Source organism: Streptomyces sp. MS19 (assembly GCF_047200595.1).
Lineage (GTDB): Bacteria > Actinomycetota > Actinomycetes > Streptomycetales > Streptomycetaceae > Streptomyces.
Genome location: NZ_JBJZOH010000008.1, coordinates 111,886 through 220,765, shown reverse-complemented (window position 1 = coordinate 220,765; position 108,880 = coordinate 111,886). Strand labels below are relative to the sequence as shown.

The 108,880-nt window shown below is 72.5% G+C and carries 109 protein-coding genes, 2 tRNA genes, 2 pseudogenes and 1 CRISPR repeat array (1 of these 114 cut by a window edge); of the genes and pseudogenes, 50 read left to right on the top strand and 63 right to left on the bottom strand.

Features of this window, described 5'->3' with window-relative positions:
- Positions 1-54: 54 nt before the first annotated feature.
- From ACL02R_RS11790 to ACL02R_RS11780, 3 genes are all read right to left on the bottom strand, one after another.
- Positions 55-1,377: a hypothetical protein gene (locus tag ACL02R_RS11790; RefSeq protein WP_412796803.1), complete on the bottom strand. Its 1,323-nt coding sequence runs from the start codon at positions 1,375-1,377 to the stop codon at positions 55-57.
- 21 nt (positions 1,378-1,398) lie between these two features.
- Complete coding sequence (locus tag ACL02R_RS11785) at positions 1,399-1,908, bottom strand: SigE family RNA polymerase sigma factor (RefSeq protein ID WP_412796802.1); 510 nt, start codon at positions 1,906-1,908, stop codon at positions 1,399-1,401.
- Positions 1,909-2,236: 328 nt separating this feature from the next.
- Entirely contained in the window at positions 2,237-2,569 is a 333-nt protein-coding gene (locus ACL02R_RS11780) for a cupin domain-containing protein (protein ID WP_412796801.1), read from the bottom strand.
- Between the two features lie 71 nt (positions 2,570-2,640).
- Between ACL02R_RS11780 and ACL02R_RS11775 the strand changes: the two genes are divergently transcribed.
- The 3 genes from ACL02R_RS11775 (at position 2,641) to ACL02R_RS11765 (ending at position 6,259) form a co-directional block, all read left to right on the top strand.
- A complete protein-coding gene (locus ACL02R_RS11775) occupies positions 2,641-3,594 on the top strand; it encodes a helix-turn-helix domain-containing protein (protein WP_412796800.1) in 954 nt (317 codons plus the stop codon).
- Positions 3,595-3,679: 85 nt separating this feature from the next.
- A complete protein-coding gene (locus ACL02R_RS11770) occupies positions 3,680-4,936 on the top strand; it encodes an NAD(P)/FAD-dependent oxidoreductase (protein ID WP_412796799.1) in 1,257 nt (418 codons plus the stop codon).
- 681 nt (positions 4,937-5,617) lie between these two features.
- Positions 5,618-6,259, top strand: coding sequence for a class I SAM-dependent methyltransferase (locus tag ACL02R_RS11765; protein WP_412796798.1), 642 nt, complete (start codon positions 5,618-5,620; stop codon positions 6,257-6,259).
- Between the two features lie 16 nt (positions 6,260-6,275).
- Here ACL02R_RS11765 and ACL02R_RS11760 read toward each other — a convergent pair whose 3' ends face one another.
- On the bottom strand, positions 6,276-7,760 hold the full coding sequence (locus ACL02R_RS11760; protein WP_412796797.1) for an MFS transporter: 1,485 nt from the start codon (positions 7,758-7,760) through the stop codon (positions 6,276-6,278).
- A gap of 239 nt (positions 7,761-7,999) precedes the next feature.
- Between ACL02R_RS11760 and ACL02R_RS11755 the strand changes: the two genes are divergently transcribed.
- Positions 8,000-9,397: an MFS transporter gene (locus ACL02R_RS11755; RefSeq protein WP_412796796.1), complete on the top strand. Its 1,398-nt coding sequence runs from the start codon at positions 8,000-8,002 to the stop codon at positions 9,395-9,397.
- Positions 9,394-9,735 carry a nuclear transport factor 2 family protein gene (locus tag ACL02R_RS11750; protein WP_412796795.1) on the top strand — a complete coding sequence of 114 codons (342 nt, stop codon included), beginning with the start codon at positions 9,394-9,396 and terminating at the stop codon, positions 9,733-9,735. The genes ACL02R_RS11755 and ACL02R_RS11750 overlap by 4 nt, the downstream gene beginning before the upstream one ends.
- Here the strand turns inward: ACL02R_RS11750 and ACL02R_RS11745 are convergent.
- Entirely contained in the window at positions 9,725-10,825 is a 1,101-nt protein-coding gene (locus tag ACL02R_RS11745) for a helix-turn-helix domain-containing protein (protein ID WP_412796794.1), read from the bottom strand. The genes ACL02R_RS11750 and ACL02R_RS11745 overlap by 11 nt on opposite strands.
- 196 nt (positions 10,826-11,021) lie before the next feature.
- Between ACL02R_RS11745 and ACL02R_RS11740 the strand changes: the two are divergent.
- A pseudogene (locus ACL02R_RS11740) lies at positions 11,022-11,179 on the top strand (ABC transporter ATP-binding protein); the annotation flags it as partial.
- 126 nt (positions 11,180-11,305) lie between these two features.
- Here ACL02R_RS11740 and ACL02R_RS11735 read toward each other — a convergent pair.
- Genes ACL02R_RS11735 through ACL02R_RS11725 form a run of 3 tightly spaced genes read right to left on the bottom strand, consistent with a single transcriptional unit; the run spans position 11,306 to position 12,374 of the window.
- Positions 11,306-11,512 (bottom strand): DUF4287 domain-containing protein, encoded by a 207-nt coding sequence (locus tag ACL02R_RS11735; protein ID WP_412796793.1) that lies wholly within the window; start codon positions 11,510-11,512, stop codon positions 11,306-11,308.
- Entirely contained in the window at positions 11,509-12,225 is a 717-nt protein-coding gene (locus ACL02R_RS11730; RefSeq protein WP_412796792.1) for a DUF998 domain-containing protein, read from the bottom strand. Before ACL02R_RS11730 ends, ACL02R_RS11735 begins: the two co-directional genes overlap by 4 nt.
- Positions 12,222-12,374 (bottom strand): hypothetical protein, encoded by a 153-nt coding sequence (locus ACL02R_RS11725; protein WP_412796791.1) that lies wholly within the window; start codon positions 12,372-12,374, stop codon positions 12,222-12,224. Before ACL02R_RS11725 ends, ACL02R_RS11730 begins: the two co-directional genes overlap by 4 nt.
- A gap of 113 nt (positions 12,375-12,487) precedes the next feature.
- Here ACL02R_RS11725 and ACL02R_RS11720 point away from each other — a divergent pair, with 113 nt between their 5' ends.
- Positions 12,488-13,135, top strand: coding sequence for a winged helix-turn-helix transcriptional regulator (locus tag ACL02R_RS11720; RefSeq protein ID WP_412796790.1), 648 nt, complete (start codon positions 12,488-12,490; stop codon positions 13,133-13,135).
- 44 nt (positions 13,136-13,179) lie between these two features.
- Here ACL02R_RS11720 and ACL02R_RS11715 read toward each other — a convergent pair whose 3' ends face one another.
- From ACL02R_RS11715 to ACL02R_RS11705, 3 genes and pseudogenes are all read right to left on the bottom strand, one after another.
- A complete protein-coding gene (locus ACL02R_RS11715) occupies positions 13,180-13,713 on the bottom strand; it encodes a cellulose binding domain-containing protein (RefSeq protein ID WP_412796821.1) in 534 nt (177 codons plus the stop codon).
- 1 nt (position 13,714) lies between these two features.
- Positions 13,715-14,302, bottom strand: a complete 588-nt coding sequence (locus ACL02R_RS11710) for a hypothetical protein (RefSeq protein WP_412796789.1) — start codon at positions 14,300-14,302, stop codon at positions 13,715-13,717.
- A 64-nt stretch (positions 14,303-14,366) separates the two neighbouring features.
- Positions 14,367-15,119 (bottom strand): annotated as a pseudogene (locus ACL02R_RS11705) (glycoside hydrolase family 44 protein); the annotation flags it as partial.
- Positions 15,120-15,673: 554 nt separating this feature from the next.
- Here ACL02R_RS11705 and ACL02R_RS11700 point away from each other — a divergent pair.
- The 8 genes from ACL02R_RS11700 to ACL02R_RS11665 all read left to right on the top strand — a co-directional run bounded on the left by ACL02R_RS11700 (position 15,674) and on the right by ACL02R_RS11665 (position 28,589).
- Complete coding sequence (locus ACL02R_RS11700) at positions 15,674-16,567, top strand: DUF5655 domain-containing protein (protein ID WP_412796788.1); 894 nt, start codon at positions 15,674-15,676, stop codon at positions 16,565-16,567.
- A 226-nt stretch (positions 16,568-16,793) separates the two neighbouring features.
- Positions 16,794-17,268: direct repeats of the CRISPR family, unit length 37 nt; unit sequence GTGTCACCGCTCCCTGCCGGGGCGGCTCCATTGCAGC.
- Positions 17,269-17,701: 433 nt separating this feature from the next.
- Positions 17,702-20,167 (top strand): DEAD/DEAH box helicase, encoded by a 2,466-nt coding sequence (locus ACL02R_RS11695; RefSeq protein ID WP_412796787.1) that lies wholly within the window; start codon positions 17,702-17,704, stop codon positions 20,165-20,167.
- Positions 20,164-22,374, top strand: a complete 2,211-nt coding sequence (csx17, locus tag ACL02R_RS11690; RefSeq protein WP_412796786.1) for a type I-U CRISPR-associated protein Csx17 — start codon at positions 20,164-20,166, stop codon at positions 22,372-22,374. The genes ACL02R_RS11695 and csx17 overlap by 4 nt, the downstream gene beginning before the upstream one ends.
- The gene (gene cas7u, locus ACL02R_RS11685) at positions 22,371-23,432 is read left to right on the top strand and encodes a type I-U CRISPR-associated RAMP protein Csb1/Cas7u (RefSeq protein WP_412796785.1); all 1,062 of its coding nucleotides are present in this window, start codon (positions 22,371-22,373) and stop codon (positions 23,430-23,432) included. Before csx17 ends, cas7u begins: the two co-directional genes overlap by 4 nt.
- Positions 23,429-24,856 (top strand): type I-U CRISPR-associated protein Csb2, encoded by a 1,428-nt coding sequence (csb2, locus tag ACL02R_RS11680; protein ID WP_412796784.1) that lies wholly within the window; start codon positions 23,429-23,431, stop codon positions 24,854-24,856. Before cas7u ends, csb2 begins: the two co-directional genes overlap by 4 nt.
- Before the next feature lie 1,314 nt (positions 24,857-26,170).
- A complete protein-coding gene (locus tag ACL02R_RS11675; RefSeq protein WP_412796783.1) occupies positions 26,171-27,067 on the top strand; it encodes a helix-turn-helix domain-containing protein in 897 nt (298 codons plus the stop codon).
- A complete protein-coding gene (locus tag ACL02R_RS11670; RefSeq protein ID WP_412796782.1) occupies positions 27,064-27,552 on the top strand; it encodes a hypothetical protein in 489 nt (162 codons plus the stop codon). Before ACL02R_RS11675 ends, ACL02R_RS11670 begins: the two co-directional genes overlap by 4 nt.
- Positions 27,553-27,740: 188 nt before the next feature.
- On the top strand, positions 27,741-28,589 hold the full coding sequence (locus ACL02R_RS11665) for an SAM-dependent methyltransferase (protein WP_412796781.1): 849 nt from the start codon (positions 27,741-27,743) through the stop codon (positions 28,587-28,589).
- A gap of 23 nt (positions 28,590-28,612) precedes the next feature.
- Here ACL02R_RS11665 and ACL02R_RS11660 read toward each other — a convergent pair whose 3' ends face one another.
- The 26 genes from ACL02R_RS11660 to ACL02R_RS11535 all read right to left on the bottom strand — a co-directional run bounded on the left by ACL02R_RS11660 (position 28,613) and on the right by ACL02R_RS11535 (position 51,292).
- Positions 28,613-29,530: a helix-turn-helix domain-containing protein gene (locus tag ACL02R_RS11660; protein ID WP_412796780.1), complete on the bottom strand. Its 918-nt coding sequence runs from the start codon at positions 29,528-29,530 to the stop codon at positions 28,613-28,615.
- Between the two features lie 105 nt (positions 29,531-29,635).
- Positions 29,636-29,869: a DUF397 domain-containing protein gene (locus tag ACL02R_RS11655; protein WP_412796779.1), complete on the bottom strand. Its 234-nt coding sequence runs from the start codon at positions 29,867-29,869 to the stop codon at positions 29,636-29,638.
- An 885-nt stretch (positions 29,870-30,754) separates the two neighbouring features.
- Positions 30,755-31,285: a DUF317 domain-containing protein gene (locus ACL02R_RS11650; protein WP_412796778.1), complete on the bottom strand. Its 531-nt coding sequence runs from the start codon at positions 31,283-31,285 to the stop codon at positions 30,755-30,757.
- Between the two features lie 43 nt (positions 31,286-31,328).
- Positions 31,329-32,246 (bottom strand): hypothetical protein, encoded by a 918-nt coding sequence (locus tag ACL02R_RS11645; RefSeq protein WP_412796777.1) that lies wholly within the window; start codon positions 32,244-32,246, stop codon positions 31,329-31,331.
- Between the two features lie 110 nt (positions 32,247-32,356).
- Complete coding sequence (locus ACL02R_RS11640; protein WP_412796776.1) at positions 32,357-33,460, bottom strand: DnaB-like helicase N-terminal domain-containing protein; 1,104 nt, start codon at positions 33,458-33,460, stop codon at positions 32,357-32,359.
- Complete coding sequence (locus ACL02R_RS11635) at positions 33,460-34,614, bottom strand: DNA cytosine methyltransferase (RefSeq protein ID WP_412796820.1); 1,155 nt, start codon at positions 34,612-34,614, stop codon at positions 33,460-33,462. Before ACL02R_RS11635 ends, ACL02R_RS11640 begins: the two co-directional genes overlap by 1 nt.
- 8 nt (positions 34,615-34,622) lie before the next feature.
- Positions 34,623-35,165 carry a hypothetical protein gene (locus tag ACL02R_RS11630; RefSeq protein ID WP_412796775.1) on the bottom strand — a complete coding sequence of 181 codons (543 nt, stop codon included), beginning with the start codon at positions 35,163-35,165 and terminating at the stop codon, positions 34,623-34,625.
- Positions 35,166-35,238: 73 nt separating this feature from the next.
- Entirely contained in the window at positions 35,239-36,096 is an 858-nt protein-coding gene (locus tag ACL02R_RS11625; protein WP_412796819.1) for a hypothetical protein, read from the bottom strand.
- A gap of 124 nt (positions 36,097-36,220) precedes the next feature.
- Positions 36,221-36,925: a hypothetical protein gene (locus tag ACL02R_RS11620; RefSeq protein ID WP_412796774.1), complete on the bottom strand. Its 705-nt coding sequence runs from the start codon at positions 36,923-36,925 to the stop codon at positions 36,221-36,223.
- Between the two features lie 275 nt (positions 36,926-37,200).
- A complete protein-coding gene (locus ACL02R_RS11615) occupies positions 37,201-38,979 on the bottom strand; it encodes a TraM recognition domain-containing protein (RefSeq protein ID WP_412796773.1) in 1,779 nt (592 codons plus the stop codon).
- A 3-nt stretch (positions 38,980-38,982) separates the two neighbouring features.
- Positions 38,983-39,507, bottom strand: coding sequence for a hypothetical protein (locus ACL02R_RS11610; RefSeq protein ID WP_412796772.1), 525 nt, complete (start codon positions 39,505-39,507; stop codon positions 38,983-38,985).
- Positions 39,508-39,518: 11 nt separating this feature from the next.
- Positions 39,519-40,289 carry a DUF317 domain-containing protein gene (locus ACL02R_RS11605; RefSeq protein ID WP_412796771.1) on the bottom strand — a complete coding sequence of 257 codons (771 nt, stop codon included), beginning with the start codon at positions 40,287-40,289 and terminating at the stop codon, positions 39,519-39,521.
- Between the two features lie 2 nt (positions 40,290-40,291).
- The gene (locus tag ACL02R_RS11600) at positions 40,292-41,080 is read right to left on the bottom strand and encodes a DUF317 domain-containing protein (RefSeq protein ID WP_412796770.1); all 789 of its coding nucleotides are present in this window, start codon (positions 41,078-41,080) and stop codon (positions 40,292-40,294) included.
- Positions 41,077-41,445, bottom strand: a complete 369-nt coding sequence (locus ACL02R_RS11595) for a hypothetical protein (RefSeq protein WP_412796769.1) — start codon at positions 41,443-41,445, stop codon at positions 41,077-41,079. Before ACL02R_RS11595 ends, ACL02R_RS11600 begins: the two co-directional genes overlap by 4 nt.
- Positions 41,442-42,158, bottom strand: a complete 717-nt coding sequence (locus ACL02R_RS11590) for a hypothetical protein (protein WP_412796768.1) — start codon at positions 42,156-42,158, stop codon at positions 41,442-41,444. The genes ACL02R_RS11595 and ACL02R_RS11590 overlap by 4 nt, the downstream gene beginning before the upstream one ends.
- A 16-nt stretch (positions 42,159-42,174) precedes the next feature.
- Positions 42,175-42,810: a hypothetical protein gene (locus ACL02R_RS11585; RefSeq protein ID WP_412796767.1), complete on the bottom strand. Its 636-nt coding sequence runs from the start codon at positions 42,808-42,810 to the stop codon at positions 42,175-42,177.
- An 18-nt stretch (positions 42,811-42,828) separates the two neighbouring features.
- Positions 42,829-43,230, bottom strand: coding sequence for a hypothetical protein (locus ACL02R_RS11580; protein WP_412796818.1), 402 nt, complete (start codon positions 43,228-43,230; stop codon positions 42,829-42,831).
- Between the two features lie 96 nt (positions 43,231-43,326).
- On the bottom strand, positions 43,327-43,899 hold the full coding sequence (locus ACL02R_RS11575; RefSeq protein WP_412796766.1) for a hypothetical protein: 573 nt from the start codon (positions 43,897-43,899) through the stop codon (positions 43,327-43,329).
- Positions 43,900-43,915: 16 nt separating this feature from the next.
- Complete coding sequence (locus tag ACL02R_RS11570; protein ID WP_412796765.1) at positions 43,916-44,299, bottom strand: hypothetical protein; 384 nt, start codon at positions 44,297-44,299, stop codon at positions 43,916-43,918.
- 46 nt (positions 44,300-44,345) lie between these two features.
- Positions 44,346-45,842 carry an ATP-binding protein gene (locus ACL02R_RS11565; RefSeq protein WP_412796764.1) on the bottom strand — a complete coding sequence of 499 codons (1,497 nt, stop codon included), beginning with the start codon at positions 45,840-45,842 and terminating at the stop codon, positions 44,346-44,348.
- Positions 45,839-46,273, bottom strand: a complete 435-nt coding sequence (locus ACL02R_RS11560) for a DUF6238 family protein (RefSeq protein WP_412796763.1) — start codon at positions 46,271-46,273, stop codon at positions 45,839-45,841. Before ACL02R_RS11560 ends, ACL02R_RS11565 begins: the two co-directional genes overlap by 4 nt.
- The gene (locus ACL02R_RS11555; protein WP_412796762.1) at positions 46,270-47,745 is read right to left on the bottom strand and encodes an SCO6880 family protein; all 1,476 of its coding nucleotides are present in this window, start codon (positions 47,743-47,745) and stop codon (positions 46,270-46,272) included. Before ACL02R_RS11555 ends, ACL02R_RS11560 begins: the two co-directional genes overlap by 4 nt.
- Before the next feature lie 77 nt (positions 47,746-47,822).
- Positions 47,823-49,151: an ATP-binding protein gene (locus ACL02R_RS11550; RefSeq protein WP_412796761.1), complete on the bottom strand. Its 1,329-nt coding sequence runs from the start codon at positions 49,149-49,151 to the stop codon at positions 47,823-47,825.
- Positions 49,152-49,184: 33 nt separating this feature from the next.
- A complete protein-coding gene (locus tag ACL02R_RS11545) occupies positions 49,185-49,892 on the bottom strand; it encodes a hypothetical protein (RefSeq protein WP_412796760.1) in 708 nt (235 codons plus the stop codon).
- Positions 49,892-50,194 carry a DUF6112 family protein gene (locus tag ACL02R_RS11540; protein WP_412796817.1) on the bottom strand — a complete coding sequence of 101 codons (303 nt, stop codon included), beginning with the start codon at positions 50,192-50,194 and terminating at the stop codon, positions 49,892-49,894. Before ACL02R_RS11540 ends, ACL02R_RS11545 begins: the two co-directional genes overlap by 1 nt.
- 75 nt (positions 50,195-50,269) lie before the next feature.
- Positions 50,270-51,292 (bottom strand): C40 family peptidase, encoded by a 1,023-nt coding sequence (locus ACL02R_RS11535; protein WP_412796759.1) that lies wholly within the window; start codon positions 51,290-51,292, stop codon positions 50,270-50,272.
- Positions 51,293-51,546: 254 nt separating this feature from the next.
- Between ACL02R_RS11535 and ACL02R_RS11530 the strand changes: the two genes are divergently transcribed.
- The 9 genes from ACL02R_RS11530 (at position 51,547) to ACL02R_RS11490 (ending at position 59,349) form a co-directional block, all read left to right on the top strand.
- Positions 51,547-52,302, top strand: a complete 756-nt coding sequence (locus tag ACL02R_RS11530) for a DNA-methyltransferase (protein WP_412796816.1) — start codon at positions 51,547-51,549, stop codon at positions 52,300-52,302.
- Positions 52,303-52,483: 181 nt separating this feature from the next.
- Complete coding sequence (locus ACL02R_RS11525; protein ID WP_412796815.1) at positions 52,484-53,014, top strand: DUF4913 domain-containing protein; 531 nt, start codon at positions 52,484-52,486, stop codon at positions 53,012-53,014.
- Positions 53,011-53,481, top strand: coding sequence for a hypothetical protein (locus tag ACL02R_RS11520; protein ID WP_412796758.1), 471 nt, complete (start codon positions 53,011-53,013; stop codon positions 53,479-53,481). Before ACL02R_RS11525 ends, ACL02R_RS11520 begins: the two co-directional genes overlap by 4 nt.
- Positions 53,471-54,172, top strand: coding sequence for a hypothetical protein (locus ACL02R_RS11515; RefSeq protein WP_412796757.1), 702 nt, complete (start codon positions 53,471-53,473; stop codon positions 54,170-54,172). Before ACL02R_RS11520 ends, ACL02R_RS11515 begins: the two co-directional genes overlap by 11 nt.
- Positions 54,173-54,202: 30 nt before the next feature.
- A complete protein-coding gene (locus tag ACL02R_RS11510) occupies positions 54,203-54,589 on the top strand; it encodes a hypothetical protein (protein ID WP_412796756.1) in 387 nt (128 codons plus the stop codon).
- 20 nt (positions 54,590-54,609) lie between these two features.
- On the top strand, positions 54,610-55,431 hold the full coding sequence (locus ACL02R_RS11505; protein WP_412796755.1) for a winged helix-turn-helix transcriptional regulator: 822 nt from the start codon (positions 54,610-54,612) through the stop codon (positions 55,429-55,431).
- Positions 55,428-56,216, top strand: coding sequence for a DUF317 domain-containing protein (locus tag ACL02R_RS11500; RefSeq protein ID WP_412796754.1), 789 nt, complete (start codon positions 55,428-55,430; stop codon positions 56,214-56,216). The genes ACL02R_RS11505 and ACL02R_RS11500 overlap by 4 nt, the downstream gene beginning before the upstream one ends.
- A gap of 16 nt (positions 56,217-56,232) precedes the next feature.
- Entirely contained in the window at positions 56,233-56,727 is a 495-nt protein-coding gene (locus ACL02R_RS11495) for a hypothetical protein (RefSeq protein WP_412796753.1), read from the top strand.
- A 1,236-nt stretch (positions 56,728-57,963) separates the two neighbouring features.
- Complete coding sequence (locus ACL02R_RS11490; protein ID WP_412796752.1) at positions 57,964-59,349, top strand: glycoside hydrolase family 6 protein; 1,386 nt, start codon at positions 57,964-57,966, stop codon at positions 59,347-59,349.
- 773 nt (positions 59,350-60,122) lie between these two features.
- Here the strand turns inward: ACL02R_RS11490 and ACL02R_RS11485 are convergent.
- Positions 60,123-60,704, bottom strand: a complete 582-nt coding sequence (locus ACL02R_RS11485) for a TMEM165/GDT1 family protein (RefSeq protein WP_412796751.1) — start codon at positions 60,702-60,704, stop codon at positions 60,123-60,125.
- A 716-nt stretch (positions 60,705-61,420) separates the two neighbouring features.
- Positions 61,421-62,458 carry a LacI family DNA-binding transcriptional regulator gene (locus ACL02R_RS11480; protein ID WP_412796750.1) on the bottom strand — a complete coding sequence of 346 codons (1,038 nt, stop codon included), beginning with the start codon at positions 62,456-62,458 and terminating at the stop codon, positions 61,421-61,423.
- A gap of 292 nt (positions 62,459-62,750) precedes the next feature.
- Here ACL02R_RS11480 and ACL02R_RS11475 point away from each other — a divergent pair, with 292 nt between their 5' ends.
- The 4 genes from ACL02R_RS11475 to ACL02R_RS11460 are packed head-to-tail and all read left to right on the top strand — an operon-like array spanning position 62,751 to position 67,490.
- On the top strand, positions 62,751-64,031 hold the full coding sequence (locus ACL02R_RS11475; RefSeq protein ID WP_412796749.1) for an extracellular solute-binding protein: 1,281 nt from the start codon (positions 62,751-62,753) through the stop codon (positions 64,029-64,031).
- Positions 64,032-64,053: 22 nt separating this feature from the next.
- Positions 64,054-65,094 carry a carbohydrate ABC transporter permease gene (locus ACL02R_RS11470; RefSeq protein WP_412796748.1) on the top strand — a complete coding sequence of 347 codons (1,041 nt, stop codon included), beginning with the start codon at positions 64,054-64,056 and terminating at the stop codon, positions 65,092-65,094.
- Positions 65,094-66,014, top strand: a complete 921-nt coding sequence (locus ACL02R_RS11465) for a carbohydrate ABC transporter permease (RefSeq protein WP_412796747.1) — start codon at positions 65,094-65,096, stop codon at positions 66,012-66,014. The genes ACL02R_RS11470 and ACL02R_RS11465 overlap by 1 nt, the downstream gene beginning before the upstream one ends.
- 57 nt (positions 66,015-66,071) lie before the next feature.
- A complete protein-coding gene (locus ACL02R_RS11460) occupies positions 66,072-67,490 on the top strand; it encodes a GH1 family beta-glucosidase (protein ID WP_412796746.1) in 1,419 nt (472 codons plus the stop codon).
- A 543-nt stretch (positions 67,491-68,033) separates the two neighbouring features.
- Here ACL02R_RS11460 and ACL02R_RS11455 read toward each other — a convergent pair.
- Together ACL02R_RS11455 and ACL02R_RS11450 are read right to left on the bottom strand one after the other, a co-directional pair.
- Positions 68,034-68,891, bottom strand: coding sequence for a spermidine synthase (locus ACL02R_RS11455; RefSeq protein WP_412796814.1), 858 nt, complete (start codon positions 68,889-68,891; stop codon positions 68,034-68,036).
- Between the two features lie 114 nt (positions 68,892-69,005).
- Positions 69,006-69,368, bottom strand: coding sequence for a hypothetical protein (locus ACL02R_RS11450; RefSeq protein ID WP_412796745.1), 363 nt, complete (start codon positions 69,366-69,368; stop codon positions 69,006-69,008).
- Between the two features lie 173 nt (positions 69,369-69,541).
- Between ACL02R_RS11450 and ACL02R_RS11445 the strand changes: the two genes are divergently transcribed.
- Positions 69,542-71,017: a hypothetical protein gene (locus tag ACL02R_RS11445; RefSeq protein WP_412796744.1), complete on the top strand. Its 1,476-nt coding sequence runs from the start codon at positions 69,542-69,544 to the stop codon at positions 71,015-71,017.
- A 334-nt stretch (positions 71,018-71,351) separates the two neighbouring features.
- Here the strand turns inward: ACL02R_RS11445 and ACL02R_RS11440 are convergent, their stop codons facing one another.
- Positions 71,352-71,957 (bottom strand): histidine phosphatase family protein, encoded by a 606-nt coding sequence (locus tag ACL02R_RS11440; RefSeq protein WP_412796813.1) that lies wholly within the window; start codon positions 71,955-71,957, stop codon positions 71,352-71,354.
- A gap of 183 nt (positions 71,958-72,140) precedes the next feature.
- Between ACL02R_RS11440 and ACL02R_RS11435 the strand changes: the two genes are divergently transcribed.
- The 4 genes from ACL02R_RS11435 to ACL02R_RS11420 all read left to right on the top strand — a co-directional run bounded on the left by ACL02R_RS11435 (position 72,141) and on the right by ACL02R_RS11420 (position 74,008).
- Complete coding sequence (locus ACL02R_RS11435) at positions 72,141-73,040, top strand: phosphatase PAP2 family protein (protein WP_412796743.1); 900 nt, start codon at positions 72,141-72,143, stop codon at positions 73,038-73,040.
- Positions 73,041-73,097: 57 nt separating this feature from the next.
- The gene (locus tag ACL02R_RS11430; RefSeq protein ID WP_412796742.1) at positions 73,098-73,457 is read left to right on the top strand and encodes a hypothetical protein; all 360 of its coding nucleotides are present in this window, start codon (positions 73,098-73,100) and stop codon (positions 73,455-73,457) included.
- Positions 73,458-73,507: 50 nt separating this feature from the next.
- A tRNA-Lys gene (locus ACL02R_RS11425) sits at positions 73,508-73,581 on the top strand.
- 151 nt (positions 73,582-73,732) lie between these two features.
- A complete protein-coding gene (locus tag ACL02R_RS11420) occupies positions 73,733-74,008 on the top strand; it encodes a sigma factor-like helix-turn-helix DNA-binding protein (RefSeq protein WP_412796741.1) in 276 nt (91 codons plus the stop codon).
- 31 nt (positions 74,009-74,039) lie between these two features.
- Here ACL02R_RS11420 and ACL02R_RS11415 read toward each other — a convergent pair whose 3' ends face one another.
- Complete coding sequence (locus tag ACL02R_RS11415) at positions 74,040-75,254, bottom strand: M6 family metalloprotease domain-containing protein (protein WP_412796740.1); 1,215 nt, start codon at positions 75,252-75,254, stop codon at positions 74,040-74,042.
- Between the two features lie 475 nt (positions 75,255-75,729).
- Here ACL02R_RS11415 and ACL02R_RS11410 point away from each other — a divergent pair, with 475 nt between their 5' ends.
- Positions 75,730-77,358 (top strand): putative bifunctional diguanylate cyclase/phosphodiesterase, encoded by a 1,629-nt coding sequence (locus ACL02R_RS11410; RefSeq protein ID WP_412796812.1) that lies wholly within the window; start codon positions 75,730-75,732, stop codon positions 77,356-77,358.
- A gap of 62 nt (positions 77,359-77,420) precedes the next feature.
- Complete coding sequence (locus tag ACL02R_RS11405; RefSeq protein ID WP_412796739.1) at positions 77,421-77,804, top strand: hypothetical protein; 384 nt, start codon at positions 77,421-77,423, stop codon at positions 77,802-77,804.
- Positions 77,805-77,840: 36 nt separating this feature from the next.
- Here the strand turns inward: ACL02R_RS11405 and ACL02R_RS11400 are convergent, their stop codons facing one another.
- Both ACL02R_RS11400 and ACL02R_RS11395 read right to left on the bottom strand, forming a co-directional pair.
- Positions 77,841-78,575, bottom strand: a complete 735-nt coding sequence (locus tag ACL02R_RS11400; protein ID WP_412796738.1) for a decarboxylase — start codon at positions 78,573-78,575, stop codon at positions 77,841-77,843.
- 49 nt (positions 78,576-78,624) lie between these two features.
- A complete protein-coding gene (locus ACL02R_RS11395) occupies positions 78,625-79,521 on the bottom strand; it encodes a decarboxylase (protein ID WP_412796737.1) in 897 nt (298 codons plus the stop codon).
- A gap of 216 nt (positions 79,522-79,737) precedes the next feature.
- Between ACL02R_RS11395 and ACL02R_RS11390 the strand changes: the two genes are divergently transcribed.
- The gene (locus ACL02R_RS11390) at positions 79,738-80,742 is read left to right on the top strand and encodes a D-2-hydroxyacid dehydrogenase (protein ID WP_412796736.1); all 1,005 of its coding nucleotides are present in this window, start codon (positions 79,738-79,740) and stop codon (positions 80,740-80,742) included.
- The gene (locus ACL02R_RS11385) at positions 80,739-82,205 is read left to right on the top strand and encodes an amidase (RefSeq protein WP_412796735.1); all 1,467 of its coding nucleotides are present in this window, start codon (positions 80,739-80,741) and stop codon (positions 82,203-82,205) included. Before ACL02R_RS11390 ends, ACL02R_RS11385 begins: the two co-directional genes overlap by 4 nt.
- Here the strand turns inward: ACL02R_RS11385 and ACL02R_RS11380 are convergent.
- Positions 82,186-82,710, bottom strand: a complete 525-nt coding sequence (locus tag ACL02R_RS11380; protein WP_412796734.1) for a DUF3830 family protein — start codon at positions 82,708-82,710, stop codon at positions 82,186-82,188. The two genes, ACL02R_RS11385 and ACL02R_RS11380, sit on opposite strands and share 20 nt — an antisense overlap.
- Before the next feature lie 140 nt (positions 82,711-82,850).
- Between ACL02R_RS11380 and ehuB the strand changes: the two genes are divergently transcribed.
- The 5 genes from ehuB to ACL02R_RS11355 all read left to right on the top strand — a co-directional run bounded on the left by ehuB (position 82,851) and on the right by ACL02R_RS11355 (position 86,929).
- Positions 82,851-83,765 (top strand): ectoine/hydroxyectoine ABC transporter substrate-binding protein EhuB, encoded by a 915-nt coding sequence (gene ehuB / locus ACL02R_RS11375; RefSeq protein ID WP_412796733.1) that lies wholly within the window; start codon positions 82,851-82,853, stop codon positions 83,763-83,765.
- Positions 83,762-84,505, top strand: a complete 744-nt coding sequence (gene ehuC / locus ACL02R_RS11370) for an ectoine/hydroxyectoine ABC transporter permease subunit EhuC (protein WP_412796732.1) — start codon at positions 83,762-83,764, stop codon at positions 84,503-84,505. Before ehuB ends, ehuC begins: the two co-directional genes overlap by 4 nt.
- Positions 84,502-85,155 (top strand): ectoine/hydroxyectoine ABC transporter permease subunit EhuD, encoded by a 654-nt coding sequence (gene ehuD / locus ACL02R_RS11365; protein WP_412796731.1) that lies wholly within the window; start codon positions 84,502-84,504, stop codon positions 85,153-85,155. Before ehuC ends, ehuD begins: the two co-directional genes overlap by 4 nt.
- Before the next feature lie 76 nt (positions 85,156-85,231).
- On the top strand, positions 85,232-86,035 hold the full coding sequence (gene ehuA, locus ACL02R_RS11360) for an ectoine/hydroxyectoine ABC transporter ATP-binding protein EhuA (protein WP_412796811.1): 804 nt from the start codon (positions 85,232-85,234) through the stop codon (positions 86,033-86,035).
- Positions 86,036-86,167: 132 nt separating this feature from the next.
- Entirely contained in the window at positions 86,168-86,929 is a 762-nt protein-coding gene (locus ACL02R_RS11355; RefSeq protein WP_362961774.1) for an IclR family transcriptional regulator, read from the top strand.
- Here the strand turns inward: ACL02R_RS11355 and ACL02R_RS11350 are convergent.
- Complete coding sequence (locus ACL02R_RS11350) at positions 86,919-89,858, bottom strand: polysaccharide lyase family 8 super-sandwich domain-containing protein (protein WP_412796730.1); 2,940 nt, start codon at positions 89,856-89,858, stop codon at positions 86,919-86,921. The two genes, ACL02R_RS11355 and ACL02R_RS11350, sit on opposite strands and share 11 nt — an antisense overlap.
- A gap of 84 nt (positions 89,859-89,942) precedes the next feature.
- Here ACL02R_RS11350 and ACL02R_RS11345 point away from each other — a divergent pair, with 84 nt between their 5' ends.
- Entirely contained in the window at positions 89,943-90,437 is a 495-nt protein-coding gene (locus ACL02R_RS11345; RefSeq protein ID WP_412796729.1) for a hypothetical protein, read from the top strand.
- A gap of 7 nt (positions 90,438-90,444) precedes the next feature.
- Here ACL02R_RS11345 and ACL02R_RS11340 read toward each other — a convergent pair whose 3' ends face one another.
- From ACL02R_RS11340 to ACL02R_RS11300, 9 genes are all read right to left on the bottom strand, one after another.
- Positions 90,445-90,756 (bottom strand): antibiotic biosynthesis monooxygenase family protein, encoded by a 312-nt coding sequence (locus ACL02R_RS11340; RefSeq protein WP_412796728.1) that lies wholly within the window; start codon positions 90,754-90,756, stop codon positions 90,445-90,447.
- A gap of 95 nt (positions 90,757-90,851) precedes the next feature.
- The gene (locus tag ACL02R_RS11335; protein ID WP_412796727.1) at positions 90,852-91,124 is read right to left on the bottom strand and encodes a helix-turn-helix domain-containing protein; all 273 of its coding nucleotides are present in this window, start codon (positions 91,122-91,124) and stop codon (positions 90,852-90,854) included.
- Positions 91,096-91,233, bottom strand: coding sequence for a type II toxin-antitoxin system RelE/ParE family toxin (locus tag ACL02R_RS11330; RefSeq protein WP_412796810.1), 138 nt, complete (start codon positions 91,231-91,233; stop codon positions 91,096-91,098). Before ACL02R_RS11330 ends, ACL02R_RS11335 begins: the two co-directional genes overlap by 29 nt.
- The gene (locus ACL02R_RS11325) at positions 91,214-91,690 is read right to left on the bottom strand and encodes a hypothetical protein (protein ID WP_412796726.1); all 477 of its coding nucleotides are present in this window, start codon (positions 91,688-91,690) and stop codon (positions 91,214-91,216) included. The genes ACL02R_RS11330 and ACL02R_RS11325 overlap by 20 nt, the downstream gene beginning before the upstream one ends.
- Positions 91,691-91,729: 39 nt before the next feature.
- Positions 91,730-95,731: a trypsin-like peptidase domain-containing protein gene (locus tag ACL02R_RS11320; protein WP_412796725.1), complete on the bottom strand. Its 4,002-nt coding sequence runs from the start codon at positions 95,729-95,731 to the stop codon at positions 91,730-91,732.
- Positions 95,732-95,738: 7 nt separating this feature from the next.
- Positions 95,739-96,044 (bottom strand): trypco2 family protein, encoded by a 306-nt coding sequence (locus ACL02R_RS11315; protein ID WP_412796724.1) that lies wholly within the window; start codon positions 96,042-96,044, stop codon positions 95,739-95,741.
- A 151-nt stretch (positions 96,045-96,195) separates the two neighbouring features.
- Positions 96,196-96,624 carry an OsmC family protein gene (locus tag ACL02R_RS11310; RefSeq protein ID WP_412796723.1) on the bottom strand — a complete coding sequence of 143 codons (429 nt, stop codon included), beginning with the start codon at positions 96,622-96,624 and terminating at the stop codon, positions 96,196-96,198.
- Between the two features lie 70 nt (positions 96,625-96,694).
- A tRNA-Leu gene (locus ACL02R_RS11305) sits at positions 96,695-96,781 on the bottom strand.
- 23 nt (positions 96,782-96,804) lie between these two features.
- Positions 96,805-98,076: a DUF445 domain-containing protein gene (locus ACL02R_RS11300; RefSeq protein WP_412796722.1), complete on the bottom strand. Its 1,272-nt coding sequence runs from the start codon at positions 98,074-98,076 to the stop codon at positions 96,805-96,807.
- Between the two features lie 120 nt (positions 98,077-98,196).
- On the opposite strand from ACL02R_RS11300, the gene ACL02R_RS11295 reads away from it, so the two are divergent.
- Together ACL02R_RS11295 and ACL02R_RS11290 are read left to right on the top strand one after the other, a co-directional pair.
- Positions 98,197-99,510 carry an SGNH/GDSL hydrolase family protein gene (locus ACL02R_RS11295; RefSeq protein ID WP_412796809.1) on the top strand — a complete coding sequence of 438 codons (1,314 nt, stop codon included), beginning with the start codon at positions 98,197-98,199 and terminating at the stop codon, positions 99,508-99,510.
- Between the two features lie 448 nt (positions 99,511-99,958).
- On the top strand, positions 99,959-102,289 hold the full coding sequence (locus ACL02R_RS11290) for a transglycosylase domain-containing protein (RefSeq protein WP_412796721.1): 2,331 nt from the start codon (positions 99,959-99,961) through the stop codon (positions 102,287-102,289).
- Between the two features lie 188 nt (positions 102,290-102,477).
- Here the strand turns inward: ACL02R_RS11290 and ACL02R_RS11285 are convergent, their stop codons facing one another.
- Together ACL02R_RS11285 and ACL02R_RS11280 are read right to left on the bottom strand one after the other, a co-directional pair.
- Positions 102,478-102,780, bottom strand: coding sequence for a GroES family chaperonin (locus ACL02R_RS11285; protein ID WP_362961921.1), 303 nt, complete (start codon positions 102,778-102,780; stop codon positions 102,478-102,480).
- A gap of 104 nt (positions 102,781-102,884) precedes the next feature.
- Positions 102,885-103,208, bottom strand: a complete 324-nt coding sequence (locus tag ACL02R_RS11280; protein ID WP_412796720.1) for a DUF3618 domain-containing protein — start codon at positions 103,206-103,208, stop codon at positions 102,885-102,887.
- A 138-nt stretch (positions 103,209-103,346) separates the two neighbouring features.
- Here ACL02R_RS11280 and bcp point away from each other — a divergent pair, with 138 nt between their 5' ends.
- The 4 genes from bcp (at position 103,347) to ACL02R_RS11260 (ending at position 105,968) form a co-directional block, all read left to right on the top strand.
- Positions 103,347-103,814, top strand: coding sequence for a thioredoxin-dependent thiol peroxidase (gene bcp, locus ACL02R_RS11275; protein ID WP_362961802.1), 468 nt, complete (start codon positions 103,347-103,349; stop codon positions 103,812-103,814).
- A 10-nt stretch (positions 103,815-103,824) separates the two neighbouring features.
- On the top strand, positions 103,825-104,604 hold the full coding sequence (locus tag ACL02R_RS11270; RefSeq protein ID WP_412796719.1) for an HAD-IIA family hydrolase: 780 nt from the start codon (positions 103,825-103,827) through the stop codon (positions 104,602-104,604).
- 84 nt (positions 104,605-104,688) lie between these two features.
- Positions 104,689-105,303: a hypothetical protein gene (locus ACL02R_RS11265; protein ID WP_412796718.1), complete on the top strand. Its 615-nt coding sequence runs from the start codon at positions 104,689-104,691 to the stop codon at positions 105,301-105,303.
- Positions 105,300-105,968, top strand: a complete 669-nt coding sequence (locus ACL02R_RS11260) for a class F sortase (protein WP_412796717.1) — start codon at positions 105,300-105,302, stop codon at positions 105,966-105,968. The genes ACL02R_RS11265 and ACL02R_RS11260 overlap by 4 nt, the downstream gene beginning before the upstream one ends.
- Before the next feature lie 209 nt (positions 105,969-106,177).
- Here ACL02R_RS11260 and ACL02R_RS11255 read toward each other — a convergent pair whose 3' ends face one another.
- From ACL02R_RS11255 to rdgB, 3 genes are all read right to left on the bottom strand, one after another.
- Positions 106,178-106,459: a type II toxin-antitoxin system prevent-host-death family antitoxin gene (locus tag ACL02R_RS11255; RefSeq protein ID WP_412796716.1), complete on the bottom strand. Its 282-nt coding sequence runs from the start codon at positions 106,457-106,459 to the stop codon at positions 106,178-106,180.
- A gap of 147 nt (positions 106,460-106,606) precedes the next feature.
- Positions 106,607-106,930 (bottom strand): hypothetical protein, encoded by a 324-nt coding sequence (locus ACL02R_RS11250; RefSeq protein WP_412796715.1) that lies wholly within the window; start codon positions 106,928-106,930, stop codon positions 106,607-106,609.
- An 86-nt stretch (positions 106,931-107,016) separates the two neighbouring features.
- On the bottom strand, positions 107,017-107,619 hold the full coding sequence (gene rdgB / locus ACL02R_RS11245) for an RdgB/HAM1 family non-canonical purine NTP pyrophosphatase (protein ID WP_398847033.1): 603 nt from the start codon (positions 107,617-107,619) through the stop codon (positions 107,017-107,019).
- Positions 107,620-107,725: 106 nt separating this feature from the next.
- Between rdgB and ACL02R_RS11240 the strand changes: the two genes are divergently transcribed.
- Positions 107,726-108,097 carry a MerR family transcriptional regulator gene (locus ACL02R_RS11240; protein ID WP_412796714.1) on the top strand — a complete coding sequence of 124 codons (372 nt, stop codon included), beginning with the start codon at positions 107,726-107,728 and terminating at the stop codon, positions 108,095-108,097.
- 53 nt (positions 108,098-108,150) lie between these two features.
- Here the strand turns inward: ACL02R_RS11240 and ACL02R_RS11235 are convergent, their stop codons facing one another.
- On the bottom strand, positions 108,151-108,525 hold the full coding sequence (locus ACL02R_RS11235; protein ID WP_412796713.1) for a hypothetical protein: 375 nt from the start codon (positions 108,523-108,525) through the stop codon (positions 108,151-108,153).
- Positions 108,526-108,535: 10 nt separating this feature from the next.
- Positions 108,536-108,880 carry the 3' end of a ribonuclease PH gene (gene rph / locus ACL02R_RS11230; protein WP_412796712.1) on the bottom strand. It continues 384 nt past the right edge of the window, so 345 of the gene's 729 nt are visible here — the last part of the coding sequence; the start codon falls outside the window, past its right edge; the stop codon is at positions 108,536-108,538.

The following is a 108,880-nucleotide window of genomic DNA, read 5'->3' as shown; positions in this document are numbered from 1 at the left end:
CCACCCGGGCCGGGGGCGCGTCCCTTCCGTCGAGCGGCCGTCAGCGGTCGCCGCTCACTCGAACATGGCGTGCCACTCGTCCGCCACGGCGATCTCCGTCACGTCCTCCGGGGTCAGCCCGGCGAGTTCGGTGTCTCCGGGAGCCGCCTGCGCGTGGATCCGCAGCTCGGCACTGTCCGGGTAGAGCACCATGACCATCACGGTGAATGGCGACTGCCCCGCCCCGCCCTTTCCTCCGGCCGCCTCGACGGTTCCTTCCGTCTCGCAGTAGTACACCGTCGAGCCGTTGTCGAGGAGCCCGTTCGTCTCGCAGCCTGTCCAAGCCGACGCGGCGGGATCGCCGGTGCCGGGCGGTGAGAGGTGGACCCCGACCCGCGCCGGTCCGTCCTCAGGACCGACATGGAAGGCGACGCTGCCGTCTCCCTCCAGCGGAAGGTCGCGGATCTCGGAACCCGAGGGCGCCAGCTCCCGGAAGGTGCTGCGGACGCGGTCGGGGGCCACCGCCATGTCGGCCGACGCGTCCTCCGTGTCTTCCGCGTCGTCCTCCGTCGTCCCGGCCGAGTCCGTGGCCGGGGCCCACCGCTCGTCCACGGTCTTCCGCAGGTCGTCCCACACGGGGGCCGCGGCGATGGCCGAAAGGTCCTCCTGGCTCAGCGGAGCGTCGTCCTCCGCTTCCCCGTCGCCCGTCACCGAGACGGCCAGCTGCCACATCCCCGGGGTCTCGTCACTCCAAGAGGTCTCACCCTCAAGCCATGCCTCCGTGTGCAGGCGAGGCGGACCGTCCGGGTCCACGGGCGTGTCCGCGTCCTCGTACCAGGTGAGGCTGGTGTCGACCGGGCCGCCGGTCGAGAGCTGGGCGTCGTAACAGACATGGACCAGGTCGGGACAGCCCGCCTCCGAGCGCCAGTCGGACGTGTACCACTGGGTGAGCCGCACGGTCAGCTCCGCCGGCCCGGTGTCGCTGTCTATCGTCAGGGTGGCGTAGGGGGAGGCTGTCATGTCCGGTCCCTCGGCGGACGCGCCGCGCACTCCGACGTCCTCGGGCAGCAGTCCGATCAGCGTCTGGAGCATCCCCTGCCCGTCCTCGACGTCCGTGTCGGCGGGTGGCGCGGGGGTCTTTTCGTCCGGCAGCCCGCCCCCCGTGACGGTGACGCCGATGGCGACGGCGACGCCGACGGCCGCCACGGCGAGCCCCGCCGCGGCGGTCGCGGCCCTTCGGCGGCGCAGCCGGGCGCGGCCGTACCGCAGACCGCTGTCGGCGAGCGGGCCCGGGTCCGTGGTGAACGATGTCCCGGCTTCGCGCAGCAGTGTCGCCACCTGCCGCTCCAGCTCCGTCTCCGCGGCCTCTTCGGCGCTGTGATCCCTGTCGTGGTTCATGACTGTTCCTTCCAGCGGTCCTCAGAGAGCGGCGAGTTCGGCGAGATCGGTGGTGCCCAGTTCGGCCCGGAGCCGGGCCAGCGCCCGGCCGGTGCGGGTCCTGACGGCGCTGGAACTCGTGTGCATGGCCTCGGCGGTCTGCTCGATGCTGCGGTCCTCCCAGAAGCGGAGGACCAGCACCGTGCGGTCCTTGGGGGAGAGCGCGGCCAGCGCCCGCAGCAGGGTGACGCGCAGGGGCGAGTCGGTGGCCTCCGTCGCCCGGTCGGGCAGCTCGACTATGGGCTGTTCGGCGCTGCTCCGGCGTCTGGCATGGCTCAGGTAGCACCGGGCCAGGACGGTCTGCGCGTACGCCGGCGGATTGTCGATGGACTTCCGCCGGTGCCAGACGGTGTACATCCGGCCGAGCACCTCCTGCACGAGGTCCTCGGCGAGATGGGTGTCACCCGTCGTCAGCAGACAGGCCGCCCGGTAGAGCCTGCTGCTGTTGCCGACAGCGAACTCGTGGAACGTGTCGTCGTCGCGCCGCCTCATGACGCCCCCTCCCGCGCGGTCGGACCGCCCTCACCTTCACAGAGATGCATCGGCGACGACGGAGTGTCGCACCGGTGACGTCCGCGACGGCGGGGCGCCCTTGCCTCCCGCGTCCCCTCGCACCACGGCCATGCCGGCAGCGGCCTGATCCCTCTCACGTCTGCTCCCGCCCTCCGCGCCTCCCCTGTGGTGACGCCCTCACCTTCTTGACGCGATGAACAGGCCGGAATGTCGCACCGCGTGTCACACGCGGGCGGGAGGAGGACAGGCGGACGGCCCGTCGCACCGCCTCCCCCGTGGGCGGTGCGACGGGCCGAAACGTTTCCGGTCAGGCGCTCAGCACCGTGAAGCCGAGCATCCGCGCGCCCGTCTCGGTGCGCGGCCGGTGGCTGCTGCCCGGTGCGAAGACCACGTACGTCCCCGCCCCGTGCCGCTCCTCGCCCTCGATCACCTCCCCGCTCAGCACGTAGTACCGCTCCTCCGTCGCGTGCTCGTCCGTGTCGGGCCACTCGCTCCCCGGCGCGAAGTCGATCAGCCAGCCCGTCGCGTACTCCGTGCGCGGCAGCCCGCGCCGCACGATGCCGCGCGCCACGTCGACCGGCTCCACGTCCTCGACCCGCACGGCGGTCTTCAGGCCGTCCGTTCCGTTGCTCTCGCTCATGAGGCCACTGTGGACCGGACAGCACCCACCGGCCGAGAGTCCAGACAGACATCCCCAGGTACATTCGTGCCATGCAGCCCCACCGCGTCGTGGCCCTCCTCAACGCACCGCAGTCCCCGTTCGAACTCGCCTGCGCCTCCGAGGTCTTCGGCACGCCCAGGCCCGACCTTCCGGCGCACTACGACTTCCGCGTCTGCACCGAGCACCCAGGCGCCCTCCCCACCACCGCCGGCTACCCGATGCTGGTCGAGGACGGCCCGGCCGCCCTGGAGGAGGCGGACACCGTGCTGATCCCCGGCTGGCAACCGACGGGCGCCCCCGTCTCCCCCGCCCTCCTCGCCGCCCTGCGCGCGGCCCACCGGCGCGGCACGCGGATCGTCTCCATCTGCACGGGCGCGTTCGTCCTCGCCCAGGCCGGGCTGCTCGACGGCCGCCGCGCCACCACCCACTGGCGCCGCACGGCCCAGCTCGCCGCCGCCTTCCCCGCCGTACGCGTGGACGCCGACGTGCTGTACGTCGACCACGGCGACGTCGCCACCAGCGCGGGGAGCGGCGCGGGCATCGACCTGTGTCTGCACCTCGTGCGTTCCGACCACGGCGCCGCCTACGCCGCCCAGGTCGCCCGCAGCATGGTCCTCCCGCCGCACCGCGAGGGCAGCCAGCTCCAGTACGCCGTGCAGCCCGCCCCCGGACGGCCCGACGAGTCCCTGGCGCCGCTGCTCGAATGGGCCACCGCCAGGCTCGGCACGCGGCTGACCCTCGCCTGCCTCGCCGAACGCGCCGGGCTGTCCCCCCGCACCCTCGCCCGCCGGTTCACCGAACAGCTCGGCACCAGCCCGGGGCAGTGGCTCCTCGCCCAGCGCATCGCCGCCGCACGCGCCCTGCTGGAGGAGACGGACCTCCCCGTCGAGGCCGTCGCCACCCGCGTCGGCCTCGCCTCGGCGGTCAACCTGCGGCGCCGCTTCCGGGCCGCACTCGGCACCACCCCCGGCGCCTACCGCCGCACCTTCGGCGCGGCCCGCTGAACCCCGGCGCGGCGCACGGCGCCCGCGACACCCCCCGCGTGCAGGATGGGAGACCGCGGGGGCACGAGGCGGAAGGTGGTCCCCCATGCCCGCACAGCGCGCGGTGCCCGACGTCCTGGTGGTCGGCGCCGGGATCGCCGGACTCGTCTGCGCCCTCGACCTGACGCGCGCCGGACTGCGTGTCGCCGTCCTGGAGTCGTCGGACGGTGTGGGCGGCCGGATGCGCAGCGACCGCTACGACGGCTTCACGATCGACCGCGGCTTCCAGGTGTTCAACACGGCTTATCCCCAGGTGCGCAGACGCCTCAGCCTGCCCGCGCTGCGGCTGCGCCCGTTCATCCGGGGCGTGCTGATGCACACCGGCCACGGCCGCCTGCGGCTCGCCGACCCGACCCGCGACCCCCGCCGGGCCGCCGCCCTCATCCCCGGCAGGACCGCGAGCGCCCGCGACCTGCTGGCCCTCGCCCGCCTCGGCGCCGCCGACGCGCTGCTGCCCGCCCGCCGCCTCAAGACCGCGCCGGAAGGGACCACGCGCGCCGCGCTGTCCGCCGCCGGCTTCACCGACGCGTTCACCGACACGTTCTTCCGCCCGTTCCTGGCGGGTGTCTTCCTGGAGGACGAACTGGCCACGTCCAGCCGCGTCTTCCACCTCGTCTGGCGCAGCATGCTGCGCGGCACGCTCTGCCTGCCGGACGAAGGCATCGGCGCCGTCCCCCGCCGGCTCGCCGACACGCTGCCCCCGGGAACCGTACGGCTCGGACACCCGGTGGCCCGCCTCACCGAGGGCGGCGTGCTGACGGCGGACGGCCGTGAACTCCCCGCGCGCGCCGTCGTCGTCGCCACCGACCCCGCCACCGCCGGGTACCTCCTCCCCGGCCTGCCGGTCCCGCCCGGCCGCACCGTCACCACGTACTACCACGCCGCAGAACGCTCCCCGGTGTCCGAGCCCGTCCTGCTCACCGACACGCGCCTGCGCATCCTCAACACGTGCGTGCTCAGCGACGCCGTGCCCGGCTACGCCCCACCAGGCACCGCCCTCGTCGCCACCTCCGTACTGGGCCCGGATCACCCGGGCCGGGCGAGTGACCTGCTGCCCGTACTCGCCGAGATCTACGGCACGGACACCACACGCTGGGACCCCGTGACCACCCGTGAAGTCTCCGGCGCCCTCCCCGCCATGCCGCCACCCCAGCCGCTCAGCCGCCCCAGCCCCGCCGACATCGGCCGCCACCGCTACGTGTGCGGCGACCACCGCGCAACGGGCTCCGTGCAGGGCGCCATGGCCTCCGGCACGCGCGCCGCCCGCGAGGTGCTGCGCGACCTGACACGCACGGACCGCTGACCGGCCCCCGCGTCCGCCCCGTTGACGGGACAGCGGTCCGCCGCCGCACTCAGACCTCGATCACGGTCACGCGGGGCCACACAGGTGCGGCTCGTGACCGGCCCGGCGGCGCTCAGAGCGGTCGCGCCGAGCATGGCGTCGATGGCGTACCCGTGACCACGAACGGCTGCGCGAGCACGGGTCACACCCCACCCCCGGACCCCCGGCGGCCACCCTCACAGAACGCGCCACCGCACCCGATCGCTCCCTGCTGCGCAGGCGCACTGGCCCCCGCCGCCTCCCCCTCCGGCAACAGCGCCCAGTCCCGGCCGCTCAACTTCCACCCGTGGCCCTGGGGCGCCCCGCACCACGCCGACGTGCTCGCCGCCAGCCCCCAGCACCACTTCGCCGGCGTGGCCGACGACGGACGCGGCGCGCGAACGCCTCGACGCCCCGCCGACCGCGCGGACGGCGGCGGAGTCGGCGTACCGCGGCGGCCGACGCGAACGCCCGCCGCACCCTGTGGGAGACCCTGGCCACCGCGTTGCCCCTCCTGCCGCCCGAACCCCCGGCCGGCGCCACGCGCCACTCGGGCCTGCCCGAACTCCTCGCCCTCGCGACACGGCGCCTCCCCACCGCGCTCACCGGCTGACGGGGACCCACCCGCCGCCGCGCGGAGCGGAGGCCCTACAGTCCCCGCCTGTGACCGAGCTGCCCTCCTCCCTCCGCGCGACGGCCGACGCCTACGACGCCATCGCCACCGTCTACGCCGACTTCGTCTGCGACGCCCTGGACGACCTCCCCCTGGACCGCGCCGTCCTCGCGGCCTTCGCCGACTGCGTACGCGCCACCGGCGGCGGCCCCGTCGCCGAACTCGGCTGCGGCCCCGGCCAGACGACGGCGCACCTGCGGGACCTCGGCCTGGACGCCTTCGGCATCGACCTGTCGCCCGTCATGGTCGGCCTGGCCCGCGAGGCGTACCCCGGCCTGCGGTTCGAGGTGGGCTCCATGGACGCCCTCGACCTGCCCGACGGCACGCTGCGCGGCGTCCTGTCGTGGTACTCGGTCATCCACGCCGAGCCGCACCGGGTGCCCGCGTACCTGGCCGAGTTCCGCCGGGTCCTCGCGCCCGGCGGCCACCTGCTGCTCGCGTTCTTCGAGGCGGAGGGCGGGCCCGTCACGCCGTTCGACCACAAGGTCCTGACGGCCTACCGGTGGCCGGTGGACGACATGGCGGCGCTCGCCGCCGACGCCGGGTTCGCCGAGGTCGGCCGGATGCTGCGCGAGCCGGGCGAGGGGGAGCGGTTCCGGCGCGGCCACCTGGTGCTGCGCGCAGCGGCCTGACCCGCGCCCCGCCCCCTCACCTCTCCCGGAGCCTGGCGGCGAGCGGCGGCGAGTGGTACGCGGCGCCCCGGCCGCCGAGCCACGCGTCGAGGTCGGGCCGGTGCGGCCTGGCCCCGCCGAGCAGGTAGAGGCCGACGAGCAGCAGCGCGCCGACCAGCGTGATCGCCAGCACGATGGCGACCGTCGTCCGGTAGCCGCTGTCCGTGACGCCCCGGTCCTGCGCGAAGTGCAGCAGGACCGGGCCGACGAGGAACGCGGCTTCCGAGCGCAGCAGTTCGACCAGCGCGAAGATCGAGCCGATCGCCGCCGCCGGCACCGACAGGCCCGCCAGGAACAGCCCCGGCGTCACCCCGGCCCCCGCCCCGTACCCGAGGAGCAGTGCGGCGACCGGGACGACGGCGGCCGCGTTCGACGCGCTGAGCGTCAGCAGTACGACCGACGCCGCCGCGATGCTGAGCAGCCCGGACAGCGCCAGCACCGGCGTCCAGCGCGTCGGCAGCAGCCGCCGGAAGATGAGGGCCGCGACCAGCACTCCGAGGAGTTGCGTGGTGAGCAGCGCGCCGACCTTGACGGGGCTGTAGCGCGGCGCGGCCAGCAGGAACACTTCGGTCAGCTCGACGAGGGTGGTGAACGTCGCTCCCGTGATCATGGCGCCCGCGATCCCGGCCACCGGCAGGGTGTTGCTGATGGGGCGGACCGGCATCAGCGGGTCGCGCGCGCGGTACTGCGCCACGATCAGCACCACGCCGATCAGCAGCCCCACGACGACGGGCAGCAGGAACACGAGGCTGCCGAACGTCGAGCGCGTCAGCCAGGACACGCCGAAGAACGGCAGCACGGTCACCGCCAGCGCGGGCGGGATGGCGAGCCAGTCGAACCCGGCGCCGGGCGCGAGCGGTTCGTTGGGGGAGAAGCTCAGCAGCCCGACGGCGAACCCGGCCGCGGCCAGCACGGCGATGACGCCGAACAGCAGCCGCCAGTCGCCCCCGTCGCCGATGAGCCCGCCGAGCAGCGGCCCGAGCGTCACCATGCCGAACAGCCCGAGGGAGACGACGGCGGCGGTCGTCGGCAGCTCGCGCCGGTTCCGCCGCGTCACGAGCGGGGGCAGCGCGACGACCAGCAGCAGCCCGGTGAACAGCCCCTGGAGGACGATCCCCGTCCCGAACTGCGCGATGCCCCGCGCGCTGAGCGCCACCACCGACGCCACCACGAAGCCCGCCTCGCAGACGAAGTAGACGTGCCGCCGCGGGACCCGCTGGATCAGGTCGGCGGCCGCGACCGCGCCGAAGGCGTACCCGGCGTTGGACAGCCCGATGGCGAGCTGTAGTTCGAACGGGGTGGCGTGCAGCTCGCGCAGCAGCACCGGCCGCATCAGGGAGGTCGCCGTCGTCAGCACGAGGAACGGGCACAGCGCCAGCAGCACCAGCGCGACGGCGGCGGCGTAGTTCCCGGCCAGCGGCGGACGGGCGAGGACGCGGGACACGGACGGGCTGGAGCGCATGGCGCCTCCGGGTTCGTGGTGCGGCGCGCCCGCGGTCCGGCCGGGCGCCGCCCCAGCGTACGGCCCGGTGATCTTGCCACCTCCCGTCTGACACGCCGCCGCCCCGCCCCGCGCGGGAGCCCGCGCGCTTGACACCGGAGGGACGTGCACTACTGTACGCCGTACCGCTTACTGAACGGCGTGCATTAACTCAGTGCCGTGCAATCCACGCCGTGGAACCAACGCTGAAGGTGTTCTTGATGGAATCGCACCGGCTACGCCTCGGACTGCTCGCGCTCACGCAGCTCGTCGTGGCCCTGGACTACAACATCGTCTACGTCGCACTCCCCGACATCGGCCACGACCTGGGCTTCAGCCCGTCGTCCGTCCAGTGGGTGGTCAGCGCCTACGCCGTCGGCCTCGGCGGCCTGCTCCTCTTCGGCGGACGCGCCGCCGACCGCCTCGGAGCGCGCCGCATGTTCATGGCGGGCCTGGCGATCTACGGCGTCGCCTCCCTCGCGGGCGGCCTGGCGCCCGGCGCGGGCACGCTCGTCGCCGCCCGCGCGGTGCAGGGCGTCGGCGGTGCCCTGCTGACCCCCGCGACGCTGACCCTCGTCTACCGGGGCTTCCCCGAGGGCCCCGCACGCAACCGCGCCCTCGGCGCCTGGGGCATGGCGGGCAGCGCGGGCCTGGCCGCGGGCTCCCTCCTGGGCGGCGTCCTCACCAACTATCTCGGCTGGGAGTGGGTGTTCTTCGTCAACGTGCCCCTCGCCCTCGCCTGCGCCCTCGCCGCCCCCCGCCTGCTGCCCCCCGACCCGGCGCGCGCCCCCGGCGGGTTCGACGTCCCGGGCGCCGTCCTGGCCACCGCGGGCTCGGTCCTGCTGGTGTTCGGCCTGGCCAGCGGCACGGACGCCGGCTGGTGGACACCGCGCGGCGCCGGTGCGCTCGCCGCCGGGCTCGTCCTCCTCGTCCTCCTCCTGTTCGTGGAGGCACGCACCCGCGAACCGCTCATCCCCCTGCGCCTCGCACGCGGCCGCGGCCTCGCCACCACCATGGTCGTCATCGCGATCTTCCAGGCGACGCTCGGCGGCGGCTACTACGTCCTCACGTCCTACCTCCAGCTCGTCCTCGGCTACAGCTCACTGGAGGCCGGGCTGACGTTCCTCCCGCTGACCGTCCTGTGCATGCTCGCCGCCCTGAAGTTCACCCCGCCACTCCTCGGCCGCTGGGGCATCCGCACCACCCTCGTCACCTCGACGCTCGGCACCGGCGTGGGCATCGGCATGCTGGTCGTGGGCACCACCCCCGGCGGCGGCTTCTGGACCTTGCTGCCCGGCAGCGTGGTGTGGGGGATATGCGGCGGCGTCGCGTTCGTCACGCTGTTCGCCGCCGCGGGCGCGGGTGTCGCGCCGCACGAGCAGGGCGTCGCGTCCGGCCTGGCCAGCACCACCAAGGAGATCGGCGGCGCACTCGGCCTCGCCCTCGTCGTCGCCCTCGCGACCGGCGCGTCCGACCTGCTCGACGGCCTCCACGCCGCCGGCTGGACCGCCGCGGCCCTCACCGTCGCGGGCGGCCTGTCGGCCCTCGCCCTCAAGTCCGACCGCCCCGCACCCCGGCGGCCCGCCGCCCCGAAAACCCTTGAAGGAGCAGGCAAGTGAGCAGTACCGACGACCTCATCCACGGGTACCTGGAGATCTGGAACGAGCGCGACACCACCGCCCGCCGCGCGCTCATGAAGACCGTCCTCACCGACGACTCGTTCTACTCCGACCCCGACCACGCGGCCCTGCGCGGGCACGCCGAACTGTCGGACGCCATCGGCCGGGCGCAGCCGCAGTTCGGCGACCTGCGCTTCACCCTCGGCACCCTGATCGGCGCCCACCACGACCGCGCGCTGTTCACGTGGCGGCTCGGCCCCGCCGCGACCGGCTACGACGTCGTGGAGTTCGCCGGGAACCGCATCCGCTCCGTCACGGGGTTCTTCGTCACCGGCTGACGGGCTCGCCGGTCTCCGCGTCGAGCCACTCCGTGCCGCCGATCATGTAGTTCATCTCCCGCTGGTCGCCGACGGCGCTGGTGCGGAACGGCTCCCCGTCGTCGTCGATCCGCAGGGTCCCCGACCGGTCGCCGCTCGACCAGTCGAGTTCGAGGTACCAGTCGACGGACCGCTCCTCGGCGCGCACGGTGGCGTAGAACACCAGCGGCTCGCTCTCGTCCACCCACAGGGGCAGGTCGTCCTGCCCGGCCACCGCCGTCGGCCGCGGCGAGGCGGCGTCCAGGTCGATGTCGAACGCGCTGGTCCGCACGGGCCCGCCGCCGCAGGCGGAGTAGCCGCCGTACAGCTCCCAGGGCAGCGGTTCGCCGGTCGCCGTGACCCGTACGCGCAGGTCGCGCAGGACGACCGTCTCCGCGCCCGTGCCCTGGACGGCCAGCTCGACGAGCTGCTCGCCCGCAGGGACGGCCTCCAGGGCGCGCACCCACCCGGCGGCGTCCGTCTCGGTCGGCGGCGGGGGCACCTGGGCGGGCGGCAGATCCACGAGGTAGCGGCCCTCGCACTGGTCGAAGGCGTACGGCCGGGCCGTCACGGCGAGCGGCGCGTCCTCGGCGCTCCCGTCGTCCAGGAGGGCGGCCAGGTCTTCTGCCGCGCCCCCGTCGTCCCCGCCGGCCGTCAGCAGGCCCACGAGCAGGGCGATCGCCACGACGGCGGCGACGGCCCCCGCCCCGGCCAACGCCACCCGGAGCCCCTGCCGGCGCACCTCCGGCACGGGCGCGGCGTGCGTCTCCACCGGAACGGCCGGGGGCGGCGGCGGCCCCTTCCGTTCCCGCTCACGCTGCCGCGCCGTGTCGGCGGCGATCCACCGCCGGTGCAGCTCGGCCTGCTCCTCGGGCGTCGCCCGGCACAGCCGCGCCAGCCGCTCCACCGTCCCGAACTCCGGCGGCAGCGCCTCCCCGCGGCAGTAGCGGTGCAGCGTGGACGCGCTCATGTGCAGCCGCTTCGCCAGCACGCCGTAGCTCAGCCCCGAGCGGTCCTTCCACTCCATCAGCAGCGCCGCGAGTTCCGCCGTCTCCACACCCGACACCGCCACAACCCCGTCCTCACACACCATCCCGGCAACGCGCAGGCCCCACCCTAGGCCGAACCCCCCACCCCGCCGAACCGGCCTCCACGCACCAGGAGAACGCGTCCCGACCGCGGTCGGATGACCGGGAGACCGCCACGCCGGAGGCTGTCGCACCGTCCGCGTCGAGGGACCGACCAAGCGCTACGGCCGCGGGACGGCGGTGGACGACCTGTCGTTCACCGTCAGGACCGGAAGGGTGACCGGCTTCCTCGGCCCACGGCCCGCAAGGCGCTCGCCGGACTGGCGCGGCCGACAGCGGGCCGCGCGTACGCCCACCCCGGCAGGACCGGCCGCGCGCACCCGTGCTCCCTCGCCGCCGCGCTGCTCGGCGACCCGGAGATCGCCGAGCACCACGTCGTGACCGCGCCCAGGCCGTGGTCCACGCCTACGAGAACGGCCTCGTCGTCCCCGGCGCCGCGCCCTGAGCCCGGGAACGGCCCGGTCTCACCTGCCCTCGGCCAGCGTGTGCGCGACGAGCGCGTTGGCGTGGCCGTGGCCGAGGCCGTGCTCGGACTTGAGCCAGGCGACGAGTTCCATGTGCCTGGTCAGCGGCGAGGCGCGGATGAGCTCCTGCCACTCCGCTATCGGGCGGCCGTACTTCTTCTCGATCGCCGGGAAGTAGCTGGCGGGTCCCTTGGGGGGCGTGGTCATACGAGGCTCTCCTGTCGCTCGGCGCGGGTGCCGGCGCGGTCCCGGCGGCTGTCAGCGTACTGCCGCCGCCGCGCATCGGGCCAGGTCAGACGGGCTGTCAGCACGCTGAGCCCGAGCAGGCCGAGTCCCGCCCCCGCGGTGAACGCCGCGACGGTGGCGGCCGAGGCGGCGACACCGGCGAGGACCCCGGCCGGCAGGAGGCGCGCGGCGAACGCCCAGCCGCGCCGCCGCCGGGCGGCGAAGTGCCGCGCGAGGACGAGGAACGCGGCGCACAGCGCGAGATACCCGACCATGCCCGCCAGCATGTGGACGGTGCCATGCGCGCTCAGCGACGCGACCCGTTCCTCGGGGGCACCGGCGGGGAACCCGGCCCCCGGATCGGCGCGGAACACCCCGGCGACCACGAACGAGACCCCGAACGCCCCGATCAGCCGGGGCCCCCACGTACCGCCGGGCCCACCGCCCAGCGCCCGGCGCACCGCGACCGCGCCCCCGGCGACCAGCGGGCCGGTGAGGAGGAAGACGGCCACCTGCACCCACCCGAGGGCGCCGAGGCCGAGCTGGCTGAGGGCGTTGCGGCCGAAGTCGAACCCGTCCCGTGCCAGCCCCTGGACCAGCCCTGCCACCAGGAAGAACGGGCCTGCCGCGACACCGGCTGCCGCCAGACCCCGCGGCACCGGCCGGACCGGTGGTTCGAGCGTCCCGGACATCATGAGCGGGCCTTGAGGGCGCGGCGGGACGCGGCGACGACGGGGGCGGTCCCGAGGCGGGGGCCGTCCGTGCCGGACACGCGCGTCACCGCCTCCACGACGCCGTCCGTCGAGATGAACGGGCCCGCCCCGCTCCTGCGTAGTGCGGTCATGCGGTCACTCCTCGTGAGAACTGCCCGCGGACCGCGGGCACAGTCGAACGAGAAGTGAGCTTGTACTTTGCAAGCAAGCTTTGTCAATCGCATCACGGGTTAGGATCTGCACCATGGCGACCCGCGAGTACGGACAGTTCTGCGGCCTGGCCCGCGCGATGGAGATGGTGGGGGAACGGTGGGCGATGCTGGTCGTCCGCGACCTCCTCAACGGGCCCCGGCGCTACACGGACCTGCGCAGAGGGCTGCCCGCCATCCCCACCAACATCCTGTCGAGCCGCCTCAAGCAGCTCGAAGAGGCCGGCCTGGCCACCCGCCGCGCCCTGCCGCACCCCGAACGCGCGGTCGTCTACGAACTCACCGACTACGGGCGGGACCTCGAACCGGCGCTCGTCGCCCTGGGCCGCTGGGGCGCCAGGACGATGACCGAGCCGCGCCCCGGCGAGGCGATCACGGCCGAAGCGGTGGCCATGTCGTTCCGCACCGCCTTCCGCCCTGAGGCGGCCCGGGGCGCCACCATCGGATTCGAGGTCCGGATGGGCGACTTCACCCTCCGCCTCCAGATCACCGACGGCGCGCTGACCGTCGGCCTCGGCGAGCACCCCGCCCCCGACCTGGTCGTCGAACGCCTCTCGGGCCACCCCGTCCGCGAGCTGATGAGCGGCACCAGGACCCCCGCCGACGTGCTGGCCGAAGGCACCCTCCGCACCCAGGGCGACCCCGCCCTCCTCGACCGCTTCACCGAGCTGTTCCGCTTCTGACCGCCCCTCCGGTACCCGGTCCTGGCCGGGTACCGGAGGGGCGGTCAGGCGGCGCAGGTGCCGCCGTTGAGGGTGAAGGCGGTCGGGGGCGGGTTCTGGGCGCCGCGGCTGCCGTTGAACCCGATGGTGACCGAGGCGCCGGGTGCGAGGCGCCGGTTCCGGTCCAGGGCGGTCGCGGTGACGCTCGCGCCCTGCTGGGACCGGTTCGCCGACCAGCCCTGGGTGACGCGCTGCCCGGCGGGGAAGTCCCAGCCCAGTTCCCAGCCGTCCAGCGGCGCGGTCCCGGTATGGGTGATCCGCACCTCGCCCGTGAAGCCGCTCGACCAGTCGCCGGCCACCCGGCAGGTGGCCGGCCCCGTCCCGCCGGCTGTCCGGACGGCCAGTGGCGGCGAGGGCGGGGAGACGTTGCCCGCGGCGTCCCGCGCGGTGACGGCGAAGGTGTAGGGGGTGTCCGGTTCGAGCCCGGTGACGGTGTGGCTCGTCACGGTGCCCCCGCCGACGCGGGTGAGGGTCCCGTCCGCGGCCACCCGGTGCACGTCGTACCCGGTGACCCCCGGGTGTCGGAGGCCGCGGGCCAGCTCAGCTCGGCGCTGCCTCGCCGCCCTGGGGCAGCACGAGGTGGGTGATCGAGTCGGCGGGGAAGGTGGCGGTGAAGCCGCCGCCGGTCACGGGCTGGTCGGCCTCGCGGACGATGCCCGTCAGGTCGGCCGGGCCGTAGCGGTAGACCTCCGCCGTGCCCGCCGCGGCGCCGGTCAGCGACACCGGGCTGGTGAGGTCCTCGCCGCTCTTGTTGACCACCATGAGGGTCAGCGCGCCGTCCGCCTCGCGGCGCGCCGCGTGGACGGCGAGCCGCTCCTGGTCGGCGCTGGCGGCCGCGAGCGAGGTGTCGCCGAACGCGCCGCCCCTGCCGTCGTGGTCGCGGTACATCCGGAACGCGTGCGCGACCGGCGCGTCGGCCGCCGGGGCCGTCCACAGCGCGGCCATGTCCAGGCCCTCGCGCCCGAAGATGCCGAGCACGTCGGCCTGCGCCAGGGCGCCGTTGATGTGCCCGTGGGCGCCCCAGTTGTACTCGGTGACGGCCAGCTTGGTGCCCGGGTAGTGCGCGTCCACCAGGTCCCGCATCCGCGGGATGAACCGCACCGGCCGGCCGATCCAGCTCTCGTCCACGTACGTCGGGTCCCACAGCTGGCGGGTGGACCGCAGCCGCAGCTCCTGGCTGAAGGACGCGGGTGCCGTGCTCCTCCTCGTAGCGGCGCATCTCGTCCAGGTACCACGGGCCCGGGTCCTGGCCGCCGTGCGCCGCCTTGTCCGGTGGGTTGCTCCAGCAGTTGGTCTCCGAGCAGACGTCCTGGTCAAGACCGGAGTAGAAGATCGAGTTCAGGCCCCAGCCGACCGGGCCGAGGGTCTGGGCGCCGGGGTCGGCCGCCTTGACCGCCGCCCCGTACGCGTAGGTGCGCTCCCGCAGTTCGTCGTAGCCCAGGCCCTCCGGGCGCACGTCGCGGTGCGTGTGGTGCCACAGGTCGGGCTCGTTGTCGAGGTTGTAGAACTCCACGCCGCCCTCGGCCGCGCTGCCGTGGCGGCTCCGAAGGTGCTCGATCCAGTCGGTGACGTACTCCGTGCCGATGGCCACGGAGGTGTCCGCCGGGTCGGTGCCGGTGATCTCCTCGCCCTCGGGCGTCAGCCCGTTGCCGCGGTCCGGCGCCCAGACGTCGGTGCTCTGCTGCGGGCCGTACTTCTCGACGCTGAAGCCGCAGGCGCGCGCCCGTTCCTTGGCGACCCAGCGGAGCATCGGCAGGGTGAGGACGGTCTCGGCGCCGGTCTCCAGGTTCTGCTCGACGAACCGGTCGGTCTCCGACCCGTCGGGCAGGTTCTCGGGGGCCGGGTTGTCGTTGGGGATGTTCTCGAAGTACCAGTCCGAGGCGCGGTTCGTGGTGTCGTTGCGGAAGTTGTACCGGGTGGTGGCGTTGCCGCCCCACCTGTCCACGGATCGCACACACACCCGCTTCGGCGCTGCACGAAGGGCATCGATGGCCGGAACGAGATCGCTGACTGACGGATCAGGGCGCTGTACGGCGAGCACGAGGCCGACGCGTGAGGAGCGCGTGAGCGCCCTCCTGGCGGGTTCCGCGTAGCGGGAGAGGTCCTGACCTGGGACATACGCGATGAGCGTTGCCGCGACCGGTCACAAGGAACTGCCCGTGCCGACATCCGGCCGCACACACGAAACGCCCCGGATCAGCACTCATGCTGGTCACAGGGCGTTCAGGCACTTCATCATCCAAAGTGCCCCCGGCAGGATTCGAACCTGCGCACACGGCTCCGGAGGCCGTCATCGTCCCAGAAGTTCACGCAGGTCACAGGCTTACCTGACGCACCGTCGGCCTGCCCGTCCCGCGAATAGCCCGCGTGGGCCCGATGTGTCCCGTTGTCCTGTTTGCCCTGGTTGCCCGCTCGGCTAGTTTCTCGATACCGCCCGCCTGGAATACGATCGTCCGTTCGGTCGTTGGCGGGGCCGATGCAGGACCTGAGTGGAGGGCGGTGTCTGGGGTGAGGCTGTTCGACAGGGTGAGCGGTGTGGTGGAGGTTCTGCCGCGTCTGGCTGAGGTCGAGGCGGATGTGCAGGGGCTCGTCGAGGCGCACATGGAGACGATGCTGGGCGTGCGGTTCCTGGCGAGCGAGTTCAGCACCGGCCCGGTCCATGGCGGGCGTATCGACTCGCTAGGGCTGGACGAGAACAACGCGCCGGTGATCGTCGAGTACAAGCGCGGCACCGATGCTGGGGTGATCCACCAGGGTCTCTTCTACCTGGCCTGGCTGGTCGACCACCCGGCGGAGTTCCACCAGCTCGTCCGTGACCGCCTCGGTGCTGAGATCGCCGCCCAGATCGTGTGGAGAGCTCCGCGGCTGATCTGCGTAGCCGGCGACTTCACCCGCTACGACATCCACGCCGTACGCGAGCACCGGCGCAGCATCGACCTGGTCCGCTACCGGTTCTTCGGCGACCAGCACGTGGGCCTGGAGGCCGTAGCCTCGGTCACCGGCAACCTCGGCAGTGCCGGAGGACGGAGTCATCGGCCGACAAGGGACGCCGCTCACGGAGGGCGGTGTGCGGACGGGGCGATGGCGGAGCTGGAGATCGAGCTGGACGAGATGCTACGCGGCCTGGGCGACGACGTGACCACGGTCCAGCGCAAGACGTACCGCGCTTACCAGCGGCTGCGCAACTTCGCCTGTGTCTGCCCACCCCGGCAGAAGGATCTGCTCGTCTACGTCAAAGCCGACCCGAAGAGCGTCGAGTTGGTCCCTGGGTTCACTCGCGACGTGACTGGCCTCGGCCATCATGGCACCGGCGACCTGGAACTACGCCTGGCCTCCAGGCGGCACCTGGACCGTGCTCACGAAGTGCTGCGCATGAGCTATGCGGGTGCCTGACCTGGCTCGGATTCGCGTCCCCAGAGGTGATGCCCTGTGGTTGAGAGTCCGCGTGGGACTATCTTCCTGTTTAATCCGTTCGCCGTCCCCCGACCGCTTCGGGACCAGAAGCATGCCCGGAAAGGCTGGGTCGCACCGAAGCACAATGTCTTATTGTTCCCGCTTGATGCCCAGCCTGTACGGCGCGCTCAAGTCGCGTGGAGGGCAGAGCAGCAGCTCACGAGCTGTGTCACCGCTCCCTGCCGGGGCGGCTCCATTGCAGCGCCGTCTTCGTGACGGCAGGAGATGTACTGGCGGACGGGTGTCACCGCTCCCTGCCGGGGCGGCTCCATTGCAGCGTGTCCGGCCTTGTCCGCGCGGCGGGGTCCCGACAGGTGTCACCGCTCCCTGCCGGGGCGGCTCCATTGCAGCAGCGCGCAGAAGTCGATCTCCGTCTACCACACGGGTGTCACCGCTCCCTGCCGGGGCGGCTCCATTGCAGCTGCCTCCGCCAGACGCTCCCGCGCCTCGGCGAGCGTGTGTCACCGCTCCCTGCCGGGGCGGCTCCATTGCAGCACCTCCTGGACGATGCCGGGCGGGCCGACGACCGGGGTGTCACCGCTCCCTGCCGGGGCGGCTCCATTGCAGCTTCACCACTTCGACCGGGCGCCCGGTTGGGTACGCCGTGTCACCGCTCCCTGCCGGGGCGGCTCCATTGCAGCGCCTGGCACCTGGACTGGAACACTTCCGAGACCCCGGTGTCACCGCCTCCTGCCGAGGCGGCCCAACCGTGTGTCTTTGTCGACGCGCTGCGTTCGCCCGCCGCGTCTGACCTCGGAGCCCCTGCCGAGGCCAGCCCGCTCGCGACGCGTTGGGGGTTGTCGGTGGAATCTCTGTTCAAGTCAACCTGGTTGATTCGCGCTCTCGTCGCGTCATTCGTACGGGGAGCTCGTTTGAGCCGGGTGTTATATCTGCTTCCGGTATCTGGGGTGAGCGGTCCGGTTGTCTGCGGAATTCGTGTCCCGTCCGTAGGGGTGCGTCCACGGAGCTGCCGCTGACTGAAGAAGCTGGCTGCCGCCCCTCGCGTTGTCAGTGAGGGATGGCAGCATGCTCACTGTGTCTGGATCGTCGCTGTGTGATATTAGGGATGGCGCTGTGGGGCGTGAGTGGGGTGAGTTGTTCGAGGCGTTCATGAATCGGGCGACGGGGCGGGAGGCGTTTCCGTTTCAGGTGCGTCTTGCAGTGGAGGGGTTGCCGGAGTTGTTGAGGGTGCCGCCTGGGTCGGGGAAGACGGAGGCGGCTGTTCTTCCCTGGCTGTGGCGGTTGTTGGAGCATCCGGAGCAGTCGGTGCGGGAGTCAACCCCTGGGCGGCTGGTGTTCGTACTGCCGATGCGGACGCTGGTCGAGCAGGTCGTCGAGAAGACGACCGGGTGGCTGCGCGCGCTGGGGCTCGCTGAGAGGGTCGGCGTACATGTCCTGATGGGCGGGGAGGTTCGGGATGACGACGCGTGGCAGTTGGACCCGTTCGCCCCGGCGGTGTTCGTAGGAACGCAGGACATGGTGCTGTCCCGGCTGTTGATGCGGGGGTACGGGGATGCGAGGTCGCGGTGGCCGGTGCCGTTCGGTCTGCTGCACAGCGGTAGCCAGTTCGTGTTCGACGAGACGCAGTTGATGGGGCCTGCGTTGGCCACGTCGGTGCAGTTGCAGGCGTTGCGGGAGAAGTTGGGGACGGCTTTGGGGTCGTCGTCGATGTGGATGTCCGCGACGGTGGAACCGTGGGAGCTGGTGACGGCGGATCGCCCGGTGCCGCCGGCCGCGGTGGAGTTGACGGAGGCGGACCGTGAGGCTGGGCTGCTGGGGAAGCGGCTGAGTGCTGAGCGGCGTGTGGCGCGGTTGCCGGTGCCGGACGCGGCGAAGGGGTATGCGGGGGCGGTGGCTGCTGCGCTGCTGGAGCGGCATGCGCCGGGGACGCGGACGTTGGCGTTCTTCAACACGGTGAGCAGGTCGGTGGAGGTGGCCCAAGCGTTGTCCCGTCTGTTGCCGTCGGATGGGTCTGGTCCGGTGGTGACGCTGGTGCATGGGCAGTTCCGGCCGGGGGAGCGGCGCCGTCTCGTGGAGGAGGTACGGGGTGGCTGTGCGGGGGCAGGGCGGATCGTGGTGAGCACTCAGGCGCTGGAGGCGGGGGTGGACATCACCTCGCGCCTGCTGTTCACGGAGGTGGCGCCGTGGACGTCGGTGTTGCAGCGATGCGGGCGCTGTAACCGGACGGGGGATGATCCGGGGGCGGAGGTGCTGTGGGCCTGGCCGCCTGGGGGAACCAAGGCGGCAGCCCCGTACGAGGCAGCGGATCTGGAGGCGTCGGCGGAGGCACTGTCTGGTTGGGAGGGGGCTGCGGTCACACTGCCGCAGATGCTGGACGCGAAGGTGGCCCAGCAGCGTCCGGAGTATCTCCACCTGCGGCGCCGGGACTTGCTTCAGCTCTGGGACACGATGCCTGATCTGACTGGTGCGGACGTTGAAGTCGGCCAGTGGATTCGGGACGGGGAGGACCGTACTGGGCTGGTGGCATGGCGGGCGTGGCCGGAGGGACGGCCTGCCGAGGAGGAGACTTCTCCTGACCGTGAGGAGTTGTGCCCCGCGCCGCTGGGGGATCTGGGGAAACTTGCCGAGGAAGGTCGGCTGTGGGTGCTTGACCAGGTGGACGGCCTGTGGCGCCGCTGTCCGAAGAGAGATGTACGCCCGGGGAACGTGTATCTGCTGGATGCCGCGCTCGGCGGCTACCGGGTCGAGACGGGATGGTCGTCAAAGTCGCGTACGCCGGTTCCGGTGGTCGAGGCAGTGGGCAGGCCGGTCAGCGGGCTTGGCGACGATCGGCGTTCGGTCGCGGATCGGTGGGTGGGCCTGGCGCAGCACGGCCGTGACACCGAGGAAGAACTGAGCGGCTTGCTGGTTTCGGCCGGTCCTGTTCTGGACGTTCCGCAGGCTCAGCGGACTGCTGCTCTGACAGCCGCGCGCCACCATGACCTGGGGAAAGCCATAGACCTGGTTCAGCGGGCGCTGGCGCGGTCCGCTGGGGACGCGGTGCCGCCGGGGGAGGGACCGTGGGGGAAGTCTCCTGGGAAGCGGCTGCGTTATGAGCGTGCGCATTTCCGGCATGAGCTGGTGACGGCGCTGATGTTGCTTGATCCGGTCGGCGGACTGCTGGACGGGCTGGAGGAGCCTGACCTCGCGGTCTACCTGGCGGCGGCCCACCACGGGAAGGTGCGCCTGTCGGTGCGTTCCGTGGGGGAGGAGGCGGAGCACGAGCCGCCGCGCTTGCTCGGCGTGGAGAACGGCGACCGTGTGGGGCCGGTCGAGACGGCGGATGGCCGGACGGTGCCCGAACTGACTCTGGACACGTCGGTCCTGTTCCTGGGGGGTGGGACGGGCGGGTCGTGGGTGCAGCGGGTCACCACGCTGCGGGACAGGCAGGACGCCGGGCCGTTCCGCGTCGGCTGGCTGGAGGCCCTGGTCCGGATGGCCGACTGGCGGGCGAGCCGCCGTTACCGCGACGAGCCGCTGGGCCCGGCCGGTCAATTTCCGGACGGTACCCAGACGGAGAAGCAGGGAGAACTGTGGTGACCGGTCATGCTCTCCTGGGCTTGGAGGCCGTGAGTCTGGCGGACTATCTGAGCGCCGTGGGCCTGCTGCGTGCGGTGGCCTGTCAGCACGATCCCGGCGCCACGTTGGCGTGGCGCCGGGGCGTGCCCGTCCTGGACTCCGCCTTGACGGCTGACGACCTGCCGCGCTGGTTGAGCCGGGAGTTCGTGCCCAGCCCACTGGTCTCGCCGTGGAACGCGGGCTCCGGGTTCGCCGGCAACGGCAAGAGCAAAGAAGCCGAGCGGAACCTCGAACTCGTCGAACGCTCGACGAGCGCGCGCTTGGCCCCGCTGCGGGAGGCGGTGACCGCCGCCCGCGCTGTGGTGGCGGAAGGACGCGCCCGGGGATGGGCGGGCGGCACGATGTGGGACGAGAAACGCAAGACCGAGCTGCTGACGCTGTGCCGCAACCGGCTGCCCGACGCCGTGCTGCCCTGGCTGGACGCGGCGCTCGCGCTGGACGGCGAGAGCGTCTTCTACAACCCGCTCGCCGGGACCGGCGGAAACCTCGGCCGTCAGGAACTGTTCGCCACCTACCTGCGGCAGGTACTGCGGTTGATCGACCACGACAGGGGCGGTGATGAGGTCGTGATGTGGGCCGAAGCCCTGGTCAGCGGCCGGGAGCATGTGCCCTACCTCCGAGGACCGGTCGGTCAGTTCGACCCCGGCCGGGCTGGCGGTATCCACTCCTCAGTCTTCGAGAAGCAGGACGACGCCGGGTTCGTGAACCCCTGGCGAACCGTCCTGACGTGCGAAGGACTGCTGCTCTTCGCCAGCTCGGTGGCGCGCCGGAACAACGCCGGGCCCCGGCAGTCGAGCCCGTTCGTCGTCCGTTCCACGCCCTACGGTTACGGCACGGCGGCCCCGGAGGAGACCAAGGGGGAGTTCTGGGCGCCGCTGTGGGCCGCCCCTGTCCGGCTTCCCGAGCTGGAGCACCTTCTGGGCGAAGGACGCGCCCAGTACGGCGGGCGCCAGGCCCGCAGCGGTTTCGACTTCGCGCGCGCGGCCGGCTCGCTCGGGGTGGACCGCAATCTGACCGCCTTCCGGCGCTTCGTCTTCGCCAAGCGCCTCGGACAGAATCCCTTGGCGGTCCGGGCGGGCGACATCACTGTCGGCTCCCGTACGGGTGAACTGGCGCTGCTGCGGGAGGCGTACGACTGGACACAGCGGCTTCGTGAGGACAAGTGCCCGGCGGGAATCGCCAGCCTCCTGCGGCGGACTCGTGCCAGCATGTTCGCCCTCGCCGCCGGCGCATGGGACACCGCCGCCGAGACCCGCACGTTCGTCCGCCTCTTCGGCCGTCTCCACGAGGCCGTCGCACGCTCCGAGCGGGCCCGCGAGGGCATCCGGCCCTTCCAGCCACGGGCACGCCCTGAATGGGTCATCGGCGACGGCGAGTGCCCGGACGAGCTGGTTCTGGCCGCCGCGCTCGCGAGCCTGGCGGAATGGCCCGGAGGACCGCCGGTCCTGCGCGCGTCACTGACCCGCGGTGGCCCGAACCGGCAGGGGCGGTGGGACTGGAGCGACCGGCTGCCTCTCGGCGTCGAACTCGGCGGTGCCACCCTGGCCCAGACGCTGGCCGCCGTGCATCAACGGCGTCTGCGGGAGCTGGCCGACCGCCGCCCCGACAACGGCCGGCCCCCTGCCTTTACCTATCCGGCCGGCCCACACGCCCGCCCCCGTGCTTCTCTCGTCCAGGACTTCGTGGACGGCACTCTCGACGACCACCTGCTCGCCGAACTGCTGCGCGGCCTGCTGATCCTCGGCTGGCGCACCACCTGCGCGGTGGGCACCGAATCCCATCCCGAGCGGGACCGGGCCGTCTCCGTTCCGCTTGCCACGCTGCTGCCGTTCTACGGGAACACCCTGCCGCCGATGAGGTTCCCCCTCCGCCCCGACCACCCCCCGTACGCGCCGGTGCTGCGCCCGCGCGCCGACTGGGCGAACCGCCTGCGCGCCGGGCACATCGACGCCGTCCTTGCCGACGCACAGCTCCGTATGCGGCAGCAGCACTGTCCACCCACGCCAGCACTGCGCAACGCCGCCACGGTGGATGGCACACGGCTGGCGGCTGCGCTGCTCCTTCCCGTCACGCGTGAAGCCCGTTCTTGGGCACTCGCCACAGTCAGTGTCACCACTGACACCGCCGTCCAGAACCGCACACGACGACAGAAAGCAAACGCACGATGATCGACATCACCTCCAACCGCCTGCGCTTCCGCGCCCAGCTGCGCCCCGCGCTCGGAACCCGTTTCCAGCCCACCGGGTTCCCCGACCTCGGCGCGGCCGAATACACCGGATACCGCGACGGCGAGCCGGTTCGCACCCTCCTGGTCGAATCCCCGCAGTCCATGGCGAACCGCCTGGAGAACACCGCCTGGGACATCGCGGCACAAGCGCCGGTAGGACTCGTGCGAGATCTCCCCTACATCGAGGTCCGCAAGGCGGAGGAGCCGCACCCCTTCGTGACCACCTCCCGCCAGGAGGCCCACCGCCTGGCCTCCCCGTATGTCCGTTCCTCCCTGCTTGGTGGACGCGCGATGACCCAGGTCATCGCCGAACGCTTCGGCCTGGCCAACGACCAGCCCCTCGACTACCCGGCCATCGCCCGTGCCGTCTTCGCCCTCGACCCGTTCACCCTGCTGCACGGCTGCTTCTTCAACCAGAAGGAATGGCCCGGGCAGCCCAAGTTCGCCCGCGCCGCGAGCGCTGCCATCGAGGCATACGATGTCGAGCAGGCTGTCAGCGGCGGACGCAAGTCCGATCACGTCCGCCACCACACCGGCAAGGACGCGGACCCGGAGGAGGGCACCGCGCTCGCCGGCAGTAGCGAGGGTTACGGCTCCATCCCGTTCCAGCGCGTCGAATACACCGCCCGGCTCATCGAGGCCCAGTTCAGCGTCGATGTCCAACTGCTGCGCACCTACGCCCTCGGCTCCGAGCAGACCGAACTGCTCGCCGCTCTGGCCCTGTGGGAGATCCGCACCTTCCTCGACGGCGGTCTGCGACTGCGCACCGCGTGCGACCTCGAACTCACCGAAGTCGTCGCGAGCTCCGTCCCCCTGCCCGAGACCGAGACGCTGGAAGCCCGCATCCGCGAGCTCATCTCCGCCGTCACCCCCGATCTCGACCACACCGGCCCGCTCACGGTCCTGTGGGACGGCGGCAAGACCACCAAGCGCGCGAAGTCGTCGAAGAAGCCTCCGGCCCAGAAGACCCGCGAACTGACGGAGGCTGCCGCACAGTGATCACGCTGGCCTTCCACTTTCCCCAGCGCCGATACCACGCCACCCCCTGGGACCGCTACGTCAACGAGGGCGCCGTCGAAGTGCCACCCGCGCCCTGGCGCATCCTGCGTACCCTCTATGCCGTCTGGCGCCAGCGGCACCCGGAAATCGACGCCGACACCATGCACCCCATCCTCCGACAACTCGCTGCCCCACCCCTCTACCACCTGCCGCCCTACCAACTCGCCCACACGCGCCACTACTACCCCGACACCCACCACCGTCCCGGCCGCACGAGCACCGACACCTACATCGACGCCTTCGCTGTCCTCGGCGACGACGCCACCCTCTACGTCACCTGGGAACACGCCACACTCACCGACCCACAGCTCACCGCCCTCGAACGCGTCTGCCTGTCCATCCCCTACCTCGGCCGCGCCGAGAGCCTCACGGAAGCCCGCATCCACAAGGGCCCGCTGCCTGGCCGACCTCACGCGGAGAGTCGGCTCCTACGATGGAACGACAGCGGAGAACGCCCTCCCGGCACGGAAATGGTTCAACTCCTCGTCCCGGACGGCCCTCTGAATCTCGACGCCCTCACACTCCGCCCAGCCGACATTCGCCCGAAGCACCGCCTCCCCCCGAACACCTGTCACCTTCCCTACGCTGTACCCGTACCCGCCACGCATAGACGGCCGACCAGCGTCACGCCGCGAGCACCGGTCACGGCCGTCCGCCTCGCCATCACGGGAAGCCATCTCCCCCCACTCACCCAGACACTCCCCCTCACAGACGCCCTTCGAGCCACCTGCATCAGAACGCTCACCGAGGGTGAAGACGAGGCGCCCACGGATGCCAGCACACTCGCTGGCAAAGAAAGCGACGGGAGCCCGATGACAGGACACCGCCACACACACTTCCTCCCCCGAAGCAGTGACGGCCGCCGCACCGACGAAGTCGTCCTGTGGATTCCCGGCGGACTCAGCGACACCGAACTCAACGCCATCCGCCTCGTCGTCCACCACGGCATCAGCACCTCCCGCCATGCCCCCGGGCCACGAGATGTCTACTTCCGTATCGCCGATTTCGGCGCAGCAGAGCACGTTCTGCCGCTGGAGTGGACCACCCCTGCCACTCAATGGACGAGCACGACCCCGTTTCTCCCACCACGTCACAGGAAGAAGAACCAGCATCCAGGCGCCTACCTGATCAACGAGGTGACCCGCGAACTCACCCACCGCGGCCTGCCAGCGCCGACCCAGATCGAGATCCTCCCCGGCGCCTGGGGCACACACATCCGCCACCGGCACAGGAAGAAGGAACCACTTGCGGCAGCCCGCTCCGGCCACGGCATCCGCATCACCTTCGACCAACCCGTCTCCGGCCCCATCTCCCTCGGCCGCCACTCACACTTCGGCCTCGGCCTGTTCGAACCAAGCCGCTGACCCTGCAACCCACTTCGGAACCCCAAGCATGCCCGGAAACTCCGTACCGCACCGAAGCAAAACACCCCGAATTCCTGGATTGTCCCACGGCTGCCCAGCTTCTCCGACACGTCCAGAGGGGAAAACGGCAGGTCCCGCACCGTGCCACCGCCCCACCCCGGGGCGGCCCCATTGCAGCCCTTTCTGCCGTCGAGGCAGGTGCGTGCCGCGCGCCGTGCCACCGCCCCACCCCGGGGCGGCCCCATTGCAGCACGATCAGCTCGCGCTGGAACGGCAGCCGGTAACTGGTGCCACCGCCCCACCCCGGGGCGGCCCCATTGCAGCGACGCCTTCGTGACCAGCAAGCGTGAGCCCTACGTAGTGCCACCGCCCCACCCCGGGGCGGCCCCATTGTGGTATTTGGGCCCTGCAGTCGCATGACTGCTTGAACGTCGTCCTGCCGTCGGTCTATTCGCGGGCGGCCAGCCCGTCAAGTCCGTGTGCCGAGACGCCTTTGCGTTGGTTCGAAAACTTGAACGTCTCTTTTCGTTCTCTTATTCGAAAAGAAGGTTCTGAGGGCTCCGGTCTGAGGGTGGCGGCGGAGGTGAGGAAAGGATGACCTTCCGATTTTGCTCCCCCGGCGTAGCTGATGGTCGCCGGGAAGGGATACGGTCAGCACGGGACCCCGGAGGCCGTCAACCTTTTACCGGGGTCCCGTCAGAGAACGCTCGCACCAGAGAAAGGCTTTTCTATGCGCGAACGTGTTTTCGCACCCGTTCCTCTTCAGGGCGGGGTGCGTCATGACGGTAGCAGCGTGTCGATGAACGGGTCTGGATTCAGTTCCTTCGTGGTCACGCTCCCGGTTGGGCTGGCCGTGGTCATGCCGGCCCTTTCGCTACTCGCTCTGTCGGGGGGCTGGCGGGAACCGGGGGCTGCTCTCCTGCTGGCCGGAACCTGGTGTTCCGCCTGGTCGGGCCGGTGTACGTACGTGAGGTTCCGCCGAGTGTGAGGCGACGGCGGAGGCCGTGACGGAGTTCCACTCCGGCCTCCGCCACACAGCGTGGCGCCGGGGTGTTCGAGTCAGACGGGCTTCGTGCCGGATGGCGGGGAGCAGAGTTTTTGCGGTTTCGGGGAGAGAAAAAGTTGAAGGGGGCGGTGTCGATGCCAGGTGGGGGCGTGAGAGCAAGCCGGTGCCAGACGTGTGGGGAGAAGATCGAGCAGAGTGCTCGGGGCCGGAAGAAGATCTTCTGCGGGCCGGCCTGTCGGCGGAAGGCGCAGCGGCAGCGTGACAAGGGCAAAGGTGTAGGTGTCGAACGTGAGCGGCGTGCGGCGACTGTGGCCGATGTCCTGCAGCAGCTCTCGGCCCGGCTCCAGGTGTTGGAGTACGAGGAGCGTGATCTGCGCGAGCTGCTGGGCGTCGCCGCGCGTATCGCCGAGGGCGCGGAGTTTTTCGCGGCGCTGGCCGTGCAGGAGCGGCGGGAAGCGGGATTGACGTGGGCTGAGGTGGCGGAGGCCGCTTCGCTCAGTGTCGGCGCTGCCCGTGCCCGCTGGAGCGGGGACGAGGGAAAGTTGAGCAGGTGGGTCATGCAGCAGGACGTTCCCGAAACGGCCGGGAAGGCTGCTGATGCCGAGCCGGGACGTCCACGTGCCGCTCAGCGTCTCGCTGCCGCACTGACCTCTCTCCATCGCAGGAGTGGGCGGCAGGTCAACGTCGTTGCGGAAGGGCTCGGCGTTTCGTCGTCCTACGTCTCGCGGATCATGAACGGCGATCGGCTGCCAGGGTGGGACGTGATCACGGGCCTGGTGCTGCAGCTCAACGGTAATCCGAAGGATTTCCGTCTGCTCTGGGAGCACGCCCGGGGAATCACCGGCAGGCAGTCCAACCCACTGCTTGTCGCTGTGGATCAGCTGGGAGCCGCGTTGCGCGGTCTTCACCTCGCCGCTGGCGAACCGGACTTCGACACCATCCAAGAGGCCACGGACGACCTTGTGGAAGCAGACGTCATCGCCCGCACGCTCCACGAGAAGCAGGTGCCCGACTGGGAGAAGGTCACCGCCATCGTCCGGGCGCTGAACGGTGACCCCAGCCAGATCAAGCCGCTGTGGGAGGCGGTCGAGTACCGACACTTGCGGGCAGCGAGCGGAAGGAGAGGCAAGTCCTGCCCACCGGACACGGAAGTCCGAAGCGGACGCCGGCGTGGCAGGACGACCGATAAGGGCAGCGAGACATGAGCGAACAACTGCTCCGTCAACACCGCACCTATCTGTGCCAGACCGCGGTAGCCCGGCCTCTCGGCGATGCCATCGACCTGGAGCTGCCGTTGGAGTTCACCGCCTTCTGCGTCCTGCACCAGCCGTGCTATCTACGCTACAGCGAGGCGCGCCTGGGGAGTACGCCTGCGGCGAAGCAGGCAGTGGCCGCGGCCCTTGGCGACCTGGCCATGAGCTGGTCGTCCGCGCTGGCGAGCCTTTCCCCCGCACGGGCGGCGTGGAGTCTCCTCACAGACCGTGTCGACAACGCGCCCGTGGCGCCGTCGGCAGACGCCACGGCGGCCCTGTACCGCATACTCCCCGCGTTCCAGGCGGACCTTGTGGTGCTCCACCACCAGCTCCGTGTTCCGCTGACACTGGTTTCCCGGACGGTGGGACGTCCACACGGGGACGTCGCCGGTCTCCTCAGCCTCGCCGAAAGGAATATGCCTCTGTCAACGTCATGAAAAAGGGGGGCGCGAACTCGGAAATCGTTTATGCGCCGGTGCACAACTGGCTTTCCCCGTACGGGTGTACGTGCTTCGGCCTCGTACGGGGACTTTCCCCGCCAGGTGGTCCGGCCACGGAGAAAGAGCCGTACGATGACGGTTGTGTGACCTGACCACGAAACACCGACCAGGCTAGGCAATCACGTATGGCACAGCGGCGCCCTCGTTCTCCTGCGGCTCTGGATTTCACTGCGCCCAGTATCGCCAGAATGTACGACTTCTTGCTCGATGGGAAAGACCACTACGAGATCGACCGTCGTGCCTGCTGGGAACTTCTCGCCTTCGCCCCCGGTGCCAAGGCGGCGGCTCTGGAGCAACGGCTTTTCCGGGCGCGGGCCGTCGAGTTCCTGGCGCGCGAGGCGGGCATCGACCAGTTCATCGACATGGGCGCAGGTCTGCCTGCGCCTGACGCTGTCCCCGGCAACGTGCACGAGATCGCCCGCCGGGTGCGGCCCGGTACGCGCACCCTCTATGTGGACGATGACCCTGTCGTCGCCGCCCACGCGCGGACTCAACTGGACGACCAGGCCGCCGACGTCGTGTGTGCCGACTTCCGTCAGATCGACGCTGTGCTGTCGCACGCCCACCGCAACCGGCTGATCGATCTCCGCCAGCCGGTGGCGGTGCTGTTCGTCTCAGTCCTCCACTGCCTGCCCGACCGAGATGACCCGGCCGCCCTGATCCGCCAGTTGCACCAGAGGCTGGTTCCCGGCAGCGGCGTAGTGATCAGCCATCTCGTCAACGAGGACGCGGTTGCCGGCGAGGAAGCAACCCGGCTGATGGGCCAGCTCACCGGAGGGCGGTGGGGGAAGGTGCGCCGCCGCCAGGACGTGCACGGCTTCTTCGAAGATCTGGAGCTGGTGCCCCCGGGGCTCACGGACGTCCACCTGTGGCGAGGCGACTGGAGCAGGGCAGAGAATAAGGCGTCCGGTGCACCGTGGGTGGAGTATGGCGGCGTCGGACTGGTACCGCCAAGGACCGCTGCACCGTCGTGAGACGGTGCAGCGGGGATACGACGTCAAGCTCGTCGGTGCGTCTCGTAGAACTGCCGGAACACGTCCCTCGACTTCTCCGGAGTCAATGCCTGCGCGGCCAGCCAGTCGAACATCTTCCGATGAGGCTCACCCTCCTCCGCCCCCTGGATGTACTCGGCCTCGTCGATACGCTCCAAGTACACGATGTCCGGCATCGCCGGAACCGGGACACGCAGGATCGTCATCGCGCCCACTTGTCCTGGCAGCAGCTCGTCCCGGGGGAAGACCTGCAGAGTCACCTTCGGCTGTTCGGAGATCTCCAACAGATGCTTGAACTGAGCGGCCAGAACGGATGAATATCCCACCTTCCGGTAGAAGATGGACTCATCCATGACAGCCCAGTACTGCATCGGTGGCTGCTTCTCGGTGAGAAGAGCCCCACGCATCACGCGCAACGCGATCCTGTTCTCGTTCTCTTCGCGTGCGGCGTCGGACAAAGCCCCCCATGTTTGGGCCGATGCGTACTCGGGTGTCTGAAGCAATCCCGGCATGTGCTGGGGTTCGTAGGTGCGCACCTGGGTCGCTGCGGCCTCCAGGTCGTAGAACACGGTCTGGAAAGCAGGCGTTAGCGCACCGAACCTGTGATACCACCCTGGTTGGTTGGCCTGGAGGGCCAGGTGCCTGGCCTGCTGGAGAACACCCCGATCGTGCTGACCGTACTTCTGCAGAAGTGTGACGACCTCGTCCGGGTCGAGCATGCGGTCGCAATCGCCTCCCTCGATCCGGCTGATGACCGAGGCGGACAGGCCGAGGAAACGACCGGCCTGCTGCTGCGTCAGCCCAGCCGACTCCCGGCGGTCCCGCAGATGCATCCCCATGCCGATCCGCAGTACCGTCGGGAAACGGCTGGAATTCTGCATCAGTTGCGCTATGGACGGTGCGCTGTCACGCTCGCTGCCCATACAGCGTTCTCCCTGTCACGCGAGCTTCCTGGGCATCCAGTATGTCACGCAAGGGGGCACGCCAGAAACAGAGAGTCGCATCGCGACGCCGTCTGTGCATCGGGGTCAGAGCAGGAAGTCGAAATCGCCGCTCTTCACGCCGACCAGGAACGCCTCGACCTCATCGCGGGTGTAGATCAACGCCGGGCCTTCCGGGTCGCGGGAGTTTCGTACTGCCGCGCCACCGTCCGGAAGCCCAGTCATCTCCACGCAAGTCCCCGTCGGAGCGCTCGCCCGGCTCTTGCGCCACTTCGCCCCGGCAATCTCGCCGGCCGCGATCCCGTTCGAATAGTGCGTCATCAAATCTCTCCGCTATGTGCTCGCCCCCCGGCATGTACCGGGGAGTAATGGGGGTGATGCCCCTGAAGCAGAGGCGTCTTGGGATTTTTCTACCCCGCACTTGCGACGTTGAAGCCAGCACCGGGATAGTGGCGCTACGGCGCACGATGCGCCAGCGCAAAGCGGCGGCAAGCACGGGTCATCTGACGAAGAAAGCAGCGACGGGGGCAAACGGAATATGCGGCGAGAATATGACCCGGACAAGCGCGCGTTCACCGCGCGCTTGTTCCCAGTGGCGCCGCAAAGCTGCTCAGCGGGGAGATTCTTCGTCGCCGCGACCCTCACCGACTGGGGTGCGCAAGAAGCGGCCGAAGCCGCCGAATCAGTGATATCTGAACTCATGGCTCACGTCATCCAACAGCCGTCCGACCGCTCGGCGAACCTCTGGCTCTCACTCGCCTACTCCCGCCCCCACGCCTCCGTCCTGTGCTTCATCACCACCCAGTCCACCCTTCGCCCTACACAACTGAACCGACTGGGGCACCGCATCGTCCGGCGACTCAGTGTTTCCTGGGGCCGGACGACCGACACCGACGGTGTCATCTACTGGGCCCGCATCCACATACCGCCCGCTGGCGAGCACGCCACTTGACTACGTGCATCGAACTTGGCAGGTACCGAGAAGCGCTCGTCGCCGTCCCCAGTGATTCACGGACGCCGGAAGTCGGCAGTAGCAGGGGCTCGCGGCATGGCCCGGCCGTGTCCCGACTGTGGTCCCGTAGGCGACGGAGAGTAAAGACATCGGGTGGGCTTCAGCCCTGTTGGAGTCTCCGCCGGGGTCTCGGCCAGCGTGAGGGAGAGCGTCTGAAGTATCGGGGTGGGCACGCCGGAGGAGAGGTGGATGGTTCAGGGGCCGTCGGTGCGCCCTTGTATCGCCCATTTGATGAACGGGTGGCCGACGGGTGACGGGGCGTATGGGTGGGAGGCGAAGGTGGTTGTTCCGTCTGGGGAGCGCCACCGCATTTCGCCCCTACCCTGTTCGGGACGCCAGCCCTTGTCGGTGAGGGGACCGGAGATGCGGTCGAGGCTTGGCTGGCGGATGGTGTCGGGGCCGGCCGTTCGTGCGCTGTCGTAGGTGAGTTGGTCGAGGAGGTCTCGTATCAGTTCGAGGGGCGTGCGGGCGGTTGCGTTCGCGCGCCATTGGAGGTGCCCGACGGGGGACGTGTAGGAGGCGACGGTCCACTTGTCAGCCCAGGAGCGTTCGGCTTCGTGGTCGAGGAGCACGCGGAGGGTGAGGGATTCGTGGCTGGCGACGGTTATGTCGTCGCCCCAGGTGCGGTACTTCTGCCACTGTGGGTGGGCGAGGAGGAAGTCGTCCAAGGCCCTCTCGTGGCTGTCGGGCGGGGTTGGCGTCATCGAGGTTGCGGTCTCCGTCATGGATGGCGGGTGCGGTGGGCGTGGGGGGGAGCAGGTGGTGGGGTCAGCGGTGTGGTGTCCGTGCTGCTGGGTTGCTCGTTGGTGGCGACGGCGCGGGTGGCGGGGTGAGCGTTCCGTTGTGCCACTGGGGGAGGGAGTTGAGCAGTCGGGTGCGCCAGCGGAGGGCGTAGTCGGGGCAGCTGGTGCACTTCTTGTGGGGGCAGCCGGGCAGGGGTTCGCCGAGGCGGGCGCCGTAACTCCAGGCCATGGAGTCGGAGCTGTACAGCTGGTGCCAGCACGTGCGCAGGCCGGTGGATTTGAACCCGAAGGCGTGCAGCCGCAGGCCGACTTGGGTGGAGAGGATTTCCACGATGCGTACGGCTTCGCGTGTGCCTTGTCGGCGGCAGATCGATCCGAGGCCAACGCGCGGTTCCGCGGTCAGGTCGATGCCGACGGCCGCGTACATCTCGACATGGCGCAGGTAGTCGGCCAGGTGCCAGCCCTGGAGGACGGGCATCCAGGGCAGTTCGTCGTCGTACGACATGAGGGTCAGGTAGCTGGCGACGGTCCGGGCCTGGTGCCGGTAGACGTCCTCGCCGGTGCGGGTGAGGATGTGCGGTTCGCACATCCAGTCCTGTATCGCGGCGTAGTCGAGGTTGCCGATCTCCTGCTGGAAGCGCCGGACGTTCGCCGCGTAACGGGCCGGGGGGACGGTCCACCTGCCGTGGAGGTACAGCTCTGAGTAGCCGCCGGAGTCCAGCAGCCAGGGGGTGACGGCGCGCGGGAGGACCTTCCGGCTGGCGAGGCGTCTGTGTGAGACGCATAGCGGCGTGGGCAGGGGGCCGCCGAATTCGCGGCGGGCGAGCCAGCCGGGCATCGCGGTGCCCAGGTAGGTCGACCGGTCCGCCTCGCCGTACTGCTCCGCTGTCCGCTGGCGGGGCGCGGGGATCAGCGGGTGCCGGTTTCCCTGTGGCTCGCGCACGGTTGTGGTTCTGGGGCTGGCGATGGAGAAGGGCAGGCGGAGTGGCAGCTCGTCGGCTCGGACTCGTGGGCCTCGGCCGTCGGCCGGGGTGGCGTGGTGTGCGGTGGCGGTCAGGGAACGCCTCGTGAGTGGTGGTGAGCTGGTGGCCGGGGCCGACGGATGGCGGCGGCGGGGCTGCCACGGGTGGACGGGCGGGCGGCGTAATGGGTGGTGGTGCCGGGCGTGGGGCCGTGGAGCCAGCGGGTGCGGAGGCTGGCGAGGGTGCGGAGAGCGCGGTGGCTGGTGGAGATGAGCTGCTGGACCGTGGTCTTCGGGTCGTTGGAAGATTCGGTGATGCGGTTGCCGGCGTCGCGTGCACGGCTGAGCAGAGCGCGCTGGAGGATGCGTTCGGCCCAGTGGTCGGCCGGGCCGGTGGTCGGCGTCGTGAGCAGGTCGGCGGGCGCGGTGCCGGGGGGAAGCGCGCCGTGCTGGACCGCTTCGGCGAGGACGGTGACCGGGTCGACCGCCTCGCCCCGGTGCGCGAGCGCGGTGATGCTCTTCCAGAGCGCGCCGCACTGCGGGTCGGCGAAGTCCTCCGGGCGCAGCCACGACACCAGGAACGGGAGGTCGTCGGGTTGGCTGGTCGCGCTGGATATGAGTGCCCGTTCCTCGACGCGGGCGTCCCCCAGGGTCTCGTGGGCGGGTTGGGAGGGGGGTGCCGTGCTGGGCACGTGAACCGGGGGAGAGGAGCGGTTGCTGCGCGCGGTCTCCGTGTAGGTGGCCAGCGCGTCGGCGTGGTGCAGAGCAGCGGCCACCGACGGGGCGTGGGCGAGCCGTTCGGCGAGGACGCGCAGCGTGCGGCGGGTATGGCCGGCGCGGACGAGGCGGGCGTAGTTGAGGGCGTGCCGGGGGACTGGGCAGGCTCCGGTGAGGGTGGTCAGGTAGGCGGCGGTGATGCCGCGCGCGTGCGTGGAGGCTTCGGCGAGGACGGCTTCGGGCCAGACTGGGGTGTCTTCGTGCCGGACGGGGTCGGGCATCGGGAGCGTCTGGAGGGCGTGGTAGATCGCCCGGTGGGTGGCGTTGCCGAAGTGGCCGGGCAGCAGGTCGATGGCGGAACGGCGGCCGGGCTGGAGGAGGAGGGCGCCGAGGAGGGCTTGCTCGGCGTAGTGTGCGGGCTCGGGGTGAGGGAGGGTGTCGAGTCCGTCGTCCTCGCCGGGGTCGGGTGGGGTGGTCATCAGGCGGCCAGGGTGTAGTCGTCGGGCTGGAACGAGGCGCCGAGCAGCGGGGCGAGGAGGTGGGCGGCGAGCCGCGGCGGCACGGCGTTGCCGACCTGGCTGAACTGTTGCCCCTTGTTGCCCTGCCAGGGATGGTCGCGGGGGAAGGTCTGCAGGACGCCGGCTTCGGCGGCCGTGATCCGGATCGCCTCCGGCGCCTCAGTGCCCTCGGTGGAGCCGGTGGTCCAGACGCACTCGTTGGCGCGGTTGCCGAAGAACAGCGTCGCGGCGGGTTCGTCCGTGCGGCGTATGGACGCGTGCCGCTGGGAGTTGGTGCGCAGCCACCAGGAGGTGTCGGTGGGGCGGTGCGTCCACCGGCCGCGGTCCCGTGCGTTGGCCAGTGCGCGGCGGGAACCGGAGGGGAAAGGCTCAGGTCCGCCGCCGGGCCCGCCGCCGGCGCATACGGTCGGGACGGGCCGGTCCGTGGCGCCCCACCCCAGGGCGCGGGCCATGGACACCCATGGTTCGCGCCCTGGGCCGAAGAGCGTCTCGGGCTCGGCGACGGCTGCGTGGGTCGGCTCCGGCGGCGACGCTCGCCGCGTGCGGGAGGCGAGGAGGATCGCCCGGCGTCTCGTCTGCGGGACGCCGTAATCCGCCGAATTCAGGACGCCTGCCCAGGTGGAGAAGCCCCACTTCCGCAGGACGGCAGCGTACTGGCGCCACAGAGGAAGAACCGGCGGGACCTCTTCCATGGCCACCCACTCCGGCTGCCCCACCGCGTGGAGGGCGTGGAGCCAGCGCATGGGCTCGGCCGCGAGGACGGACCGGGGGTCGCGGCAGGCGCCGAGGAGCGCTGCCCGGGTATCGCGTCCGTCAGCGAGGTCGGCCACCAGTTGGTGCACGAGCGGCTGGTCCACCAGACCGAGCCGCCGGCCGGCCGTCGACCATGCCTGGCACGGCGGGCTGGCTATCAACCCCCGGACACGGCCCAGGAGGGGGCGGACGGGGTACTTCGCCACGTCGGTACGGATCGTGAGGTACCCGGCGGCGGCACGCGTCCGGCACGCCCAGGCGTCCCACTCCAATCCGACGTCCAGCCCGGCGCGCTGCTCGTCCAGAAGACGGAGCCCTTGCGCCCAGCCGCCGGGCCCAGCGAAGAGGTCGACGATGAACAGCGGGTTAGTCAGGTGCGGTTGCTCGATGCCGATGACGGAGCGGTCGGTGGCGGAGCGGCGACCTCTGTCTGAGACGCGCGGGGGTGGTTCGTAAGCCCCACCGTGCGAGGCTGCGCAAGATGGGTGGCGGTGACGCGCAATTCTCCGGCCGCCGCGTCGAGCGCCTCCTCGGCTGCTTCGATTTCGTCGTCGATCACCGTGCGGGCGTGGCGACGGAAATCCTCTGCTACTGAGCCCATGTCAGGAAATCCCGGGGCGGTCAGAGCAACAAGCTGCTCCTGTACGCGGCCGAGGTGTGCGAGTACCTCTCCAAGAGGCATCAATATTTCGGCAAATGCCAGGGCGGCGTGGTGAGCGTCTTTCGAAGAGCTGCCACGGGTGTGTGAGTTGTCGATGGCAGTCTCGAAGGTGTGCAGGAGGATTCTCATGGAGGCAGTGAGGTCAACCAGGACGTGGGCGTCTTCGGATCTGGGAAGGGACTGGACCTGGAAGCGGATGCGGTCGAGGGACGCGGCTAGGTCGAACAGGGCAAGAGCCTTGGAAGAAGTCATGTGGGACGCCTGTGTAGTTCCAGTGGATGACGGCGGGGTACGGAGATGTGCTGTTGCGCCGGTTGCCTGTGATTCAGGCGGCGAGGGTGTAGTCGTCGCTGTCGCCGCGGCAGGCCCAGGGGGAGCAGCTGTCGGTCGCCCCTTGTTCGAGGAGGTCTTCGTCCTGGTCGTGACCGAGCTGTTGCTGTCGGGCGGCCCACTCGGCGGCCGTTACGTGGTCGATCGGCGCCTCGGATAGGGGGACGCGTGAGCGGTGGAGGAAGGCCTTGTCGAGCAGTCGGTTCCCGGTGGCGTTCGCCCTCGCGTTTCCGTCGCGGATGGCGGCGTCGAAGGCCAGCACGTCCGCCCACTCGTCAGGTGAGGTGTCGCGGATCGTGCGCCACTGGGCATTTCCGTGGAAGGGGCAGCCGAGGCAGGCGGATTTCGGGGTGCCCGCGAATCCGCGCGTCACCAGGTACTTCAGGCAGTCCGCTCGTGTCCAGCCGAGGTCGATCAGCGGATGGCGGTTGCGCATGTAGCGCACGTCGGCGTCCTTGGCCCGGTGGAATTCATCGGTGGATATCCCGACCCACTGTTCGACGAACAAGCTCTTGGGAATACGGGCAGGGTAGGGATAGCCGAGGAGTTCGCGGACCATCTTTTTGATGGGCTTGATCTTGTATTCGCCTGTGCACTGCCTCCGTGTCATCCCGGGACGGCCGTCCTGGTTGAGAATGTACAAGGGCATGGAAGCGAAGCGGTGTTGGGGGTCGAGAGCGTCGGAGCGGATGTTGCCGGAGGAGACGCGGAGGACCGGAATCCCGGCGGGCTTGGCTATCTCTTCCTCGAGCCGATCGAGGTGGGCATAGACGGACTTCGGCTCCCAGCCGGTGTCGGCGAATATCGCGTAGTCGACCTTGGGGAGTGTGCCGTCTGCTGACAGGGCGAGCATGGCGCTGGACTGCACGCCGGCGCCGAGGGAGATCGCGCGGAAAGTGGGCTGTTCAGGCAAGGGACGTCCGAGGGGAGGTTGTCGTCGGCGACGAGGCGGTGAACGGAAGGTGTGGGCGGGGCGGTTACCGTGATTTGCCCGGTCCTGGGTGGGGCGGATTCACCGCCGGGGCCTCATTGCCGCCTGGCCTGTCACGCTGGTAGAGGGCCTGTCGTCCTCGGGCGGTGAGGGTGATGGGACGCTCGCGGTGCGGCGGTGGGCGGGTATCCACCTGGACGAGGCGATGCTTTTCCAGAACGTCCAGGGTGGGCTGGATGATTCGTGTCCCGTCGGTGGCCTTGATCCAGGTGATGCGTCCGGACAGCGATTTGCGGACGTGGACGCCCCCTTGGGCGATGGCTCGCAGTGCTGCCCACTGCGCGGTGGAGAGTTTGGCCGGTGGCGCGTTCCGCGCACGCCGCTCGCGGGAGTCCACCAGGCGGGTGTGTGCCTGCTCCACCGTCGTGGCGGTGTACCGACAAGCCACGGCGGCCACTTCGAGTTGGTGGGCGGCGTTGTCCAGGGACTCGGTCACGCGGGGTTTGGCATGGGAGTGCCGATTCCGGCGGATGCTCGCCTCGTCGCCTCGGGGACCGGGAGAAGGCTCGCCGTCGAGTGGGTTGTGGTAGATCACGGTGGCGAGGTCGGTTCCGGCGAGGGATACGCCGCTGACAACGGCGCCCATCGATTCCAGGCACTCGCGGCTGCCGGGGGCGGAGTTGTACCAGCTGCTGTCGAGGCTGACCAGCAGTTGCAGGGCGTCCTGCGCGAACTGGTGAGCCCTGGCCATCAGCGGAGAGACGGAACGCAGGATCTGGCTGCCCGGGTCGGGCGCGACCTGGCGTACCTGGTCCTTGAGGGACAGAAGGTCTTGGGCGAGGTGACGAAGGGCGGCGGTGTAGTCGATGGCAGATCCAAACGGTCAAAGGTGTGCGTGTGGTGGGAGCGGTACGGCGCGCGGCGGCGGGCGCGCAGCTGTGTCCGCAGGTTGTGCGGATCGGCACGGAGAGCGCAGGCGATGACGTTGTGCGCTCCGGCGCTGAACGCCGAGCGGTGAGGCGATGGTCAGGCAGTCAGGCCCAAGTTTTCGCGTGCGGGGCTGGCCTTGGCGGTGGCGCGGTGGGTGATGTCGGCGGTGACGCGGGCGGAGGCCGCGGCGATGGCCGGTGCGTCGGATTCGCGGTACCAGGGGCGCAGGGTGAGGGCGGCGGCGCGCAGGCCGGTGGCGAAGCACAGCGCGGTGCCCTTGGGGAGGGCGCGGATGGCGTCCGGGGGAAGGATGCGTTCCTGTCGCATGGAGATGCTGGTGGACTTCCCGGAGTCGGACAGGGAGGTGGAGGTGGTCTCGACGTCGTGGTCGCCGATGAGGCGTGAGAGCTTGTCGGCGAAGTCGAGGTCGTCGATGCCGCTGCCGATGATCTTGATGGTGGCGGCGGACCACAGGGCGTCCATCCCGGTGTCGCCCCAGACTTTCTGGCCCTGGCGGTAGGACTGCAGGATGGTGATCGGGATGACGCCGCGTGAGCCGAGGTGGCTGTAGAGGTCGGGAAGGTCGGCGATACGGCAGACGTTGGCGGCTTCGTCGAGGACCGTGAGCATGGGTGGGTCGAGGCGTCCGCCGGAGCGTTCTGCGTGTTCGGTGGCGGCCCGCATGACGGCGTCGGCGCAGGCGGCGATGAGTGCGGACGCTCCGCCGCCGCCGTCCTTGCTCAGCAAGTACAGCGTGTCGGTGGAGCACACGAAGTCCGCCGGGCGGAACTCGGCCGCGTCGTCGCGGGGGGTGACCCAGGCGGCCGTGGTGGCGTTCAGCAGTGCGGCGGCGTACTGACGGGCGGTTTCGTAGATGCCATCGCGCGTCTCCGGCGGTCCTTCGACGGTGCCCTTGAGCTGGGCGGCGACGGCCGTGAAACCGTGGTCGCGCAGGACATCGAGGGGAGTGCGGTCGGCGGGGAACGCGAGCCAGCCCATGACATCGGTGATCGGGCGCCGGTCGAGGGCGGCGGCCAGGAAGAGCTGGCCGAGGATGTTGGAGGCGGCCTTCGACCAGAAGTCGCCCTGCTGGGAGGCGTCCACGGAGGCGGCGAGGAAGTGCCCGGCGAGCCGGTTCGCTCCCTCGAGGGTGGTGGCGCCGGTCAGCGGGTTCCACCACATGGTCCGTTCGGCGTGGGCGATCTGCTGGGGGTCGAACGTCCACGCCGTGCCGGTGGCGGCGCGGGCCTGCAAGGTGGCGGCGAAGGCGTCGCCGGCGGCTTTGTTCGAGGTGAGAAGGACCGGGCCGGGGGCCGAGAGGATGGACGGGATGGCCAGGCTCGTGGTCTTCCCGGAACGCGGGGCCATGATCGCGACGGCGACGTCCTCCCAGCCCATGCGGACCTCTTGCGAGGTGCCGACCAGGTTGCCCAGGAGTACGCCGCTGTCCTGCGGGGCGAGGCGGCCCGCCGTCGCGAGACTCGGGCGCAGCGTGCGTGCCTTGGCGGCGACGGCCTTGTCGAGCAGCGGCTCGATGTCGCGAGCCTTGGCCATCCCGGTGAACCGCTTCTTCACCGATGTCCTGCGGCGGCTCCACCACCACAGGCCCGCGACGGCGGCTGTGCCCGTCACGACCAGGGGGAGGACGAGGGCGCCCACCAAGAGGGCGGTGTGCCCGGTGTGCGGCCACATCTGGTCACGGTGCAGCAGAGCGTCCGCCGGTTCGTAGGGAGCCCATGGCCCGCCGGTCAGCAGGGAGGTGAGGTTGCCGCCGAGCCAGGCGGCGTGCGACAGCGGGAGGACAACGGCGACCGTGGCGAGCAGCAGCCGGAAGGCGAAGTTGTAGGAGTCCGGGGACGAGTTGTTCTGGGGCAACGGTCAGCGTCGGCGGCGTGGCTTCTCCTGGCGCGGCCGCGGCGCGGGCGATGGCGGGGAAGCCGCGTTCCGCTGCTGGGCGGCCACGTCTATCTCGATGAGCACGTGGCCGTGAACCGCCCAGTCGTCCAAGGCGGGCCACGCCTCCTCGTTCCGGACGAAGACGGCCTCCTCCTGGTCCGAGGCGCCCGCGCGTTCCGCCTCCAAGGCGTCGATGCGTTCCAGCGCTGAGGCGAGCGTGTCGAGCCCGTGGCTCCAGCGGTCATGGGCGTCTCCCTGGGGGAGCTGCTTCACCTGCCTCCGGGCGGTGTTGATCAGGGTGCCCGCGCACTGTCGTACGGGTGAGAACGCGCGCCAGATGTCTGCGTCACGTTGGGCAGCACGCTCGCCGTAGCGGTCGGCGTCGTGCGGCCAGCCGTCCGTGTCGGTGTGCCGGTCGGCCCAGGTGTCCCAGCTGACCAGGATACGGTCGGCTTCGTGAAGGTAGACAGCCAGGGCTGCCAGGTCGAGGTCATGAGCGGTGGGCATTGCCAAGGCGGTTACCGGTTTCGTGCTGTCTCGGGCGCTGATGCGCGGGGGACGAGTGGGGCTGTCGCCGCCGTGCGGCGGGCGGCTCGCGCGGCGTTTCGGACGCGGGCCCTGTGGGCTTGGACAAAGTCCTGTGGGCTGACCCGGCTTGGTTCCTGAGTGACGTCGTACGCGGTGTGGTCGTGTGAACCGCGCTGTACAGGGGAGGTGTCGGCCAGGGCACGGACGAGGCTGTGCAGGACGTGTTCGGCAACCGTCTGCTGGATGCTGGCGTGCCAGATGATGCGGTCCGGGCCGTCGTCGTGGGCCCAGAAGCGCCACGAGCCTGCTTGTCCCGTGAACTCCAGGAGTTTGTCGGGGGAGTGCGCCCACCAGGTGCCGTTGGTGGCCTGAGCGACGCTCCAGTCGGCGTCCTTGAGGGTGGTCATCGGCTCGGGTGTGGCTGGGGGCGGCGGGACGATCAGGGCGTCGGTGAGGCCGGCGACGATTTCGACGGGAGTCGTCTGGTCGAACACCGCGTACCAGTCCGGGGCGGAGAGGTACCAGGCGTGCCGGGCGGGCGGCTGCGCGCTGTGGTGCAGGGTGGTCTGGCCGTCGGGGCTGACCAGCCGCACCTGTGCGGCGAGCGGGTCGGCCGTGTTGGTCCATCCTGCTGCGGCCAGGGGGTGGGTGACGTGTCGGGGGTCGCCCGGTCCCGCAAGGGCGCGCGGGACAGTGTCGAAGAGGAGCGTCCAGGCGTGGCGCTCGGTGTAGTCGTCGAGCTGTCGGCGGGTTACGGGCATGGTCACCTGCGTGGTGCGGGCGTGGAAGGGGCGTTCCGGTGAGCGGTGAGGAGGCGGTTCGTGTGCCGCCGGGCGGTGGGGGCGTTGCGTGCCCAGGTGGCGGATCGGGCCGTGCTGACACGGGCCTGGAGCCACGCGGTGTACTGGGCGGGCAGTACGGATACGGAGGTGGTGCGCAGCCGGTTGCTGGTCGGCACATGTGCGCGGGGACGCAGGACGGGTTCCGGGTCGGCGAGGGCGCCGGTGAACGCTTCCAGGAGGTACAGGGGAGTGGTGGCGGTGAACCGGGCTGACCACATCGTTCCGTGCTCGGCCGCAGCGCCGATCCACCACTGGGCCCGGCCGGGGCCCGGTTGGTGATATTGCACCCACGCATCGCGGGCAGCGCTGACGGCGGAGACGTGCTGTCCCTGTTCCTCCTGCCATCCGTGTTCTCGCAGGGGTGCCCACACGTTGGGGGCGTGAGCGGCAGGAGGACGGGTGAGTGCGTCGGTGAATCCGGCGATGATCTCCACGGGCGTGCGCGGGGAAAGCTCCGCGTGCCAGGCGTCGCCGCCGTCGGTCACGCCGGCCACGGCCCAGCCGTCCGGTGCGAAGCCGATCCGGACAGCACGGTCGGGGCTGAGCAGAATGGTCGCGTGTTCTTGTAGCGTCGTGGTCCGCCAGCCGGAGGCGCGCAACGCCTCGGTGACGTAGCGCAGGTCACCGCCGCCGGCGAGGTAGCGGGGTTCCACGAGGTAGTGCTGCTCGGGCCGTTCGGCTGTCCAACCGGCCCGCCGTGCCGAAGTCACCGGTGCCTCCCCGTGGGGGGTGCCGGTGGCGCGGGAGGCGGCGGCGTGTCGGCGAGTTCGGCGAAGTGCTCGGCGTGGATGTTCAGGTCCAGAGCGATGTCGTACACCTTGTTGGCGGCGCGGCCGAGCGCGAGCGACGTTCTCTCCGGCAGTGCGAAGTGGGCTGCATGCTGGTGCGCGACGCGTGAACTCGTGGACAGCAGCGCGACCATGCGGCCCAGAACGCCGTTGTCGGTGTCGAGCACGGTCGCGAGGACTCGGACCGCCGCCTGTGGGGAAGCGCGCAGCAGCTGCTCGGTGAGCATGTCGATCTCCCAGGCGATGGCCTCGGCTCGGCCTGCTGGGCGGTGCGGGGGATGCGTCACCGTGCGCGCTGCTGGAACTCGGAGGCTCGTACGCCCCGTTGAACAGGGACGGTCGCGGTGGGCGCGGACGTGGCGGTGCGCAGGGCGAGCCCGATCCCCAGGGCGGCCAGCCGTGTGCCGAGGGTCTGAAGGAACGCCGCTTGCACGGCGGGGTCGTCGCCGGGCAGGACCATGTCGTCGTCCCCGGCGTTGAAGCCGTACTCCGCCAGGAGGGCTGCCACGTCGGGGCGCTGCGGGCGGGGTGTGCGCAGGGAGCGGCCGGACCAGGTCAGGACGAGCGTGTCGTCCGAGGACGGGGGACGGCGCGCGTTGTCCCGGACTCGGGCGACGGCGGTGCGGTAGCGCGGCAGCAGGTCCCAGGCGATGGACCGGGCGGCGCTGAGCGGGTCGTCCGGCACGGCGATACCGTCCGGCTCCCGGACGTCCCGGAATGCCTCCGTCGGCAGGGCTGGCGCCATGGTGGCGATGAGGAACCCGTTGTTCTGCGTCGGATTGGCCATCACGAACAGCCGGGTTCCGTCGGTGTCAGTGAGTGTTGCGCATTCGGTGAGCGGGGAGCGGGCGAGGGCGTCGGCGATGAGATTCATGTCCCACACGTCTGCCGTGAGTCGGGCGAACGTGTGGTCGGCGTCGGGGTGATAGCGGCCCGTCCAGGTGCCGGGCAGCGCGTCGGCCAGTAGAAGGATAAACGTTTCGAAGTCGGGATCGTGCATGGTCTCCCTGCGGGGATCAGCGGTGGCGGGGAACGGTGGGCGAGACAGCCGCGGCGGGTGCGTCATGGCGGTGCGGGACGTGGAGATCGCCGCACTGTTCGTGGCGGTCGGCGAGGTCGTTGCGGATGCTGCGGAGGTCGGAGCTGATCACGCCGAGGTGCTCGTCGGCGAGGTGTCGCAGCCTCCGGGCGACGTACCGGTCCGGCGGCTGGCCCAGGTACTCCACTAGATCCGCTGTGGCGTTCAGTACCTCGTGCAGCCCCTCGAGTACTCCATCGTGGTCCGCGGTCAGCTCGGTGAGGGCTTCGGCTGCTTCGTCGGTCGTAGCCGCGCCGCGGATGCACTCGGCGAGGTACTCCAGGACAGCGCCGGTGGCGGATCGGTGGGCGGAGTACACCTGGGTGTCGAACGCGGCATCGGCGGCGACGATGCACCCGGCGGTGCGGAGCCTGGAGACAGCGCGTACGGCCAGCCGACGTTCGTCCGCGGTGTCGAGGTTGTGGGGAAGCCGGTGGTACGTCTCGTTCAGCCGGACGACCGGCACCCAGGCCGCCCGTTGGAGGATGCTGTGGGCGCGTGGGTCACCGCCTCGGGCGGTGACCTGCCCGCCGGGCTGCTCGCGGCCGATGGACACCATGTGGTTAGAAGGCATCGGTGGTGCCTGTCCTCTCTATCGGTCGCCGACGTGCACGAGCTGGTGGAGGGGAGTGAGCGAGTACCAGCCCGCGTCGAGCGCCTGGAGGCCGGGAACTCTTGGCAGGAGGTGGCCGGCCAGTGCTCGCAGGTGGATGAGGCAGTCGGCGCAGCGGCGGTCGAGGTGGACGAGGTGGCGCGGGTGGGCGGTGATGTAACTGAGCTCCCCGCCGTCGGGGTCGCGCAGGCGCCAGCCGTCCTCGTCGGTCGGGGTGTGCCAGGACGGCGCGACCACGTGCAGGCAGTCACCCCACAGCTGTCCCCGCACGGTGCCGCGGATGATCGCGATCCGGTCGCCGGCCCGGAAGTGACGGTGAGTGATGTCCCGCACTGGGGTCAGAGGATCGGGCAGGCGTGTCCCCGCGGGGATCTCGTGCATGGGGCGCGGTTCGATCACGACATTCCTCGGCGAACGCGGGGACGGGGGCGTGTATCCAGGGTCCCCGCGTGGCCCGTTTTGGCTAATCGGCGTCCGTCATGTACGCGAGCGCCGGGGCACCGGTGACGTTGCGTCTGCCGTTCGCGGGTGCGGCTTCGCCGCTCGGGCGGTCCGGCTACGGCGAGGGGGCACCCAGTGGTCTGGGTCGTCGGGGAAGTAGCTGCGGGCATCGGTGGCCCAGGTGACGAGGTAGCGCTCCGGGCCGCTCCAGTGGGTGAGCGGGATGACGTCGATGCCGCGCTGGCCGAGGACGTATGCCCAGCTCAGGCTGGAGTGCCTCAGCTCGCGCAAGGTGGTGGTGAGGGGGGCGTCCGCAACGGATGTCGCGTCGGTGGTGGCCTGCTTCCGGCTGGGATCGAGATAGGGCGCTATTCGAGAGCGCAGCTCTTCGGGGGCTCCGGCGAGCAAGTCTGTTCCCAGGACGTCCCAGCCGGCGGGCGCGTCGGTGATGAGATGCCGGGTCATGTCGTCCAGTGCCTGGCCGAACCGGTACCTGTACGCGGTGAGCAGGAGGGGGAGCTGGTGGCTGGGGCCGCCGTCGAAGTGGCAGTAGACGGCGTGGATGCGGTCCCCGTCACCGGGGCGGGCGATGACGGAATGTGTGGACAACAAGGCTCCTTGGGAGTCAGCGCGGTGTCCTGCGGGCCGCCGTGGGCGAGGCCGTCTGCGAGGGCGGTGGTGCGGCTGGGAAGTCAGGCGGAGCGGCGTGGGGGATGCGGTGGACCAAGGCGCGCAGGTGCTCGGCCGGTCCTGTGAGATCGCCTGCGATACCGCGCAGCGCGGTCGCGGCGTCGGTGAAGTCGTAGTGGAGGTCGAGGGCGGTGTCGTCCGTCGTTTCCCGTACGTGATCGGCGGCCGTTTCCAGAAGGTCGGCGAGCTGGTCGAGCACTCCGGCTTCCGGCTGGACGATCCGTGCGACGAGGCTGGCGGCCTTCTCCGGTTCTCCTGCCGCTTCGACGGCCTCGATCAGGTGGGCGTAGTGATCATCTTCGCCGGTGGGGTTGGCCATGATCTCTCTCAGATAGGAAGGAAGGTGCGCTTGTCGGAGTGTCGGCTCAGGTCGCGCGGTGAGGCGTGTGCATCCGGGCGTCGGTGTCGAAGAGTTCGGCTTCGGCCGGGTGGAGGTGGTGCTGGACGACGAAGGAGCGTTCGGCGATCTTCCACAGACCTCGACCGCGGCGGAGATGGCTGATGGCGTCGGACTCGACCGTGGTGAGGCCGAGGAGGTCGGCGGCAGGGGCGAGCTGGTCGGGCTCTTGCCGGTAGATGACGCGGGTGGAGCAGTCGGCGAGCAGCCCTTCGGCGAGCGCGCGTCCGCGTGATCCGGCGTCACCGGCGGACAGCAGGTCGCTCAGCCGGTGAATGACCGCCAGGTTGGCGATGCCGAAGCTGCGGGAGAGCTTCCACTGGGCCTGCATGCGCTCCAGCAGGCTGGTGTGCCGCATCAGGCGCCAGGCTTCGTCGTAGATGATCCACCGCTGTCCGCCGCGGGGGTCGGCGAGGGCGGCTTCCATCCAGGCTGAGGCACAGGTCATTGCCAGGACCAGGGCGGTGTCGTCGCCGGTGCTGCCGAGGCCGGACAGGTCGATCGTCAGCATGGGGGCGCTGGTGTCGAACCGTACGGTGGAGGGGGCGTCGAACATCCCGGCCAGGTCGCCGCGGATGAGCCGGCTGAGGCTGTGCGCGAGGTCCCGTGCCGCGTCCGCGAGGTATCCGGGCTCGCCGGCACGGTTGAGCTGCTTGCCGGTCAGGAGTGAGGTGACGTCGACGAGGAGCGGCGCGCGTCCGGCGTGCTCCGCCTGGGCGACGGCGCTGTCGAGGGCGACGTAGAGCGCGGTGTGCTCCATGGGCAGCAGGTCCCGGCGCAGGACGGCGCGGGCCAGTGAGGAGAGGAGGAGAAGGCGGCGGCTTCGTACGTGGCCTGCCCAGTCGGCCGGGGCGACGGAGGGCGGGCGCGGGGCGGCGTCCAGGGGGTTCAGCCGCTGGGGGAGACCGGGGCCGAGCGCGATGCTGGTGCCGCCGGCTGCGGCGGCCACGTCGGTCCATTCGCCCTTCGGGTCGCATGGGACGTAGACGCGGTGGCCGAAGGCGGTGCTGCGCAGTGCGAGGGACTTGGCCAGGGCTGACTTGCCCTGGCCGATGACGCCCGCGAGCAGGATGTTCGGGTTGGTGAAGCCGTCCAGCTGCCCGTAGAGGGTGAACGGGTCGTAGGCGAAGGACGCTTCGGCGTGTACATCGCGTCCGACGTAGACGCCGTCGCCTCCGAGGCCGCCTTCGGCCAAGAAAGGGTAGGCGGCCCCCGCGACGGCAGTGGTGAGGCGGTGGGCGGGGAGCTTCAGTCTCCCGGCGCGGGCCGATGTGGCCCCGGAGCGCCCTCCCGATGGATGGGCAGGAGGTGGGAGAGGCGTCGGCAGGGGAGCGGCGGTTCCGCGATCGCCCGCCGGGTTGACGCGGGCGAGCTTGCTGCGCGCGGCGGTACGGGCGGCTCGGCCGCTGCTGCGGGTGACGAACAGCGGGCTGGTGGTGGCGGTGGCGTGGTGGCGGTGGCTCATCCGGGGGTGTGGTCCCTGGTCAGGTCTGTGGGAGTGCTGGTGCGGCGGACGAGGTGTCCGGTGGCGAGGTGCCGGTGGCAGATCGCCACGGTGGGCGGCCCGTCCGGCAGGCCGCCGTCGTCACTGCCGTCGGCTGGGGGAAGCCGGTGGTAGCTGTCGTGGACGGCCGCGGTCGCGGCCCACAAGAAGTCGCGGGCGGCGCTCAGGCGCTGCCCGGCGGAGGGGTGTTCGGGCCGGGTCACCTGGACGAGGTGGTCGAGCAGGCGTAGCAGCGCGGCGATGTGCGCGTGGAGGTCGTCGAGGTGGTGCCGGTCCGGGGGATTGCCGTCGCTGGTACGGGTGAGGGCCTTGGCGTGGTGGCGGATACCTGCGGTGGCTGCCCGCAGGTAGAGCGTGGCGGGAGAACTGGGAGGGCGGTCCGCAGGGGTCACAGGACGGTGCGGGCGAGCGGGAGCGCCGCGGCGACGAACGCCTCGCCCTGCTGGTAGGTGAGCCGCCGGAGATCGATCTGGGCGGTGACGGCGGCGGTCTGGATCTGGGTGCAGGCGGCGTCGAGTTCGGTGTCGGACGTGGCGGAGACGGTCAGCAGGCCGGTCAGCGCGACGGAGCCGTGTCCGGCGATCAGCTGGCGTTCGCGGCTGACGGCGTCCTGGTACTCGATGGTGTCGGCCTCTGCGGCGACCTGGCCGCGGCGTGCCCGTTCGGTGGCGTCCGCCAGAGCGCCCGCCTTCGCCCGGCGGACATCTCGAAATGCCGCTTCGAGGTCCTGTGGCGTATAGATGAGGGAAAGGCTGCGCCGTACACCACCGGTGAACATCAGGGCGTGCAGGAAAGCGGCGTTCGTCTCCGTGCGGGGCCAGTTCTCTACCCAGAAAACCGCGTGGCGGGCGGTATCCGTTGCGAGCCGGTCGCCTTCCTCGATGACGGTGACGGGCCCGGCGGCGGACGGGGCGGTCACGGCGTTGCTGTTGGCCGACTGCTGCTGGAGGGTGGCATGGGACGCGGGGTCGTAGGCGGTGCGTATTACCCCGGCGATCTCGGACGCGGTCAGCCAGCCGGTCACCGTGAGCCCGGCCTCGTGTGCGGACTGGGTGATGGCCGAGGTGCTCTGCCGGAGAAGGGCGAACGCGCCGTCAGCACCACCGGCCTGCCTGATGCGTCGTTTGGCGGCCTTGAGATCGATGCCGACCGCCAGGTACGTCTCGTGGGGAGCTGCGGCTGGCCCGGCGGCGGCGACGAGGTCTGCGTAGATACCAGCGGTGGGGCTGTCCGGAAGGCCGTGGGACGCCCAGTGCCGTGCGACGGCGTCCCCGGTGGCGTCCGGCACGGTGCGCTCCAGCACCTGGACCGCGGTGACGCGCGAAGAAGCGCGGGCGGTCGCGGCCAGGGCGCGGCCCCATCCTGCGACGTGGGCATGCTGGGTGGCCGGGTCAAGCAGGGCGTAGCCGCGGCTGGTGACCCGGGCGACCGCGGTGAGGGTCTGCTGGTGCGGATCGTGGAGGGCCGCGGCCTGGCCGTCGGGTCCGCCGGGGGAGAGGACGCGCAGCGACGCGGCGGTTCCGGGCAGATGCAGGAGGCCGTCGAGGCGCGGCCGGGAGAGGGGACGGGCAAGCCACCGGTCCTGCCCGGTCCGGCGCCGCACGGCGTAGCGTGCGGCAAGGGGCGCCCAGTCGATCAGTGACCTGCCCGAACGGCGGACCGTGACGAGCACCACGGTCGCCGCCCACACCGGGGACAGCGCCATGGCGCCGGGCAGCCCGGTAGTCAGGACCGCCACCAGGAGCAGGGCCAGCGCGCCGGAGACGAGCAGGAGCTGGGGGAGGGACAGACCGTAGAGGATGCCGCGCCGCGAGCGGTGCGGGAAGACCACGGTAGGTGGGGCGAGGACGGGCTTTTCGGGCAAGGACGGTCCGGAGGTCAGGGGGCGGCACGCGGGCGAGGAGGTGCTGCTCGCGTGCCGCCCTGGGGTCGGCGGTCGGGTCAGGCGCTGCCGGCCGGTGGCGGCGCGGGCGGCCTGGATGCGGTCGGCGAGGAAGGTGCGCCGGTCGGCGTGCGGAGCGGCTGCACGGTGGTGAATCCGCCGCCGCGAGCAGAGGGCGAGGCAGGGGACGGCGGATCGCCGGAGTCCGTGGTATCCACCGGCGGACCGGGCGGAACAGGAATCGACTTCTCCAGCCGCTCCGACAGACCACCCTGCCGATTGCCCTGGCCCGGTACCGGCGTCACGGCGGGGCTGACCTGGCCGGGGAATGCGCCGCTGGGAGTGTCGGGCCCCTGGGGCGCCGCGCTCGACATCGCGGCCGTACCGGCGGCGCCCCCGGCGGCCAGGGCGACGGCCCGGCGTCCCAGATGCATGGTGTGCTGGCGGGCTACCTGCATGCCAGCGCCGCTGGCACGGTGGACGGCTTCACCGTCCGCGCCGCCTTCAGAGGCCCAGTGCACGAACCGGAATGTCGCGTACGGGCACAGCAGGACAAGGGCCATGATGACGATGCCAGCCAGTACATCGGCGAGCGCGCCGATCCCGTCCTCCGCTTCGCTGTTGCCGATCGCGGCGATCCCGAGGACGAAGATCACGGTCATCAGGAGCTTCGAGGCCACGAGGGTGGCGGTGACCTCGATCCAGCCGCGGCGCCACCGCCGCGCCGCTTCCCAGCCGCCGCCGGCTCCGGCGAACACGGCGAGCGTGACCATGACGACGACGCCGATCTTGCGGACCATCATCACGCACCAGAACAGGAAGGCGCCCAGAGCCGCGGCCAGCGCGGCGAAGACGGCGACCAGCCATCCAAGTCCGGACAGGGCCGTGAGCTGGTCGATGGCCACGACCCGGCGGACCGCTTGGGACAGCGATTGGCCGGACGCGGTGAACAGCCCGTCCGAGAGGGCGTCGGTGACGTCGAGGGCGACGGTCGTCAGCGCGACGGCGGCGAAGCTGAACAGCACCCCGGTCATCGTGCCGATGAACGCCTGGGTCAGGGCCTGCCCGTCGCGGCGCAGCGCCGCCCGCACCAGCTGAGCGCAGAACGTGCCGACGAGCAGGACCAGTCCGATCGGCAGAACCAGCGCGTAGTTGTCGCGGAACCAGGCGGCTCCGAGGTCGACCTGCGTGGTCGTGTCGACGGCGGTGGCGGCCAGGTCGGCCGCTGCGGTGGCGAGGTCCCCGGCGCTCTCGGTCATCCACTCGCCGATCGCTTTTCCCGGGTTGGCGGCGAACTCGGCGGCTGCACTGGCCGCGTCGGCGGCGTCGTCGATCGCGCCGACCGCGTCACAGGCGGTGCTGACGACGGGCACGTCGCAGAAGGCCACGGTGTCTCCTTGTCTCGTTGTGCGACGGCCTGGTCAGGGCATCACGGTCGGGGAGACCGCCACGAGGGAGCAGTCGCGGGAAGGGCGGCACTGCACGGCCAGGGTGGTGGACCGCTCCTCGGTGCCGGACGCGCCGGTCCGACCGTCGGGCTCGGTCCAGGCGATCCGCTGGGTCCCGGTGACGGTGACGGCGTAGACGTACGCCTCGGTGATGGCGGTGGGATCGTCGGCCAGGGCCTGCTGGAAGGCGCTGGGGAAGCGTCCTTCGGCGTCGCGGGCGGCGGCGCGCTGGCCGGTGTCGGCCATGCGGGACCACAGCGTCGGGTCGGGCACCTGGCTCGCCACCGAGGGCCAGTCGGCGTACCGCTCGTCGCCGGTCATCCACTGCGCCAGGGCGGCGAGGTGCTGGGCGCGGCTGGTGGTCCTGGTGTCGTACGACCACAGGGCGGTGGCGGCGGCTTCGGCGTAGGCGACCGGCTCGTCGATGCGGGGAGGGTCCGCCGGGGCCGGGGAAGAGGAGTCCGGCACGGGAGCGGGCCTCGCGGGCGGCGTCGCCTCGCCGGTGGACGGCAGGCTGGTCTCGCCCGTGGCGGGCGGGCTGGGTGTCGGCTCGGCAGGGTGTTCACCGCCGCTGCGTGTCACCAGGGCGGCGGCCAGGGTGAGGGCCAGGACGAAGACGAGCAGGCCGGCCAGGACGAGTGCGCGCCGGGCCGGGAACGAGGCGGGGAGACGGCTGCGCATCAGTGGACCTCCGTGCCGAGCGCGGAGAAGAAGCTCACGATTCCGTTGGCGGCGCCGAGGCCGAGGGCGGCCCCGGCGGCGACGACCGCGCCCTTCTTGCCGTTCGCTTCGGCCTGGTGGCCGCCGGTGTGGTGGCCCCAGGCCCATACGCCGAGGGAGACCGCGAGCGCGCCGACGACGGCGAGGAGGCAGAAGAGGTTGATGCTGGAGACGACCTGCCGCAGGACCGACAGGCCCGGCAGGCCGCCCTCGGCGGGCTCGATGCCCGGGTCGAAGGCGAGGACGATGGGGCGGAGCGAGATGAAAACTCCTCAAATAAAGGTCGACTTGGAGGCAGGCCGACAGCGGCCAAGGGGGCGTGGAAAGGAGGCAGGGCTTTAGAGGACGCGGCGGACCGCGAGGACGGTCCAGTCGGTCAACGGTGCGACCCGTACAGGCTTGCCCGTGCGCGGTGCTTCGATGACCAGGCCGCGGCCGAGGGCGAGACCGACGTGCTCGGGCCGGTCCGCGCTGCCCCTGCTGAAGATCAGGTCGCCCGGCGCGATGTCCCGTTCCGGGACGGCCTGGCCTTCGCCGATCTGCGTGTAAGTGGTGCGGGGGAGCGTGACACCGGCGTGGGCGTACGCCTGTTGCACCAGGGAGCTGCAGTCGCAGCGGCCCATCGGGTCGGGGCCGTGCGGATCGGTGCAGGTCCCGCCCCACTGGTAGAGGGTGCCGAGCTGTCCCATCGCCCAGGTGATCGCCGCGCGCGCGGCCGGATCGGCCTCGGCCGGCATCTCGTATCCGTCGGGCACGGCACCCTCGGGGATGGTCTCCCAGTCGAGGTCGCCGTCGCCGCAATCCGGGGCGGGGGTGTCCGCGGTGTCCGCGAGGAGGGACTGGAGGTCGACGGCGAGGTCTTCCCACTGGGCGTACGCGTCCGGGTATGCGGACCGCTGCACGGCCTGGGCAGCCTGGGTGACGGTCAGTTGCTCCCAGCCGTGGATGGCCATGAGAGCTTCGTAGAAGCGGCGGCTGGCGTGAGCCGGGTCGAGGATTTCCTCCGCTGTGCCCCAGCCCTGGCTCGGCCGCTGCTGGAAGAGGCCGAGCGAGTCGCGGTCGCCGTACGCGAGGTTGCGCAGCCTCGACTCCTGTATCGCGGTCGCCAGGGCGACGACCTGCCCTCGCGCGGGGACGTCCAGCGATGCGCCGGTGGTCACGATGATCTGCGCGTTCGGGACCTGTTCGTCAGGGAGGTCGAGTCCGGTGACCGCCTCGGCGACCGCCGAGGAGTCGACGGGAGAGCTGCAGGCGGGGGTTGTGGCGGCGGCGGTGTGGCCGGCGAACGCCATGAGCGCCGTTCCGGTGATCACCAGAGGGGACAGGGCGACGACGCCGAGTAGGGCGGCTTTGCCCTTCACGTGGGCGTGGTCTCCCGGGTGCTGGGCTGCCGCGCCATGGGCGGCGGCGATCGGTGCGGTCGGATCACGGAACTCCTTCCGATGAAGCGCGAGTGGCGGGGCCGTTGGCCTCGCCGGTCACACGACCGTACGGCCGGATTCCCGGGTGCCGAAATCAGCCCGTACTTTCCGCAGGCGATCGCCGCCAACCGGGTTTCGTGTCCTACAGTGGTGGCTTCCCCCGCCCTGACTCCAAAAAGGATGGCGGTACCTCTTTGCCTTTTTCCCTCCACCACGGGGACGCGCTGAGCGTCCTGGCCGGCCTTCCCGATGACTGCGTGGATAGCGTCATCACTGACCCGCCTTACAATTCCGGCGGCCGGACCGCCAAGGAACGTACGTCCCGCACCGCGCGGCAGAAGTACACGAGCGCCGATGCCGAGCATCAGCTACCGGACTTCACCGGCGAGAACATGGACCAGCGAAGCTATGGTTTCTGGCTGACGCAGATCATGACCGAGGCCCACCGGCTGGCAAAAACCGGCGGCGCGGCGCTCCTTTTCACCGATTGGCGTCAACTCCCGGTCACCACCGACGCGATCCAGGCCGCCGGATGGCTGTGGCGCGGTGTCCTGGCCTGGCACAAGCCGCAAGCACGGCCCCAGAAAGGCCGGTTCACCCAGAACTGCGAGTTCATCGTCTGGGCGAGCAAGGGCCCGATTGACGGCTCCCGCAACCCCGTTTATCTGCCCGGCCTTTACAGCGCATCGCAACCCTCCGGTGCGGCGCGCAAGCATCTCACGCAGAAGCCGGTCTCGGTGATGCGTGAGCTGGTAAAGATCTGCCCGGAGCGCGGTACGGTCCTGGATTTCTGCGCCGGGAGTGGATCGACGGGTGTCGCGGCTCTCCTGGAGGGCCGGGATTTCATCGGCATTGAAAAGACTGCTCACTATGCGGCGGTCGCCCAGGGGCGGCTTGACGAGACGCTCCACGAGACCGCGATTCGGGGAGATTTCACGCTGACGGCATAGACGGAATAGTTCTTCGGACTTCTATACCCCGCGGGCCCCGGCTGCCGAAACCGGCGTTGGCGAAGACTCTGAGATCAGTATCTCTGCCGCAACGGCGGTGGAGGGAGAAGGAAGGAGAACTCGCGTGGACGATGCCGAGGGCCCGCCGATACCTGACCCGGTCCGGCTGGCCGACGCGGACCTGGAGGCCGTGTCGGCCAGCGTACGCAGCCTTCTCGCGCGCGTCGGCGAGCAGGACCGGCGACTCGACGACCTGTCCGACGGACCGTTCGGCTCGGACGATGCCTTCGGCGCGTTCGGCCGGCCGCTCGGAGGTCCGTCACCGGAGCCCCGGCCGATTCTGGAACTCGCCGGGCCCGAGCGCGACGACGAACTCGACGCGCTCTCGGACTGGGTGGACGACTTCCTCCTGCCGACGTACGGGGCCGAGGTCACCACTGCGGCGCCCTGGTGCCCCCGCTGGCAGGAGCACGACGATGTCGTCGCCTGGCTGCACGCCCTGTGGCTGGCCTACCAGCAGCACTCGGCCCCGGACGCCGGCCCCTCCGGGATGCTCATCTGGCACCGCGACTTCCTGACCCACACCATGGCCGCGATCCGCGCTCCGGGCGGGCCGCTGTCCGCATGTACCACGACGCCGGACCGGCCCGCTCACCGCCTGCTGCCCCACCCCGGGACATCCGTGCGCAGCGACCGTCCGGACGCGGGATGACGGGCCACCGTCCCGCGTTCGGACTCTCCTTCGACCCGCGCGCGCTCGCCGACCTCCTGCACGCCCCGGACGACATCCGCGACCTTGTCCTCGCCCACCTCAAAGACATCATCCACGCGCGGCTTTTCGGCACGGCACTCACCCGGGACCTCGCCGGGTACCGCAAGATCTACATCGACGACCGCAACTCATGGCGGATGGTCTATTGCCAGCGGCCCGCTCCAGCGGAAGCGGAGCACCGCACCGAGATCCACGTCGTTGCCGTCCGCCCACGGTACGGCGGTGAGGTCTACGCGGTTGCCCGTGACCGCCTCGGCCTCGACCGCTCACCCGCGACGTCCCGAGCTCATGCCGCTCGGACCCGCTCGCCGCAGCTCACCAGCTCCCGCCGGCCCGATACCGCGCGTTCCGCTCCCCCTTTGGTTGACGCGCCTGTTTCTGCCCGAAAGCATCGCCATGCCCGATGAATCCGCCGAATTCCGACTGGACGGATACCGGCATACCAACCTTCGACTTCAATGGCATTTCGAGATCAAGTTTTGGTCCGACAGGCCACTGATGACCATGCTGGCCGATCATCATCGGGAAGACGACCGGCACAGCTACTTTATCCTGCACGACGGGACAGCCATCTGGGGGCACCCAGGCGAGGACCAGATCCTCGCGCTGCACATCACCCGTATCCCCGAACTCGGCCTGTTCGACTACCGCTACACCTCATTTCCTTTGCCGGCGATGGCCCAGTCATGGGTGATCGCCCGCGGCTGCCCGCCGCAGGAGATCGGCCTGCGCGAGGGCGTTGGAACAGCACCGGCGGACGACATCACCCGGCGGCTGGAGCAGCGGGTGACGGGCTACGGCGACCACTTCGCGCACATCCACAGCTACACGGACGAAGACCCCCCGCGAACGACCGTCCTCCTCGGAGCGCTGGGGGACTCACCCGCCCCCTTCCGCGTGCTGCTGGAGACGACCGACATGCAGGCGCGCACTCACTCCCTCCGAGAGGGCGGCTTCACGACGATGTCGGCCGCCGAGTGGTGGCTGTCGGAATTCTGGAGAGGCAACGAGGCACCTCTCCCGCCCGTGCCGTCGGTCTCGAACGTTCGCGGCCCCGCTGCGCCTTCAGCAGATCCGCCTCTGCCGCGTCGCCGCTGACCGATGTCCCATGCCCGGATCTTCGGGGAGATGATCGAGGAGCTGTACTGCTGCCCGATCGCCGACCTCGAGGCCCGCGCGGAGGCATCACCTCAACCCGGCATGCTCGTCGCGCTGGTCGCCACCCGAGCCGAAGTGCAACAGGCTGAGGCGAACATCGCGCACCAACTGCGGCGGCTGCGTGATCTCAGCGCTTCCGCGAGGCATCCCCTCGAGCTGAGCGATGCCGCACATCTCGCCGACTGCGTGCGCCGCTTGTCCGACTCTCTGGTGGCCCGCGACGCGGGAGTACGCGTGCTGACCCGCGTACTCCAGAGCCTGCACCGCGCCCCGGAAGCCCGACCAACCTCGACCGCGTCCGCACCCCCTTTCTCACCTCCGTCAGCACCGAACACCGCATCGCCTACGCCCCGTTAAAGGTTTCAAGGAGACCCCCTTTGCCTTCGATCCCCCGACGCGAGTCCGATCTCGCACGAGTCAATGAGACGCTGGATATCTTGTCGCCCCGCTGGACGGCCTGGGTCCTGATGACCATGGCTCCGGAACCGCTGCGGCCGTTCCAGATGAAGTCACGTATGCCTTGGATGAGCGATCCGGGTCTCCACGGGATCTTGAACAGGCTCGTCGATGCCGGGGTGGCCATGCGTGACGTCCACAATACGAAGCACGTCACCTACAGCCTGAGCGATCGGGGCGCGGATCTGATACCGGTCCTCTCCGCCATGACCACCTGGGCCTCGCAGCACTTGGAAAGGAGTCTTGTCCGCGACGCCACCGGTACCCTGGTCCGTGAACCAATCCCCGCCGCGCAGCAAGCGGAAGACGCCCTCGTGCTGATCAGTGGTCGGTATGCGACCGAGGCTCTGTGGAGGCTTCGCTCGCAGGGCTGGGCCACCGCGGATGAGTTCGCCGAGCAGTTTCCGGCCGAGGCCCGCGCGGGTGCGCGCGTCCGGTTGTCCCAGCTCCGCGCCGATGGTCTCGTCGAGACCGCCGCTGGCAGATACCGCCTCACTGAGCCGGGTCAGGCTCTGGCGCCGGTCTACCGGGCTCTCTCCGCCTGGGCCCTGTGGGCCGACCCGACCGCTACCGCCCGCCATCCCGTCTGGGATCAGCGACCTCGCCGCACCGCCGTGTCTGTCTCGACCTCGAACCGCAGCTACATTCGTCCCCGCGCCCAGTGGCAGTCCGGCGACATCTTCTCCCACGGGACAGTGGCCTCCGGTGCTACAGCCCCGGCCGCGGGAGGACCGCGACGGTGACCGCCTCGCCACCGGATGGCGATGTCGTGGTGCCGCGATGCCTCGCCGGCCCGCGCGTTTCCGGCGACGAAGCCATCGCCCCGCTGACCGCACTCGGCTGGCCCCTGCGCCACGACGAGCTGGGCAACGTTCATGTCGAAGCACCCGACCTGCGCTTTCGTCTGGGCTTCGTGCCCGAGGGCGAGGACGACGCCCTCTGGCGGATCACCGCGTACATCGACCCGTACGGCACACCCGCCTGGGCCGCATCCTTCAGCGAAGGGATGCCGACCGAGATCGTGACCGCCTTTACGTCGATGCTGGCCCAGAGCATCCGCGCCCCGGAGTCCGTGGCCGTGGGTGCGGGCCGTTTCACGGCCCTTCAACCTCTTCTCGACCGTGGGTGGACCCATCAGGCGCCCGCCGACGGCATGGTGCATCTGGCGGCCCCCGACAAACAGGCGCAGCTGACCTTCGCCAAGGGACCTCTGCAGTTCGCGGACGAACTGCTCGGCCGGCGACCACGGTGGCACCTCTGGGGAGGCCCGAAGACCGGGCCCGGCCAGTGGTACGCAGAGGCCACGACCGGTACCCCCACCCCCCTGCTGACGGCCCTCACCACGAGTCTGTCCGACCCCGAACCTCTCCTGCGCTGGCGGGCCGAACTTCTCCCGGGGCTTCGCCAGTACGCGCGTCCACTCCGTCCCCGCCCGACACCGCTGGCCCTCGCCCACGCCGCCGCACGCCCGCGGCCGGCACCCAGGAGGAGTGTCGTGCGCTGGACGACGAGCAGCCGAGGGCGCTGACCAGAAAGGAAGCGCTGTGAGTCCTACGCCTCTTGCTGCCCAGGCGTTCTTCGACAAGCTGGATCTGCCGTACGAGAGCGCCGTGCTCGGCGACGTGTACTACGCCGTTCCCCAGCCTGCCCTGCCCCAGCGTCTGCGGATCTCGTTCCATCCCACCGACCCCGGGCACCTGGCCTTCGACGGGCTCGATGTCGCCGTGCTCCAGCCCACGGGCCCTGTCGACCAGGTCACTCTTCTCTTCGCTCACCACGCCACGTTCACGGCTCGGGACAGAGCGAAGGGGCTGAGGCCAGGGGCGTGGGCATACGCCACGTTCTATCCCCCGCCTTCCCCGCCGCGCAGGAGTGCTCCTCCTCCGTGGGCGGGAGCGGACGTCACCGGGCTGCGCACCGCCATCACGCGCTACGTCGAAATCTGGTTCCCCGCCCCGCTGCAACTTGACCGCTCCCAGACCGCGCACCAGCGGCCCAGCACCCCCGCGCCATCAACCGGCAGACCGCGAACCCGCTGACATCCCGACTCGACGCGCGCGTGGCCCGTACCCCACCCCCGGGGGGGGGGGGAAAGGAGGGAGGGGGGGGGGGGGGGGGGGGGAGGGGAGGGGGGGGGGGGGGGGGGGGGGGGGGGGGGGGGGGGGGGAGGGGGAGGGGGGGGGGGGGGTGTGTGGGGGGGGTTGTTGGGGGGGGGGGGGGGGGGGGGGGGGGGGGGGGGGGGGGGGAGACCCCCCCCCCCCCCCCCCCCCCCCAGGCCCGGCGCCGGTCGCGCGCCCCGCGTGGCGTGGCGCCGGGCCCGCGCGGGTCAGGGCGCGGGCGGGTGTCCAGGTGTGCGTGATGTGGCCCGCGTACGGCCGCGGGCATGGCGGGGAATTCCCATTCCGCCTCCTCGGATGTCGTGGGGGTGAGGAGATGCACGCGCGTGGGGCGGGTGCACGGAAACCAGTGGGAGCGCTCCCAAGCTTCGGGGACGGCGGCGCCGCAGTCAACCCCCCGTACGGGAAAGGCGATTTCCGGAAGGCGCCGCGATCGATCCGGCCGCACCCACCCGCGCCGCGAGCGGGCCGCACCCGGCCTCGGCACCGCCGGCCGGCCCTCCGGCGGGACGGCGCCTCACCCCGGGCAGCCCCCGCCGCCTGCCGCACACCCGCCGACCAGGGCTTCCGGCAGGTCCTGCGCGTTTCCGCCGTCCCCCTGGGCGCGGCGCAGCGCCTTCCCGGCCGCCCACGCGGGAGGACGCGCGGCTGGGCCGCATCCCGCAGGACCACCCCACCGCCCTCGGCGGCGCGCGACGGCGTCAATTCGTCCCGCCCCCTTGGCGGGAGCGGGTCGGGTGGCATACGGTCCCGTGCAACCAGTGGGAGCGGTCCCAAACTGTCAGGCGCCGCTGGACGGCGCGCCGGACGACCGGAGCCGTTCCGCATGACGCACCCCCACATCCCCCCACACATCCCCCACCCCTCCCGCGTCCTCGCGGCCGCCTCGCCCGGGGCCGGCCGGGACGAGCAGTCCTGTGGCCCCGCCGGGAGCGCGCCGCATCCGTGCGCCGCGCGGTCCGGCCGCGCGCGGGAACGGCAGGGGACCGCGGGCGATGCCCGGCGACGGCCGCGCGACACCGGAGCGCCGCACGGCGCCACGACGGCACGGGAGACCGGCGTCCGCCGGCGCTCCCTTCCCCTTCCGAACACGGCGGCGCGCCCGGCGCCCGCACGCGGGGCGCCCGCGCCGCCGCAACCTCTGGAGGAACATCAGCAATGAGCCGCATCCGACCCCCACACCGCCGCGCGCGGCGCGCGGCACTCGCGGCCGGCGTCCTGGCCGGCGCGCTCGCCGTCGGCGCGGGCCCGCTCGGGCCCGCCTCGGCGGCCGACGCGCCCGGCACCCTCGCGCGCGTCGACAACCCCTACGAGGGCGCCCAGGTCTACGTCAACCCCGACTGGTCCGCCCGCGCGGCGGCCGAGCCCGGCGGCGCCGCGGTGGCCGACGAGCCCACCGCCGTCTGGCTGGACCGCATCGCGGCCATCGAGGGCACCGGCGAGGCCATGGGCCTGCGGGAGCACCTCGACACGGCGCTGGAGCAGGCGGGCGGCGAGCCCCTTGTGTTCCAGGTCGTGGTGTACGACCTGCCGGGCCGCGACTGCGCGGCGCTGGCGTCCAACGGCGAGCTGGGCCCGGACGAGATCGACCGGTACCGGGACGAGTTCATCGACCCGATCGCGTCGATCCTGCGGGACTACGAGCAGTACGAGAACCTGCGCGTCGCCACGATCGTCGAGATCGACTCGCTGCCCAACCTGGTGACGAACGTCTCGGGCGATACGGCGACCGCCAACTGCCAGGAGATGCTGGCGAACGGCAACTACGTCACCGGCGTCTCGTACGCGCTCGCGCAGCTCGGCGCCATCGGGAACGTGTACAACTACGTCGACGCCGGGCACTTCGGCTGGCTCGGCTGGGACAGCAACTTCGGACCGTCCGCCGACCTGTTCCACCAGACCGCGACGTCGAACGGCGCGTCGGTCGACGACGTGGCCGGGTTCATCGTGAACACGGCGAACTACGGGCCGACCGTCGAGCCGTACTACAGCATCGACGACACGGTGAACGGCACCCCGGTCCGCCAGTCGGAGTGGGTGGACTGGAACCAGTACAACGACAACCAGTCGTTCGCGCAGGGCTTCCGCGAGGAGCTGGTGCGCCAGGGCTTCGATCCCGGGATCGGGATGCTGATCGACACCTCGCGCAACGGCTGGGGCGGTCCCGACCGTCCCACCGGGCCGGGGCCGATGACGGATGTGAACGCGTACGTCGAGGCGAGCAGGACGGACGGGCGCATCCACACCGGCAACTGGTGCAACCAGTCCGGTGCCGGTCTCGGCGAGCGCCCGACGGCCGCACCCGCGCCGGGGATCGACGCCTACGCGTGGATCAAGCCGCCGGGTGAGTCGGACGGCGCGAGCGAGGAGATCCCGAACGACGAGGGCAAGGGCTTCGACGAGATGTGCGACCCGGCGTACCAGGGCAACCCGCGCAACGGCAACAACCCGTCCGGCGCCCTGCCGGACGCGCCGCTGTCGGGCGACTGGTTCTCCGCGCAGTTCCAGGAGCTGCTGGCCAACGCCTACCCGCCCGTGAGCTGAACCGCCCGCTCCGGTCGTCATGACCGGACGGCACGGCAGTGAGCCAGGCAGCCACCCCCGGCGCCCACCCTGCGCCGGGGGTGGCGCTGCGTCACACGAAAGGGGTAATTGACCACTCTCCGTATCGATGACTACGCTTCGTACATGCCTGACACGCCTTACTCCACAAGCTCACGCCGGCACACGACGCACACTTCGGCCGCCCTTGGCGGGCACGGCGTCCATCCGCCGCCCCTGGCACCGGGCGAGCTGCGCGGTCACAGCGGAACCAGGGCGGAAGGCACAGCCACGGACCCCGGCGGACCGCCCACGGCCTTCAGGCTCCGGGGCGAACACGGTCCCCGCGCGGCAGCGGCACCTGACCGGCTGCGACGACCACCGTCACGCGGCCACGGGCCGCCCCGGACGGACTGCCTCGCCGTATCAACGATGCCCAGCTCGTCCGGGGTGCCCCGGGCGGCGACGCGAGTCGGAGGCGTCCGGCACCGGGCGAACGCCGGGGCCACGACGGACGCAGGGCGGACGGCACGGCCAGGGGCGCCGGCGGACCACCCACGGCGTTCCGGCTCGACGGCGGGCAGGGCGTTCGCCCTCTCCGACCGGTCGCTGACGCTGGTCAGATCGTCCCCGACGACGCCCGGCACGCCGGTGCCCTGCCCCGTGGCAGCGCGCGGTCGGCCGGACGCGGCGGAGGCCCTGCCCATCCCGCCGACCGCCGGTGTGACGGACTGCCGGCGCCGTCCGCCATGCCGGGGCGGGGAACCCGGGACCCCTCAGACGAAGATCTCGACGGCCGTCCAGACGGCCAGTCCGAGCATGCACAGCCCGCCGACGCGCTGGACGATGCGCAGCGGCACCCGCTTGGCGATGAACTGCCCGGCGAGCAGGGCCAGTGCCGAGACGCTCATCAGGGCGACGGCCGAACCGATGGCGGTGGACAGGGCGCCGTTGGTCGCGGCGAGGTTGGCCGTCGTGATCTGTGTGAGGTCGCCCCACTCGCTGATGAACACGGCCATGAACGCGGTGGACCAGACGGGCCAGAAACCGGTGACCGTGCGCGCCGGGCCCTCGTCCTCGTCGTCGTCGCCGCCCCCGCGCAGGAGGAGGAAGGCGCCGAAGGCGAACAGGAGGGCCGACACCAGCTTGACCGACCAGTCCGGCAGCAGGCCGAGCAGACCACCGGCCGCGACGGCGATCGTGACGTGCACGACGAACGCGGAGGAGGTGCCGAACCAGACGTACAGCGGGCGCATCCGGGTGCCCATGGCCAGGGACGCGAACATCGTCTTGTCCGGCAGTTCGGCCAGGAAGATCAGGCCGAAGGCCGTGACGATCGCGACAGGGTCGAGTGACATGGGAACGAGGCTCTCTGTGCGGGCCGGACCTGCGGCACCGCGCATCTCGACCGGAGACGTGGGAGGACCACTCGGCCCGGCACGATGGATCGCCGCTCCCCGGACAGGGGGAACGGACATGTCATGCCGAAGCCGAAGGTCTCGTCCGCCGGCGCGTGACCGCGCCGACCCGGCGACCGGGCCCCCTGGAGGGCCGGTATGTCGACCGCCGGCGTTGCGGGACTACTCCCCTTCGCTGCGGCCACAGTACCCGCCACGGCACCCCGGGAGAAGCGCGGTCCGCCCCCGGCGGGCAGCACGGCCACCCCCGCGCACCACATACGGCACGAAGACGCCAGGCCCGGGATGTCCCGTTTCCAGCAGGCATCCGGCCAGACGGGCGGGGCGCCGAGCGCGACGGGGCGCGTGGCGCACATCACGCGGCGCACCCCGCCGGGACCGGGCGCCGCACCGGAACCGGCGTGACACGTGACCGCCCCCGGCCGCGGAAGCGGCACGACCAGGGCCGCCTCGCTTCCGCGAGGCGGAAGCGCGGGGGCCGTCCCGGAATCCATGAGCCGTCGTGGCTCGCGGCCCGACGTGGCGCGCGCGGCCGGGCCGCCGGAGCCGTGCCGTGCCCCGGGGGCTCCGGTGGCGGGACGCCTGCCCCGGGCCCGGCGGCCCGGGAGGGAGGTCGGCGTCCCGCCGGGCCGGAGGGCCCCGCGGCGCGGAACCGGTCAGGATGACGCGCGTCGCACCAGCTCCGTCGGCAGGACCAGGTGCGGTCCCTCGGGCTCGTGGTCGTGGATCTGCTGGAGGAGCGCACGGGTCATGGCGCGGCCCATGCCCTCCATCGGCTGCCGCACGCTGGTGAGCGGCGGGTCCATGTGCCGGGCGAGCGACGAGTCGTCGAAGCCGACGAGCGCCACGTCGCCCGGTACCGTCCGGCCCAGTTCGCGCAGCGCGCGGCGGGCGCCGATGGCCATCGGGTCCGACGCGCAGAACACGCCGTCCAGATGGGGCCGCCTGCGCAGCAGCTCCCGCATGGCCGCGTGCCCGCTCTCCTCGGTGAAGTCGCCCATGGCGACCAGCTCGTCGTCCGGCCGCTTCCCGGCGGCGCGCATCGCCTCGCGGTAGCCCTCCAGACGGCAGCGGGCCGCGTACATGTCGGACGGGCCGGTGATCGTCGCGACGGTGCTGCGGCCCCGGCCGAGCAGGTGCTCGACGGCGAGCTGGGCGCCGCCCTCGTTGTCGCAGTCCACGTGCGGCACCGGCTCGTCGGCGGACCTGCGGCCCGTCATCACCACCGGCAGGCCCATCTCGGCCAGCTGGTCCGGCAGCGGGTCGTCGCCGTGGACGGAGACCAGGAGGACGCCGTCCACCCGGTTGCTGGCCGCGTACTGGGCGAAGCGCGCGCGTTCGCGCGGCGCCCTGATCAGGGTCAGCAGGAGCTGGATGTCGGTGTCCGCCAGCTCCGCGCTGACCCCGCGGATGATCCCGGAGAAGAACGGCTCGGCGAACACGCGCGCCTCGACCTCGGGGACGACCAGGGCGATCGCGTTCGACCGGTTCGCGGCGAGCGCACGGGCCGCCTGGTGCGGCACGTACCCCAGGTCCGCGATCGCCGCCTCCACGGCGGCACGGGTGCGGTCGCTCACCCGCGGAGACCCGTTGATCACCCGGGACACGGTGCCGCGTCCCACGCCCGCGCGGGCCGCGACCTGCTCCAGGGTAGGTCTCCCATCACGGCCCATGCCCCGTCTTGCCACTGCCATCGCCACCTCCCGTTTGCGCGCCAGGCTCCAACTACATCACGGAATACGACACGTGGGGCCCAACGGCTTGACACTCACGAGGGCCTCGGGAACCCTTCAACCCAGCAAGATTGGGAGCGCTCCCACGCCATAGGAACCCTACCGAACCCGTACGTTCCGACCCCAGGACCTTTCCCCCCACGCCTCGTTACACCAGCTGGGAAGGCAACGTCAGTGTGCGCCAGGAGGACGAGCCGTCATGCGCAGTAAAGTCCGTTCCACCCACCGGCCTTCACGCCGGACCTCCAGAGCCGTGGCTCTGGGCCTCACCGCAACCCTCGCCACCGGTCTGCTGGCCGCCTGTTCCAGTGACGACGACGGAGGTGACGACGACGCGGGCGGTGAGATCACCCTGCGCGTCGGCGTCTTCGGCCAGTTCGGCTACGAGGAGTCGGGGCTGTACGAGGAGTACATGGACCTCCACCCCGAGATCACGATCGAGCAGGACTCGATCACCGAGAACGGCGACTACATCGCCCAGCTCCGTACCCGCCTCGCCCAGAACAGCGGGCTCTCCGACATCCAGGCCATCGAGGTCGGCAACATCGCCGAGATGACCAGCGAACTCTCCGACGCCTGGGTGGACTTCGGCGAGTACTCGGACGTCGACACCGGCCACTTCGCGCCCTGGAAGATCGACCAGGCCACCGACCAGGAAGGCCGGATCATCGGCCTCGGCACGGACATCGGCCCGACCGGCATCTGCTACCGGACCGACTACTTCGAGCAGGCCGGGCTGCCCACCGACCGCGAAGAGGTCAGCGCCCTGTTCGCCGACGGCTGGGACGCCTACCTGGCGGCCGGCGAGGAGTTTGCCGCCGACGGCCCGGACGACGTCGCCTGGATGGACTCGGCCGGCGGCATGTTCAACGCGGTCGTGTCCGGCTTCGAGGAGCGGTACTACAACGACGCGGGCGACATCGTCTACCAGGACAGCGACGCCGTCAGCACCGCCTGGGACACGGCGGTCGAGGCCTCCGAGGCCGGACTGACCGACGCCCAGCAGCAGTTCACCGAGGAGTGGGACCGGGCGTTCGCCAACGGCGCGTTCGCCACCGTCGCGTCCTGCCCCGCGTGGATGCTCGGCTACATCCAGGAGAAGGCGGGTGACGCGGGCCAGGGCCTGTGGGACGTCGCAGCCTCCCCCACCCCGTCGAACTGGGGCGGCGCCTTCATCGGCGTCCCCGAGGCGGGCGACCACCACGAGGAGGCCGTCGCGCTGGCCGCCTGGCTGACCGCGCCCGAGCAGCAGGCAAGGGTCTTCACCGAACGGGGCAGCTTCCCCAGCTCCACCGAGGCCCAGCAGAGCCCCGAGGTGCAGAACGCCACGCACCCCTACTTCAACGACGCCCCGATCGGCCAGATCTTCAGTGCTGCCGCGGCGCAGATCCCGTCGAGCCCGATCGGCCCGTACGAGCAGGTGATCCAGGAAGGCATCACCGACGGCCTGCTCCTCGTGGACCAGCAGGGCGAATCGCCGGACAGCGCCTGGGACAACGTCGTCAGCAGCCTGGACAACGCACTCGCGGAATGACCCGGGACAGGTGGACAACCACATGACGACCGATCACGCGAAGGCCGCGCCCCCCGCACCGTCGGGGGGCGCGGCCCCGCGCCCGAAGTCCGCGCGCCGGCGGACGCCCTCCCCAGGCGACGACGCCAGGCAGGCCCGCAGGACGGCGCGCCGTTCCCGCCGCTACCGGTGGGACCTCAAGTACAGCCCGTACGCGTTCATCTCGCCGTTCTTCCTGTTCTTCGCCGCGTTCGGCCTCTTCCCGCTGCTCTACACGGGCTGGGCCTCGCTGCACCAGGTGTCGCTGAGCCACCCGAACGACATGGAGTGGGTCGGCTTCGACAACTTCACGCGGCTGTGGAACGACGAGTTCTTCTGGGACGCGCTGACGAACACGTTCACCATCGGCGTGCTCTCGACCGTCCCGCAGCTCGCGATGGCGCTCGGCCTCGCGCACCTGCTCAACTACCGGATGCGGGGCAGCATGCTGTTCCGCGTCGCGATGCTCACGCCGTACGCCACCTCGGTGGCGGCCGCCGCCATGGTCTTCTCGATGCTCTACGGGCGGGACTACGGCGCGATCAACTGGGCGCTCGGCCTGGTCGGCATCGACAACGTCGACTGGCAGTCCGGCCAGTGGTCCTCCCAGTTCGCGGTGTCCAGCATCGTGATCTGGCGCTGGACCGGCTACAACACCCTGATCTACCTGGCCGCGATGCAGGCCATCCCGAACGACCTGTACGAGTCCGCGTCGCTGGACGGCGCGTCACGCTGGCAGCAGTTCCGGCACGTCACGCTGCCCTCCCTGCGGCCGACGATCGTGTTCACCATCGTCGTGTCCACCATCGGCGCGACCCAGCTGTTCGGCGAGCCGATGCTCTTCGGCGGCGGCGACGCGAACGGCGGAGCGGGCGGCCAGTACCAGACGCTGGGCCTGTACCTGTACGAGATGGGCTGGTTCAACCGGCATCTGGGCCGCGCATCGGCCATCGCCTGGACGATGTTCCTGCTGCTGATCGTCATCGGGCTCATCTACTGGGCGGTCTCCCGCTGGGTGAGCCGCAGCAGCGGCGAGGAGGACTGATGGCGACCACCACCGAGACCCTGCGGACGGCCGGCGCGCCCGGCCAGGCGGCGGTCCCGCCCGACGGCGGCCGGAAGCGGCGGCGCGCGTCCCAGGCGGGGCGGCAGCTGCACGCGGGCTGGCTGACCTATCTGATCCTCGGCGTCTTCACGATCGGCTCGCTCTACCCGCTGGTCTGGCAGATGTTCGCCGCCTCGCACACGACGGCGCGGCTGGCCGAGACGACGCCGCCGTTCTGGTTCGGCGACCGGCTGTTCGACAACCTCGGCAGTGCCTGGGGCGACGCCAACATGAGCCGGGCCGTGATCAACACGATCTTCGTCGCCGGCACGATCACGCTGTCCACGGTCCTCTTCGCCACCCTGGCCGGCTTCGCCTTCGCCAAGCTCCGCTTCCGGGCGAAGAACCTGCTGATGATGATGGTCATCGGCACGATGATGGTGCCGCCGCAGCTGACGGTGGTCCCCATGTTCATGGCCATCGCGAACCTGGAGTGGACCGACCACCTCCAGGCGGTCATCCTGCCGATGATGGTGAGCGCGTTCGGCGTGTTCTTCATGCGGCAGTACCTGGCGCAGGCCCTGCCGAGCGAACTGATCGAGGCGGCCCGCGTGGACGGCGCCCACAGCCTGCGGATCGTGTGGCACGTCGTCTTCCCCGCGGCGCGGCCCGCGATGGCCGTGCTGGGCATGCTGACCTTCGTCATGGCGTGGAACGAGTTCTTCTGGCCGATCATCGCGCTCACCCAGCAGAACCCGACGGTGCAGGTCGCGCTCACCAACCTGGGCCGCGGCTATGTGCAGGACCAGGGTGTGGTCATGGCCGGTGCGCTGATCGCGACGCTGCCCCTGCTCATCGCCTTCGTCATCTTCGGCAGGCAGATCGTCGGCGGCATCATGAACGGAGCGCTCAAAGGCTGAGCACCCCGCCCCGCCCTGTTCGATACCCTTGACACGAGCAAGATTGGGAGCGCTTCCATGACTGAAGAACAACCTCGTGCCTTCCCCGGGGGCTTCCTCTGGGGATCGGCCACCGCCGCGTACCAGATCGAGGGAGCAGCGTCCGAGGACGGCCGCACACCCTCCATCTGGGACACCTTCTGCCGCACGCCGGGGAAGGTGCACGAAGGGCACACGGGCGACGTCGCCTGCGACCATTACCACCGGTGGCAGGAGGACCTCGACCTGATGGCCGGGCTCGGCCTGGGCGCCTACCGCTTCTCGGTCTCCTGGTCCCGCGTCCAGCCCACCGGGCGCGGCCCGGCGGTCCAGCGGGGTCTTGACTTCTACCGGTCGCTCGCGGACGGCCTGCTCGAACGCGGCATCACGCCCTCCCTCACCCTCTACCACTGGGATCTCCCCCAGGAGCTGGAGGACGCGGGCGGCTGGCCGGTACGGGAGACGGCGGAGCGGTTCGCGGAGTACGCGGTCATGGTCGGCGAGGCCCTGGGCGACCGGGTACCGCTGTGGACCACGCTCAACGAGCCGTTCTGTAGCGCGTTCCTCGGCTACGGCTCGGGCGTGCACGCGCCCGGCCGTACGGAGCCCGAGTCGGTCCTCAAGGCCGCGCACCACCTGAACCTGGCGCACGGCCTCGCCGTCCAGGCGCTCCGCTCGGTCCTGCCGGGCGACCGGCAGATCGGCATCACGTTCAACCCCGGCGTCGTGCGCCCCTCGACGGAGTCGGAGGCGGACCGGGACGCCGCGCGGCGCATCGACGCGCTCCAGACCCGGATCTTCTCCGACCCGGTGCTGCACGGCGCCTACCCGGCCGACCTGCGCGCGGACACCGCCGGTGTCAGCGACTGGTCGTTCGTACGGGAAGGGGACGAGGCGGTCATCCACCAGCCGCTGGACTTCCTCGGGCTCAACTACTACAACCCGCTGCTGGCGTCGGCGGCCACGCCGGGCGACAGCTCCCTGCGCAACGACGGGCACGGCTCCTCCGACCACTCGCCGTGGGTCGGCTCGGAGAGCGTCGAGTTCCACGCCCTCCCGGGCGAGCGCACGGACATGGGCTGGCCCATCGACCCGACCGGGCTGACGGACCTCCTGGTCCGCTTCTCCCGCGAGGTGCCCGGCCTGCCGCTGTACGTCACGGAGAACGGCGCGGCGTTCGACGACAAGCCCGACGCCTCCGGCTCGGTCCACGACCCGGAACGGATCGCCTACCTGCGCGGGCACCTCGGCGCCGTCCTGGACGCCCGTGCGCAGGGCGCCGACGTGCGGGGCTACTACGTGTGGTCCCTGCTCGACAACTTCGAGTGGGCCTACGGGTACAGCAAGCGCTTCGGCGTGGTGCACGTCGACTTCGAGACGCTGCGGCGCACCCCGAAGGCGAGCGCGCTCTGGTACGCGGAACTGGTCCGCACGGGCGAACTCCCCGGTCTCGACTGACCGGCGGCGCCCCGTACGCCGCCCCCGGCTCCCCCCGCCCCTCCCGGAAACCTCCCCGGCCGTCCCCGGCCCGGAGCCGGGGGCGGGGGGAGCCAGGGTGAGGCGTGCGGGAGGATCGCTGTCCCCGGCCCGGCGACATCCCGGGGAGCGCGCCGGAGAGACACCCGGCCGGCGGAGGAACGCGCGTCCGCCGAGGAGCCGGTCGAGAAGAGTGAGCAGGCCGACGGGCACGAGGGACCGCGCGGTGCGGCGGCGGGCTCCACCCGCGCCGCGCCGGACCGGCGGGCCGGGGACGCCGACACCCACTGTCCCGGCAGTCCCGGCAGACCCGGCCCTCCCGACCGCACGTGGCCCGTGTCCGGCCGCCCGGCTCCTGGCCTCCCGTCCGGGTCCCGGCGGAGCCATCGTGCCCGGCGCCCCGCCCGGCCGGACACAGCCTCCGCCGCCCCGTCGTGCCGGTACGCCGCCGCCCTGCTCACCCGTTGCCACTACTGTGATCTCCATGTCACTCACTGTGACATGACCCACTGACAATCGCGCCCGTCAGGCGAACGATCCCTCGGGAGGCGGGGGCGACGCCGAGGCCGTCGCATCCGTCACGGCCTCGGCCCCGCCCGTGAAGTCCCGCAGCTCACCGCCCGCGAGCACCCGCGCCGTGAACGGGTCGCCCGCGCACCGCCGGACCAGTTCCGGCAGCGGCAGTTCCCCGTCGGCGGCGAGCAGCACCCCGTTGCCGAAACGCTTCCCCCGCAGCACCGCGGGCTCGGCCATCAGGCAGACGTGCGCGAAGCGGGCCGCCACCGTCGCCGCCTGCCGCCGCAGGTGGGCGAGCGGCGGGCCGTCCGTCACGTTGACGGCGTACCAGCCGCCCGGCGCGAGCACGCGCCTGACCTCGTCGAGGAACTCCACGCTGGTGCAGTGCGCCGGTGTCCGCGCGTCGCTGAAGACGTCGGTGATCACCAGCCCTGCCCAGCCGTCCGGCAGCTTCCGCAGCATCTCCCGCGCGTCCACCGCGCGGACCCTGACGCGCGCCCCGTCCGGCAGGGGCAGTTCGCGGCGCACCAGTTCGGTCAGCCGCGCGTCCGGCTCGGCGACCTGCTGGGCCGACCTCGGCCGCGTCACCGCCACGTAGCGGGCGAGCGTCAGGGCGCCGCCGCCGAGGTGCGCCACGGCGAGCGGCCGTCCCGGCGGCGCGGCCAGGTCGGCGACGTGCCCGAGCCGCCGCTGGTACTCGAAGACGAGGCGGGTCGGCGCGTCCAGGTCCACGTGGGACTGCGGGGCGCCGTCGAGCAGCAGCTCCCACGCGCGCGGCCGGTCGGGGTCGGGCACGAGCCGCGCCAGCCCGCCGCCGACGGGCTCGCTCAGCGTCTCCCGGCCGCCCGCGCGGCGCCCGCGCCTCACCACCGGGCGCTCCGGCGCGGATCCTCACATGTCCTGGTCGTCACACACACCAGTGTGACGACCCGCCGGGGCGCCGCGCGCCGGGACCGGCGGGAACGGCCCCCGCGGCACGTGTCACTGGCAGCGGTCGACGACCCGCAGCATCGTGACGGCCTCGCTCAGCGCGGCGCGCAGCCGGTGCGGCTCCGTCGCCTCCTGCCGGGCCCCGTCCGGTGGCACCAGCCAGCCGCTGCCCGTCACCGGCGGCGCCTCGCTGCCGCACCGCGCGGCCGTGTACGTCTGGGTGCACGCGCTGCCCGGCAGGTCCCAGCGCTCCGCCGTGCCCGGCGGCACGAGGAAGCCGAGGGTGTCGCCGTCCCTGTCGTGCAGGACGGGTCCCACTCCGTGCCGGATGCGCAGGATGTCAGCGGCCTCCAGCCCTTCCCTGGCCGGGACGGTGACCAGATCACAGGGCGGCGTTTCGCCGGTGTCCGCCATGGTGTGCCTCCTCCGAAGCTCTCGGTCCGCATGTTCAACGCGCGACCTTGTCAACGGCTACGGGCCGATACCGCCGGAAAGGCTGGCAGTTCATGGCGGATCGCGGGCGACTCGCGGAGATACGCCCGGAATCGGCGGATACGGTGGCGGCCGCGACCGATACGGTCCGCACCATGGCGACGTCACCATACGCGTCCCGGACGAACGGCCCCAACCGGGTGTTCCGGGCGCTGCGGGGGCCGCTGTCCCCCGGCGAGTTCGCCGCGAGGGTACGGCGCGCGGCGCGTGAGATCGGCGAACGGGTCAGCTGCGACGCCCGCTACATCGGGCGGGTCGAAGCGGGCGAGATCCGGTGCCCTAACTACGCCTACGAACGGGTATTCCTTCATATGTTCCCCGGCCGTTCGCTGACAGACCTGGGGTTCGAACCCCGGCAGGCGGTGCGCGGACGCCGACCGGGGCCCGTTCCCCCTGCTCCCCCCACCCCGACGGCGGCATCCGTACACGCGACCGCGCGCCCGGCCCCCCACCGGGAGCCGTACCCCGGTGCCCCGCCGGACCACGTCCTGGCGGATCGCACCGACGACTTCGACGACTCCGATGACTTCGACGACCCGGAGGAGGGCGACGTGCTGCGTCGCGTGTTCATGACCGGTGGTCCCGCCGCCGTCGCGTCCCTGACCGCCCTGGGGACGCTCCCGGCGGCCGCCGCCGCACCCACCGCGCGCCCCGGCCGCACCGAGGCGGCGGCGCTGACGGCCGCCGTACGGGACATCCGCCTGCTGGACGACCGGCACGGCGCCGACGCGCTCTACCGGCCCGCCGGCGCGGCCCTGCGCACCGCGCACCGGATGCTCGACGCGGGCGCGCGCCGCACGCGCGTCGATGAGGAACTGCACTCCGCCGCGGGCGAGCTGGCCCTCTCCGTCGGCTGGCTCGCGCACGACTCGGGGCGCCTCGCCGACGCGCGGTCGCACTACGCCGAGGCGCTGGCCACCGCCCGCGTGAGCGGCGACGCCGCGCTGGAGGCGCACGCCTTCTGCAACGCCGCCTACCTCGCCCTCGACGCCGGCCGCCCCCGGGAGGCCGTCCGCGCGGCGCAGGCGGGGCAGCAGGCGGCACGGCACCTCGGCAGGCCGCTGCTGCGCTCGCTGCTGGCGCTGCGCGAGGCCGGGGCGTGGGCGGCGCTGGGCGACCGCGGTGGCTGCGAGCACGCGCTCGCGCGGGCGCGCACGGCGTACGAGCAGGCGCCCACGGGGCCGGGGGCGAGCGCCGCTCCCGAGTGGATGAGCTTCTTCAACGCGGCGGAGGCGGCGAGCCTGGAGGCGGGCTGCTGGGCCGCGCTCGGCGACCGCGGGCGGGCCGCCGCCGGTTCGCGGCGCGCGGTGGACGCCGCGCTGCGCGAACCGCACTTCACCCGCAACGTCGCGCTCTACTCCGCCGAGCTGGCCGAACGCCTCGCCGCCGACAGCAGGCCCGAGGAGGCGGCGGTCCACGGCGGGCGCGCCCTCGACCTGCTGGCGCAGGTGCGGTCCGCGCGCGTCGTGTCGCTGCTGTCCGCCACGGCGGCCAGGCTGCGGCCCGCACGCCGCGACCAGCTGGTGTCGTCCTTCCTCGACCGGCACGCGACGCTTCCGGCGGCCGCCTGACCGGACGGCGCGCGCGCCCCGTGGCGGGGCGCGCGTACGGGCGTGCGGGGCGGGAGGCCCGTACGCGCGCCCCGGGGTGCCCCCGCGCCCCGGCCCGCGCGCCGCCTCGCATAAGAGGGGCGGGAGCGGGAAGCCGCAGGGGGCACGGGCACCGGGCCGTTCGCGCCGGGCCCAGGAGGTGACGCGTACGCCATCCCCACACCCCCACCCACGCGGAGACCTGTCCGGCACTGTCCTGTCCGGCAATCCGCCCCCCGACCGATCAGAGTCCTTCCAGGGAGCAGCGCCTCCGCACCGATCGGCACCCCGGCACCGGCACGAGCCCCACCGCCGGTCAGGCGGCCCCGTCGAGGTGCCCGGTGTCGTTCCAGCGTTCGATCGCGGGGCCGCCGTACGCCGAGGTGAGGCCGCACAGCGCCGCCGGATCGAGCCGCAGCCGCGCGGCGAAGGACACGTCCTCGCCGAGCCAGCGCGCCGCGACGGCGCGCGCGATGTGGCCGTGCGCGAAGACGACGGCGTCGCGGTCGGCCGACCTGGCCCAGGCCACCACCTCGTCGGCGCGCGCCGCGAGCGCCTCCAGCGTCTCGCCGCCGGTGACGCCGTCGCGCCAGATCAGCCAGCCGGGGCCGCGCCGTTCGGCGATCTGCGCGGGCGTGCGGCCCTCCTCGTCGCCGTAGTCCCACTCGCGCAGCGCGTCCCAGTCGGCCGCGCGCCCGCCGAATCCGGCCAGCTCGCAGGTCTCGCGCGCCCGGGAGAGCGGGCTCGTGCGGACCTCGGCGTCCGGGAGGCCGTGCCACGGCGCGGCCTGGAGCCGCCGGCCCAGCGCCTTGGCCTGGTCGCGGCCCTCGTCCAGCAGGGGGACGTCGGTGTGTCCGGTGTGCCGTCCGGACACCGACCAGGCCGTCCGTCCGTGTCGGACCAGCACGAGGCGCGCCGCCATGACCATCCTTCCGTTCGTCACATCGGTCACTCATCATCTCGCAGGCAACCGCAGGGGTCGCCCCTGGCGTCTGTTCCAGCACCCTTCGGCTTACGGTTGGGTGTGGTTCGCCTGACCGTGACGGGCCCGGCCGCCGCCAGACGACGCGACGTGGCGTGACGTGACGAAGTGAACACCAGGAACATGGAGTACGAGCGTATGTGTCGAGACCGGCCACGCTGGTGGACCGAGCTGCTGCTGATCGTCATCGTCTACGGCGCGTACTCGGGCGCGCGCCTGCTCGCGCGGGGTGATGTGAGCACGGCGGTGGACAACGGGCTCGCGATCCTCCGCATGGAGCGCGCGCTCTGGCTGCACCCCGAGGTGCCGCTGAACGAACTGTTCACCCAGGAGGCGTGGCTCGGCGTCCCCTCCTCCTTCGCGTACGCGTCGCTGCACTACATCGTCACGCCCGCCGTGCTCATCTGGCTCTTCCGCCGCAGGCCGCTGCACTACCGCCTGATGCGCACCTGGCTCCTCACCTCCACGATGCTCGGACTGATCGGCTTCACGCTGCTCCCGACCTGCCCGCCGCGGCTGCTGCCCGGCGGCGAGGGCTTCGTCGACAGCCTGGCGCAGTACAGCCAGTACGGCTGGTGGACGAACGACGCGAGCGCGCCGAGCGGGATGGGCGACTTCACGAACCAGTTCGCCGCCATGCCCAGCCTGCACGTGGGCTGGTCGCTGTGGTGCGGCGTCGCGCTGTGGCACTACGGGTCGCGCTCGCTGTGGCTGAAGACGGCCGCGCTCGCGTACCCGCTGCTGACCACCATGGTCGTCATGGGCACCGCGAACCACTACTTCATGGACGCGGTCGCCGGTGTCGCCGTGATGACCGCGGGCCTGCTCCTCGCCCGCCCGCTGCTGCGGCTTTCGGAGCGCATACAGGACCGTCTCGGCACCGCCCGGCCGGTGCCGGGGACCGAGCACGACAGCCTGCCGTCCGGCCGCCTCGCGGCGCGGGAACTGTCGCGGCCCACGGGCGGACGGGTCGTGGCGCGGCACAATGGACCGGCGCGGGAGCCCGCGGCCCCGCCGTCCTGACGGCCGCACCGCCGCACGCACCGCCGCACCGCCGCACCGCCCAGAGGGAGAGCGACCATGTCCGAGTCCGGTCCTGCACGCGAGCCGTCGTCCGGCCGTCCGCCGCAGTACCGCAGGCCCGCCGCCCTCTTCTTCGACCCCCCGGCGGACCAGGCGGACGACGAGCACTTCTTCGCGCTGGAGACCCTGACCGACCCGCACGAGCTGATGGAGCGGGCGACCGAGCTGGCGGTGGCGTTCCAGGCGGCGGCCGACCGCGCGGTCGAGTTCCAGGCGACGGCGGCGGCCCAGCTGGCCGATCCGCAGCGGTTCGACCGTCTGACCGCCGCGGCCGTCGCCGACCGCGCGGGCTGGACCGAGGACTACGCCGTCAAGATGATCGCCTACGGCCGTGAGCTGCAACGGCGTCGTCCGTAGCGGATTTTTCTTCTGCGCCGTCAGGGTGCTAGAGTCAACGACGTCAGCAAGCGCCGCTAGCTCAGTTGGTTAGAGCAGCTGACTCTTAATCAGCGGGTCCGGGGTTCGAGTCCCTGGCGGCGCACAGACAGGGGAGCGCCCCACCAGCCGGAGACGGCGGGTGGGGCGCTTCTCGTTGTGCCGGGCCCCCGGACCGGGCAAACGCGCCGGTCGGCGGGGGCGGGAGATTCCCGGAGTGCGGGACAGCGGCGCGGACCGGACCCTACGCTCAGGGCATGACCACATCAGAAGCCGATCCGATCAGCGAACTCTCCGGGCACATCGAGGCGACCCTGGCGGCCCTGGCCGCCATGCCCGACGCCATCGCACGCGAACGCGCCGCACGCCGGCTCGTGGACGAGGTGATACCCGGCGCGACCCGCAGACTCGCGGCCGTGCGGCGCGAGGTCGTCGTCGGCTTACGGGACGAGCGGTACAAGCTGCGGGAGATCGGCGAGATGCTCGGCCTGTCCGTGTCGCGCGTGAACCAGATCGCGCGGGGCAACAAGTGACGCCTCCCGCGCCGCCCGCCGGAGGCGCCGCTCAGCCGCGGGTGACCTTGATGTCCCAGCCGCCGGTGGCGGTACGCTCCCCCACCTCCACGCGCACGCCCGAGCCCTCGTCGTAGTAGCTCTCGCCGGTCTCCAGCGGGGCGTCGGCGAGCCGGGGGTGGACGGAGCCCGCCTGGCAGGCGCTGGTGCCCGGATGGCCGTCGAGGACCTCCACCGGGCCGTCGGCGGACGCGACGTCGCTGCGCACGCGGTAGAGCAGGACGCCGCGGGTGCAGCTGCTCGCGTCGTTGCCCGTGGGCGTCCTGGCCTCGGCGACGAGGGCCTCGGACGGCCCGGTGCGGATGACGGCGAGCCGGAGGTCGGAGCCGGGGCCGCCGGGCGCCAGGGGCGCGCCGAGCGGTTGCAGCGTGTGATGGCTGGCGCCCGGGGAGCGCACACAGGCGACATGGCCCGCCGTGAGCCAGCCGAGCTTCCACTTGTGCCAGCCGAACAGCTCGGGGGCCAGGCCGAACTGGCTGCCCATGAGGTCCCAGTCCCCCACATGGGTGTCCCAGTCGCCGAAGCCGTCCTCCGGCCGGTCGTACAGGTCCGGCAGGTCGAACACATGGCCGGTCTCATGGGCGAGCACATGACGGTCCGGCGGGCGGCGTTCGAAAACGGTCACGATCCGCCGGATCTCGGCGTCCCCGACCAGCACGGGGCTGTCGAAGTTGACCACCTTGGTCGCGTCGGAATCCACGCCGGGGGCGTCCGGATCGGCGACGAGGTAGACGACGTCGTACGCCGCCAGGTCGACGCGCGGCGCCACCGCGCCGAGCGCGTCCCCCAGGTAGGCGGACCGTTTCTCCGGCTCCCAGTCGCGCTGTATGCCGTACGCGCCCGACCGTTCGGGCATCTCGATCCACTCGCCGACGACGGTCTCGCGCAGGTCGAGCTGTCCATAGGAAGCGGTGTCGAAGTAGTCGGAAGTCGCCGGGAAGTAGTCACGGGCGATCCGCTCCGGAGTGCTACGCGGTTCGGCGTCCGGGAAGGACAGGAAGAGCATGACGGCCCGCAGGGTGCCGACCGGGCGGGGGTACTCCTCGTTCCACCCGGCCACGCCCTCCGAGTGGTGGACGCCGCTGCGCGGCAGGCTGCACGGCTCGTCGGCCACCGCGTCGGGTCCCGGCCCCGAGGTCAGCGTCGTGCCCATGACGGCGGCCAGAACCGTGAGGACGGCCGCCGGGCGGCGGTGGGAACGGCGCACTTCGACCTCCCGTACGGGCCGTAGGGGACACCGCCACCACTCTGTTCAGATTTGCCGGGGAATGACCTGTTTCACTAGGCCGCCCGAGTCATGGGCAATACGATTACCCTGCGTATTGTTCAATCGAGAACGATCGCGTCCGTCAACCGCTCGGGCAGAAACGGTCAACCAATCGAAACGTAGTCGCCCGCTCACCACGCGCCGACCGGCGCGGTCGGCAGAAGCACTGGCTCCACCCGCTTCCCAGCCTCTATGATCGCCACATTTCCAGCGCGGATACGCGGGCGGACGGGCGGGAGCGGCCGTCGGCGGCATCCACCAGGCGACCAGTGCCCTCCGGGAGCGATCGGTGAACGGACCCCCCCAAGGACCGGGCCAAGACCCCGGCGGCGGCCCCGGCCTGGGCGCCTCACCGTTCACGGAGAGTAAAGTTCACCGTGATTACCAGGCCGCCTTCCGGATCGCCCAGCTGCCGATGGCACTGGTGGGCAGATCAGGGCATATCGTCTCGGCCAACCCCGCGTTCGGCCTGCTCCTCGGCGTCGAGCCCGCCTCGCTCGCCGGGCTGCGCGCCGACTCGGTGACCGGCCTCGGGCTCGACGGCCGCACCCGCGGCTCGTACCACGCCGTGCTGCGCGGCCACAGCGACCGCATGCGCTGCACGCGCCGCCTCAAGCACGCCGACGGGCACACCCTGTGGGCCGAGGTGACCGTGCTGCCCATCGAGCGCGGCGACTCGGCGGCCCTGCTGACCGTCCAGGACATCAGCGAGCGCCGCGACCTCCAGGAGCGCCTGCGCCACATCCAGATGCACGACCCGGTGACGCGGCTGCCGAACCGCGCCCTGTTCTTCGAACGCCTCACCGCCGCGCTCGCCGAGTCCGCCACCGGCCGCATCGGGCTGTGCTACCTGGACCTCGACGGCTTCAAGGCCGTCAACGACACCCTCGGCCACCGCGTCGGCGACCAGCTCCTCGGCGCCGCCGCCCAGCGGCTGGCGCACTGCGCGACCGGCGCGGGCGGCCACCTGGTGGCGCGGCTCGGCGGGGACGAGTTCGCCGTGCTGGTGGAGGGGTCGAGCGGCACCGAGCAGCTGACCGGCCTCGCCGAGGCGCTGCTGACGGCGCTCCAGCGCCCGTTCGACCTCGCCGGGCAGCGGCTCGCCGTCTCGGCGAGCATCGGCGTGGTGGAGCGCGAGTCCGCCGGGACGACGGCGACCGGCCTCATGCAGGCCGCCGACACGACGCTGTACTGGGCCAAGGCGGACGGCAAGGCGCGCTGGACGCTCTTCGACCCCGAGCGCAACGCGCACCGCATGACGCGGCAGTCGCTGTCGTCCACGCTGCGCCCGGCCGTGGAGCGCGGCGAGTTCCGCCTGGAGTACCAGCCGATCGTCGGACTGGCGGACGACGTGGTGCGGGGCGCGGAGGCGCTGGTGCGCTGGCAGCACCCGCAGTTCGGGCGGCTCGGCCCCGACAAGTTCGTGGGGCTCGCCGAGGAGAACGGCGCGATCGTCCCGCTGGGCCGCTGGGTGCTGAACGAGGCGTGCCGCCAGGCCCGCCGCTGGCAGCTGGAGGCACCGGGCCCGCCGCTGTTCGTCAGCGTGAACGTGGCGGTGCGCCAGGTGTGGGACTCGGACCTGGTGAGCGACGTGGCGGCGGCGCTGCGCGACTCGGGGCTGCCGTCCGGGCTGCTCCAGCTGGAACTGACCGAGTCGGCCGTCATGGGCTCCGCGGGCCGCCCGCTCCAGGCGCTCCAGGCGCTCTCCGACATGGGGGTGCGCATCGCCATCGACGACTTCGGCACCGGCTACTCGAACCTCGCCTACCTCAGCAGGCTGCCCGTGCGCGCGCTGAAGCTGGACGGCACGTTCGTCCGCGGCTTCCGCACCGCGCGGCACCTGAACCCGGCGGACGAGACGATCGTGACATCCCTCGTGCAGCTCGCGCACAAGCTCGGCCTCACCGTCACCGCCGAGTGCGTCGAGGGCCCCGCGCAGGCGGAGCGGCTGCGCCGCATCGGCTGCGACACCGGCCAGGGCTGGCACTACGCGAAACCCATGTCCGCCGACCACCTGACGCTGCTGCTGGCCGCCCGCGGCTGACGCCCGCGCGCGCACCCTCGTGCTCTGGACCGGCCGCCCCGCTGCGGCCATACTCCCGGTGCATGACGATCATGGCTGACCCGCTGACTCCCGACCGATTCGACGCCTTCCTCGCCGACACGTCCGTGCCCGTGGTGCACCGGGCACTGTGGGCGCTCCTGTGGGAGACCGACATACGGGTGCTCGATCTGCTGGCGCTCGACGTGGCGGAGACCGACCTCGACACGCGGCGCATAAGACCCGGTGCCCCGCCGGTCGGCCCCCGGGCCGCCGAGCTGCTGGCGCAACTGGTGGGGACGCGGACGTCCGGGCCGCTGTTCGCGGTCGGGCGTGCCGGGGAACGCGCGCTGACCTGGGAGGAGGCGGTACGGGTCGCGACCGGGCGCGGTCTTGCGATCCACACGCTGCGGGCCGCTGGGAAGACGTACCGCCCCCGGGCGGACTGACGGCCGCCGGCGCGTCCGGGCGCCGCCCCGGGCCCGTCAGCCGAACAGCGATCCCATCGCGGGGCAGCGGACGGGCCCGCGGCCCAGGAGGCGCAGGCCCTCCCAGGCGGTCACCTGGTTGGCCGTCAGGACCGGCTTGCCGACCGCGGCCTCCAGGTCGGGCAGCCAGGCGGCGGTGTGCAGGGCCGTGTCCGGCAGCAGCACCGCCTCGGCGGCCGGGTCGTCGCCCTCGCGGGCCAGGGCGAGGACCTCGTCCCGGCCCCAGGTGCCGACCTCGGCCGCGGTGATGACGCCGCTGCCGCGCAGCCCCGTGACCTCGGCGCCCGACGCCCGCAGGAAGTCGCCGAAGAGCGCGGCCACGTCGTCCGGGTACGTGGCGGCGACCGCGACCCGCCGTACGCCCGCCGCCCGCACGGCGCGGGCGAAGGCGAACGACGTGCTGGACGCGGGCAGCCCCGCGCGTTCCGCCAGCCGCTCGACCTGCTCGCCCGCGCCCGCCCAGCCGTAGACGAAGCTGGCGCTCGTGCACGCCCAGACGACCGCGCCGGGGCGGTGGGGCGCCAGGTCGCCGAGCACGGCGGTCAGGCGGTCCACGGACCCCATCTCCAGGAGCGCGTCGACGCGGTGCGCGTCGGTGCCGATGTCGGTGTGGACCAGCGGCAGCCGCACGCCGGCGCCCGCCTCGTTGAGGAGCGCCTCCATGCGCGGGAAGTCGTCCTCGGCGGAGTGGCCCGGGTAGAGGAAGCCGGCGGTCGCAGTCGTCGCGGTCATCGCGGTCATGGTGTCGCTCCGTTCCTGCTGCGGGTGGGGGAGGTGGCGCTCAGCGGTCGTCGTCGGGCGGGGCGGTGTCCGCCGCGTCCCCCGGCGCGGTCTCGGGGTCGGCGCCCGGGTCGGCCTCGGGCCCGGTGACGGGCGCGACGGCCACGGCCGGGACGGGCGGCTGCACGGGCGGGGCGGGCGGCAGGGACACGGGGCCGCGTCTCGCCGCCGGGTCGAGGAGCGCCTGGTACGGGCCGACGGCCGCCTTGCCGAGCGAGCGCAGCGCGGCCCAGACGGTGACCTGGTTGGCCGAGATGACGGGCATGCGCAGCTCGGCCTCCAGCTGCGGGATGACGTCGTACGTCGGGAGGTTCGTACAGCTGATGAACAGCGCGTCGGGCGCGCCGGTGACGGCCTGCCGCGCCATGTCCACCACGTCCCGGTATCCGACGCGCCAGATCTCCCGCGTCAGGCCCAGGTAGCTGCGGCCTGTCACCTCGATCGCGCCCTCGGCGAGGTATGCCTCCAGGGCGTCCGTGACGGACCGGGTGTACGGGGTGACGACGGCGATGCGGCGCGCGTCCAGTTCGCGGAGCGCGTCGAGCAGCGCGCCCGAGGTGGTGACGGCCGGCATGATCCCGGCCGCCGCCATCGCCGCCGTCATCGCGCGCTCCCCCGCGACGCCGCCGACGAAGCTGCCCGACGTGCAGGCGTAGGCGACGACCTCGGGGCTGACGGCGCACAGCGCGCCGACGGCGGCGCGCAGCGTCTCGTGCTCGCTGACGAGCCGGGCCAGGTCGAGGCTGACCTCGACGGGGACGAACGGCGTGCGCGTCAGGTGCAGCGACACGTCGTCGGGCACCCAGCGCCACAGTTCGCGGTCGAGCGCGAAGTCGAACGGCGCGACGACGCCGACGCCGCGCTGGGGCTGCGGCCCGCCCAGGAAGGAGACATCCATACGTGAACCCCGATTCGACGGAAGGGAAGGGGCGGTGCTGATGGAGGATCGCTGTTCGTGAGGGTTGTGGGGGGCGGCGCCGGGACGTGCCGTGACCGGTCCTGAGCGGACTGCTGCGGCAGGGGCCCACGTTGACGAAGGTAGGTCTGCTTCCTACCGTGGTCAATCCTCGGATTCCACCCAAACAGGCAAGCGTTTCGGAACGGTTTCTCCTCCATGTCACCTGCTCCGCCAGTCCTTCACCACCGTCGCACGCCCCGCCTCGTCGTGCTGGACGACGATCCGCCGCCACGCCTCGGACGCCTCGCCGGGCGCGCCGAGGTGGTGTCCGTGACGGACGCGGCCGGTCTCGCCGCCGAACTGCCGCGCGCCGACGTCCTGCTCGTGTGGGACTTCCTGTCGGACGCGGTGCGCGACGCGTGGCCCGCGGACGGCCCTGTCCCCCGCTGGGTGCACACGGCGAGCGCGGGCGTGGACCGGCTGCTGTTCCCCGGGCTGGCGGGCTCAGGCGCGGTGGTGACGAACGCGCGGGGCGTCTTCGACCAGCCGATCGCCGAGTACGTCGCGGGTCTCGTCCTGGCCATGGCCAAGGACCTGTACGGCAGCTGGGACCTCCAGCGGGAGCGCCGCTGGCGGCACCGGGAGACGCGGAAGGTCGCCGGAAGCAGGGCCGTGGTGGTCGGCGCGGGGCCGATCGGGCGGCGCATCGGTGCACTGCTCGGCGCGCTGGGTGTGACCGTGGAGCTGGTGGGGCGGCGCGCGCGGCCCGGCGTGCGCGGGGCGGACGAGCTGCCGACGCTGCTCGGGGAGGCGGACTGGGTGGTGTGCGCGGCGCCGCTGACGGACGCGACGCGCGGCATGTTCGACGCGGCGGCGTTCGCGCGGATGCGGCCCGGGGCACGCTTCATCAACGTGGGCCGCGGCCAGCACGTGGTGGAGGACGACCTGGCGCGCGCCCTGGCGCAGGGGCGCCCGGCGGGGGCGGCGCTCGACGTGTTCGCCGCCGAGCCGCTGCCGCCCGGCAGTCCGCTGTGGTCGGCGCCCGGACTGGTCGTCTCGCCGCACATGAGCGGGGACACGGTGGGCTGGCGCGACGACCTGGGCGTGCAGTTCCTCGACAACTTCGACCGCTGGGAGGCGGGCGAGCCGCTGCGGAACGTGGTGGACATGCGGCTCGGCTACGTACCGTCCGACACCATGGACACGACGGAGGACCGATGACGGATCTCACTGCGCTGGGCGCGACCCGGCTGGCCGCGGGGTACGCGGCGCGCGACTTCTCGCCGGTGGAGGTGGCGCTGGCCGTCCTGGACCGGGCGGAGGCGGTCCAGGCGGCGGTGAACGCGTTCGTCTCGCTCGACCGCGAGGGCGCGCTCGCCGGGGCGCGGGCGTCGGAGCTGCGGTGGGAGCGCGGCGAGCCGCTCGGCCCGCTGGACGGCGTGCCGGTGACCGTGAAGGACATCCTGCTGCAACGCGGCGGCCCGACGCGGCGGGGCTCCGCCGCCGTGCCCGCGGGCGAGGGCCCGTGGGCGGAGGACGCCCCGGCGGTGGCGCGGCTGCGGGAGTCGGGGGCGGTGTTCGCGGGGAAGACGACGACGCCCGAGTTCGGCTGGAAGGGCGTGACGGACTCGCCGCTCTCGGGTGTGACGGGCAATCCGTACGACCCCTCCCGTACGGCGGGTGGGTCGAGCGGCGGGAGCGCGGCGGCGGTGGCGCTGGGCGCGGGGCCGCTGAGCCTGGGCACGGACGGGGGCGGCTCGGTGCGCATCCCGGCGTCGTTCTGCGGGATCTTCGCGCTGAAGCCGACGTACGGGCGGGTGCCGCTGTATCCGGCGAGCGCGTTCGGGACGCTGGCGCACGTCGGTCCGATGACGCGGGACGCGGCGGACGCGGCGCTGCTGATGGACGTGATCGCCCGTCCGGACGCGCGCGACTGGTCGCAGCTCGCGCCGGTGACGGGGAGCTTCCGCAACGCCCTGGTGGCGGGCGCGGCGCGCGTACGGGGGCTGCGGGTCGCGTACTCGCCCGCGCTGTGGCCTGGGGTGCCGGTGGCGCCCGCCGTGGCGGCGGCGGTGCGGGGGGCGGTGGACCGGCTGGCGGAGCTGGGCGCGGAGGTGACGGAGGCCGACCCGCCGCTGCCGCCGGTGGAGGAGCTGCGGGAGGCGTTCCACGTGCTGTGGTTCAGCGGCGCGGCGCGGGTGACGCAGCACCTGGACGGCGCGGCGGTCGCGGCGCTCGACCCGGGCCTGGCCGAGGTGCGGGAGCGGGGCGCGCGGTACGGCGCGCTCGACTACCTGGCGGCGGTCGATGTGCGGATGGCGGCGGGGCGGGCGATGGGCGGCTTCCACGAGCGGTACGACGTGCTGGTGACGCCGACGCTGCCGCTGACCGCGTTCGGCGCGGGCCGCGAGGTGCCGGAGGGCTCGGGGATGGCGCGGTGGACGGAGTGGACGCCGTTCACGTACCCGTTCAACATGACGCAGCAGCCCGCCGCGTCCCTGCCGTGCGGCGTGGACGGCGACGGGCTGCCGGTGGGGCTCCAGCTGGTCGCGGCGCGGCACGCGGACGCGGCGGTGCTGCGGGTGGCGCACGCGCTGTACGAGGCGGGCGTGGCCGCGGTGCCGGTGCCGCCGGTACCGCCCGTACCGCCCGTGCCCGGTGCCGTCAGGCGCGGCGGAAGCTGAGCGTCTCGCCGACGGCCCCGGCGCGCCACAGGTCCTGGCAGGCGTCCGCCATGCGGTCGAGGCCGTCCACGACGGTGCCCCAGACGATGCCGGGGACCCAGCCCGCGTCGCCGTTGATCAGCAGGTTGTTGCGCTCGTAGAAGAGGGCGAGGTCCACGACGGTGGCGCGGTCGCGGTGGGCGGCGGCGCCGCCGTAGCCGTAGGAGGCGGTGCCGAGCTGGGTGTCGGTGAAGGTGAAGTAGCACAGGTCGCCGGGGATGGGGGTGACCGTCGGGTTCTCCAGCGGGGGCTCCTCGGCGGCGAAGGTGGGCACGAGGGTGTAGATCTCGTTCCGCGCGTACTTCGCGTGATACACGTCACCCCCCAGCGGCAGGGCGTCCCAGACGGCGGCGCAGGTGCGGGGGGCGCGGTCGGTGAGCAGGCGGGCGGTACAGCTCACGCCGCGCAGGTCGAGCGAGACGGTGAGGAAGCGCTCCGGGGCGGCGTTCGGGTCGTGGTCGGCCATGGATTTCAGCCTCCTGGTGCTGCCGGGTCGGAAGGTCGCCGTGGGTTCTGACGGTCGTGTCCCGGGACTGTTTCCCCGCCCTCGCGGAAGAAGTCCCAAGATTTTGCATGGATCGTGTGCCGGTGGGTAGCTGCGCCGCCATGGCTCCACCAGAGAGAACAATACGGACATATAACAGGAGACAAGGCGGTATCAGCCGGCGCTCGCTCCTGGCGGGCGTCGCGGCGCTGGGTGCCCTCGGCGCCGCCGGCTGTAGCCGCGTCGCCGCCGAGGGCACCGTGGAGGGCGGTGACCTCCTCGACCGGCTGCGCGACCGCGGCGAGGTCAAGGTGGGCATCGCGAACGAGCCGCCGTTCGGCTACGTGGACGACGACGGCGAGCCCACGGGCGAGGCGCCGGAGGTGGCCAGGGCGATCTTCAGCCGCCTCGGCGTGGACCGTATCACCCCGGTTCCGGTGGATTTCAGCGCGTTGATCCCCGGCCTCAAGGCCCAGCAGTTCGACGTCGTGTCGGCCGGGATGACGATCAACCCGCCGCGCTGCGAGCAGGTGCTGTTCGCCGACCCCGACTTCCTGATGCTCGACGCGTTCATCGTCGCCCCGGGCAACCCCCACGGCATCACGACGTACGAGGACATCGCCGAGAAGGGCCTGCGGATGGCGACCGGCCAGGCGTACTCCCAGATCGGGTACGCCGCGGCGGCCGGCATCCCGAGCAGCGACGTGCTCATCCTCCCCGACCAGGTCGCCGGGCTCGACGCCGTGTCGCAGGGCCGGGTGGACGCGTTCGCCGGGACGAACGTGACGGTCACCGGCGTCACCGAGGGCAGCAGCCGCGCGGAGGCGAGCGAGCCGTTCCAGCCCATGGTGGACGGCGAGCCCGCGCTCGGCGCCGGAGGCTTCGCGTTCCGCCTCACCGAGCGCAACCTGCGGGACGCGTTCAACGAGGAGCTGCACCGCCTCAAGGACAGCGGCGAGCTGCTGGAGATCGTGCGCCCCTTCGGCTTCACCGAGGCGGAGATGACCGACCTCACGGCCGAGGAGCTGTGCCGATGATGACCCAGGGCATGTTCACCACCTACTTCCTGCCGGGGATCTGGATCACGATCCAGGTGACCGTCTACAGCGCGCTGTTCGCCGCCGCGGTGGCGTTCCTCATCGGCACGCTGCGGACGTCGCGCCTGTGGATCGTCCGTTTCCTCGCGGGCTGCTACTTCGAGATCTTCCGGGGCATGTCGGCGCTCGTCTTCATGTTCTTCCTCGTCTTCTCACTGCCGCTCATGCTGCGCTGGCAGCTCGTCCCGATGTGGGCGGGCGTCCTGGCGCTCGGCCTGACGTACGGCGCGTACGGGTCGGAGATCGTGCGCGGCGCGCTCGCCGCCGTACCGGCCGCACAGCGCGAGGCGGGGGTCGCGCTGGGCTTCAGCCGGGCACAGCGGCTGCGGCGCATCGAGATCCCGCAGGCCTGGCCCGAGATGGTGCCCCCGTTCAACAACCTGCTGATCGAACTGCTGAAGGGCACCTCGCTGGTCTCCGTGATCATGGTGGCCGACGTGACGTTCGCGGCGAACCTGGTCCGCTTCGCGAACAACGAGAGCGCGCCCGTCTACACGCTGCTGCTCGTCGTCTACTTCGCCCTGGCCTTCGTCCTCACCCGCGGTATGCGCCTGCTGGAGCGGCGCGCCAAGGCGGGCGTCGGGCAGGCGCCACCGCGCGGCGGGCTGCTGGGCAAGGGGCTCCGGCAGGACGCCGGTGAGGGCGCCGGCGCGCTGACGGCGGGGGGTGCGGCCCGATGACCTTCGACTGGGACGTCGTCGACGACTACATGCCGCGCTTCTGGGACGGTGTACAGCTCACCCTCCAGGCGCTGGTGCTCGGCTCCCTGATCGCGTTCGCGCTCGGCCTCGTGTGGGCCATGGCGCAGCGGTCGCCGTACCGGTGGGTGCGGTGGCCGGTGACCGCGGTCACGGAGTTCATCCGCAGCACGCCGCTGCTCGTGCAGCTCTTCTTCCTGTTCTACGTGGTGCCGGAGTGGGGTCCCTCGATGTCCCCGCTCACGACCGGGATCATCGGTCTCGGCCTGCACTACTCGACGTACACGGCCGAGGTCTACCGCGCCGGTATCGGCGGTGTGCCGGCCGGCCAGTGGGAGGCCGCGACCGCGCTGAGCCTGCCGCGCTCGCGGACGTGGATCGCGGTCATCCTGCCGCAGGCGATCCGCCGCGTCGTCCCCGCGCTCGGCAACTACGTCATCGCGATGCTGAAGGACTCCCCGATGATCGCCATCATCGGGGCGCTGGACATGTTCGGAGAGGCCAAGAGCTTCAGCAACGAGACCTTCACCAGCGAGGCGTACGTCATCGTCGGCGTCGCCTTCGTCGTCATCGCCTACCCCGCCTCTCTGCTCATCCGACTTCTGGAGCGCCGCCTTGCCGTCACCAGCTGAGAACCCCGAGACCCCCGCCAACGAGACCCCCGCCGCCGAGCCGACCGCCGCCGAGCCGACCGTCGCCGACCCGCTGGTGCCGGACGTGCTCACGAAGCCGGACAGCCGCGCCGCGGGCAGCGAGCTGGTGCGCTTCGAGAACGTCACCAAGCGCTTCGGCGGGACGACCGTCCTCGACCGGCTCGACTTCTCCGTCGCGGCGGGCAAGCACGTCACGCTGATCGGCCCGTCCGGCTCCGGCAAGACGACGATCCTGCGCCTGCTGATGACGCTGCTGACCCCCGACGAGGGCACCATCCGCGTGGACGGCGACCTGCTGACCCACGAGGAGCGTGGCGGCCGCCTCGTCAAGGCGGGCGACCGCCACGTCCGCGAGGTGCGCAAGAAGATCGGCATGGTCTTCCAGCAGTTCAACCTCTTCCCGAACATGAAGGTCCTGCGCAACGTGATGGAGGCGCCGGTCCACGTCCTCGGCCTCTCCAAGGACGAGGCGGAGCAGCGTGCCCGCGAACTGATCGAGCTGGTCGGCCTGTCCGAGCAGCTCGACAAGTACCCGAGCCAGCTGTCCGGCGGCCAGCAGCAGCGCGTCGCGATCGCCCGCGCGCTGGCGATGCGCCCGCAGGTGCTGCTGCTCGACGAGGTGACGTCGGCGCTCGACCCCGAACTGGTCGCGGGCGTGCTCGACGTGCTGCGGGACATCGCGCACAGCACCGACATCACCATGCTGTGCGTGACGCACGAGATGACCTTCGCCCGGGACATCTCGGACGCGGTCCTCATGTTCGACAAGGGCCGGATCGTGGAGTCGGGTTCGCCCGACAAGATCTTCAGCGACCCGGAGAACGCCAGGACGCGGGAGTTCCTCAGCACGGTGCTGTGACCCCCCGCCCGCATGTGGCGCCGCGTGCCTCTCCGGCGGGCGGCGAACGGCCGGAACCGGCACGTCCGGACGGCCGTTCGTCGCTACGCTGGAATCCGCCGCTCACCGGACCGGCGCTGTCAGGAGGCGAACGTGGCGATCACGTGCGGGCGGACCACACCGTTCCACTCCGTGCGGCACGCGATGAGGCTGCTGGAGACGATAGCGGGGCACCCCGACGGCCTGCGCGAGGACGAACTGGCGAGCAGGACCGGCCTGCCGCCCACGCGGCTGGCCCAACTGCTGCGGCTGCTCGACCGCGACGAGTACATCCGGCGCCTGCCGGACGGCGGGTACGTCCCCGGTGACGGGCTCCTGCGGCTCGGCGGCAGCGGCGAGGGCGGGCGGGTGGTGCGGCAGGAGAAGCTTCAGCAGGCGCTGGACGCCCTGCGCGACGCGGTCGGCGCGGCGGTGTACCTCGGGCGGTACGCGGACGGCGAGCTGGAGGTGACGCACACCTCCGAGGCCCCGCTGCTGCCGACCGTCAACGAGTGGGTGGACTTCAGGTCGGCGGCGCACGCCACCGCGATCGGCAAGTGCCTGCTCGGCCAGCTCGACCACGACGGGCGCCGCGACCACCTGGCGCGCCACAAGGCCGCCCGGCTCACCTCCCGCACCATCACCGACCCGCGCGTCCTGCTGAGCGCGCTGGACCGGCAGCCCGCGACGATGCCGGTGCTCGACCTCCAGGAGTACGCGATCGGGACGCTGTGCGCGGCCGTCCCGCTGACGGCGGGCGCGTCCGTGGGCTGCCTCGCGCTGTCGCTGCCGGTCGGGCAGGCGCACCGGCTGCGCAAGGCCGCGGAGGCGCTGAACCGGCAGGCCGCGCCGACGCTGCTGTCCCTCACCGTGTGACGACGGCCAGCCGGGGCGCGTGGCCTGTCCCGCCGGTGCGGCTGTCCAGCAGCATGGCGGGCCCCTCGGTGTCCTGGGCCAGGACGAACGTGACGTCCCCGCCGCCGCCCCGCCCGGTGGCGGCCCGTACGGCGTCGGTGACGTCGATGCCCGTCCAGTCGGGGTAGGTGGTGAGCAGCCCCTCCCCCAGCGCCGCGACGGGGGCGGGCGCGGTGTTCCACGTGATGCGGCGTTCGTCCCAGCGCGCGGTGTGCGCGGTCGAGTGGGCCCGCAGGGGGTGGTGCAGCATGTCGGACGCCCTGCTGTCCGGGTCCTTGGGGATCGCGCCGTACACCCACAGCACTGCGCGCTCGACCCTGTGGTGGCCGCGCAGGCGGAAGCGGAGGTAGGCGCGCCGGGTGTCGTCGGCCTGCTGGGCGTGGCGCACTGTCAGGACATCGCCCGTGCCGTCGTTCTGTTCGGCGTACGCGCCGCCGCGCACGGTGGCGTCGGCTTCGGGCGCGATCTCCGTGACATCCGCCGTGGGTGCCGGTGCCCCGGCGGTGGTGAACTCCGCGGTGAGGCTCGCGCCCCGCGTGCCGCCCGTCTCCGCGCGCAGCCGCAGTCCGGCGCGGCCCGTGCCCAGGACGGTGACCCCCGCGTCCGCCGACCGCAGCGCGCGGTACTGTCCGGTGCCCGCGATCCGCACGGTGACCGCCGGTACGGAACGGGACGGGTCCGCGACCGCCACCCGCAGCGTCCCCTCCCCCTCGCGTACGAGGACCGCGCACGGGCCGTCCACGGTGATCCCCGCGGCTGCGCCCGCGGTGAAGGCCGTGCCCCCGGTGAAAGACAGCGCCGCCGTGACCTGCCCCGCCCGGAAGGCGTGCGCCTCCCCGTCGAGCCGCAGCACCTCCGCGCCGGGCGCCGCGGCCCGTTCGGCGGTTCCTTCGGCGGACGCGCCCGGCAGCAGCAGGTCGGCGAACGCGGCGTCCGCCGGGTCGGTGCCGTGGTCGTGCCACAGCGTCAGGTACCGCCGTGTCAGGCGCGCCGCCGGGCCGCCTTGCCGGATGTCGCTCCACGCGCCCTCGCGGTCCTCGCGGAGGCTGCGCGTCGTGCCGGACGCGGACGTGTGCAGGAAGACATAGCCGCCCGTCCCGCCGAGGTGCGCCCAGCGTGCGCCGGGGTGGGCGCGTGTCTCGCCGGGGGCGTGCTGCTGGGGTGTGCCGTCCACAGTGAACGCGCCTGGGCGCTGGCGGTGTTCGACGACGGACTCGATGCGGCGTCCGCCGGTCGCGGTGATGCCGGAGCCCGCCGTGAGCACGGCGTCGTCCAGGAACAGCCAGGAGCGGCGCGCGCGCAGCGTCGAGTCCGTACCGCGCAGGTCGCAGCCCGCGAGCGCCGTGTCGCCGAGGCGTACGGAGCCGGACCAGCGGGTGCCGGACAGCGGCACATGGTCGTTGTCCCCGCCCGCGCCGACGGGGAGCGGCGCGGTGTCCACGGTGGTGCCCGCGAGGCGTTTGGGATCGCAGGTGGGCCAGTAGGCGTCGGTGTACGGGTAGGGGTCGCCGTCCGTGAAGAGCAGGGAGGCGCCGTCGCCCGTGTGCCAGCCGTGGGCGTTCTCGCCGTTCATGTACTCGTAGCGGGCGACGCGGTCGGAGTTGAGCGACAGGCAGTACGCCCAGCCGGGGCGGCGGTGGACGTAGCGCTCCATGCTGTCGTAGCCGAAGTGGCCGAGGGGCCCGCCCAGGGGGGCCACCGCGTCGTCGGCGAGCACCGTACCCGCCAGGGCGACCTGCGCGGGAGGGCGGACGGCGAGATCGCGCCAAGTGTTGTGCGTCAGCCAGGCCTTGGCGGTGCCGCGCAGCCGGGCGGCGTCCGGCGCCTCGCCCGCCCGGAGGGCGTCGGCGAGCAGGAGGAGGTCGGCGGCCAGCTTGAAGCCGTCGTCGGCGTCGGTCGCGTTGTGCCGGGCGATGGCGCGCCCGCGCAGCGCGTCGGGCATCAGGCCGCGCTGTGTGAGGGGGATGAACGTGCCGTCCACCGCCGCCGTCGTCAGCGTGCGTTCGCGGGCGGCGACGTCCCACTCGGTGTCCACCAGCAGCCGCATCAGCTCGGCCATGCCGCGGACAAGGACCTCACCGTAGGTCCCCGGACAGGCGACCGAGGTGTGCATGATGAACGACCCGTCGGCGTGGAATCCGTCGCCCACCGGAACGGGATCCAGCACCCCGGCGAGGGACGTGGCGGCCAGCGCGAGCCGTTCCGCGTCGGCGCCGAGCGCGCCCCGGACGGCGACGACGCGGCACAGGTCCACGCGGTTGGCGCCCGTGGACTCCAGTTCGCCGCGCAGCATGCGGCGCGGGTCGGGGACGAAGTGGTCGACGGCGGCGAGGAGTCCGGCCGCGGTCGCGGCGTCCACGGCGGGGCCGAGGAGGGTCAGGGCGTCGGTCAGGGCGCGCGGGGTGCCGATCTCCCAGTCCCACCAGTTGCCGTACTGCGTCTGCCCGGCGTGGTAGCGGGCGCGCCACAGGACGCGGAAGCCGGCCCCTGCGCGGGCGGCGGCGTCCGCGTCCCCGTACAGCTGTCCGCCGGGGGTGGCGGTGGCCACCGCGATGGACCGCAGGCGGTCGGCGGCGGCGGTGACGTTCGCGGACAGCGCCGGGTCCTCGCCGAGCGGCAGGTCGGCCCAGGGCGAGGGGGCGTCGTCGGCGGTGAGCAGCGTGGCCAGCCGGGCGACGGCGGTACGGTCCTGCGCGGCGACCGAGCGGGCGTACGCGTCGGCGTACGGGCCGCCGGGCGTGCCGGGGCCGACGAGCACGGCGCGCCAGCGGTCGAGCAGTTCGCCGTACGTGCCGTCCGCCGCGCGCTGCCGCGCCACAGCGCGGCCCCCGGACACCGCCCCCGCCGCCGCCAGGCCGATACCGCCCGCGATCACCGTGCGCCGTCTCATCCGCACCACCACTTCCGCTCAGCAGTTCGGAAGTACCTACCCGTCCCAGGAACCGCCCAGCCGCCCGCCGGATAGGCTCCCCGGGTGGAACGCTTCCTGGTCACGCACGACTACGGCATGGGCGCGCTGTGGTGGTGGGTGCGCGCCTCCTCCGCCGAGGCCGTCGTGCTCGCCTGCGCCGGGGTCGAAGTCGTGACGTCCGAACAGGTGCTGAGCTGGGCACGCGCCCTGGACGCGCCGCTGCCCGAGGTGGACCTCGACGCGCCGCACCCCAACCCGCTGTCGTCCTTCCGGGCGGCACGCGACGCCCAGCGCGACCGGCCCGGCTTCGGCGCCCTGGCCGGCCGCGACCGCGTCCACCTGCGCATGGACGGCGACGCGGGCGCGGTCCACCTGTGCGAACTCGGCCCGGACGGGCGCCGCCTGCGCCAGATCGAGATCGCCCCCTCGGGCGAGGGCATGCGCTCGGGGCCCGACGACTGGCTGTTCAACCCGCCGAGCGACCTCTACGACCCGGACCTCGCGCCGCTGGAGATCCCCGCCGACACGTTCGAGGCCGCCTGGCGTACGGCGCGCTGACCGCCCGTCAGCCCTTCCTGGGCGCCGCCTGCTGCACGACATCGAAGGACCACAGCGTCGCCCCCGCGGCGGCGGGCCGCCGACCGCCGCCCTGGTGCGCCTGCCGCATGGACCCGTCGAACCACTTCTGGAAGTCCTCCTCGCTGCGCCAGCGGGTGTACACGAGGTACTGGTCCGTGCCCTCGACGGGCCGCAGCAGCTCGAACCACTCGAAGCCGTCCTCCCCCTCGACCATCCCGGCCCGCGCCCCGAACCGCTCCTCCAGCTCCTCCCGCCGCTCCTCGGGCACCGTCAGCACGTTGATCTTCACCACGGACACGCGACCACTCCTCACACCGGCTCATCGGCCCCACCGTCCCTGCGGCGACGGGACCCGTACGGTCGCAGTCTGCTACACCGGCCCCCGCGGTGGCGTCACTCGATGCGGGACACCCGCGCCTGCGTGACACCCATCGCCCGCGCGACCTCCACCTGTGTGGTGTGCTGGCGCTTCCGGACCTCGGCGAGCCGATGCACACGGGAAGCGGTGATCATCCGCTGAGCGCCGCGGGCGATCTGCTCCTTCTCGGCGCCGGTGAAGCCGAACTCCTCGGTGAGCCTGTCCCAGGAAACGGCCTGCGGATCTTTCGAGTGGTCCGGTGCCATCGCTTCCGTCCTTTCAGTCGATGCGTTCCAGATGCTGTGCATACGCCTCTTCCGCCCGCGGGACGGCCTTCCGGTACCAGCCGGACCAATTGCCGGCCTTGTCACCCCCGACCAGGATGACGGCCTGCCTGTCAGGGTCGAAGACGAACAGCAGCCGTACCTCGCCGGCGCCGGCCGACCCGGGGCGAAAGTGCCAGTGCGTCCTCGTAGTGGCCCCCGGCGCGGTCGTAGGGCGTCTCGCCCGCCAGGGTGCCGTCGGAGACGGTCTCGCGCATGTCGCGCAGGCGGCGGAACGTCGCCTCCGAGGCCGTGACGACGGCGGCGGGCGCGGTGACGGCGACCTGGTAGCGCAGGCCGCAGCAGGGGGCGAAGCTGTCGCGGGCGGCCGCGGCCCGTTCGGCGACGGTGGCGGTCTCGTCGCGCGCGAGGCTGCGGAAGTCGTTCCTGGTGGCCGACAGCTGGGCCAGGTACGCGCCGTACAGCTCGCGGCGCAGCGTCCGGCCCTGGTCGGAGCGGTCGCGGCGCCGGCGGCGGTGGTCCAGGAAGGCGGTGGACCCGGTGGCGATCAGCGCGCCGACCACGGCGCTCAGCAGGGTGAACCAGGCCATGGCGGCAGCATGACCACCCGGCGGCGCAGTCGAGTTGGGTCAGTCCTTGGCGGGCAGCATGTGCGTCGTGATGTAGGCCAGCAGTGAGGTGCGCTCTGTGTACGTGTGCCAGTGGGAGATCCACGTGTGCAGGCGGCGGGCCAGGGCTTCGGCGTCGGGTGGGGCGTAGCGGCCCGAGAGGATCATGGCGTGACAGCGGCGGACGATCTGCGCCTTGTAGACGAAGACCGACGGGTTCATCGCGAACGGGAGGGCCGCCCAGCGCTGGATGTGGTCGTCGGCGCGGGCGGCGGCGATACCGGCGGTGAAGCAGTCCGCGAGGTTGCAGATGATCGTGTCGAGGACGCCGTCGACGTTCGCCGCGGGGCCGCGCTGCTCCGCCAGGTCGAGGCAGGCCTCCACCGCGTCGAGCCAGCGGTACGCCCGGTCCGTGCGGCGGATGTACGGGGCGACGGCCGGCCCGGCGCCCGCCATCCGGTGGAACAGGTCGTCGCTGTCCCCGTGGGTGCGGCACCAGGTGAGCAGGGCGTCGAAGACGGCGGGACTCATCAGCCGCCTGCGCAGCACCCACTTGCTGAGGTAGGTGAAGTCGCCGTCGGGCAGGTGCTCGGTGACCCAGGTGTCGACCAGGCCGATGACGTCCGGCGGGATGTCCTCGCGCCGCAGGTGCCGCAGCAGGGCGCCGAGCAGGAAGTCGGCGTCGGCACGGTGGGCGTGGCCGCGGGCCCAGGTGAGGGCGCGGTCCGCGACCAGGCGGGCGTCGTCCGGGGCGAGGTCGTCCCTGGCGAGCAGCGGGCGCAGGACGAACCCCGCGTCGGCGTGGTCGCCGTGGCCGTCGAGCCAGGCCAGGGCCGTACGGTTGGCCACCGCCGCGTCGGCGGGTGACAGGTCGGTGCGGGCCAGCAGCGCGGCGAGGACGAACTGCGCCTCCGCGACGTCGCCGTGCCGGTCCAGCCAGGTCAGCGCCGTCCCGACGGCGCGCGCGGACCGGCTGCGCCCGAGGTCGGCGCGCGCCAGCAGCGGCGCCAGCACGAACTGCGCCTCGACGGCGTCGGTGCGGTCGCGCAGCCAGCCGAGGGCCGTGCCGACGACGTGTTCGGCGTCGCCTGGGCCGAGGTCGGCGCGGGCGAGCAGCGGGCGCAGGACGAAGGTGGCCTGCGGGAGGGCGCCGTGGACCGTGAGCCAGGCGCGGGCGCGCGCGACGGCGCGCGCCGCCTCGCCGGGCGGCAGGTCGGCCCGTGCCAGCAGCGGCGCCAGGACGAACTGCGCGTCGCCCGCCTCGCCCTCCTCCCCCAGCCAGGCCAGGGCCGTGCCGACCGCCGTCCGCATCTCCCGCGCCGTCAGGTCGGCGCGCATCAGGAGGGGCCGCAGGACGAACTGGCTCCCGTCGGCCGCGCCCTGGCCCTCCAGCCAGGCGAACGCGAGCCCACGGGCGCGCGCCGCGTCGCCGGGCGGCAGGCCCGCCCGCGCCAGCAGCGGCGCCAGCACGAACTGCCAGCCACCGCCGCCCGGACGCGCGCCGAGCCAGGCGAACGCGGTGGCGACGGCCCGTTCCGCGTCCTGCGGCGGCAGGTCGGGGCGCAGCAGCAGCGGCCCCAGGACGTGCTGCGCATCGCCCGCGCCGCCGTACGTCTCCAGCCAGGCGAGCGCCCCGGCGACGGCCGCCGCCGCCTCCGGCGAGCCGGGGTCGGCGCGCGTCAGCAGCGGCCCGTGGACGAAGCGCGCCTCCACCGCCGTGCCGTGGACGTCGAGCCACGAGTGGGCGGTGCGGACGGCGCGGGCGGCGTCGGCGGGGGCGAGGTCGGTGCGGAACAGCAGCGGGCCGAGGACGAAGCTGGCGTGCAGCGCGTGCCCGTTGCGCACGAGCCAGGCGAGCGCGGTGGGGACCAGCAGCGGGGCGCCCTCCGTCGGGAGATAGCGCAGGCCCTTGTAGAGGAGATGGCGGGCGTTCGGGCCCGTACCGAAGTCGGTCAGCCACGGCGTCACGACCTCGCCCCAGCCGCGCACGGCCGCGGCCGACCAGGGCGGGCCCGAGCACAGGGCGCCGAGCGCGTAGCCGCCGACGTCGCTGTCCGTCCGCACGAGGCGGCCGATCCCGGCGGTGTGCCCGGCGAACCAGGCGTCGAGCACGGGCGTGATCCGCCCGTCGCTCCCGGCGAGCGCGAGGTCGTTGACGAGCCGCCCGAGGGTGACGGCGTAACGGCCCAGCGTGCGCGGGTGGGTGAGGCAGCCGGCGAGGAGGGCGTCGGCGTTCGCGCGGTCGGGGGCGGCGTCCGGCTCGGGCAGGACGACGGAGTGGACCAGCTGGTCGGCCACCAGGTCGTGCGCCACGGACAGGGCGGTGTCCGCGGGGCCCCCCGGTTCGAGCCAGCGCAGGGAGACCAGCGTGGCGACGATGTCCTCCGCCGCCGGGGAGCCCTCCGGGGCCCCGGCCAGGGCGGCGCGCGCGGCGGCGGTCACCTCCGTGCGCTGCTGCGGGCAGGCGGCCACGGCCGCCGCCGCCGCGACCAGCGCGGGCGAGGCGCGCGCGGGCGTGAACGCGTCCCCGCCGCCCTCGACGGCCAGGCCGTCCTCGCGCAGCCTGCGTTCCAGCCAGGCGGCCAGCTCGCCGCCCGAGCGCAGCCCGACCGTGGCCAGGACGGGCCGCCCGGCGGCGACGCGGCGTTCGATCTCCTGGGCGATCAGCAGGGCGACGATGGGGCGGCGCCCGCAGACCGACAGCATCCAGTCCATGCCGAGCTTGTCCACGGCCTCGCGGGCGACGGTGCTCAGCGCCCGGTCGGTCACCTCCTGCTGGAACGCCTCGTCCTGCCGCAGCGCGACCTCGTCGAACAGCTCGTGCAGCAGCGCGCGGTCGGCCCGCCGCAGCCAGCCGGGCCGTACGGACGCCAGCAGCGCGACGGGCACGCCCCGGCGGTGCGCCTCCGGGATGAAGCGGTGCCGCAGCGCGGGCAGGTCGAGCAGCGACTCGTTGAGGTAGTCCACGACGACCAGCACGGGCCCCGGCTCGGCGAACACCCGCTCGGCCACCTCGTCGGTGACCGACGCGTCCTCACCCGGCAGGACGTGCAGCACGCGCCACCCGGCGGCCAGCGCCCTGCGGCCCACCTCCATGCACGTACGGGTCTTGCCCGTCCCGGCCGCGCCGACCAGCAGCACGCCCCGGTCGGCGGAGGCGACGAGGCGGCGGAAGAGGTTGTCGGGGTCGGCCTCGTGGGTGCTGCCCGGACTGACGAACGGCAGCCGCTCCGGCGTGAGGTTCCTGCCGAAGTCGCCGAGGCCCTCGACGACCTCCTGCTGCGGCAGGACGGCGGCCAGCGGGTCGCGGGCGGGCCGGTCCGGCGGGTCGACCGGCACCGGCAGGGGGCGTACGCCGTCCAGGACCAGCTGGTCCGTGAACGCCGGGTCGTCCAGGGCGGCGGCGAGCGCCACGGCCTCCGCGCCGCCCGTCCCGGCGGCGGGCAGGCGGCCGCTCTGCACGCCGACGAGGAGCGTCCCGTCGCGGACGAACAGGGCGGCGCCCGACATGCCCTGCCACGGGTCGCCCGCGCCCGGTGCCGCGGGCAGGGGCGGGGCCGAGGTGACGGACAGGTCCAGCAGGCCCGACTTGACGTTGGAGCCCAGCTGGACGAAGCCGTCGATCTGGCGGCTGTCCCGCCGCCGCAGCCCGGTGACCGCGCCGGACGCGGGGCGCTGCGCGAACGCGGGGAAGCCGACGGCGGTGAACGGGACGCGGCCCACGCCGCCGCGCAGCGTGCCGAGGGCGACGGGCGGGACGGTGCCCGGCGCGGCGTCCCCGCCGAGGCGGACGAGGGCGATGTCGTGCCCGTCGCCGCGCCACACGAGGGTGCCGGGCCGGCCGGTGGCGTCCCCGCCGAGGTGGACGGTACAGGCCGTCTCCCCGCCGCCCGTACCGCCGGCGCGGTCGAAGAGGTGGGCCGCCGTCAGGACGAGCCGGGAGCCGATGCGGTACCCGGAGCCGTAGGAGGTGCCCCGCCCGACGACCAGTTCGGCGACGCGGGCGGGGTCGAACGGGCCCATCCCCCGGTCAGTCTCCGGCGAGGAGGCCGGACACGTCGTCGCCGGTCAGCACGGCGCCGCCGGCGGCGGTCTCGGCGGACAGGCCGATCCGCACGACGTGCGTCTCGGCGGACTTCGCGGCGCCCTTGCCGCCGAGCGAGACGACCCAGAAGCGCACGCCCGCGTCCGTCTCGGCGGTGCGCTCGACGGCGACCTGGAGTTCGAGGTCGATGGAGTCGATGCGGAAGCGGACGTCCGCGCCCTCCGCGTCGAGCCGCGCGCGGCCGATCTCGGACCTCAGAGAGGCGAGCAGGTCGGCGAGTTCGATGTCCATACGGCCCCCCGGTCGGTGAACGCCCGGCATTCACCGGGATGTTCGGAATCTACCAGCAGCAACGCCGGAGGGTGCCCGAACGTTCCCGGAACGCGACGGCGCCGCGCCCCCGGGACGGGAAGCGCGGCGCCGGGCGGGCGGACGGGCCGGGTCAGGCCAGCAGTTCGGCCTCCAGCGAGATGGGCGCACCCGCCAGGGCCTTGCTGACGGGGCAGTTGGCCTTGGCGTTCTCGGCCGCCGCCTGGAAGTCCTCGGCGGACAGGCCGGGCACGCGCGCCTTGACGCGCAGCACGATGCCGGTGATGCCCTCGCCCGGCTGGAACGTGACGTCGGCCTGGGTCTGCACCGTCTCGGGCGGCGTGCCGGCCCCGGCGAGGCCGTGCGAGAGCGCCATGGAGAAGCAGGACGAGTGGGCCGCGGCGATCAGCTCCTCGGGGCTGGTCCTGCCGTTCGGGTCCTCCGCCCTGGACGCCCAGGTGACGTCGAACGAGCCGACGCCCGAGGAGTCGAGGGCGACGGTGCCCGAGCCTCCCATCAGGGGGCCTGCCCAGTTCGTCGTCGCGGTGCGTGTGGTTGCCATGTGCTCGATCCTCCTGGAGGAACGCGGGAAGCAGGTCGCCTTGCGATGCCCACGCTACCCGGGGGACGGGTGGTGCGGCCGGAGGGATTCGAACCCTCACGCGCGCGAGCGCACTGGGACCTAAACCCAGCATGACTGCCAGTTCCATCACGGCCGCCCGGCGGCTCATCCTACCGGCCCTCAGCCGCCGAGCAGCCGGGTGACGGTGTGGATGGCGAGCCCGGCGAGCGCGCCGATGACGGTGCCGTTGAGCCGGATGAACTGGAGGTCGCGGCCGATGTGCAGCTCGATCTTGCGCGAGGTGGTGCGCGCGTCCCAGGAGGAGACGGTGTCGCTGATGAGGGACGTGATCTCGGCGCGGTAGCCGGAGACGACGTACACGGCGGCGTCGGTGACCCAGCCGTCGAGCTTGGCGCGCAGCCGCGCGTCCGTCACCAGCCGGTTCCCGGCGGCCAGTACGGCGGCGCGGGCGCGCAGCCGCAGGGCGCTGCGCTCGTCCTCGGCCGCCGTCATGATCATGGCGCGCACGTTGGCCCAGGCGGAGGCGATGAGGTCCTGGATCTCGGGGCGGGCGAGGAGTTCGGACTTGAGGCTCTCGACGCGGGCGCGGGTCTCCGCGTCGTCCTGGAGCCTGCGGGCGAAGTCGGTGAGGAAGCGGTCGAGCGCCGTGCGCGCCGGGTGGTCGGGCGCGTCGCGCATCTCGGTGACGAAGCGCAGCAGTTCGCGGTGGACGCGGTCGCCGACGCGGCGGTCCACGAAGCGCGGGGTCCAGCCGGGCGCGCCGCCCTCGACCGCGGTGAGGACGGTGTCGCGGTGCTTGACCAGCCAGTCGTGCGCCTGGCCGACGAAGAGGTCCACGGTGCGGCGGTGCCCGCCGTCGGCGACGGTGCGCTCCAGCAGGCGGCCGAGGTGCGGGGCGACCTCGGCGGAGCCGACACGGCGGGTGATGGCCTCGCCGAGTACGGCCTGGACGTCGGCGTCGCGCAGGACGGTGAGGCCGCCGCGCACGGCGGTGGCCAGTTCGGCGGTGACGCGGTCGGCGTTCTCGGGGCGGGCGAGCCAGGCGCCGAGGCGGCCGGCGATGCCGATGGCGGCGAGCCGGTCGCGGACGACGTCGGCGGCGAGGAAGTTCTCGCCGACGAAGTCGCCGAGCGACTGGCCGAGCTGGTCCTTCTTGGTGGGGATGATCGCGGTGTGCGGGATGGGCATCCCGAGCGGGTGCCGGAAGAGCGCGGTGACGGCGAACCAGTCGGCGAGCGCGCCGACCATCCCGGCCTCCGCGGCGGACGCGACGTACCCCGCCCAGGCGCCCGCCCCCTGGTGCTCGGCCCAGTTCGCGAGCGCGTACACCACCGTCACCAGGAGCAGCAGCCCCGTCGCGACCGCTTTCATGCGCCGCAGCCCGCTCGCGCGGGCGGCGTCGCCGGGGCTGAGCACCGTTGTCTCGTCCATGCTTCCGATTGTCCCGTCCCGGCGGGGCGAACGGGGCGGGTACGCCGTACGGGGCGGCCGTGTCCTCCGGCCGAGTGAGCCGGGCTCGTCCGATCGTGGGACGATATGCCGGTGGGAGTGGTGAGAGCACGGTGGGGATTCGCCCTGCTCGCGGGCCTGCTGGCCGTCCTGCTCGGCGTCCTCGTGGCCGTCGGCGCGGGCCGGGACACCCGGCGGGACGTGGCGGCGGCCCCGGCGCCCGAGGCGGTGCCCGCGCCCGAGGCGCGGCCCGCGGCGAGCGGCGAGTGGGTGGGGACGTGGTCGGGGGCGGCCTCCGGCGCGGAGCCGGGGACGCGCGACGGGCTGCCCGGCAGGTCGCTGCGGAACGTGGTGGCGGCGTCGGTCGGCGGCAGCCGGGCGCGCGTCGAGCTGACCAACCGGTACGGGACGCGCCCCGTGACGTTCACGGACGTCACGGTGGCCCTCGCGGCGGACCGCGGCCCCGGGGCGCGCCCCGGCACGATGCGGCGGCTGACGTTCGGCGGCGGCACGTCGGTGACCGTGCCCGCGGGTGAGACGGCGGTCAGCGACCCCGTGGACCTCGACGTCCCGGCGGCGGCCCACCTGCTGGTCACGGTGTACGCGCCCGAGCCGTCAGGACCGGTGACGTACCACCGCGTCGCCCAGCAGACCGGCTACGCGGCGGTCGGCGACCTGGCGGGCGACGAGAGCGGCGCCGCGTACACGGAGACGACGCAGCACTGGCGCTACGTGACCGGCGTCCAGGTCTTCACGCCCTACACGGACGGCGCCGTCGTCGTCCTCGGCGACTCGCTGACCGACGGCGTCACCTCCACGCCCGACACCGACCGCCGCTGGACCGACTTCCTCGCCGCCCGGCTGCGCGACGAACCGGGCGCGCCCAGGATGGCGGTGCTCAACCAGGGCATCAGCGGGAACCGGCTGCTGTTCGACGCTCCGTTCGACCGCCTGTTCTACGGGGCGAGCGGGGAGCGGCGGCTCGCCGCCGACGTCCTGCACGAGGAGGGCGCCCGCACGCTCGTCCTCCAGCTGGGCATCAACGACCTGATCATCAGCCCGCACGTGACCGACCCCGACGTGGTCGTCGCGGGCCTCACCCGGCTCGCCGAGGAGGCGCGCGCCGCCGGGCTGCACGTGGTCGGCGCGACGCTCACGCCGTTCGACTGGGACCGCGACGAGGCCGTGGCGATCGAACGCGTCAGGCAGCAGGTGAACGCCCGCGTCCGCGCGGGCGGCGTCTTCGACGCCGTCCTCGACTTCGACCGCGTCCTGCGCGACCCCGCCCGCCCGCACCGCCTGCTGCCGCGCTACGACTCGGGCGACGGGCTGCACCCCAGCGACGCGGGCTACCGCGCGATGGCCGAGGCCGTGGACCTGGCCCGGCTCGCCCAGGGCGCCGACCGCACGCTGTAGGTGGGTCGTCCGGATCGTGGCGGGTCGGTCCGCGTCGTCGGACGCCGTGCATCGCAAGGCACCGGATCGCCACGCGTACCGGGCACACCCGGGCGATGCGGTAACGCGGCGAGGTTCCCCCCTGCCCGGCGGCGCGTCCCCCGGAAGCGTTCCGCGGCCCGCTTCGGCGGCCGGCGTCAGCGGGTGGTGGATGATGGCGCGCTGCGCAGCGAAGCCGGAGAGGTTCTCACCTGAGCGAGCGCCCGGCACGCGTGTCACCGGCGTCCCGCGCCGTCTCCCCGGGCCCAGTGGCCCGGCGCCACGGGAAAGGCGCCGGCGCCCTCCTTCCGGGTGAGCCGGTCCCCGGACGGGGGAACCGCACGGGGGGTTCGGCGCGCCCGGTGCCAGAGTGGTTCTCACGGACCGCGACGGCGGGCGGACGCACCGTGCGGGAGGCGTGACGGCAGCCATGAGCGACGACAGCGACGGGCGGGCGGGACGCGGCGCCCGCTGGCGGCAGTGGCCCTCGCGGCGGGCGGCCGTTCCCCCGGACGGACAGGACGGGCGGCGGCGCGACCGCCGCGGCTGGCGGCGCCTGGTGCCCACCTGGCGCGGGGCCCTCGGCGCCGTCCTGCTGGTGGTCCTGCTCGCCATGGGCGGCCTCGTCACCCTGTACTTCCTGGTGGACATCCCCGAACCCAAGGCGGCGGCAGCGGCGCAGAGCAACGTCTACCTGTACGCGGACGGCTCGGAGATCGCCGTGGCGGGCGAGGTGAACCGGGAGAACGTGCCGCTGGACGACGTCCCGCTGACGGTGCGCCGCGCCGTGCTGGCCGCCGAGGACCGCAGCTTCTACGACGACCCGCCCGTGGACGTGCAGGCCATGGCCCGCGCGGTGTGGAACATGGTGCGCGGCGAGGGCAAGCAGTCCGGCTCGACCATCACGCAGCAGTACGTGAAGAACTACTACCTGGACCAGCGGCAGACCCTCGGGCGCAAGGCGAAGGAGCTGGTCATCGCGGTGAAGCTGGGCCGGGAGGAGAGCAAGGACGACATCCTCCAGGGCTACCTCAACACCAGCTACTTCGGCCGGAACGCGTACGGCATCCAGGCCGCCGCACGCGCCTACTTCGGCAAGCAGGCCAAGGACCTCGACACCGCCGAGGGCGCCTACCTGGCCGCGCTGCTCAACGCGCCGGGGGCGTACGACGTGCGCGCCGACCCGGAGAACCGCGACCGCGCCGTGGCCCGCTGGGACTACGTGCTCGACGGCATGGTCAAGGAGGGCTGGCTGAAGAAGTCGCGGCGCGAGGACCTGGAGTTCCCCGAGCCGGACGAGATCGCCACCGACCAGCTGTCGGGCGAGCGCGGCTACCTGGTCGAGGCCGCCGCCGGGTACCTGCGGGCCAACGGCGTCGCGGAGGAGCGCGACCTGCGCGACGGCGGCTACCGCGTGCGCACCACCCTCGACCCCGACCGGCAGGACCAGCTGGCGCGCGCGGTGGAGAAGACGTTCCTCGACGGGCTCGACATGGACAGCGCCCCCGACCGCTTCGCCCGGGTGGGCGCCACGTCGGTGGACGTGGCGAGCGGCGAGGTCGTCGCGATGTACGGCGGCCGCGACTACACCGAGCAGTTCGTCAACAACGCGACGCGCCGCGACTACCAGGCGGCCTCGACGTTCAAGCCGTTCGTCTACGCGGCGGCGCTCGACCGGCGTTCCGAGACGGAGGACGGCGACCGCATCGGCCCGCGCACGGAGTACGACGGCGACAGCGGCCGCAAGGTGATCGGCCGCGACGGCGAACCGACCGGCTGGGCCCCGGAGAACGAGAACGACGAGGACTACGGCACCATCACCGTCGCCGAGGCCATGGACCAGTCGGTCAACGCGGTCTTCGCCCAGATGGGCGAGGACGTCGGCCCCGACCGCGTCAAGGAGACGGCCGTGGCCCTCGGCATCCCGGAGAACACCCCCGGCCTCGACTCGGCGCAGGGCTCCATCTCCCTCGGCACGGCGACCCCGAGCACCGTGCACGTCGCGGGCGCGTACGCCACCCTCGCCCGGCACGGCCTGCACCGCGAGGTGACGCTGATCGCCGAGGTGACGCGCAACGGCGAGAAGGTGGACCTCCCCCGCCGCGACCCGGACCGGGCGATCTCCCGCGAGGCGGCGGACGGCACGACCGAGGTGCTCCTGGACGTCGTACGCGTCGGCACGGGCGCGGCGGCCCAGGCCGCGGGCCGCCCGGCGGCGGGCAAGACGGGCACGGCGGAGGACGACAAGGCCGCCTGGTTCGCGGGCTACACGCCGCAACTCGCCACGGTCGTCGCCGTCTTCGGCCAGGACCCCGTCTCCGGGGAGCAGAAGGAGCTGTACGGGGTGCGCGGCGAGGAGCGCATCAGCGGCGGCGGCTACCCCGCGCGGATCTGGGCGCGGTACACGGCGGAGGCCCTGGAGGGCGAGGAGGAGCGGGACTTCTCGCTGCGGTCACGGCAGCCGGACCCCGAGCTGCGTCCCCGTGGTCCGGAACGCGGCCGGGCGCCCGACGAGGGCGGCGGGCGGCCGTCGCCGGGGCCCGAGGAGGACGGCGGGGAGGAGCCGGCGGAATCCGAGGCGCCAGCGGAGCCTGAGGAGGAGCCCTCGGAACCGGCGGAGCCGTCCGCCCCTGAGGAACCCGCCGAACCGGCGGAACCCGAGACGCCCGAGGAGCCCGGCGGCGGGAGCACGCCCGAGGAACCGGCGGAACCCGCCCCGACCGGCGGCCCGCCCGCCGTGCCGGGCGTCAGGAGGCCCTGACCGCCCGCCGCACCCGCACAACCGCCCGCCGGCGGGCCACAACCCCCGGTTGTGCCTCCCTACGATGTGCCGGTGGACACCGAGGCATGGCGATCGTTCGTCCGGGCGGCCAGGCTCGGCACACTGCACCAGGCCGCCGGCGAGCCTGGTGACGGGCGGGAAGGCGGCCGTGCGCCGGCGCTGGTGACCTACAGGTACAGCCCCGTGGCGCCGTCCGCGTCCTGGAGCCGCTCGGCGGCCACGGCGTGCAGGTCGCGCTCCCGCATGAGGATGTACGAGACGCCCCGCACCTCCACCTCGGCCCGGTCCTCCGGGTCGTAGAGCACGCGGTCGCCCGGCTCGACGGTCCTGACGTTCTGCCCCACGGTCACCACGTCGGCCCAGGCCAGCCGGCGGCCGACGGCGGCGGTCGCCGGGATGACGATGCCGCCGGAGGAGCGGCGTTCGCCCTCCGCCGTGTCGGCGCGCACCAGCACCCGGTCGTGCAGCATCCGGATGGGCAGCTTGTCAGGCGAGGCGGGAGGGGTCGGCGTAGGACTCACGGAGAGACCGTATCCCAGGACCGCGCGGGCGCCGCCACCGCCCGCACGATCCGTCACCTGCCCCGGCGGCGGGCGGAGACGACGAGCAGTCCCGCCACGGCGGCCACCGCGACGGCGGCGGGCACGACCCGGTCGAGGCGCGGGCCGCCCTCGGGGGTCACGAACTGCGAACGGGCCGCCGTGACCGTCCGGTTGGCGGAGACGAGCGCGCGTCCGACGGTGCGGTCCACGGTGGCCGCCGCGCGGGCCTTGACGTCCCCGGCGATGGTGCTGGGGTGGACGCGCACCGCGATCTCGTCGAGGGTCTCCAGCAGGATCTGCCGACGCCTGGCGATCCCCGCCTCGATCTGTGCAGGTGTCCTGGCTGTGTCCGGCACGCTCGCGCCTCCGTCCTCCGCGTGGTTCGGGCTACGGCACAGTGTGTCAGTTCACGTCGGCGCCTGCCCGTCCGCGTCCCCGATTAGGCTGTGTGGCGGACCACCCAGACCAGCAGCTTTCGCACGCGAGGAGCCTCCATGAGCGCGCGCCTTCAGCCGGGCGACCCGGCACCCGCCTTCACCCTGGACGACGCCGACGGCAACCCCGTCTCCCTGGCGGACCACGCGGGGCGCCGGATCATCGTCTACTTCTACCCGGCGGCGCTCACCCCCGGCTGCACCAAGCAGGCCTGCGACTTCACCGACAACCTGGACCTGCTCGCGGCCGCCGGGTACGACGTGATCGGCGTCTCGCCCGACAAGCCGGAGAAGCTGGCGAAGTTCCGCACGGCGGAGAACCTGCGCGTCACCCTCGTCAGCGACCCGGACAAGGAGGTCCTGACGGCGTACGGGGCATACGGGGAGAAGCAGCTGTACGGCAAGACGGTCACCGGGGTGATCCGCTCCACCGTGATCGTCGGCGAGGACGGCAAGGTCGAGCGCGCGCTGTACAACGTGAAGGCCACCGGCCATGTCGCGAAACTCATCAAGGACCTGGAGATCTGAGGAGCCCCGCATGGCCGAGCGCAAGCCCATCGAGTCCTGGCTGACCGACATGGACGGCGTCCTCATCCACGAGGGCGTGCCCGTGCCGGGGGCGGACCGCTTCCTCAAGCGGCTCCAGGAGTCGGGCAAGCCGTTCCTGGTGCTGACCAACAACTCGATGTACACGCGGCGCGACCTCCAGGCGCGGCTGACGCGGATGGGCCTGTCGGTGCCGCCCGAGGCGATCTGGACCTCGGCGCTCGCCACCGCGCAGTTCCTCGACATCCAGCGCCCCGGCGGCACCGCGTACGTCATCGGCGAGGCGGGCCTGACGACGGCGCTGCACGACGTGGGGTACGTGCTGAGCGACCAGGCGCCCGACTACGTGGTCCTCGGCGAGACCCGCACGTACAGCTTCGAGAGCCTGACGAAGGCGATCCGGCTGATCAACGGCGGGGCGCGCTTCATCGCCACCAACCCGGACCACACCGGCCCGTCCGCCGAGGGCGCCCTGCCCGCCACCGGGTCGGTCGCGGCGCTGATCACCAAGGCGACGGGGCGCGAGCCGTACTTCGTCGGCAAGCCCAACCCGCTGATGATGCGCACGGGGCTGAACTTGCTGGGCGCCCACTCCGAGACCAGCGCGATGATCGGCGACCGGATGGACACGGACGTCCTGGCGGGTCTTGAGGCGGGCATGGAGACGTTCCTCGTGCTGACCGGGCTGACCGGCGCCGAGGAGATCGACCGCTTCCCGTTCCGGCCGTCGGCCGTGGTGGACTCGATCGCCGATCTGGTGGACAAGATCTGACGGACGTTCCCGTACGGCCGCCCTGCGGATGCGGGCGGCCGTGGGCGGGGGGATCTTCGAGGTACCGATCCCGGAGGTCTTCCCATGGGCATCCCCTTCTTCCTGAGGCTCACCGTCTGTGCGCTGGCGGTCACCGCCGCCGGTACGACCGGGGCGGGCGCGGCGGACGGCGATCCGGCGCCCGTCCCGGCGGCCGGGGCGGGCGTGCGCGTCGCGCCGCTGAGTCCGCGCCCCGGGGACGAGATCGACCTGACGATCACCGGCTGCGCGGACCGTACGGCGACGGCGCGGTCCGACGGGTTCGCGGCGGAGGCGAGGCTGGCGCCCGCGCCGGAGGACGACGGGGACGGGCTGTTCGGCGAGGCGCGGGTCAGTTCGACGGCCGAGCCGGGGGTGTACTCCATCGACGTGGCGTGCGACGGCGCCGACGCCAAGGTGTCGGGGCGGCTGGTGATCACCGGCACGGGCGGCGGCGGCCGGGGCGAGGGCGGGCGCGGCGAAGGCGGCCGGGGCGAGGAGGGGCACGCGCGGCCCGCGCCCAGGCCGACAGGACCCGTGGAGGCGGGCGGCGGCGGCACGGCGGACGGACGGCCCGGCGCCGACGTCCTCGGACCGGGGCCCGCCGGGATCGCCCTCGGCTCGGGCGCGCTGCTCGGCACGGGCGCGTACCTCGCGGCCCGCAGGCTGCGGCGGCGGTGAGGGGCGGACTGGTCGCGGCGGCGACCTGGGCACTGCTGCTCAGCGGCGCGTGGCTGTGGGGCAAGCAGCTGACGGAGGGCGGCTCGCCCGCCACCCGCGGCGCTCCCGCGGCGGCGTCTGACACGGGCGCGGAGGCCGCGGGGGAACCGGTCGCCCTGCCGCCCGCCGCACGCCCGCTGTCCGGCGGCGCGCCGCCGCGGCGCCTGGAGATCGAGGCGCTGGGCGTCAGCGCCGACGTGATCGAGCGCGGCGTGGACGCGTCGGGCGGCGTCGAGCCCCCGCCGTTCGCCGCCGCGGGGCAGGTCGGCTGGTACGCGGACGGGCCGACGCCGGGCGACGAGGGTCCCGCCGTGCTGGTCGGGCATGTGGACACCGAGGAGGAGCCCGCCGTGTTCTACCGGCTGCGGGAGGCCGAGCCGGGCAGCGAGATCCGGGTGACGCGGCAGGACGGCAGCGTCGCGGAGTTCACGGTGCGGCGCGTGGACGTGGTGGAACGCGACGCGTTCGACGCGGACCTCGTCTACGGCGCCCACGACCCCGGCGCGTCCGAACTCCGCCTGATCACCTGCGGCGGCACGTTCGACGAGGAACGCGACAGCTACTCGGCGAACGTGGTGGTCGACGCCTACCTGACCGGCACCTCACCACCCCACACCCCCGCCTGACGGACCAGCCGCGCGCCACCTGCCGGTCCCGGGAGAGGCGTCGCAGCGCCGAACGTCGCCCGACGCGAAGTCGGTACTCGTCCCTTCGGCCGCGCAGCTTCTTCACGTCCGGACCAGGGGCATACGGATCACGGGCAAGCATGTCCGAGGCCGCCTTGACACGCCTCTGCGCGTCCCGGTCGAGGTTGCGCAGTTGGCGTCTGGCGCTGTCACCGGCGCTCGCCGTCTTCGGCGTCGTCCTCACCGAACACCTGCTCGGAGGTGTAGCGGATGCCGTCGTCCTCGTAGGTACGTGCGGCCAAGGCTTCATCGACAGCGTCCTCGGCCACTTCGTCATCCCTCATCGACATGATCGCGGCGATCGGCGCGCCGTTGCGCGTGACGACAGTCGCTCCGCCTTCGGCGGCTCGGTCCAGCAGTCTGGACAACAGGGCCGGCAACTCGGACTCCTCGATCTCGTCGGGGAGCAGGGCGTCGGGCACGTCAGGCATGGACGTCACCGTAGCGCTACGGAGAGTTGCCACGGAAGCGGGCACCGGCCACCCGGTGATCGGGGGGCATAGGGGCTTCCGGCACGCAGGCGTCACCCTTGCCCGCTGGTGAGGCGAGGAGCCCACCGTCGCGGGAAGGACGGCCCATCAGTCCGCGCGGGGGCCGAGGCGGAGTCCGGTCCCGTCCGCCACCGGCGTCAGCTCGCGGACCTGCCACACCCGGCGCGACAGCGTCGTACCGGCGCGCGTCGCGTACTCCCCCACCGCGAGCGACGCGTCGCCCGTCCCCGCGACGAGGAGTTCGGCGTCGGCCGTCGCGCCGTCGGCGAACCGCAGCGTCAGGCCGGTGGAGCGCCCCGGGTCGGCGAGGCCCTGGACGCGTACCCGGGCGCCGTCGAACAGGTGGGTGTGGGCGCAGACGGCGTCGTACCGGCCGTCGTCCGGCGCGGCCCCGGCGGGGGAAGGGGACATGCGGGGCCTCCCGGCTCGGGCGGACACCACCACACTGCTACGCCGGGGCCCGCGCCGCGCGCGCGGCTGCTCCGTACGGGCGGGGTTCAGCCGAGAACGGCCGCGACCTCGGGGGCCAGCGCGCGGAAGGCGCGGCCGCGGTGGCTGATGGCGTTCTTCTCGTCCGGGCTCAGCTCGGCGCAGGTCCTGGTGTCGCCCTCGACCTCCAGGATCGGGTCGTACCCGAAACCGTTGGCCCCGGCCGGGGCGAAGCGCAGGACGCCGGGGAGGCGGCCCTCGGTGACGCGTTCGGTGCCGTCCGGCAGGGCGAGCGCGGCGGCGCAGGCGAAGTACGCGCCGCGGTGCCCGGCCGGGACGTCGGCGAGCTGGGCGAGGAGCAGGTCGAGGTTCGCCGTGTCGTCGCCGTGCCGGCCGGCCCAGCGGGCGGAGAAGATGCCGGGCGCGCCGCCGAGGACGTCCACGCACAGGCCCGAGTCGTCCGCGACGGCGGGCAGGCCGCTGGCGCGCGCCAGGGCGTGCGCCTTGAGGAGCGCGTTCTCGGCGAACGTCACGCCGGTCTCCCGCACGTCGGGGGCGCCGGGCACGGCGTCGGCGCCGATCAGCTCGACGGTGACGCCCGCCTCGGTGAGGATGGCGCGCAGCTCGGTGATCTTGTGGGTGTTGCGGGTGGCGAGGACGAGTCGTTGCATGGGTCCGATTATGTCCACGCGCCGCCCCGGCCCCGTCGCCCGGTCAGGCCGTGTTCAGCCCCGCGCCGGGTACGCTGAGACCTGACGTCGGTGTGAGGGGTGAGGGGTGCGGATCGGTGAACTCGCGGCACGGACGGGCGCCAGCGTCCGTTCGCTGCGCTACTACGAGGAGCAGGGGCTGCTCGCCAGTGTCCGCAGCGCAGGCGGGCAGCGGCACTTCACGGAGGACGACGTGGACCGGGTCGCGTTCGTGCAGCGCCTGTACGCGGCGGGGCTCTCCAGCCGCACCATCCTGGACCTGATGCCGTGCCGGGACGCGCCGAGCGGTGCGAACTCCGACGCCGCGCTGGAGCGCATGGCGGCGGAGCGTGACCGCCTCTCCGGCCACATCGACGAGCTGCTGCGCACCCGTGACACGCTCGACGCGCTGATGGCCGCCGCCCGCGCGCACCACCCCACCCGCCGGGCCGCCGCCTGACGTGCCGCCGGGGGGCGCGGGACGCGCGAACGCCGGCCTTCCGGCGCCGGACCCTACGGGGTGCACACCTCCGTCAGCTCGCCCGCCGCGTCGCTGAGCGGCTGGAGGTCGACCTGTACGGTCCCCTCCTCGTTCACCTGGAGGGTGTCGGCCGTGTCGGCGAACGAGTCGGCGACGCGCCGCACGTCCTCGTCGTCGATGCCGGACAGGTCGTCGAGGCTGGCCTGGAGGTCGCCTGTCGCGGCCTCGAAGGCGTCGGGGTCGTTGTCGTTGACGGCCTGCTGGATGTCGTCCACGTTCCCGGTGATCGTGAGGGCGATCCGGGCACAGTCCACGGCCTGTTGCACGTCGCACGCGGTGGTCAGGCCGGCGGCGGTCAGCACCGTGAGGGCCGCCGCCCCGGCCGTCGCCAGTCTCGTTCTCTTCATGACCAATGCTTTACCCGGCGGCGAGCGCCGCACGCTGCGCCTCGTCGAGACGCGCGCAGCCGGCGGACGCGAGGTCGAGCAGCGCGTCCAGTTCCTCCCGGGCGAACGGGGCACCCTCCGCGGTGCCCTGCACCTCGACGAAACGCCCGTCCCCGGTGCGCACGACGTTCATGTCCGTCTCGGCCTTCACGTCCTCGGTGTACGCGAGGTCGAGCATCGGCACGCCGTCCACGATGCCGACGCTGACCGCCGCGACGGAGCCGGTCAGCGGCTCGGCGCGCCCCTTGACCAGCTTGTGGGCGCGCGCCCAGGCGACGGCGTCGGCGAGCGCGACGTACGCGCCGGTGACGGCGGC

What these genes read in the sequence shown, in the direction of transcription:
- ACL02R_RS11300 (WP_412796722.1), bottom strand. Translation starts at nt 98,076, where the DNA reads ATGGACGAGACAACGGTGCTCAGCCCCGGCGACGCCGCCCGCGCGAGC.
- ACL02R_RS11725 (WP_412796791.1), bottom strand. Translation starts at nt 12,374, where the DNA reads ATGACCGCACTACGCAGGAGCGGGGCGGGCCCGTTCATCTCGACGGAC.
- cas7u (WP_412796785.1), top strand. Translation starts at nt 22,371, where the DNA reads ATGATCGACATCACCTCCAACCGCCTGCGCTTCCGCGCCCAGCTGCGC.
- ACL02R_RS11395 (WP_412796737.1), bottom strand. Translation starts at nt 79,521, where the DNA reads ATGGATGTCTCCTTCCTGGGCGGGCCGCAGCCCCAGCGCGGCGTCGGC.
- ACL02R_RS11420 (WP_412796741.1), top strand. Translation starts at nt 73,733, where the DNA reads ATGACCACATCAGAAGCCGATCCGATCAGCGAACTCTCCGGGCACATC.
- ACL02R_RS11515 (WP_412796757.1), top strand. Translation starts at nt 53,471, where the DNA reads ATGCCCGATGAATCCGCCGAATTCCGACTGGACGGATACCGGCATACC.
- ACL02R_RS11235 (WP_412796713.1), bottom strand. Translation starts at nt 108,525, where the DNA reads ATGAAGAGAACGAGACTGGCGACGGCCGGGGCGGCGGCCCTCACGGTG.
- ACL02R_RS11665 (WP_412796781.1), top strand. Translation starts at nt 27,741, where the DNA reads ATGGCACAGCGGCGCCCTCGTTCTCCTGCGGCTCTGGATTTCACTGCG.
- ACL02R_RS11565 (WP_412796764.1), bottom strand. Translation starts at nt 45,842, where the DNA reads ATGAGCCACCGCCACCACGCCACCGCCACCACCAGCCCGCTGTTCGTC.
- ACL02R_RS11585 (WP_412796767.1), bottom strand. Translation starts at nt 42,810, where the DNA reads ATGCCTTCTAACCACATGGTGTCCATCGGCCGCGAGCAGCCCGGCGGG.
- ehuD (WP_412796731.1), top strand. Translation starts at nt 84,502, where the DNA reads ATGACCTTCGACTGGGACGTCGTCGACGACTACATGCCGCGCTTCTGG.
- ACL02R_RS11590 (WP_412796768.1), bottom strand. Translation starts at nt 42,158, where the DNA reads ATGCACGATCCCGACTTCGAAACGTTTATCCTTCTACTGGCCGACGCG.
- ACL02R_RS11450 (WP_412796745.1), bottom strand. Translation starts at nt 69,368, where the DNA reads ATGGCGGACACCGGCGAAACGCCGCCCTGTGATCTGGTCACCGTCCCG.
- ACL02R_RS11445 (WP_412796744.1), top strand. Translation starts at nt 69,542, where the DNA reads ATGGCGACGTCACCATACGCGTCCCGGACGAACGGCCCCAACCGGGTG.
- ACL02R_RS11490 (WP_412796752.1), top strand. Translation starts at nt 57,964, where the DNA reads ATGAGCCGCATCCGACCCCCACACCGCCGCGCGCGGCGCGCGGCACTC.
- ACL02R_RS11405 (WP_412796739.1), top strand. Translation starts at nt 77,421, where the DNA reads ATGACGATCATGGCTGACCCGCTGACTCCCGACCGATTCGACGCCTTC.
- ACL02R_RS11325 (WP_412796726.1), bottom strand. Translation starts at nt 91,690, where the DNA reads ATGGCCTGGTTCACCCTGCTGAGCGCCGTGGTCGGCGCGCTGATCGCC.
- ACL02R_RS11720 (WP_412796790.1), top strand. Translation starts at nt 12,488, where the DNA reads ATGGCGACCCGCGAGTACGGACAGTTCTGCGGCCTGGCCCGCGCGATG.
- ACL02R_RS11320 (WP_412796725.1), bottom strand. Translation starts at nt 95,731, where the DNA reads ATGGGCCCGTTCGACCCCGCCCGCGTCGCCGAACTGGTCGTCGGGCGG.
- ACL02R_RS11545 (WP_412796760.1), bottom strand. Translation starts at nt 49,892, where the DNA reads ATGCGCAGCCGTCTCCCCGCCTCGTTCCCGGCCCGGCGCGCACTCGTC.
- ACL02R_RS11620 (WP_412796774.1), bottom strand. Translation starts at nt 36,925, where the DNA reads ATGGCCAGGGCTCACCAGTTCGCGCAGGACGCCCTGCAACTGCTGGTC.
- ACL02R_RS11430 (WP_412796742.1), top strand. Translation starts at nt 73,098, where the DNA reads ATGTCCGAGTCCGGTCCTGCACGCGAGCCGTCGTCCGGCCGTCCGCCG.
- ACL02R_RS11610 (WP_412796772.1), bottom strand. Translation starts at nt 39,507, where the DNA reads ATGCCCACCGCTCATGACCTCGACCTGGCAGCCCTGGCTGTCTACCTT.
- rdgB (WP_398847033.1), bottom strand. Translation starts at nt 107,619, where the DNA reads ATGCAACGACTCGTCCTCGCCACCCGCAACACCCACAAGATCACCGAG.
- ACL02R_RS11605 (WP_412796771.1), bottom strand. Translation starts at nt 40,289, where the DNA reads ATGCCCGTAACCCGCCGACAGCTCGACGACTACACCGAGCGCCACGCC.
- ACL02R_RS11570 (WP_412796765.1), bottom strand. Translation starts at nt 44,299, where the DNA reads ATGGCCAACCCCACCGGCGAAGATGATCACTACGCCCACCTGATCGAG.
- ACL02R_RS11630 (WP_412796775.1), bottom strand. Translation starts at nt 35,165, where the DNA reads ATGACTTCTTCCAAGGCTCTTGCCCTGTTCGACCTAGCCGCGTCCCTC.
- ACL02R_RS11410 (WP_412796812.1), top strand. Translation starts at nt 75,730, where the DNA reads ATGGCACTGGTGGGCAGATCAGGGCATATCGTCTCGGCCAACCCCGCG.
- ACL02R_RS11400 (WP_412796738.1), bottom strand. Translation starts at nt 78,575, where the DNA reads ATGACCGCGACGACTGCGACCGCCGGCTTCCTCTACCCGGGCCACTCC.
- ACL02R_RS11480 (WP_412796750.1), bottom strand. Translation starts at nt 62,458, where the DNA reads ATGGCAGTGGCAAGACGGGGCATGGGCCGTGATGGGAGACCTACCCTG.
- ACL02R_RS11390 (WP_412796736.1), top strand. Translation starts at nt 79,738, where the DNA reads ATGTCACCTGCTCCGCCAGTCCTTCACCACCGTCGCACGCCCCGCCTC.
- ACL02R_RS11255 (WP_412796716.1), bottom strand. Translation starts at nt 106,459, where the DNA reads ATGCCTGACGTGCCCGACGCCCTGCTCCCCGACGAGATCGAGGAGTCC.
- ACL02R_RS11315 (WP_412796724.1), bottom strand. Translation starts at nt 96,044, where the DNA reads ATGGACATCGAACTCGCCGACCTGCTCGCCTCTCTGAGGTCCGAGATC.
- ACL02R_RS11780 (WP_412796801.1), bottom strand. Translation starts at nt 2,569, where the DNA reads ATGAGCGAGAGCAACGGAACGGACGGCCTGAAGACCGCCGTGCGGGTC.
- ACL02R_RS11735 (WP_412796793.1), bottom strand. Translation starts at nt 11,512, where the DNA reads ATGACCACGCCCCCCAAGGGACCCGCCAGCTACTTCCCGGCGATCGAG.
- ACL02R_RS11730 (WP_412796792.1), bottom strand. Translation starts at nt 12,225, where the DNA reads ATGATGTCCGGGACGCTCGAACCACCGGTCCGGCCGGTGCCGCGGGGT.
- ACL02R_RS11640 (WP_412796776.1), bottom strand. Translation starts at nt 33,460, where the DNA reads ATGACCACCCCACCCGACCCCGGCGAGGACGACGGACTCGACACCCTC.
- ACL02R_RS11310 (WP_412796723.1), bottom strand. Translation starts at nt 96,624, where the DNA reads ATGGCAACCACACGCACCGCGACGACGAACTGGGCAGGCCCCCTGATG.
- ACL02R_RS11465 (WP_412796747.1), top strand. Translation starts at nt 65,094, where the DNA reads ATGGCGACCACCACCGAGACCCTGCGGACGGCCGGCGCGCCCGGCCAG.
- ACL02R_RS11435 (WP_412796743.1), top strand. Translation starts at nt 72,141, where the DNA reads ATGGAGTACGAGCGTATGTGTCGAGACCGGCCACGCTGGTGGACCGAG.
- ACL02R_RS11655 (WP_412796779.1), bottom strand. Translation starts at nt 29,869, where the DNA reads ATGACGCACTATTCGAACGGGATCGCGGCCGGCGAGATTGCCGGGGCG.
- ACL02R_RS11790 (WP_412796803.1), bottom strand. Translation starts at nt 1,377, where the DNA reads ATGAACCACGACAGGGATCACAGCGCCGAAGAGGCCGCGGAGACGGAG.
- ACL02R_RS11350 (WP_412796730.1), bottom strand. Translation starts at nt 89,858, where the DNA reads ATGAGACGGCGCACGGTGATCGCGGGCGGTATCGGCCTGGCGGCGGCG.
- ACL02R_RS11290 (WP_412796721.1), top strand. Translation starts at nt 99,959, where the DNA reads ATGAGCGACGACAGCGACGGGCGGGCGGGACGCGGCGCCCGCTGGCGG.
- ACL02R_RS11285 (WP_362961921.1), bottom strand. Translation starts at nt 102,780, where the DNA reads ATGCTGCACGACCGGGTGCTGGTGCGCGCCGACACGGCGGAGGGCGAA.
- ACL02R_RS11265 (WP_412796718.1), top strand. Translation starts at nt 104,689, where the DNA reads ATGGGCATCCCCTTCTTCCTGAGGCTCACCGTCTGTGCGCTGGCGGTC.
- ACL02R_RS11470 (WP_412796748.1), top strand. Translation starts at nt 64,054, where the DNA reads ATGACGACCGATCACGCGAAGGCCGCGCCCCCCGCACCGTCGGGGGGC.
- bcp (WP_362961802.1), top strand. Translation starts at nt 103,347, where the DNA reads ATGAGCGCGCGCCTTCAGCCGGGCGACCCGGCACCCGCCTTCACCCTG.
- ACL02R_RS11485 (WP_412796751.1), bottom strand. Translation starts at nt 60,704, where the DNA reads ATGTCACTCGACCCTGTCGCGATCGTCACGGCCTTCGGCCTGATCTTC.
- ACL02R_RS11335 (WP_412796727.1), bottom strand. Translation starts at nt 91,124, where the DNA reads ATGCACAGCATCTGGAACGCATCGACTGAAAGGACGGAAGCGATGGCA.
- ACL02R_RS11670 (WP_412796782.1), top strand. Translation starts at nt 27,064, where the DNA reads ATGAGCGAACAACTGCTCCGTCAACACCGCACCTATCTGTGCCAGACC.
- ehuB (WP_412796733.1), top strand. Translation starts at nt 82,851, where the DNA reads ATGGCTCCACCAGAGAGAACAATACGGACATATAACAGGAGACAAGGC.
- ACL02R_RS11760 (WP_412796797.1), bottom strand. Translation starts at nt 7,760, where the DNA reads ATGCGCTCCAGCCCGTCCGTGTCCCGCGTCCTCGCCCGTCCGCCGCTG.
- ACL02R_RS11785 (WP_412796802.1), bottom strand. Translation starts at nt 1,908, where the DNA reads ATGAGGCGGCGCGACGACGACACGTTCCACGAGTTCGCTGTCGGCAAC.
- ACL02R_RS11380 (WP_412796734.1), bottom strand. Translation starts at nt 82,710, where the DNA reads ATGGCCGACCACGACCCGAACGCCGCCCCGGAGCGCTTCCTCACCGTC.
- ACL02R_RS11510 (WP_412796756.1), top strand. Translation starts at nt 54,203, where the DNA reads ATGATCGAGGAGCTGTACTGCTGCCCGATCGCCGACCTCGAGGCCCGC.
- ACL02R_RS11460 (WP_412796746.1), top strand. Translation starts at nt 66,072, where the DNA reads ATGACTGAAGAACAACCTCGTGCCTTCCCCGGGGGCTTCCTCTGGGGA.
- ACL02R_RS11770 (WP_412796799.1), top strand. Translation starts at nt 3,680, where the DNA reads ATGCCCGCACAGCGCGCGGTGCCCGACGTCCTGGTGGTCGGCGCCGGG.
- ACL02R_RS11270 (WP_412796719.1), top strand. Translation starts at nt 103,825, where the DNA reads ATGGCCGAGCGCAAGCCCATCGAGTCCTGGCTGACCGACATGGACGGC.
- ACL02R_RS11775 (WP_412796800.1), top strand. Translation starts at nt 2,641, where the DNA reads ATGCAGCCCCACCGCGTCGTGGCCCTCCTCAACGCACCGCAGTCCCCG.
- ACL02R_RS11250 (WP_412796715.1), bottom strand. Translation starts at nt 106,930, where the DNA reads ATGTCCCCTTCCCCCGCCGGGGCCGCGCCGGACGACGGCCGGTACGAC.
- ACL02R_RS11385 (WP_412796735.1), top strand. Translation starts at nt 80,739, where the DNA reads ATGACGGATCTCACTGCGCTGGGCGCGACCCGGCTGGCCGCGGGGTAC.
- ACL02R_RS11520 (WP_412796758.1), top strand. Translation starts at nt 53,011, where the DNA reads ATGACGGGCCACCGTCCCGCGTTCGGACTCTCCTTCGACCCGCGCGCG.
- ACL02R_RS11440 (WP_412796813.1), bottom strand. Translation starts at nt 71,957, where the DNA reads ATGGCGGCGCGCCTCGTGCTGGTCCGACACGGACGGACGGCCTGGTCG.
- ACL02R_RS11755 (WP_412796796.1), top strand. Translation starts at nt 8,000, where the DNA reads ATGGAATCGCACCGGCTACGCCTCGGACTGCTCGCGCTCACGCAGCTC.
- ehuC (WP_412796732.1), top strand. Translation starts at nt 83,762, where the DNA reads ATGATGACCCAGGGCATGTTCACCACCTACTTCCTGCCGGGGATCTGG.
- ACL02R_RS11660 (WP_412796780.1), bottom strand. Translation starts at nt 29,530, where the DNA reads ATGGGCAGCGAGCGTGACAGCGCACCGTCCATAGCGCAACTGATGCAG.
- ACL02R_RS11580 (WP_412796818.1), bottom strand. Translation starts at nt 43,230, where the DNA reads ATGCACGAGATCCCCGCGGGGACACGCCTGCCCGATCCTCTGACCCCA.
- ACL02R_RS11625 (WP_412796819.1), bottom strand. Translation starts at nt 36,096, where the DNA reads ATGCTCGCCCTGTCAGCAGACGGCACACTCCCCAAGGTCGACTACGCG.
- ACL02R_RS11650 (WP_412796778.1), bottom strand. Translation starts at nt 31,285, where the DNA reads ATGACGGAGACCGCAACCTCGATGACGCCAACCCCGCCCGACAGCCAC.